Annotated in this window: 83 protein-coding genes and 1 riboswitch (1 of these 84 running past the window's edge); of the genes, 48 read left to right on the forward strand and 35 right to left on the reverse strand. The window is 68.2% G+C overall.

The genetic code is table 11. The annotated features are described in order from the left end of the window. The 5 genes from D6T64_RS20075 to D6T64_RS20095 form a co-directional block, all read left to right on the forward strand. On the forward strand, positions 1-67 hold the end of the coding sequence (locus tag D6T64_RS20075) for an alternate-type signal peptide domain-containing protein (RefSeq protein ID WP_119976439.1). Its footprint begins 509 nt before the window's first position; 67 of the gene's 576 nt are visible here — the last part of the coding sequence; the start codon falls outside the window, past its left edge; it ends in the stop codon at positions 65-67. Between the two features lie 176 nt (positions 68-243). Next, positions 244-756 (forward strand): hypothetical protein, encoded by a 513-nt coding sequence (locus D6T64_RS20080; protein WP_147364624.1) that lies wholly within the window; start codon positions 244-246, stop codon positions 754-756. A gap of 2 nt (positions 757-758) precedes the next feature. Beyond that, on the forward strand, positions 759-2024 hold the full coding sequence (locus tag D6T64_RS20085; protein ID WP_119976441.1) for a hypothetical protein: 1266 nt from the start codon (positions 759-761) through the stop codon (positions 2022-2024). A 2-nt stretch (positions 2025-2026) separates the two neighbouring features. Beyond that, positions 2027-2821, forward strand: coding sequence for a hypothetical protein (locus tag D6T64_RS20090; protein ID WP_119976442.1), 795 nt, complete (start codon positions 2027-2029; stop codon positions 2819-2821). After that, positions 2784-3383, forward strand: coding sequence for a signal peptidase I (locus D6T64_RS20095; RefSeq protein WP_119976443.1), 600 nt, complete (start codon positions 2784-2786; stop codon positions 3381-3383). Before D6T64_RS20090 ends, D6T64_RS20095 begins: the two co-directional genes overlap by 38 nt. A gap of 7 nt (positions 3384-3390) precedes the next feature. Here the strand turns inward: D6T64_RS20095 and D6T64_RS20100 are convergent, their stop codons facing one another. The 3 genes from D6T64_RS20100 to D6T64_RS20110 all read right to left on the reverse strand — a co-directional run bounded on the left by D6T64_RS20100 (position 3391) and on the right by D6T64_RS20110 (position 5536). Then, entirely contained in the window at positions 3391-4374 is a 984-nt protein-coding gene (locus tag D6T64_RS20100; RefSeq protein WP_233551454.1) for an NADP-dependent oxidoreductase, read from the reverse strand. Between the two features lie 35 nt (positions 4375-4409). Continuing rightward, positions 4410-5156 carry a YqaJ viral recombinase family protein gene (locus D6T64_RS20105; protein ID WP_377010878.1) on the reverse strand — a complete coding sequence of 249 codons (747 nt, stop codon included), beginning with the start codon at positions 5154-5156 and terminating at the stop codon, positions 4410-4412. A gap of 65 nt (positions 5157-5221) precedes the next feature. Next, a complete protein-coding gene (locus D6T64_RS20110; RefSeq protein WP_377010875.1) occupies positions 5222-5536 on the reverse strand; it encodes a hypothetical protein in 315 nt (104 codons plus the stop codon). Between the two features lie 190 nt (positions 5537-5726). On the opposite strand from D6T64_RS20110, the gene D6T64_RS20115 reads away from it, so the two are divergent. Beyond that, positions 5727-6872 carry a hypothetical protein gene (locus D6T64_RS20115; protein WP_119976445.1) on the forward strand — a complete coding sequence of 382 codons (1146 nt, stop codon included), beginning with the start codon at positions 5727-5729 and terminating at the stop codon, positions 6870-6872. A 154-nt stretch (positions 6873-7026) separates the two neighbouring features. Here D6T64_RS20115 and D6T64_RS20120 read toward each other — a convergent pair whose 3' ends face one another. Continuing rightward, positions 7027-7698 (reverse strand): ABC transporter ATP-binding protein, encoded by a 672-nt coding sequence (locus D6T64_RS20120; protein WP_119976446.1) that lies wholly within the window; start codon positions 7696-7698, stop codon positions 7027-7029. Positions 7699-7738: 40 nt separating this feature from the next. Beyond that, positions 7739-9223 carry an ABC transporter permease gene (locus D6T64_RS20125; protein WP_119976447.1) on the reverse strand — a complete coding sequence of 495 codons (1485 nt, stop codon included), beginning with the start codon at positions 9221-9223 and terminating at the stop codon, positions 7739-7741. Positions 9224-9426: 203 nt separating this feature from the next. On the opposite strand from D6T64_RS20125, the gene D6T64_RS20130 reads away from it, so the two are divergent. Both D6T64_RS20130 and D6T64_RS20135 read left to right on the forward strand, forming a co-directional pair. Continuing rightward, positions 9427-10176 carry a response regulator transcription factor gene (locus D6T64_RS20130; protein WP_119976448.1) on the forward strand — a complete coding sequence of 250 codons (750 nt, stop codon included), beginning with the start codon at positions 9427-9429 and terminating at the stop codon, positions 10174-10176. Between the two features lie 14 nt (positions 10177-10190). After that, positions 10191-11705 carry a sensor histidine kinase gene (locus D6T64_RS20135; RefSeq protein ID WP_199719241.1) on the forward strand — a complete coding sequence of 505 codons (1515 nt, stop codon included), beginning with the start codon at positions 10191-10193 and terminating at the stop codon, positions 11703-11705. A 12-nt stretch (positions 11706-11717) separates the two neighbouring features. Here the strand turns inward: D6T64_RS20135 and D6T64_RS20140 are convergent, their stop codons facing one another. Together D6T64_RS20140 and D6T64_RS20145 are read right to left on the reverse strand one after the other, a co-directional pair. After that, complete coding sequence (locus D6T64_RS20140) at positions 11718-12170, reverse strand: MarR family winged helix-turn-helix transcriptional regulator (protein WP_147364625.1); 453 nt, start codon at positions 12168-12170, stop codon at positions 11718-11720. After that, entirely contained in the window at positions 12163-13869 is a 1707-nt protein-coding gene (locus tag D6T64_RS20145; protein WP_233551455.1) for an MDR family MFS transporter, read from the reverse strand. Before D6T64_RS20145 ends, D6T64_RS20140 begins: the two co-directional genes overlap by 8 nt. A gap of 359 nt (positions 13870-14228) precedes the next feature. Here D6T64_RS20145 and rplJ point away from each other — a divergent pair, with 359 nt between their 5' ends. Continuing rightward, positions 14229-14744, forward strand: a complete 516-nt coding sequence (gene rplJ, locus D6T64_RS20150; protein ID WP_119976451.1) for a 50S ribosomal protein L10 — start codon at positions 14229-14231, stop codon at positions 14742-14744. Between the two features lie 55 nt (positions 14745-14799). Beyond that, a complete protein-coding gene (gene rplL / locus D6T64_RS20155; protein WP_119976452.1) occupies positions 14800-15183 on the forward strand; it encodes a 50S ribosomal protein L7/L12 in 384 nt (127 codons plus the stop codon). Positions 15184-15311: 128 nt separating this feature from the next. On the opposite strand, the gene D6T64_RS20160 is transcribed toward rplL, so the two are convergent. After that, entirely contained in the window at positions 15312-16334 is a 1023-nt protein-coding gene (locus tag D6T64_RS20160; protein ID WP_119976453.1) for a LacI family DNA-binding transcriptional regulator, read from the reverse strand. Positions 16335-16619: 285 nt separating this feature from the next. On the opposite strand from D6T64_RS20160, the gene D6T64_RS20165 reads away from it, so the two are divergent. From D6T64_RS20165 to D6T64_RS20180, 4 genes are all read left to right on the forward strand, one after another. Beyond that, a complete protein-coding gene (locus D6T64_RS20165; RefSeq protein ID WP_119976454.1) occupies positions 16620-17939 on the forward strand; it encodes an ABC transporter substrate-binding protein in 1320 nt (439 codons plus the stop codon). Positions 17940-18095: 156 nt separating this feature from the next. Beyond that, positions 18096-19229, forward strand: coding sequence for a carbohydrate ABC transporter permease (locus D6T64_RS20170; protein ID WP_119976455.1), 1134 nt, complete (start codon positions 18096-18098; stop codon positions 19227-19229). Continuing rightward, a complete protein-coding gene (locus tag D6T64_RS20175; protein ID WP_119976456.1) occupies positions 19226-20194 on the forward strand; it encodes a carbohydrate ABC transporter permease in 969 nt (322 codons plus the stop codon). The genes D6T64_RS20170 and D6T64_RS20175 overlap by 4 nt, the downstream gene beginning before the upstream one ends. A 257-nt stretch (positions 20195-20451) precedes the next feature. Beyond that, complete coding sequence (locus D6T64_RS20180) at positions 20452-22332, forward strand: ABC transporter ATP-binding protein (protein ID WP_119976457.1); 1881 nt, start codon at positions 20452-20454, stop codon at positions 22330-22332. 356 nt (positions 22333-22688) lie between these two features. On the opposite strand, the gene D6T64_RS20185 is transcribed toward D6T64_RS20180, so the two are convergent. Then, complete coding sequence (locus tag D6T64_RS20185; RefSeq protein ID WP_119976458.1) at positions 22689-23372, reverse strand: DUF305 domain-containing protein; 684 nt, start codon at positions 23370-23372, stop codon at positions 22689-22691. Positions 23373-23380: 8 nt separating this feature from the next. Then, complete coding sequence (locus D6T64_RS20190) at positions 23381-24061, reverse strand: DUF3105 domain-containing protein (RefSeq protein ID WP_233551456.1); 681 nt, start codon at positions 24059-24061, stop codon at positions 23381-23383. A 191-nt stretch (positions 24062-24252) separates the two neighbouring features. Here D6T64_RS20190 and D6T64_RS20195 point away from each other — a divergent pair, with 191 nt between their 5' ends. After that, a complete protein-coding gene (locus D6T64_RS20195; RefSeq protein ID WP_119976460.1) occupies positions 24253-25617 on the forward strand; it encodes a cystathionine beta-synthase in 1365 nt (454 codons plus the stop codon). A gap of 30 nt (positions 25618-25647) precedes the next feature. After that, positions 25648-26808: a cystathionine gamma-synthase gene (locus tag D6T64_RS20200; RefSeq protein ID WP_119976461.1), complete on the forward strand. Its 1161-nt coding sequence runs from the start codon at positions 25648-25650 to the stop codon at positions 26806-26808. Here D6T64_RS20200 and D6T64_RS20205 read toward each other — a convergent pair. After that, entirely contained in the window at positions 26805-27617 is an 813-nt protein-coding gene (locus tag D6T64_RS20205; RefSeq protein ID WP_119976462.1) for a shikimate 5-dehydrogenase, read from the reverse strand. The two genes, D6T64_RS20200 and D6T64_RS20205, sit on opposite strands and share 4 nt — an antisense overlap. A 207-nt stretch (positions 27618-27824) precedes the next feature. On the opposite strand from D6T64_RS20205, the gene mmsA reads away from it, so the two are divergent. The 7 genes from mmsA to nrdF all read left to right on the forward strand — a co-directional run bounded on the left by mmsA (position 27825) and on the right by nrdF (position 36119). Further along, positions 27825-29375 (forward strand): multiple monosaccharide ABC transporter ATP-binding protein, encoded by a 1551-nt coding sequence (mmsA, locus tag D6T64_RS20210; RefSeq protein WP_119976463.1) that lies wholly within the window; start codon positions 27825-27827, stop codon positions 29373-29375. Beyond that, the gene (mmsB, locus tag D6T64_RS20215) at positions 29372-30700 is read left to right on the forward strand and encodes a multiple monosaccharide ABC transporter permease (protein ID WP_119976464.1); all 1329 of its coding nucleotides are present in this window, start codon (positions 29372-29374) and stop codon (positions 30698-30700) included. Before mmsA ends, mmsB begins: the two co-directional genes overlap by 4 nt. Positions 30701-30770: 70 nt before the next feature. Continuing rightward, positions 30771-31874, forward strand: a complete 1104-nt coding sequence (locus D6T64_RS20220) for a substrate-binding domain-containing protein (protein ID WP_119976535.1) — start codon at positions 30771-30773, stop codon at positions 31872-31874. Positions 31875-32280: 406 nt separating this feature from the next. Further along, positions 32281-32514 carry a glutaredoxin-like protein NrdH gene (gene nrdH / locus D6T64_RS20225; protein WP_119976465.1) on the forward strand — a complete coding sequence of 78 codons (234 nt, stop codon included), beginning with the start codon at positions 32281-32283 and terminating at the stop codon, positions 32512-32514. Positions 32515-32528: 14 nt separating this feature from the next. Further along, on the forward strand, positions 32529-32933 hold the full coding sequence (gene nrdI, locus D6T64_RS20230; RefSeq protein WP_119976466.1) for a class Ib ribonucleoside-diphosphate reductase assembly flavoprotein NrdI: 405 nt from the start codon (positions 32529-32531) through the stop codon (positions 32931-32933). Positions 32934-32968: 35 nt separating this feature from the next. Then, on the forward strand, positions 32969-35074 hold the full coding sequence (nrdE, locus tag D6T64_RS20235) for a class 1b ribonucleoside-diphosphate reductase subunit alpha (RefSeq protein ID WP_119976467.1): 2106 nt from the start codon (positions 32969-32971) through the stop codon (positions 35072-35074). Positions 35075-35141: 67 nt separating this feature from the next. Then, positions 35142-36119 carry a class 1b ribonucleoside-diphosphate reductase subunit beta gene (gene nrdF, locus D6T64_RS20240; RefSeq protein ID WP_119976468.1) on the forward strand — a complete coding sequence of 326 codons (978 nt, stop codon included), beginning with the start codon at positions 35142-35144 and terminating at the stop codon, positions 36117-36119. Positions 36120-36147: 28 nt separating this feature from the next. On the opposite strand, the gene D6T64_RS20245 is transcribed toward nrdF, so the two are convergent. After that, positions 36148-36867, reverse strand: coding sequence for a YdeI/OmpD-associated family protein (locus tag D6T64_RS20245; RefSeq protein ID WP_119976536.1), 720 nt, complete (start codon positions 36865-36867; stop codon positions 36148-36150). Positions 36868-36950: 83 nt separating this feature from the next. Here D6T64_RS20245 and D6T64_RS20250 point away from each other — a divergent pair, with 83 nt between their 5' ends. Then, positions 36951-38330, forward strand: coding sequence for an FAD-binding oxidoreductase (locus D6T64_RS20250; RefSeq protein ID WP_119976537.1), 1380 nt, complete (start codon positions 36951-36953; stop codon positions 38328-38330). After that, positions 38327-39664, forward strand: coding sequence for a class I SAM-dependent methyltransferase (locus tag D6T64_RS20255; RefSeq protein ID WP_119976469.1), 1338 nt, complete (start codon positions 38327-38329; stop codon positions 39662-39664). Before D6T64_RS20250 ends, D6T64_RS20255 begins: the two co-directional genes overlap by 4 nt. Here the strand turns inward: D6T64_RS20255 and D6T64_RS20260 are convergent. Together D6T64_RS20260 and D6T64_RS20265 are read right to left on the reverse strand one after the other, a co-directional pair. Next, positions 39661-40599 (reverse strand): alpha/beta fold hydrolase, encoded by a 939-nt coding sequence (locus D6T64_RS20260; RefSeq protein ID WP_199719242.1) that lies wholly within the window; start codon positions 40597-40599, stop codon positions 39661-39663. The two genes, D6T64_RS20255 and D6T64_RS20260, sit on opposite strands and share 4 nt — an antisense overlap. Before the next feature lie 74 nt (positions 40600-40673). Further along, a complete protein-coding gene (locus D6T64_RS20265; RefSeq protein ID WP_325049818.1) occupies positions 40674-41234 on the reverse strand; it encodes a DUF1801 domain-containing protein in 561 nt (186 codons plus the stop codon). 21 nt (positions 41235-41255) lie between these two features. Here D6T64_RS20265 and D6T64_RS20270 point away from each other — a divergent pair, with 21 nt between their 5' ends. Continuing rightward, positions 41256-41930 (forward strand): hypothetical protein, encoded by a 675-nt coding sequence (locus tag D6T64_RS20270; protein ID WP_119976471.1) that lies wholly within the window; start codon positions 41256-41258, stop codon positions 41928-41930. On the opposite strand, the gene D6T64_RS22740 is transcribed toward D6T64_RS20270, so the two are convergent. From D6T64_RS22740 to D6T64_RS20285, 4 genes are all read right to left on the reverse strand, one after another. Next, positions 41927-42067 (reverse strand): hypothetical protein, encoded by a 141-nt coding sequence (locus tag D6T64_RS22740; RefSeq protein WP_158594928.1) that lies wholly within the window; start codon positions 42065-42067, stop codon positions 41927-41929. The two genes, D6T64_RS20270 and D6T64_RS22740, sit on opposite strands and share 4 nt — an antisense overlap. 44 nt (positions 42068-42111) lie before the next feature. Then, a complete protein-coding gene (locus D6T64_RS20275; protein WP_119976472.1) occupies positions 42112-42435 on the reverse strand; it encodes a DMT family transporter in 324 nt (107 codons plus the stop codon). Between the two features lie 10 nt (positions 42436-42445). Continuing rightward, positions 42446-42510: riboswitch (guanidine-III (ykkC-III) riboswitch) on the reverse strand. A 44-nt stretch (positions 42511-42554) separates the two neighbouring features. Continuing rightward, positions 42555-43526 (reverse strand): hypothetical protein, encoded by a 972-nt coding sequence (locus D6T64_RS20280; RefSeq protein ID WP_119976473.1) that lies wholly within the window; start codon positions 43524-43526, stop codon positions 42555-42557. Between the two features lie 142 nt (positions 43527-43668). After that, positions 43669-44499: an MBL fold metallo-hydrolase gene (locus tag D6T64_RS20285; protein ID WP_119976474.1), complete on the reverse strand. Its 831-nt coding sequence runs from the start codon at positions 44497-44499 to the stop codon at positions 43669-43671. 112 nt (positions 44500-44611) lie between these two features. Between D6T64_RS20285 and D6T64_RS20290 the strand changes: the two genes are divergently transcribed. From D6T64_RS20290 to D6T64_RS20300, 3 genes are all read left to right on the forward strand, one after another. Further along, positions 44612-45337, forward strand: a complete 726-nt coding sequence (locus tag D6T64_RS20290; RefSeq protein ID WP_233551457.1) for an NUDIX hydrolase — start codon at positions 44612-44614, stop codon at positions 45335-45337. An 80-nt stretch (positions 45338-45417) separates the two neighbouring features. Next, entirely contained in the window at positions 45418-46296 is an 879-nt protein-coding gene (locus D6T64_RS20295; protein WP_119976475.1) for an ABC transporter ATP-binding protein, read from the forward strand. Further along, positions 46248-47870: a transporter gene (locus D6T64_RS20300; protein WP_233551458.1), complete on the forward strand. Its 1623-nt coding sequence runs from the start codon at positions 46248-46250 to the stop codon at positions 47868-47870. The genes D6T64_RS20295 and D6T64_RS20300 overlap by 49 nt, the downstream gene beginning before the upstream one ends. Before the next feature lie 6 nt (positions 47871-47876). Here the strand turns inward: D6T64_RS20300 and D6T64_RS20305 are convergent, their stop codons facing one another. From D6T64_RS20305 to D6T64_RS20325, 5 genes are all read right to left on the reverse strand, one after another. Beyond that, entirely contained in the window at positions 47877-48602 is a 726-nt protein-coding gene (locus tag D6T64_RS20305) for a DUF72 domain-containing protein (protein WP_119976476.1), read from the reverse strand. 22 nt (positions 48603-48624) lie between these two features. Further along, entirely contained in the window at positions 48625-49584 is a 960-nt protein-coding gene (locus D6T64_RS20310; protein ID WP_119976477.1) for a hypothetical protein, read from the reverse strand. A 91-nt stretch (positions 49585-49675) separates the two neighbouring features. Then, on the reverse strand, positions 49676-50632 hold the full coding sequence (locus D6T64_RS20315; RefSeq protein ID WP_158594929.1) for a universal stress protein: 957 nt from the start codon (positions 50630-50632) through the stop codon (positions 49676-49678). Positions 50633-50791: 159 nt separating this feature from the next. Next, the gene (locus D6T64_RS20320; RefSeq protein ID WP_119976479.1) at positions 50792-51334 is read right to left on the reverse strand and encodes a flavodoxin family protein; all 543 of its coding nucleotides are present in this window, start codon (positions 51332-51334) and stop codon (positions 50792-50794) included. A gap of 112 nt (positions 51335-51446) precedes the next feature. Then, positions 51447-52505, reverse strand: a complete 1059-nt coding sequence (locus D6T64_RS20325) for a zinc-dependent alcohol dehydrogenase family protein (RefSeq protein WP_119976480.1) — start codon at positions 52503-52505, stop codon at positions 51447-51449. Between the two features lie 249 nt (positions 52506-52754). Between D6T64_RS20325 and D6T64_RS20330 the strand changes: the two genes are divergently transcribed. Continuing rightward, positions 52755-53612, forward strand: a complete 858-nt coding sequence (locus tag D6T64_RS20330; RefSeq protein WP_119976481.1) for a universal stress protein — start codon at positions 52755-52757, stop codon at positions 53610-53612. Positions 53613-53866: 254 nt separating this feature from the next. Then, positions 53867-55549 carry a GAF domain-containing sensor histidine kinase gene (locus D6T64_RS20335; protein WP_119976482.1) on the forward strand — a complete coding sequence of 561 codons (1683 nt, stop codon included), beginning with the start codon at positions 53867-53869 and terminating at the stop codon, positions 55547-55549. 21 nt (positions 55550-55570) lie between these two features. Here the strand turns inward: D6T64_RS20335 and D6T64_RS20340 are convergent, their stop codons facing one another. Then, entirely contained in the window at positions 55571-56251 is a 681-nt protein-coding gene (locus tag D6T64_RS20340) for a response regulator (protein WP_119976483.1), read from the reverse strand. A 166-nt stretch (positions 56252-56417) separates the two neighbouring features. Here D6T64_RS20340 and D6T64_RS20345 point away from each other — a divergent pair, with 166 nt between their 5' ends. After that, positions 56418-56882, forward strand: a complete 465-nt coding sequence (locus D6T64_RS20345; protein ID WP_119976484.1) for a hypothetical protein — start codon at positions 56418-56420, stop codon at positions 56880-56882. A 99-nt stretch (positions 56883-56981) separates the two neighbouring features. Beyond that, the gene (locus D6T64_RS20350; protein WP_147364628.1) at positions 56982-57860 is read left to right on the forward strand and encodes a hypothetical protein; all 879 of its coding nucleotides are present in this window, start codon (positions 56982-56984) and stop codon (positions 57858-57860) included. Positions 57861-57887: 27 nt separating this feature from the next. Here D6T64_RS20350 and D6T64_RS20355 read toward each other — a convergent pair whose 3' ends face one another. Continuing rightward, positions 57888-58229 (reverse strand): metal-sensitive transcriptional regulator, encoded by a 342-nt coding sequence (locus D6T64_RS20355; protein ID WP_119976541.1) that lies wholly within the window; start codon positions 58227-58229, stop codon positions 57888-57890. An 86-nt stretch (positions 58230-58315) separates the two neighbouring features. Here D6T64_RS20355 and D6T64_RS20360 point away from each other — a divergent pair, with 86 nt between their 5' ends. From D6T64_RS20360 to D6T64_RS20380, 5 genes are all read left to right on the forward strand, one after another. Further along, on the forward strand, positions 58316-58546 hold the full coding sequence (locus tag D6T64_RS20360; RefSeq protein WP_119976486.1) for a heavy-metal-associated domain-containing protein: 231 nt from the start codon (positions 58316-58318) through the stop codon (positions 58544-58546). Then, positions 58543-60816: a heavy metal translocating P-type ATPase gene (locus D6T64_RS20365; protein WP_119976487.1), complete on the forward strand. Its 2274-nt coding sequence runs from the start codon at positions 58543-58545 to the stop codon at positions 60814-60816. The genes D6T64_RS20360 and D6T64_RS20365 overlap by 4 nt, the downstream gene beginning before the upstream one ends. A 133-nt stretch (positions 60817-60949) precedes the next feature. Further along, on the forward strand, positions 60950-62659 hold the full coding sequence (locus tag D6T64_RS20370) for an FAD-dependent oxidoreductase (protein ID WP_119976488.1): 1710 nt from the start codon (positions 60950-60952) through the stop codon (positions 62657-62659). Continuing rightward, positions 62656-62985, forward strand: a complete 330-nt coding sequence (locus D6T64_RS20375) for a rhodanese-like domain-containing protein (RefSeq protein ID WP_119976489.1) — start codon at positions 62656-62658, stop codon at positions 62983-62985. Before D6T64_RS20370 ends, D6T64_RS20375 begins: the two co-directional genes overlap by 4 nt. Before the next feature lie 76 nt (positions 62986-63061). Beyond that, positions 63062-63343, forward strand: coding sequence for a metal-sensitive transcriptional regulator (locus tag D6T64_RS20380; protein ID WP_119976542.1), 282 nt, complete (start codon positions 63062-63064; stop codon positions 63341-63343). Positions 63344-63379: 36 nt separating this feature from the next. Here the strand turns inward: D6T64_RS20380 and D6T64_RS20385 are convergent, their stop codons facing one another. The 4 genes from D6T64_RS20385 to arsB form a co-directional block, all read right to left on the reverse strand. Continuing rightward, positions 63380-64759, reverse strand: coding sequence for an FAD-dependent oxidoreductase (locus tag D6T64_RS20385; protein WP_119976490.1), 1380 nt, complete (start codon positions 64757-64759; stop codon positions 63380-63382). Continuing rightward, positions 64756-65445 (reverse strand): arsenate reductase/protein-tyrosine-phosphatase family protein, encoded by a 690-nt coding sequence (locus tag D6T64_RS20390; protein WP_119976491.1) that lies wholly within the window; start codon positions 65443-65445, stop codon positions 64756-64758. The genes D6T64_RS20385 and D6T64_RS20390 overlap by 4 nt, the downstream gene beginning before the upstream one ends. A gap of 17 nt (positions 65446-65462) precedes the next feature. After that, a complete protein-coding gene (locus D6T64_RS20395) occupies positions 65463-65873 on the reverse strand; it encodes an arsenate reductase ArsC (protein WP_119976492.1) in 411 nt (136 codons plus the stop codon). A gap of 84 nt (positions 65874-65957) precedes the next feature. Further along, positions 65958-67085 carry an ACR3 family arsenite efflux transporter gene (gene arsB / locus D6T64_RS20400; protein WP_267900503.1) on the reverse strand — a complete coding sequence of 376 codons (1128 nt, stop codon included), beginning with the start codon at positions 67083-67085 and terminating at the stop codon, positions 65958-65960. Between the two features lie 111 nt (positions 67086-67196). Here arsB and D6T64_RS20405 point away from each other — a divergent pair, with 111 nt between their 5' ends. After that, positions 67197-67580: an ArsR/SmtB family transcription factor gene (locus D6T64_RS20405; protein ID WP_119976493.1), complete on the forward strand. Its 384-nt coding sequence runs from the start codon at positions 67197-67199 to the stop codon at positions 67578-67580. A gap of 157 nt (positions 67581-67737) precedes the next feature. Beyond that, on the forward strand, positions 67738-68271 hold the full coding sequence (locus D6T64_RS20410; protein WP_233551459.1) for a universal stress protein: 534 nt from the start codon (positions 67738-67740) through the stop codon (positions 68269-68271). An 11-nt stretch (positions 68272-68282) separates the two neighbouring features. Here D6T64_RS20410 and D6T64_RS20415 read toward each other — a convergent pair whose 3' ends face one another. From D6T64_RS20415 to D6T64_RS20425, 3 genes are all read right to left on the reverse strand, one after another. After that, complete coding sequence (locus D6T64_RS20415; RefSeq protein ID WP_119976495.1) at positions 68283-68783, reverse strand: inorganic diphosphatase; 501 nt, start codon at positions 68781-68783, stop codon at positions 68283-68285. 117 nt (positions 68784-68900) lie between these two features. Next, positions 68901-69842 (reverse strand): thioredoxin domain-containing protein, encoded by a 942-nt coding sequence (locus D6T64_RS20420; protein WP_119976496.1) that lies wholly within the window; start codon positions 69840-69842, stop codon positions 68901-68903. Positions 69843-69967: 125 nt separating this feature from the next. Then, a complete protein-coding gene (locus D6T64_RS20425) occupies positions 69968-71326 on the reverse strand; it encodes a GNAT family N-acetyltransferase (RefSeq protein WP_119976497.1) in 1359 nt (452 codons plus the stop codon). Between the two features lie 152 nt (positions 71327-71478). Between D6T64_RS20425 and D6T64_RS20430 the strand changes: the two genes are divergently transcribed. Both D6T64_RS20430 and D6T64_RS20435 read left to right on the forward strand, forming a co-directional pair. Beyond that, entirely contained in the window at positions 71479-72573 is a 1095-nt protein-coding gene (locus D6T64_RS20430; RefSeq protein ID WP_119976544.1) for a glycerate kinase, read from the forward strand. A 481-nt stretch (positions 72574-73054) separates the two neighbouring features. After that, positions 73055-73789, forward strand: a complete 735-nt coding sequence (locus D6T64_RS20435) for a TetR/AcrR family transcriptional regulator (protein ID WP_119976498.1) — start codon at positions 73055-73057, stop codon at positions 73787-73789. Positions 73790-73825: 36 nt separating this feature from the next. On the opposite strand, the gene D6T64_RS20440 is transcribed toward D6T64_RS20435, so the two are convergent. Then, entirely contained in the window at positions 73826-74671 is an 846-nt protein-coding gene (locus tag D6T64_RS20440) for an NAD-dependent epimerase/dehydratase family protein (protein ID WP_119976499.1), read from the reverse strand. 119 nt (positions 74672-74790) lie between these two features. Between D6T64_RS20440 and D6T64_RS23320 the strand changes: the two genes are divergently transcribed. Together D6T64_RS23320 and D6T64_RS20445 are read left to right on the forward strand one after the other, a co-directional pair. Continuing rightward, a complete protein-coding gene (locus tag D6T64_RS23320) occupies positions 74791-75219 on the forward strand; it encodes a hypothetical protein (protein WP_233551460.1) in 429 nt (142 codons plus the stop codon). A gap of 175 nt (positions 75220-75394) precedes the next feature. Continuing rightward, positions 75395-76672 (forward strand): multidrug effflux MFS transporter, encoded by a 1278-nt coding sequence (locus D6T64_RS20445; protein WP_233551461.1) that lies wholly within the window; start codon positions 75395-75397, stop codon positions 76670-76672. Between the two features lie 14 nt (positions 76673-76686). Here D6T64_RS20445 and D6T64_RS20450 read toward each other — a convergent pair whose 3' ends face one another. After that, entirely contained in the window at positions 76687-77508 is an 822-nt protein-coding gene (locus D6T64_RS20450) for an aspartate/glutamate racemase family protein (protein WP_119976501.1), read from the reverse strand. A 4-nt stretch (positions 77509-77512) separates the two neighbouring features. Then, a complete protein-coding gene (locus D6T64_RS20455) occupies positions 77513-79108 on the reverse strand; it encodes an NCS1 family nucleobase:cation symporter-1 (protein ID WP_119976502.1) in 1596 nt (531 codons plus the stop codon). Between the two features lie 159 nt (positions 79109-79267). On the opposite strand from D6T64_RS20455, the gene D6T64_RS20460 reads away from it, so the two are divergent. The 4 genes from D6T64_RS20460 to menC all read left to right on the forward strand — a co-directional run bounded on the left by D6T64_RS20460 (position 79268) and on the right by menC (position 83004). Continuing rightward, complete coding sequence (locus tag D6T64_RS20460) at positions 79268-79885, forward strand: helix-turn-helix domain-containing protein (protein WP_119976503.1); 618 nt, start codon at positions 79268-79270, stop codon at positions 79883-79885. 79 nt (positions 79886-79964) lie between these two features. Then, a complete protein-coding gene (locus tag D6T64_RS20465) occupies positions 79965-80708 on the forward strand; it encodes a phosphatase PAP2 family protein (RefSeq protein WP_119976504.1) in 744 nt (247 codons plus the stop codon). A 326-nt stretch (positions 80709-81034) separates the two neighbouring features. Continuing rightward, positions 81035-81850 carry a GNAT family N-acetyltransferase gene (locus D6T64_RS20470; protein WP_119976505.1) on the forward strand — a complete coding sequence of 272 codons (816 nt, stop codon included), beginning with the start codon at positions 81035-81037 and terminating at the stop codon, positions 81848-81850. Continuing rightward, entirely contained in the window at positions 81847-83004 is a 1158-nt protein-coding gene (gene menC / locus D6T64_RS20475; RefSeq protein ID WP_119976506.1) for an o-succinylbenzoate synthase, read from the forward strand. The genes D6T64_RS20470 and menC overlap by 4 nt, the downstream gene beginning before the upstream one ends. The last annotated feature ends 105 nt before the right edge of the window (positions 83005-83109 follow it).

The following is an 83109-nucleotide window of genomic DNA, read 5'->3' on the forward strand; positions in this document are numbered from 1 at the left end:
CGAAAACGACACCATGCTCGGCTCGGTCGACCTGTCCGACATGGCACTGACCCTCACCCAGAAGTAAGCCCCACGGGCTGCTCCCACCGACCGGCGTGTCTGCCTCCCCCCGGGCAGGCACGCCCACCTCTCTAAACACCTAACCAGCAATACGCCACGACGGAAAGGGCGGTGGTTTCCATGATTCATGGACGCCACTCGCCCTCCCGCCGTGGCTTTTTCTCTGCGCTGTCGGTGCGGTCGATGCTCCTCACCGCCGCGATGCTCGCGCTCACGCTCTGCATGGTCGTGGTCTCGTCCGGCGGCACGTACGCGCGGCTGAGTTCGCGGGCCCCCATCCCGGCCTCGACGATTTCGAGCGGCTCGGCGACCCTGACAGTCTCGGCCCTCAGCCTGCCGACGACCCTCCTTTACCCCGGGCTCACCCTGGCGGCAGCGGTGACCGTCACCAATACCGGCGACGTGCCGCTCGTGCTCTTTCCGAGCCTGACGCCGCCCGCCACCACCACCGCCCTCTCCGGTGTCCTCACCGTGGGCGTCGCGGTCGTCGACTCGCCCACCGCCTGCACCGCCGCCACGGCGGCGACGTGGACCAAGACCTTCGCCGGCCCGGCGAGCGACAGCTTCTCTTCGACCCTGCCGATTGGCGGATCCGCGACCCTGTGCGTTCAGGCCACTCTGCCGATGAACGCGCCGGCCGCGTCCAGCAATTCCGCCACAAACTTTGCCCTGGTCATCACCGGAATCCAGAACTGACCATGTTCCCACAACACCGCACCCGCACCTCCCGCGCACTGCTGATCGGCGCGGCCGCGATCGCCATCGCGCTCGCTGGCGCGGGTACCGCCCAGGCGACCTGGTCTACTTTCGCCAGCACCACCGCATCCGTCGCCTCGGGAAAGGTCAGCGTCAGCCAGACCGGCTTCGCCGCGCTGGACATCGACTACACCTCACAGGCGCAGACAATTGTGAAGCCGGTCACCATCGTGAACGGAAACGTGCCCGCGACATACACGGCCGTACTCAGCGTCGCCTCCAGCAGCGGATCGCTGGCCTCGAAGGTCTCGGTCAGTACCTGGAACGCCGCCACGAGCCCCTGCGCGGGTACCATCCCAGCGAGCGCCACGACGGGATCATGGAGTTTGACCACGAGAAATCTCACGGGAACCCTCGCCGCCGGTGCCTCCGCGACGTACTGCGTCAGTGCGACTCTTCCCTCCGCCGTCACAGCGACCAGCACGAAACAAACCGTGACCGCACAGCTGAGCCTCAGCGCCGCGGCGGGTACCTGGACGGCGGCGGCCCCGGCCGCGACCGCCGTGCAGACCCTGACCGATAACGTGGCACCCCGGGCACCCGGCCGGCCCTGCATCAATTCTGTGACGGATGCCAGCATCACCATGGACTGGAGGGCCCCCGAAGGCGGCCAGCTCACCTACAACGTCTATCGTGACGGCGGAACGACGCCGGTCGGCACGGCGACGTCGACCGCAAGCGGGGCCACGGTCGTGTTCACCGACACCGGACTCAGCGTCGGGTCGACGCACAGTTATACCGTGCAGGCCGTCGATGCGGCCGGCAATGCGTCAGCGAAGTCACCGTCGACGACCGCCGAGACGTCGTCGCTGCCTTCGGAAAACGCGACCTACCAGGTGCGCAACAACGGCCTCTGCGTCGCGGGCGGAACGGCTGGAACGCCGCTCACGATGGCGGCCTGCAACGGGTCCGCCGCGCAGGCGTGGAAGTACACGCTGCGTTCGTCGCATAATTCATGGAGCTACTCGGTGCTCGGCGCGTCAACCAACGTGGCCTGGGATCGCTCGAACTCTCCCGTGCGTGCAGCGACCTACAGCTCCGCCTCCAGCTGGCAGAAGTGGTCGGCTGAGTTCGGCCAGAACGGCCAGTTCAGCTTCACTAACGGCGGCGATCAGTGCCTGACCGTGTCCGGTTCGACCCTGGTGATGCTGACGTGTACGGACGCCAATGAAGCCGCCCAGGTCTTCACCATCTGGCGGGTGGGCTGACCATGGCCGGCACCCGTGGCCGGGCGGCACGCGCCGTGCTGGCGGTGGCCGTGACGGCTCTGCTCGCCCTCACGATCGGTGTCCCGTCTGCCACGGCGGCGCCGATCGACCTGACCCTCAGCACCGATGGCGTGACGTTTTCCGAGACCCTTCCCGGTGGCCTGTTCGACGACCTCGGCCTGCTCATTCCGCGGGGTTCGCAGTCGGCGACGCTGTGGGTGAAGAACCCGACCGATTCGGCGGCCTCGCTGCGCATCAGCACGCGTGACCTGGTCGTCTCCGACCCGGTCTTCGCCGGGGTCGTCTCGCTGGCGACGTGGAATTCCGCTACCGGCGCGGCCGCCACCACCACGCTGGCCGCCGCCGACGGATGCCGCACCCTGGTTTCCACCGGCAGCCTGGCGGCCGGCGAGACGGTGCGAATCGTGGTGACGTTCACCATGGCGGACGCGACGGGGCTCACGGGACAAAACGGGTGGGCCACCCTGAACTTTCTCGTCACGATGCGGCAGGACGCGGCCGGTGTTCGGCCGGAGTCCGCGTGCGATGACGGCGGCGTGCTCGTGCCGGTCGTCGCGCCGACCGCTGAGGGGGTGGCTGACCCGGGCCATCGGCCCGTACTGCCGCTCACGGGTGTGCCCCAGGCACTGCCCCTGCTCGTGCTCGCTGCGTTGTTCGTGGGCGCCGGCGTGATCGCACGGGTGGCACACGACATCCGTGGTGCCGCCGAGTGCGCCAGACTGGGCACGGGGAGGAATCATGGCGGGCATCCGCTCGGTCACACGCGGTCGAGGTGACCAGCACCGCGGCCTGGGGCACTATCTCGGCGTGGCGTTGAGCGCCGCCGTGCTGCTGCTCGTGCTCGCCCTCGCCGTGCTGCTGATCGTGGTGCCGAAAGTGGCCGGCGGGATCCCGCTCACCGTGCTGACCAGCTCGATGGAACCGGGCCTGCCGCCGGGAACCCTCATCGTCGTCGCCCCGGTCGACCCCGATACGCTGCAGATCGGCGACGTGGCGACCTACCAGATCCGATCCGGTGAGCCCGGGGTGATCACCCACCGCATCACCCAGGTCATCTCGAGTTCGAACGGTGAGCGCAGCTTCATCTTTCAGGGCGACAACAACAGCGATCCCGACGCCGATGTGGTGCTGGCCGAGCAGATCCAGGGTCGCCTCTGGTACTCGCTGCCGTTCGTGGGATACGTCAACAATGCGGTCAACGGGGTGAATCAGGCCTGGATCATCCCGCTCGGCGCGGGCCTGCTGTTTCTCTACGCCGGCTGGTCGATCGGGCGCGGCATCGTGACCGGGGTGCGCGGGCGGCGTCGACACCGGATGCCGACGCACCGCGCCGACTGACGCGCGGCTACTCGCAGACCCGCAGCACGATCTTGCCGCGGGTGTGGCCCTGCTCGATCTGTCGGTGGGCGGATGCCCCCTCGGCCAGGTCGAAGACCCGGTCCACGTGTGCGCGCACCAGGCCGGCGTCGAGCAGCTCGGAGATCTTCTCGAGGGTGTGCCGGTCGGAAGACACTCGAAAGCCGGTCGCCCGCACGCCGGCGGCCGCGGCGTCATCGGCCATGGTGGGCCAGCTGCCGGTCGGCGCGTTGACGAGCAGGCCGTCGGGCTTCAGCACCGCGAGGGACCGGGTGCCGGTGTTGTCGTGCACGTTGCCGATCAGGTCGATCACGGTGTCGAAGCCGCTCAGCTGCTCATCGAAACGGCCCGCGGTGTAGTCGAAGACCTCGTCGGCACCGAGCTCCCGCAGGAACTCAAGGTTGCGGGTCGATCCCGTGGCCGTGACCTGGGCGCCCTGGGTGTGGGCGAACTGCACCGCGAAGTGGCCGACGCCGCCGCTGCCAGCGTGGATGAGCATCCGCTGCCCGGCCGCTGCCTGGGCCGTTTCGACGACCATGCCCCACGCCGTGAGCGCGGCGAGCGGCACGGCCGCCGCCTCGACGTGGCTCAGCCGGGCCGGTTTGCGGGCGACGCTGAGCGCCGTGACGGCAAGGTATTCGGCGAAGCTGCCATTCGTGCGGGGAAAACGGGTCATGCCGTAGACGGCGTCGCCCGGCTGCAGGTGGAACGCGGGATAGGGCGAGGTGACGACAACGCCGCTGAAGTCGTAGCCGAGGATCGCGGGGAAACCGGCGATCTCGGAGGCGGCACCCTTGCCCGCGCGAATCTTCGCGTCGATCGGGTTCACGCTCGCGGCCATCACGCGCACGATGAGTTCATCGAAGATGGCCGTGGGGGTGGGCACGGAGGCAAGGTGCAGCTCGTCGGCATCTCCCGTCTGGTCGATCACGAGGGCACGCATGGTCGTGGGCATCTCTCTGAAAGTCAGCATGAGGCCCAGTCTGGCGCATGCACCCGCCGACGCGGTTACCGGTCGTTGTAGGGATTGTCGGGGCCGCCGTGGCGGTCGCCCTCCGGAGCCCGGTGCGGCACCCCGCGTCGGGCGGCTCGCTCGGTGGCCTGGCGGTTCAGAATCTCGATCAGGTCGTTGGCAAAACCGACCAGGATCGCGATCTGGTCCTCGTCCCGCTCGATCCACTGAAACTCGGGCACGTCGCTGATGGGCACGAAGTTCTCGTGCTGCTCCCACACCAGCAGGGTGCGGTCGGCGCCGAGCACGTACTGCTGCCACCAGACCTGGCGCAGGTAGTTGCGGGGAATGCTGCGCCACGCCTTGCTCGTGGTCTTGATCTCGCACAGCTCAAGGGTTCCCGCGGTGCCAGGGCCCACGCCGTCGGGGGTCGCCAGATGGCGAGGCGCGTCGGCGGCATGAAAGAGGTTGGTACTGGGCTCGATGCCGTAGTTCTGCAGAACCCAGTCGGCGATCACGGGTTCGCGCGCACGACCGTGGTCGGTGAAAGTATTGCCGCCGAAGTTCGACCGGTTCATTTTGTCGTTGGCGGCGTTCTGCACGGATTTGGGGGTCGCGAGTTTGGCGACATCCGTTGCCGTGATGCCCTGGTTGCGGGCGCGCATCCAGGCGACGCGGTCGGTGGAATCGGCGACGATGCGCAGCGTGTGCGGGGCGATGAACTGCGGCAGGGCCGCGGGTGCCGGTGCCGATTCCGGTGCGGAGCCCTCCAGATCGAAGAGGGCAAGCAGGGTATGAGGCACCCCGCTATTCTCCCTCTCTTGCCGAACGTCGCGCGCCACCGAGCCCGGCGCGCCCGACGGCAGGGTTAGGAGTCGGTGCCGAACTCGCGATCGATGAGTGACTGCACGTCACGGTCGAGGACATCGATGCGCGCGCTGACCTCGGCCAGGCTGGCTCTCATCTCGGCCCGGTCTGCCCTCATCTCGGCCCGCACAACGGCGAATTCGGCGGTCATCTCGGCGCGCAGCCCGCGGAATTCGGCCTGCATCTCGTTCCGCAGTCCGCCGATTTGAACCGTGATGGTGCGGTTGACCTGACCGGTCAGGGCCGCGATCGTGCCGAACAGGGCAGCGGCGAGAACGCCGATGACCGTCCAGACCTGCGGTTCCGTCATCGTCACCCCTCCAGTGTGCATCCCGAACAGGGCACACGCTAGACCCGCCGCGGCGCGAAACACACGTCCGGGAGCCATCCGTGGAGAACCCCGCACAGTTCCGGCCTGTGGAGAGATCGCGCAATCGTTGTCTCCGCGTAACCTGGGCCCGATAGCGTGGCAGTACGTAACCAGATGCACCAGATGGGGGTCTGCCATGTCGCATCCGATTCGATTCGCCCCGCTGAGATCAACGCTGAGATCAACCGCGACGGTGAGATCGACCGTGACCGTGGCTGCGTTCGCGGCCGTCTTGCTCCTGAGCGGATGCGCCGGCCAGGCCGGCCCCGGCGACTCGCGCGACGCGGCGCCCGCCGAGGTTGTCGCCGGAGTGGACTGTCAGGCGCCGAATCTGAACCAGGGCATGCCGGTCTACCCGTCAGCGCCGGAGCCGGCGACGGATGCCCCGGTGCGCCCCGACGCCCCGGCCGCCGGTGACGTGCCGGCCGGCTTCGACCCCGTCACGCTGTACCGGTGCACCTTCATGGACACGGTCGAAGACGAGCAGGGCCTGTGGTCCGCGGTCACCGTCGAGACGCTCACGGGCGATTTCACCCGGCTGGTCACGGCCCTCGCCGAACCCGATGACGAGCCGGTATTCAATCAGGCCTGCACGGCCGACATGGAATTGGTGCCCGATCTTTGGCTTGAAAACGCGGCCGGGGAGGCCATGCGGGTGGCCTGGCCGGTGACCGTGTGTGGCAAGACGAAACCCGCCACGCACGCCGTCGTCGATTCGTTCATGGTCACCGCGACCGAGAAGCTTCCGCTCACCCTGATCACGAGCCGTGAAGCTCTTGATGCCGGCTGCGCCATGCAGGGGTCGATCCCGCTGTGGGGCGGCCTGGAGCAAATCGAATGGCCGCCGCTGGTCGCCGACGGTTCCCCGGCGGTCGTGGCTGAATCGGCGGGCACGACGCCCGCACCCGGCGCGCTGTGCCTCTACACGGTCGAACCCGGCCAGGGCGAGCTCGAGCCTATCCCGGGTGCCGATGCCGAGCTGCAACAGCAGCTGCAGGACTCTGCCGTGTTCATCGTCAACGGTGGCTTTTCCGGAGCCGTGACGTTGCCGGCCGCCACCCGTGCGCTTCTGGAGGGCGCGGCATCCGGTGACGGTGCGCCCGCCGCCGACTGCGACACCGTGGCGTCGCGGTTCGCCCAGGTCGGGTCCTCCTCGTCGGGGTCGGCCGTGGTGACCGCTCCGGTCACGGTCGAACTCGACGGGTGTGAGCGCGTCTTCAGCTCGACCGGCACCGCCTGGCAGATGTCAGCCGAGCTGCGCGCGGCGCTCGCCGGCGTGTGACACCGCGCCGGAGCATCCGCCTGCCCGTACCATTCGACGGCCCGTACCATTCGCTTGCCCGTACCATTCGACGGAGATCGACCGCTGCCGCGCTCACGCCGGGCATAATCGGCCGTCGGCGGCGCTCAACTCCGTCGAATGGTACAGGGGCGGGTCAGGCGACCTCTGTCAGCACGCCCTGCTTGATGTGCAGGCGGCGCTGGGCGCGGGCGGCGACGGCCGTGTCGTGGGTGACCACGATCAGGGTGAGGCCGCGGTCACGCCAGAGGCCCTCGAGCAGCTCCATGATGTCGTCACGGGTGTCCTCGTCGAGGTTACCGGTGGGTTCGTCGGCGAGCAGCACGGTCGGTTCCTTCACGAGCGCGCGGGCGATGGCGACCCGCTGCTGCTGGCCACCGCTGAGCTCAGCCGGCAGGTGGGTGAGGCGCTCGCCGAGGCCCACCGCCGCGAGCGCTTCAGCGGCCCGGGACTTGCGCTCGCTGGCCGGGATCCCGAGCGGCGCGAGGGCGGTCTCCACGTTTTCCTGCGCCGTGAGGGTCGGGATCAGGTTGAAGCCCTGAAAGACGAAGCCGATCTCGGTCGCCCGAATCTTGCCGAGCTTGCCGTCGCCGAGCGTCGAGAGGTTCGACGTGCCGAGCTCGACGGTGCCGTCGGTCGGCCGGTCGAGGGCTCCGAGCATCTGCAGCAGCGTGGACTTGCCGCCGCCGGTCGGGCCCTGGATGGCGACCATCTGGCCGTTGGGAATCGAGACGCTCACGTTCTTGAGCGCGGTGACGGTGCGCTTACCCTGCGAATAGGTCTTGGTGACGTTGGTCAGTTCGTACATGATGCTCTCCTATAAAGGTATGTAAGTGGATGCCGCGGGGTTACGCGATGCTGCGCAGCGCCTCGGCGGGGCGCAGCGACGAGGCACGCCAGCCGCCGATCATGCCAGCGATGAGGCCACCCAGCACGGAGAGACCGACCGCGAGCAGGATGACGGAGAAGGTGACCGGCACGCTCAGCAGGATGTCGCTGGTGGCGGCCGCTGCCGCCGCCTCGCCGAAGCCGCCGGGTCCGCCGCCGGGGCCGCCCATGGCTTCGGTCGATGTCGCGGCGCCGGCCGTCAGGGTCGGGGCGACGAGGTTGATGACGAGGATGCCGGCCAGGCCGACCACGATGCCGACGGCGCCACCGATGAGCCCCTGCACGAGCGATTCGCCGGCCACCTGCCGCACGATCTTGCCATTGCTCCAGCCGATGGCCTTGAGGGTTCCGAATTCCCGGGTGCGGCGGGTGACGCCGCTGATCGTGAACAGGATCGCGATCAGGAAGGCGGCGGCGAGCACGATCAGGGAGAGCCAGAGGCCCAGGTTCTTGACCAGGTCGGAGGCGCTGGAGAGCGATCCGGAGACGCTCGAGGCGAGGTCGGACTGAGTGTTGACCGTCGAGTCCGGCAGGGCCGTCTCGATGTCGGACTGCACCTGGTTGATCGCGGTGGAGGCGCTCGCCTGCACGTAGATGTCGGAGACCTGGTCGGTCAGGCCCGAGAGGGTCTGCGCTACGTCGAGGGGGATGTACACGTTGGAAGCGGTCGCGGCATCCGCCGTCGTGGCGGTGACGAGGCCGACGATTTCGAAGTCGGTGTCGGCGATCGTCACGGTGTCACCGACGGCGAGCGAGGCGGTGGTCGCATAGCTGGAGTCGAGCACGGCGACGTTGGTGTCGGCATCCGCTGCGGCGAGGGTACGGCCCTCGGTGAGGGTCACCGAGGAGAGCGGACCGACGGCCTCATCGGCGGGGTCGAGGCCGAGCACGGTGAAGGAGTCGACGCTGAAGGCGCTTCCGCCGGCGCCGTCGGGCCCGCCGGCGGGGCGTTCGCCCGCGGCCGGCATCGTGCCGGTGGCTGCGGCATCGGTCGAGTCGGTCGCGGCCATGTCGGGTACTTCGCCGGCGAAGCTCGTGTTGCTCAGGGCGAGCGTCGCGGCGGCGGCGGAGACATTGTCGACGGTGGTGACGGTGTCGAGCGCGGAGGCGTCGAAGGTGGTGGTGCCGCGTTCGGGTTCGAGCCGGGATTGGCTGACGCTCGTGGTGCCGTCGGTGGTGGCGCCGTCGTCGGCGCCGAAGTCGAACCGCTGCGGTCCGCCGGTGCCGGCCTCGCCCTCGGTTGGGGCGACGGCTTCCTGGCTGACCGTGATGTCGGTGCCCACGCCGTATACGGATTCGAGCACGGTGGCCTGGGCGTTCTGCACGCCGGCCGAGACTGCGTTGACGATGATGACCAGGGCAATCGCCAGCGCCATGCCGATCGCGACGATGGCGGTCTGCTTGCGGCGGCCCGCGAGTTCCCGTCGGAGGTAGGTGGTAAACATGGGGCTCCAGTTCCGGCGACCGAGCGGGTCAGGATCACCAGAACCGACGCTAGGGAGGCCGTCTATGCCGAAACTATGGGGGATGTAAGAGTCGGCTATGAATGATGTGCCCCGCCGGTGAAGCGGATGCACCGGGCTGCCCCACAGGTAAGCCCAAGACCACCCATAGCCGGTTCATAGCAAAGCTGCGAATAATAGGAGTCATGAGCACACGAGCCGTCCCCCAGTCGATCCATGGTCCGCGCCTGCACAAGGCCGACGGCAGCGCCATCCGCGTGCTGGTGGTCGACGACGAGCCCACGCTCACCGACCTGCTCTCGATGGCCCTGCGTTACGAGGGCTGGGAGGTGCGCACCGCGGGGGAGGGCCGTCAGGCGCTCACGATCGCCCGCGAATTTCGGCCCGACGCGATCGTGCTCGACATCATGCTGCCCGACATCGACGGCCTGCAGGTCTTGCAGCGGGTGCGCGCCGACGGCTCCGAAACCCCGGTGCTCTTTCTGACCGCCAAGGACTCCCTCGATGACCGGATCGCCGGCCTGACCGCCGGCGGTGACGATTACGTCACCAAACCGTTCAGCCTCGAAGAGGTCGTCGCCCGGCTGCGCGGCCTGATTCGCCGTTCGACCCTCGCCGTGGCCGAATCCACCGACCCGCGCATCAGCGTCGGCGATCTCACCCTCGACGAGGACAGCTATGAGGTGTTCCGCGACGGAACCCAGATCGAACTGACCGCGACCGAGTTCGAACTGCTCCGCTTTCTGATGCGCAATCCCCGCCGGGTGCTCAGCAAAGCGCAGATTCTCGACCGGGTGTGGAGCTACGACTTCGGGGGAAAATCATCCGTCGTCGAGATCTATATCTCCTACCTGCGCAAGAAGATCGACGCCGGCCGTGACCCGATGATCCACACGGTGCGCGGCGCGGGCTACATGCTCAAGACCGCCCAGTGACCATCGATACGCCAGTGACCGTCCCGACGCCTGAAGCCGGGTCGAGGCCCCGCGCCGCGCGTGCGCCGTGGACCCTGCGCCGGCGCCTCGTGCTCGCCGTCGTCGGCCTGCTGGCGCTCGTCAGTATTGTGATCGGCGTGATCAGCGTGGCCATTCTGCGCGGCAACCTGCTGACCGGCCTCGACACCCAGCTGCGCTCCGCGGCCGATCGTTCGGGCGCGGCCCTCGGCGGCAACGACGGTGACGGCGACGACCGGGGCGGCTCGCTGCCCGGCCTGTTCGGCGCGCCGACCGCCGACAATATTCTGGGCGGTCCCGCCCAGCCGCCCGGCCTGCTCGCGCTCGTGTTCGACGGCACGACCATCACGACCGGGTATACCAACGACGAAACCGGCGCGATCGAGTCCCTCAGCGCCAGCCAGGTCGCCGAGCTCGCCGAGCACGTGCGGGTCTCGACTCCGATGACCGTCGACCTGCACGGCTCCCTCGGGCACTACCGGGTGATCGCCGAGACCAGCCGCAGCGGGGTGGTCTACCTCGTCGGCCTGCCGTTGTCGACCGTCGACGGCACCGCCGCCCAGCTCGCCGCCATCATCGGCTTCGTCTCCCTCGGCGGACTGATCGGCGCGGCCGCCGTCGCCGCCTGGATCGTGCGCCTGGCCCTGCGCCCCCTGCAGCGCGTGACCGAGACGGCCGCACGGGTGTCCCGGCTGCCGCTCGACCGGGGCGAGGTCTCCCTCGTCGACCGGGTGCCGGCGGCCGACACCGACCCGCGCACCGAGGTCGGCCGGGTCGGCTCCGCCCTCAATCGCATGCTCGACCACGTCGACCTGGCCCTGGAGACCCGGCAGGCCAGCGAACGCAAGGTGCGCCAGTTCGTCGCGGATGCCAGCCACGAGCTGCGCACGCCCCTCGCTTCCATCCGTGGCTACTCAGAGCTCACCCGGCGCAGTGGCCAGGAGCTGCCGCCCGATGCCCTGCACGCGCTCGGCCGCATCGAATCGGAGTCGGTGCGCATGACCGGCCTCGTCGAAGACCTGCTGCTGCTCGCCCGCCTCGACGAGGGGCGTGAACTCGAGCAGAAGCCCGTCGACCTGACCATGCTGCTCGTCGACGCCGTCAGCGACGCCCACGCCGCCGGCCGCGACCACGTCTGGAACCTCGACCTGCCCGAAGAACCCGTCGAAGCGCTCGGCGACGCGCCGCGGCTGCACCAGGTGATTGCCAACCTGCTCGCCAACGCCCGCGTGCACACCGAACCCGGCACCACCGTCGAGGTAGCGCTCGCCGCCGACGACGGCCGCGCCGTGATCACGATCACCGACAACGGCCCCGGCATCCCCGAGGATCTCAAAGCGACCCTGTTCGAGCGCTTCGCCCGCGGAGACTCGTCACGGTTCCGCGGCACCGGAAGCACGGGCCTCGGACTCTCCATCGTGGAGGCCGTCGTCACCGCGCACCACGGCGAGGTCACGGTCGACAGCGAACCCGGTCGCACGGCCTTCCGTGTCTCCTTGCCGCTGGCCTGAATCCCGGCCGCGCTAGGGCGTGTTGAGCTGGGCCAGCAGCCGCCGCAGCTCGTGCAGGTCTTCGGTGCTCCAGCTGGACAGGCGGCGGTGCACGATCGCCGTGTCGCCCGCGCGCAACTCGTCGAGCTTGGCCACGGCCAAGGGAGTCACGGCCAGGAAATGTGCGCGACCATCATTCGGATCGGGCTGCGTTTCCACCAGGCCCAGCTCGCAGAGCGGTTTGGTATGCCGGCTGATGACACTCTTATCCACCGCGAGCAGCGTGGCGAGGCCGCTCGCGTGGGTCGGCCCGTTGCGGGACAGCTGCCGCAGAATTCTGAGGCCGAAGGCCTGCAACCGGGGATCGATGCGTGCGGCTCCCTCGCGCTGGCTGGCGCGAATGCTGCTGGCAAGCACGTTCATCTCCTCGACGACTTCGGTGATCATGGCGCTCGTCTCGGGCTTCTCATTCGCACTCTCAGTCACGGCTTAAGGGTAGGGCCCCGGGCGGGTTGTGCCGTCCCACCGGCGTGAGGGCGATGGATGCCGTGCTCACGTCGATCAGGATGTCCTCCATGTCGTCCCGCTCGCGCTGCCCGCGGGCATCCGCCGCCTGCTGCTGGCCCTCAGCATGGGCGCGGGCGATGGCGGTCTTGCCGCCGAGTGGGATGTTCGGCAGCACGGCCACCATGATCACGGTGACCAGCGCCAGGGGAGCGCCGAGCAGAAAGACCGTGCCAGCGCCGGAGCCGTAGGCGGCCTCAACGACCACCTGCAGCACCCGCGGCAATTCGGAGATATCCGGGATGGTTCCCGAGCCGAGCACACTGCCCGCCGCGGCCTGCTGGGCTGGTTCGAGGGCGCCCACGCCGCGACGGATGCCGTCGGTTACGACGGTTCCGAGCACCGAACCGAGAACCGAGACCCCGACCGTGCCGCCGAGGCTGCGGAAGAACGTGATGCCGCTCGTGGCCACGCCGAGGGTCTTGACGTCGATGGCGTTCTGCACCACGAGCACGAGATTCTGCATGAGCGAGCCGAGGCCGGCTCCGAGCACGAACATGTACACGCCGACGAGCACGAGGCTGGTGGTGGAGGTGAGCGTGCCGAGCAGCACCTGCCCGGTGACCACGAGCACGCTGCCGGTGACCATGATCGCCTTCCACTTGCCGGTGCGGCTGATCAGCATGCCGAACGCGGTCGACGAGACGAGAAAACCGCCCATCATCGGGATGGTCAGTAGCCCGGACTGGGTGGGCGTGGCGCCGCGGGCCAGCTGCATGTACTGGCTGAGAAAGAGCGAGGTGCCGAACAGGGAGACGCCGACCGAGATGCTCGCGACAGTGGCGATGCTGAACGTGTGGTTGCGGAACATGGCCAGCGGAATGATCGGCTCGTCGACGGTCGCCTCGACGATCACCGCGGCGACGAGCAGCAGCACCGCCCCTCCGACCATGACGAGCGTCGTGAGGGATGCCCACTCGAAGTTGGTCCCCGCGAGCGTCACCCAGATCATCAGCAGTGACACCCCGCCGGCGATGAGCACCGCGCCGAGGTAGTCAATCTTCACGGCGCGCTTGGCTCGGGTGGGCAGCCGCAGCGTGCGCTGCAGCAGCACAATGGCGACGATCGCCACGGGCAGGGCGATGAAGAAATTCCAGCGCCAGCCGAAGGCATCCGTGATCACGCCGCCGATCAGCGGGCCGCCGACGGTGCCGAGCGCCATGACGGCACCGAACAGGCCGGCGTACTTGCCGCGGTCCCGGGGGCTGATGATGTCGGCCATGATGATCTGGCTCAGGGCGGCCAGGCCGCCGGCGCCGAGGCCCTGCAGCACGCGGAAGCCGATGAGGGTTCCGGTGTCCTGCGAGAATCCGGCCAGCGCCGAGCCCAGCACGAAGATCACGAGCGACAGCTGGATGAGCAGTTTGCGGTTGAACAGGTCGGCGAACTTGCCCCAGATCGGCGTGGAGACGGTGGTCGCAAGCAGGGTCGCGGTGATGACCCACGTATACGAGGACTGGCCGCCGCCGAGGTCGGCGATGATCACCGGCAACGAGGTGCTGACCACCGTTCCGGCCAGGATGGACACGAACATGCCGAGCAGCAGGCCGGACAGGGCCTCGAGCACCTGCCGATGCGTCATGGTGCCGTCGGCCGCGATCATGGGGCGCACGCGTGACATGGAACTCCGATTTCTAATTGACAGATGTCAACTATATGTAGATAGTAGACACGTGTCAACTAAATGTGGGGCTTCACGCCGGGCTCGATGTGCACGGGTCTGATGTGCACGGGTTCGATTTGCGCTGACGGATGCCGTGACGTACTGTTATCGATAGCCACAGACCGCCGGTTGTCGCCTTGCCCAGAAATGAGCGAAGTGACCGAAGGTTCATTCACGTGAACGGCCCGCGCAGGTGTTCGAAGTTCAGTTGCAGTCCTATGGATTGTTCCCCAAGCTCCGGCGCCCTGCGCTGGAGCTTTTTTCATGTCTGCTCCAGGGGCTACCCGGCACATGACACCATATTTTTAGGGAGCACCATGGCGAACAAGGAAGCAACGGTCGCCGAGCTTACGGAGAAATTCCAGAGCTCGACCGCCGTTCTGCTCACCGAGTACCGCGGTCTCACTGTTGCGCAGCTCAAGAGCCTGCGCGTCTCCATCAGTGAGGACGCCACGTACGCCGTGGTAAAGAACACGCTCACCAAGATTGCGGCCAACAACGCCGGCATCACCTCGTTCGACGAGGAACTTGTCGGTCCGTCCGCTATCGCCTTCGTGCACGGAGACCCCGTCGCCGTCGCGAAGACCCTGCGTACCTTTACCAAGGCAAACCCCCTCCTGGTGGTTAAGGGCGGTTACTTTGACGGTAACCCGCTCACCGCAGCGGAGGTTGGCAAGCTTGCCGACCTCGAGTCCCGCGAGGTGCTGCTGGCCAAGCTGGCCGGCGCCTTCAAGGCATCGCTGTTCGGAGCCGCTTATCTCTTCCAGGCACCGCTGTCGAAGGCTGTTCGCACCATCGACGCGCTGCGTGAAAAGCAGGAGTCCGCGAACTAGGCATCTGCCTGTTTCACGGTTCACGAAATCTTTAAGAAACTATTAGGAGTACATCATGGCAAAGCTTTCCACTGAAGACCTGCTTGAGCAGTTCAAGGGCCTGACCCTCATCGAGCTCTCCGAGTTCGTCAAGGCGTTCGAGGAGACCTTCGAGGTCACCGCAGCCGCTCCCGTCGCCGCTGCCGGAGCCGCTGGCCCCGCCGCTGCTGCTGAAGAGGTCGAAGAGCAGACCGCGTTCGACGTCATCCTTGACGCCGTCGGCGACAAGAAGATCCAGGTCATCAAGGTTGTGCGCGAGCTCACCAGCCTGGGCCTCGGCGAGGCCAAGGCCGTTGTCGATGGCGCGCCCAAGGCCGTCCTCGAGGGCGTTGCCAAGGATGCAGCCGAGAAGGCCAAGGCTTCCCTCGAGGCCGCTGGCGCCACCGTCACCCTCAAGTAATCGAGGCCCCGCGAGGGGTCTGATTCGAGAGTTACCGGCGTCTGCCATCTGGTAGAACCATGCACGAAAGAAAGGGCGTCATCCGCGAGGATGGCGCCCTTTTCTGTCGCTGTGCAGGCCGACCGATGTCAGGCCTTCGGACGCGGTCCGCTCGTGCTGGCCCGCATCACGAGTCGGGGCGGCAGCTCGGTGAGTTCGCCGTCCGCGCGGTGCTCGGTGGGGTTATCGAGCTCGGCGAGCAGCGACACCACGGCGAGACGTCCCTGTTCGCGCGGGTGCTGCTCCAGGGTCGTGAGCCGAAACATCTCGGCATACGGATGCCCGTCGATCCCGATCACGGAGAGGTCGGCGGGAACGCTGATGCCGAGCTCGCGCGCCGCGACGATGATGCCGACGGCGATCTCGTCACAGGCGGCGAAGATACCCGTCGGGCGACGACGCGGGTCACCGAGCACCTCCATGCCGACCGCATGGCCGCCGGGCAGGGTGAATTCGCTCGCGTAGAAGCATCCGTCGGTGGCCAGCCCGGCGCTCATCATGGCCGAGGTGAAGCCGCGCAGGCGGTTGCTGTGCACCGCGAAGTCCATCTCGTCGACGAGCACCCCGCCCACGTGCACGATGTCGGTGTGGCCGAGGCTGAGCAGGTGCTCGGTGGCTAGGCGGGCAGCTTCGACGTCGTCGATGGCGATGGTGTGCACGCCGCGGATCGGACCGCCGATGCCCACGAGCGGGCGTCCGAGGCGGTGCAGCTGGTCGACCTCGGTCTCGCTCAGGGCGACGCCGACGGAGATGACGGCGTCGAAACGTTTGCGGGCGAGGAAGTACTCGAAAATGCGGTCCCGCTCGGGGCTCGCTGCCGGCAGGTTGTACAGGGTCATGTCGTAGCCCTGCTCGAGCAGGGCCACTTCCATTCCCTCCAGCACCTCGGCGAAGAACCACCGATTGATGAACGGGATGATCACCCCGACGCTCTTGGTGCGCCCGGTGACGAGGCTCGCCGCATTGGGGGAGGCCACGTAGCCGATGGACCGGGCGGCATCCACGACCTTCTGCCGGGTCTCCTCCGAGACATAGCCGCGGCCGCTGAGCGCGCGGCTGGCGGTGGCCTTGGCGACGCCGGCGAGGCGCGCGACATCGGCGATTGCTCTCATAGCGTGGCCTCCGACGTTGGAATCGTGCTTCTTCGTAGAGCACAGACTAGCGCGGTGATGGGATGTGTGAAACCGATTCCACATCGAGCCGGGATTACGGTTCGGTCACGACGGGCTTTTGGGGGGTGGACGTCAGGTCCTTCGACTCTATTTCTCGATTAGTACCGTTTTGTGACCTCAGAAGGTTGCAAACCGTCATCTGCTCACGTACTTTGACATGTGGAACCGGTTCCTGAAACCCGCGGGACGGCCCGTGTACAGCCCACTCAATGAGGAGAAATACAGATGCGGTCTTCCCTGCACCGTCGCTTCACAGCACCGATCGCCATTGCGGCGATCGCCGGATTGACGCTCGCCGGTTGTTCCGGCGGCCCCGGCACCACCACAGCGGATGCCGGCGCCGAGGGCGACGGAACTGTCAGCGTCTATGGCACCATCTCCGAGACCGAAGCCGAACTGCTCGAGCAGTCCTGGGCGGACTGGGAGACCGAGAACGGTATCGACATCCAGTACGAAGCCTCGAAAGAGTTCGAGGCCCAGATTTCCATTCGCGCGCAGGGTGGCAGTGCCCCCGACCTCGCGATCTTCCCGCAGCCGGGCCTGATGGCCGACCTCGCGACCCGCAACTACCTGAAGCCCGCCCCGCAGGCCGTCGAAGACAACGTCGACGAGTTCTGGAGCGCGGACTGGAAGGCCTACGGCACCGTCGACGACACCTTCTACGGCGCACCGCTGATGGCCAGCGTCAAGGGCTTCATCTGGTACTCCCCGGCCAAGTTCGCCGAATGGGGTGTCGACGTTCCCGAGACCTGGGACGAACTGCTCGAGGTGACCGCCACCATTCAGGCCGCGACCGGAACCGCGCCCTGGTGCGCCGGCTTCGGTTCCGGTGAGGCCAGCGGATGGCCCGGCACCGACTGGGTCGAAGACCTCGTCCTGCGCGAAGCCGGCGCCGACGTCTACGACCAGTGGGTCAACAACGAAATCCCCTTCACCGACCCGGCGATCGCCAGCGCCCTCGACGCCGTCGGCGAGATTCTGCTCAACCCGGACTACGTCAACGCCTCCCTCGGCGACGTGACCTCGATCAACAGCACCGCCTTCGGTGACGTGGCCACCCCGGTCGCCAACGGAACCTGCGCCATGACCCACCAGGCCTCGTTCTTCGACGGTTTCATCACGGATGCCGGTGGAGAGGTCGGACCCGACGGCGACGTCTGGGCGTTCCTCACCCCCTCCAACGACTCCGACGGCCAAGCCGTCACCGGTGGTGGCGAAATCGTCGCAGCGTTCTCCGACGACGCCGACACCCAGGCCGTTCAGGCCTACCTCTCGAGTGATGACTGGGCCAACAGCCGCGTCGCCCTCGGCGGAGTGATCAGCGCCAACACGGGTCTCGACCCGGCCAACGCGCAGAGCCCGATCCTCCAGGAAGCAATCACCATCCTGCAGGACGAGAACACCACGTTCCGCTTCGACGGATCCGACCTGATGCCCGGTGCCGTCGGCTCGGGAACGTTCTGGAAGGGCATGACCGACTGGATCAACGGAACCCCGACCGACGAGGTGCTCACGGGCATCGAAGCCGGCTGGCCGTCGAGCTAGCAGCACCGGCACCATCCGCCTGCGGCGCGGGCCGTCCACCTCATCGTGGACGGCCCGCGTCACGGGCATCCGTCAGCACGGCCTTCATCAACAACTTTGTAGCTACGTTCCGACTCGGGTTCAGTCCACCGTCGTACCTCACTCGAAAGGCCCCCAATGTCCGCGTTTTTTGCCTGGCTGGCGCAGCTGCCGGCCCTGGTGCAAATCCCGATCGTGATCCTGGCCTTTGCCGCCGTGATCGGCGCCATCCTCTTCTTCGTTGAAATCGCACCCCGATCGGGCACCGTTTACACGGTCATCCGCCTCGTTGTGTGCGTGGCAGCGCCCCTGCTGATCTTGCTGCTTGCCGGGTCATACCCGTGGGCCATCATCGGCGCGGCCGTACTGGGTGGACTGTTCTTCATCATCGACTTCCGCGCCCGAAAGGGTGCCGGTTATCTCTTTCAACTCGTCGGGTTTCTCTCCCCGGCGATCCTGCTGCTTGCTGTCGGTCTCATCATCCCGACCATCCAGACCACCATCCAGGCCTTCATGAATTCGCGCGGTGAACGGTTTGTGGGCTTCGACAACTTCATCTGGGTGTTCACTCAGCCCGACGCGATTCGCACCGTGGGCAACACCGTCGTGTGGGTGCTCATCGTGCCGCTGATCTCCACCATCGCGGGCCTCGCGTACGCGGTCTTCATCGACAAGAGCCGCGGCGAGAAATACTTCAAGATCCTCGTCTTCATGCCCATGGCCATCTCGCTCGTCGGTGCTTCGATCATCTGGCGCTTCGTCTATACGGCCCGTCCGGCCGACCAGGAACAGATCGGGCTGCTCAACGGCATTCTCGTCTTCTTCGGCGGACAACCCGTCGACTTTCTCGCCGTCGCCCCGTGGAACACCCTGTTCCTCATTGTCATCCTGATCTGGGTGCAGACCGGGTTCGCCATGGTGGTGCTCTCCGCCGCGATCAAGGGCGTACCTGCCGAGCAGCTGGAGGCCGCCGAACTCGACGGCACCAATGCCTGGCAGCAGTTTCTGAACGTGACCGTTCCGGGCATCCGCAGTTCCCTCATCGTGGTGCTGACCACGATCTCGATCGTCTCGCTCAAGGTCTTCGACATCGTGCGCACGACGACCGCCGGCTCCAACGACACCAGCGTCATCGCCAACGAGATGTACACCCAGTTCAAGAACTTCGAACAGGGGCGCTCGGCGGCCTTCGCCGTGGTGCTGTTTTTGCTCGTGCTCCCGATCGTTGTGTACAACGCCCGCCAGATCCAGAAGCAGAAGGAAATCCGATGAGCACGGCTGTCGACCTGCCGGTAGAGCCGGCCACCCAACCTGAACCGCGCGGTCCGGTACGCGGCGCGAAGGTATCCGCTGCCAGAAAAGCGAAGAAGCGCCTCACCAGCCGTGGTGCGACGATCGCCGCCCTCCTCATCGCGGTGCTCTGGACCGTGCCGACGCTGGGGTTGTTCGTCTCCTCGTTCCGGCCCGCGCAGGAGGTGCGCACCACCGGTTGGTGGACCATCTTCTCGAACTGGGGCCTCACCCTCGACAACTACTCCGAAGCGCTCGCGGCCGGTAACAGCCAGCTGAACCTGGCCGGGTCGTTCATCAACTCCCTGGCGATCACCCTGCCGGCGACGCTGCTGCCGCTGCTCATCGCAAGCCTCGCCGCCTACGCCTTCGCCTGGATCGACTTTCGCGGCAAGAACGCGCTGTTCATCGCGGTGTTCGCCCTGCAGATCGTGCCGATCCAGATGGCCCTCGTGCCGCTGCTGCAGTTCTTCTCCCGCGGCGAGATCTTCGGTTACCCGATCGTCACGGCCCTCGCCGATAACAGCGGCTACACTCAGGTGTGGATCGCGCACACGATGTTCGCGCTGCCGCTGGCAATTTACCTGCTGCACAACTTCATCTCCGAGATCCCGGCCGAGGTCATCGAGGCCGCCAGGGTGGACGGCGCCGGTCACGGACAGATCTTCTTCCGCATCGTGCTGCCGCTGACGATGCCGGCCCTCGCCTCGATCGCGATCTTCCAGTTCCTCTGGGTCTGGAACGACCTGCTGGTGGCGTTGATCTTCGCCGACGGCGCCGTCGCGCCCATGACGAAGCTGCTCGCCGAGCTGTCGGGTAGCCGTGGTCAGGACTGGCATCTGCTCACCGCCGGCGCGTTCATCTCGATCCTCGTGCCGCTGATCGTGTTCTTCGCCCTGCAGCGCTACTTCGTGCGCGGCCTCCTCGCCGGTTCCACGAAGGGGTAGCCCGCACCACCTCCGCGAGTGAGCAGTTTCTGCACTTCCCGAGCCCGGGAAGTGCAGAAACTGCTCACTCGGGACGTCTGAGGAGCCGCGAGTGGGCCGCCGAATGGGGCCCTCGGCAGCACCTAAAATGAGCGTATGAGTTCAGGGCACGGTCACGGTTCGGTCGGAGTGGGTCCGCGGCAGAACGCCGGCATGAAACGCAACCGCGTGAGCAGCGCGGATGCCGTGGCGCAGCGCGCCGAGAACGCNACGCCGGCATGAAACGCAACCGCGTGAGCAGCGCGGATGCCGTGGCGCAGCGCGCCGAGAACGCCGAAGCGCCCCGCATTCCCCACCTTCTGCAACGCATTTTCGCGCTCTTCGCCCCCCACCGGGCCACCCTGATCGTGACCGTGGTGCTCGTTCTGGTCAGCGCCGCGCTCTCGGTGATCCCGCCGCTGCTCACCCAGCGCGCCTTCGACGAGGGGCTGTTCCCGCCCGGCAACGTGCCGAACCTCCCCATTCTCGGCACCCTGGTCGGGCTGATGCTCGGCGTTTACCTCGTATCGGCGCTGCTCGGCGTCTGGCAGACCTGGTTGACGGCGACGGTCGGCAACTCGGTCATGGGAGCGCTGAGGGTGCGGCTGTTCACCCACCTGCAGGCGATGGAACTGAGCTTCTTCACCAAGACCAAGACCGGGGTGATCCAGTCCCGGCTGCAGAACGATGTGGGCGGCGTCGCGAGCGTGCTGACCAACACGATTTCCAGCATCCTCGGCAATACCGTCACCGTGATCGCCGCCTTCGTGGCGATGCTGCTGCTGAACTGGCAGCTCACGATCGTGGCCCTCGTGCTGATGCCGATCCTCGTGTTCGCGCAGCGCCGGGTTGGCCAGGTGCGCGCGCGCATCGCCGGCAAGACCCAGGAATCGCTCTCGGACATGACGGCGATCACCCAGGAGACCCTCAGCGTCTCGGGCATCCTGCTGTCGAAGAGCTTCACCCGACAGCAGAACGAGATCGCCCGCTACGCCGACGAGAACGCCAACCAGGTGCGGCTGCAGGTCAGCCAGCAGATGAGCGGCCAATGGTTTTTCGCCACGGTCAGCATCTTCCTCTCCAGCATCCCCGCGATCGTGTACCTCGTGGCCGGCTACCTGATGTTCAATGGCACGACGGATGTCACCCCCGGCACGATCGTGGCGTTCACCACCGTGCAGGCCCGGCTGATTTTTCCGTTGCTCGGCCTCATGCGGGTCGCGCTCGACCTGCAGACCTCGAGTGCGCTCTTCGCCCGCATCTTCGAGTACCTCGACCTGACGCCGGCGATCAGCGACAAGCCGGCGGCTCTGAGGGTTCCGGCGGCCGGGGCAGCCGGGGCGGGGGAGCTGGGGCGTGTCGCGTTCGACCACGTCACCTTCGCGTATCCCGATTCGACCGGGGAATCGAAGCCCACCCTCGACGCGGTGTCGTTCACGATCGAACCCGGCCAGTTCGCGGCGTTCGTCGGTCCTTCCGGCGCCGGGAAAACCACGGTGTCGTACCTGATTCCCAGGTTTTACGAAGCCTCGGCCGGCCGGGTGGTGTTCAGCGGCGTCGACGTGCGCGATCTCGAGCAGGAGTCGCTCGTCTCCCACATCGGAATCGTGAGCCAGGAGACCTACCTGTTCCACGCATCCATTGCCGAGAACCTGCGCTACGCGAAACCGGACGCGACGCTCGAGGAGCTCGAGAACGCCGCACGGGCGGCGAACATCCACGACACCATCGACTCCTTCCCCGAGAAGTACGACACCATCGTCGGGGAGCGCGGCTACCGGCTCTCCGGCGGTGAGAAGCAGCGCATCGCGATTGCCCGGGTGCTGCTGAAGGACCCGCCGGTGCTGATTCTCGACGAGGCGACGAGCGCCCTCGACTCGATCTCGGAGGGGGTCGTGCAGGCGGCCCTCGACACCGCGAGCCACGGCCGCACCACGATCGCCATCGCCCACCGCCTCAGCACCGTGGTCGACGCCGACGTGATCTTCGTGATCGACGGCGGCCGCATCGTTGAGCGCGGCACACACTCGGCACTGCTGGCGGCCGACGGCGTCTACGCGAACCTCTACGCCCGGCAGATCACGTCGTCACCCGTGCCTTTCCCACTACCCGCCGACTGACCGGCCCCATCCCCGGTGCGCCCCGCCGGCTGCGGTCTCGCCGAGCGGTACTTGCGCCACTGCGCGGTACCTGCGCCGAGCGCGTCTCGCGCGCTGGCGAGCCGAGCGGTACTTGCGCCGGTGCGCGGTAGGCGTGCCTATGGCGCAGCGGCGTTGATGCCGCGTTGCGCCGAAGTCGAGCCGCGGGTGCTCCGCTGCGCTGTACTTGCGCCGCTGCGCGGTAGCTGCGCCGAGCGCGGATCGGGCGCTGGTGAGGTGCGCGGGTGCTGCGCCGTGCCGTGGAACTGGCGCGGCGGTGCGTAGTGGCGCTTTTGCTCTGCACCACACGGCCGCGTCGGCTCAGGCGACGGATGCCGCTAGCTGCGGTCCTCGAGCATGCCGGTCATCAGGTCGATCTCGGACTTCTGGCTCAGCACCACCGCGTTCGCGAACCCGCGCACGGTGGAGTTGTCGCTGCGGTCGAGCACCGCCTCGGCCATCTCGACCGCTCCCTGGTGATGCGCGATCATCAGCGTGAGAAACTCGCGCTCAGCGTCGATACCGGATGCCGCGGTCAGCGACGCGATCTGCTCACTCGTCGCGAGCCCGGGCATGGGCTCGCCCGCAACATGCTCGGTGTCGTGAGCATGACCCGAGTCTGAGCCGGAGTCCGTCGGGGCCGGCCGGGTCATCCAGGTCATTGACGGTTCGGCGCCAGCCTGGCTCAGGTCCCAGAGCACGAGCCAGGCGTACATCTGCCCCGACTGCTGGCCCTGGGTGACGGTGATGTCGTAGGCGAGCCGGCGCACGGCCTCGTCATCGGTGCGGTCCCGAATGATGAGCGCGAGTTCGACCCCCTGGTTGTGGTGGGTCTGCATGTCCCGGGCAAACCCGGCCTCGGCGCTCGTATCACTCGGCCGCGGGTCGACGAGCGTACTCAGCCGACCGACCGAGAACGCGGCGACGCCCACGACCAAAGCGGTCAGCATGATCGCCACCAACAGCGTGACCCGGCGCACACCGCGGCGGGGGGCGGCCGCCGCGGCCTCCGTCTCAGTCATGGTGAGACTTAGGATTCCTTGCCGGGCGCATCAATGCCGCCGGTGCAGGGGGCACCCGGCTCTGGCACGGTCGAGGCCTTCCAGAATTCCTGGAAGAACTCCGTGATGCGCGGGTCGCTGGCGTCCTCGACCTGAAGCTGGGAGTTCCAACCGCTGACGACGATGGGGGAGGGCAGGCCCTCGAACGGCGAGAGCACGACGTAGGTCGATGGCAGCACGGCCTTGAGGGTCTCGAGCTGTTCGTCGCCGAGGCTCGGGTCGTATGTCACCCAGAGCGCACCGTGCTCGAGTGCGTGCACGGTGTTCTCGTTGGGAACCGCTTCGGAGTACACGCCGCAGTTGATCCACGCGGAGGCGTGCTCGCCGCCGGCCGGCGGGGTCTGCTCGTAGGTCACCGCTGTTTCGACGTGCGCGGCCGTGTTCTCGAAGGTCTCCACACCCTCGATCGTCGATGCGTCACCGTCACCGCCGCCGGCATAGTTGGCCGCCTGCGGGCTCAGCACGATCGAGGCGATGATGACGCCCACGATGGCGACCCCGGCGACGGAACCGGCGATGATGCCGATGCGCCGGTTGCGCTTGGCGCGTTTCTGGGTGCGGTGGTATTCCTCGAGCTTCTTCGCCCGCTGGGCGGCGCGCTGCTCTTTGACGGATGCTTTGTTTGCGGGGGAGCCGGGGTTGGGCGTCACGGGGGCCTCTCTCGATGGTGCAGTAAACATTCGTGCAGTATCTATTCGAACGTATCAGTGTGACCCCGGACGTCGGCTGGGAACCTCCCGATACCCCGGGATACAGTTGAAGGGGTCGACGGATGCCGCGGCCGACTCCTCTCGCAGACTCTCACCGCACACTTTTCACCGCATACAAAGGACTCATTCCGATGCAGATTGCCGACACTATTCTTGACCTCATCGGCAACACCCCGCTGGTCAAGCTCCACAAGGTCACGGATGGCGTGGCGGCCACGGTGCTCGTGAAGCTCGAATACCTGAACCCGGGCGGCTCGGCGAAAGACCGCATCGCGGTGCGCATCATCGATGCCGCCGAGCGTGACGGCCTCCTGAAGCCCGGCGGCACGATCGTCGAACCGACCTCGGGCAACACCGGGGTCGGCCTGGCCCTCGTCGCCCAGCAGCGCGGCTACAAGTGCGTGTTCGTGCTTCCCGACAAGGTCGGCGAGGACAAACGCAATGTGCTCACCGCCTACGGCGCCGAGATCGTAGTGACGCCGACATCCGTCGCCCCCGACGACCCCGACTCGTACTACAGCGTGTCCGACCGGCTGGCGCGCGAGATTCCGGGCGCCTTCAAGCCCAACCAGTACTTCAACCCCAACGGTCCGCTCAGCCACTATGAGACCACCGGCCCCGAAATCTGGCGCGACACCGACGGCACCGTCACCCACTTCGTCGCGGGCGTCGGCACCGGCGGTACGATCACCGGCACGGGCCGCTACCTGCGCGAGATCTCGGGCGACACCGTGCGCATCGTCGGCGCCGACCCGGAAGGCTCGGTCTACTCCGGCGGCACCGGCCGCCCCTACCTCGTCGAGGGCGTCGGCGAGGACTTCTGGCCGGGCGCCTACGACCCCTCGGTCGTGCACGAGGTGATCGCAGTGACGGATGCCGACAGCTTCGCCATGACCCGCCGGCTCGCCCTCGAAGAGGGCATCCTGGTCGGCGGATCGAGCGGAATGGCGGTCGTCGCCGCGCTGCGCCTCGCCGAAACCCTCACCGCCGACGACACCGTTGTAGTGCTGCTGCCCGACGGGGGCCGCGGCTACCTCGGCAAGATCTTCAACGACGGGTGGATGCGCAGCTACGGTTTCACCAACGCACCGGCCGGTCACACGGTCGCCGACCTGCTGACCTCGAAGACCGGGCTGATGCCCGCCTTCGTCTACGTGCACCCGAGCGACACCGTGCACGACGCGATCGAGACGATGACGAGCTCGAGCGTCTCGCAGCTGCTCGTGCTGAGCGCCAAGCCGCCCGTCGTGATGGGCGAGGTGCTCGGCGCCCTCGACGAGCGCGCCTTGATGAGCCTCGTCTTCTCCGGGGAGGCGAAACTCACCGACCGGGTCAGCACGATCGTCGGCGACGCCCTGCCACTGATCGGGGTGAACGAGCCGGTCGGCACCGCCCGCGCGGCCTTCGCCACGCACGACGCGCTGCTCGTGACCGACGGCGGCAAACCACTCGGCGTCATCACCCGCCACGACCTGCTCACCTACCTGAGCCTCTGATACCTTTCACTCTTCTTTATAAGGACAGCCATGACTGACAGCACGACGCACAACTTCGACACCCTCGCCATCCACGCCGGACAGGCCTACGACCCCACCACGGGAGCCGTGATTCCGCCGATCTACCAGACCTCGACCTACGTGCAGAACAGCATCGGCAACCTCAAGGGCGGCTATGAGTACAGCCGCGGCGGCAACCCCACCCGCACCGTGCTCGAGACCCTGCTCGCCGCCCTCGAAGGCGGCAAGCACGGCCTCGCCTTTGCAAGCGGACTCGCCGCTGAGGACACCATTCTGCGCGCCATCCTCGCACCGGGCGACCACGTGGTGCTCGGCAACGACGTCTACGGCGGCACCCATCGTCTGATCAACCGGGTGCACGGCGCCTGGGGCATCCGCAACACCACGGTCGAGATGAGCGATCTCGCCGCCGTCGAAGCCGCGATCATCCCCGGCGAGAGCAAGATCCTCTGGGTCGAGACGCCGAGCAATCCGCTCATGAAGATCAGCGACATCGCGGCGCTGAGTGAGCTCGGGCACCGTCATGGCCTCGTCGTGATCGTCGACAACACCTTTGCGTCACCCGCGCTGCAGCATCCGCTCGCCCACGGCGCCGACGTCGTCGTGCACTCGACCACCAAGTACCTCGGCGGCCACTCCGACGTTCTCGGCGGCGGCCTCGTCATCAACGACGACGAGCTCGCGGAGAAGGCGACGTTCATCCAGTTCGCCGCCGGCCCGGTCGCGGCCCCGCTCGACGCCTGGCTCACCGTGCGCGGCATCAAGACCCTCTCAGTGCGTATGGAACGCCACTCGAGCAACGCCCTCGCCATTGCGAAGCACCTGCAGGCGCACCCCGCCATCGAGCGGGTCTACTACCCGGGCCTGCCCGAGCACCCGGGGCACGAGCTGGCTGCGAGGCAGATGAGCGGCTTCGGCGGCATGATCTCCATCGCCTTCACGGGCGGCGCGGTCGTGGCCCGCACCTTCGCCGAGTCGATGCACCTGTTCCAGCTCGCCGAATCACTCGGCGGCGTGGAATCCCTCGTCAACTACCCGGCCGAGATGACCCACGCCTCGGTGCGCGGCACGGAGCTCGAAGTCGCCGACAACATCGTGCGCCTCTCGGTCGGCATTGAAGACGTGCGCGACCTCATCGCCGACCTCGACGCGGCGCTGCCCGCTTCCTAGGCCGCGCGGGAGAAGGCTGACGCCCGGGCGATCTGCTCGGGCGTCGGGCGGATGCCGGTGTACAGCACGAACTGTTCTTCCGCCTGGAGGGCGACCACCTCGCCGCCGGTGATGACGGGCTTTCCGGCCTCCCGCGCGGTCTGGATCAGTCGCGTTTCCGACGGCGACGCCACAACATCGAAGACGATCCGGGCGGCCGCGATCGTCGCCGGCTCGAATGAGAGCTGGTCTTCGTCGGGGGTCATGCCCTGCGGGGTGACGTTCACGATCAGGTCCGCCGTCAACTCGCCGACCCGCGGTGCCCACGCGTACCCGCATTCCGTGGCCAGGGCCCGGCCGGTGACCTCGTTGCGCGCCACGACGGTGCCGGCGGCGAACCCCGCATCGCGCAACGCGGCCGCGACGGCCTTGGCCATGCCGCCGCTACCCTGCACGATCACCGACAGCTCCGGCGACACCGCGTGCTGCTCGATCAGTCGGCGCACGGCCGTGTAGTCGGTGTTGTACGCGCGCAAATACCCGTCGTCGTTCACGATCGTATTCACCGAGTCGATGGCGAGAGCGGATGCATCGAGCTCGTCCACGAGCGCGATCACCGCTTCTTTATAGGGCATCGAGATGGCACAGCCGCGGATGCCGAGGCCCCGCACGCCCGCGATTGCGCCCTCGAGGGTGACCGGGGCGAAGGCCTTGTAGACGAAGTTGAGACCGAGTTCGTCGTAGAGAAAATTGTGGAACCGGGTGCCGATGTTGCTCGGCCGGGCGGCGAGCGAGATGCACAGGGTCATGTCCTTGTTGAGAATTGGCATGGCCCCATTGTTGCGCGTTCTGCCTGCCGTGCGCCCGGGTGAGGGGAGCTTTCCCCCCGGTGAGCGCCGTGTTATCGGAGCGTTACCGGTGGCCACTTGACATGAGCAAGGCTCAGGGCCAGCATGACAAAGCTCTGGCGCTCTGCGGGTTCAATGCCACACACAGTTGGAGCTCACACCGGTCGACGACGACAAGGGAAGGCTTCAATGTTGAACAGCCCGGTCATTCTCGAAATGCGATCCATCACCAAGGAATTCCCCGGCGTCAAGGCGCTGTCCAACGTCTCCCTCACCGTGAAAGCCAGTGAGATCCACGCCATCTGCGGCGAGAACGGCGCCGGCAAGTCGACCCTGATGAAGGTGCTCTCCGGCGTCTACCCGTACGGCTCCTACTCGGGGGATATCTACTTCGAGGGCAGCGAGATGCGGTTCAAGGACATCCGTTCGAGCGAAGCGGCCGGCATCGCGATCATCCATCAGGAACTCGCGCTCATTCCCGAGCTGTCCATCACCGAGAACATCTTTCTCGGCAACGAGCCCACCCGGTGGGGCGGCATCGACTGGGTCGGTGCCAAGCGCACGGCCTACGAACTGCTCGCGCGGGTCGGCCTGCGCGACGACCCGGACACCCTGATCAAGAACATCGGCGTGGGCAAACAACAGCTCGTTGAGATCGCCAAGGCGCTCAACAAATCCGTCAAGGTGCTCATCCTCGACGAACCGACCGCAGCGCTGAACGAGTCGGACTCCCAGCATCTGCTCGACCTGATTCGCGGGCTGAAGAGCAAGGGCATCAGCTCGATCATGATCTCGCACAAGCTCAACGAGATCGAACAGGTTGCCGATTCGATCACCATCATTCGTGATGGCAAGGCCATTGAAACGCTCGACATCGCCGCCGACGGGGTCAACGAGGATCGCATCATTCGCGGCATGGTCGGTCGGAGCCTGGAAAGCCGGTTTCCCGAGCACACCCCCCAGATCGGCCCCGTGTTCTTCGAGGTGCGGGACTGGACCGTGCAGCACCCGCAGGTGGCGGAGCGACTCGTCGCCAAGGGATCGAACCTCACCGTGCGCCAGGGCGAGATCGTGGGCATCGCCGGTCTGATGGGCGCCGGCCGCACCGAGCTGGCCATGAGCATCTTCGGCCGTTCCTACGGAAACTTCGTCTCGGGCCAGATCTTCAAGGATGGCAAGGAGATCGAACTGCGCAGCGTGGGGGAGGCGATTGAACATGGGCTCGCCTATGTCAGCGAAGACCGCAAGGCGCTCGGCCTCAACCTGCTCGACGACATCAAACGATCGGTCGTCTCGGCCAAGCTCTCGAAGATCTCGGCCGGACCGGTCGTGAACGACTCCAAGGAATACGCGATCGCCGAGGAGTACCGCAAGAACCTGCGGATCAAGACGCCGACGGTGGACATGGGCGTGAGCAAACTCTCCGGCGGTAACCAGCAGAAGGTCGTGCTGGCGAAGTGGATGTTCACCGACCCCGACATTCTCATTCTCGACGAACCGACCCGCGGCATCGATGTGGGGGCCAAATTCGAGATCTACGGCATCATCCAGACGCTCGCCGCCCAGGGCAAGGGCGTGATCTTGATCTCCTCCGAGCTTCCCGAATTGCTCGGACTCGCCGACCGCATCTACACGATCTTCGAGGGCACGGTCACGGACTGCATTGACGCGGCCGACGCCGACCCCGAAACCCTCATGAAGAGCATGACCTCTGCCAGGAAGAAGGTGCGCACAGTATGAGCGACACAACCCCGGTCGCGACACAATCGACCGAGAAACGCCGGTTCGGCAACGGACGAAACAGCATCCGACAATTCGGAATCCTGTTTAGCCTGATCGCGATCATTATTCTCTTCCAGATTCTCACCGACGGCCTCACCCTCAGCTCGGGCAACCTGATCAACCTGGTCAGCCAGTACTCCTACATTCTGATCCTGGCCATCGGAATGGTGATGGTGATCATCGCCGGCCACATCGACCTGTCCGTCGGATCCGTCGCCGCGTTCTGCGGGATCGTCGTGGCCAGCTCGATGGCGGACTGGAACTTTCCCTGGCCGGTCGCCATCCTGTTCGGTCTCTTCGTCGGGGCGCTGATCGGTGCCTGGCAGGGCTTCTGGGTGGCCTACATCGGGGTTCCCGCCTTCATCGTGACCCTGGCCGGCATGCTCATCTTTCGCGGCGGCAACCAGTTCATCGGCAACGCCAACACCGTGCCCGTACCCGAGGGGTTCACGACGATCGGCGCCGGCTACCTGCCGGAAGTGGGGCCCGACACCGGCTACAACAACCTCACCCTGCTGATCGGCCTGGTCATCGCCATTGCGATCGCCGTGCGGGAATGGCGCGCACGCCAGGTGCAGAAGACCATGCACTCCGAGTCGGCGCCGCTCTGGGCGAGCATCGTCAAGGTCGGCCTGCTCGACGCCGTGGTCATCTACGCCACGTTCCTGTTCGCCGGCGGCCGGGTCGGCACGAGCTTCCCGGTCTCGGGCATCATCCTCGGCGTGCTGGTGCTGCTGTACGGCTTCGTCACCCGCAACACCATCCTCGGCCGGCACGTCTACGCGGTCGGCGGCAACAAGCTCGCCGCCGAACTCTCCGGGGTCAACTCCCGGCGGGTGAACTTTCTCGTCATGATGAACATGTCGATCCTGTCCGCCCTGGCCGGCATGATCTTCGTAGCTCGCGCCGGGGCATCCGGCCCCCAGGACGGCCTCAGCTGGGAGCTCGACGCGATCGCCGCCGTGTTCATCGGCGGAGCCGCCGTCTCCGGCGGAATCGGCACCGTCATCGGCTCCATCGTGGGTGGCCTCGTGATGGCCGTGCTGAATAACGGTCTGCAGCTGCTCGGCGTGGGGTCAGACCTGGTGCAGATCATCAAGGGCCTCGTACTGCTGGCAGCTGTGGGGGTGGATGTCTGGAACAAGAGCCAGGGCCGGCCCTCGATCATCGGCCTGCTCACCCGCAACCGCCGTGCCCCCGGCCCGTCTGAGCCGCCACCCGCCGTGCTGCCCACCGCTGGCACCCCGTCGACCGCGCAACCCGCCGACCGGGCCACCAACTGATTTTTTCTCCTCGTTCCCTGCCCAGGGAAACCCGCAATCAATACTCATCAACACAGAGAAAGTGATGGACATGCGAAAAATCTCGGTCAAGGTCACAGCGGTCACAGCAGTCGCCGCGGTCGCCCTCATGGCACTCTCCGGATGCTCCACCCGAGCCCCCGATTCGGCCGGCGCCGGAACAACTGAATCAGGGTTCCCGGCGGACTCGGTCATCGGCGTCGCCCTCCCCTCGAAGACGAGTGAGAACTGGGTTCTCGCCGGTGGGCTCTTTGAGGACGGCCTCGCCGAGGCGGGCTTCGAAGCCGACGTGCAGTATGCCGGCGCGTCGACGACGGTCAAGGACCAGCAGGACCAGATCTCCGCGATGATCACCAACGGCGCCAAAGCCATCATCATCGGAGCCCAGGACGGTGCCCAGCTCGGCACCCAGGTCAAGGACGCACACGACGCCGGTGCGATCGTCATCGCCTACGACCGCCTGATCCTCAACACCGACAACGTCGACTACTACGTTGCCTTCGACAACTTCAAGGTGGGGCAGTTGCAGGGGCAGGCGCTGCTGGACGGACTCGCGGCGAAGAAGCCTGAAGGACCGTACAACATCGAACTGTTCTCGGGCAACTCCGCCGACGCCAACGCGCCGGTCTTCTTCAACGGCGCGATGGACGTGCTGCAGCCGAAGATCGACGACGGCACCCTCGTCGTCGCCTCCGGGCAGACCGACATCAAGCAGACGGCGACGGCGGACTGGAAGGCCGAGAACGCCCAGAGTCGCATGGACTCGCTGCTGACCAGTACCTACGGTGACAAGGAAATCGACGGTGTGCTCTCGCCCAACGACACTCTGGCCCGCGCCATCATCACCTCGGTGAAGGCGGCCGGCAAGCCGATTCCGGTGGTGACCGGTCAGGACTCGGAAGTGGAGTCGGTCAAATCGATCATGGCGGGCGAGCAGTACTCCACGATCAACAAGGACACCCGACTGCTGGTGACCCAGGCGATCGACATGGTGAAGGCCCTGCAGGTCGGGGACACGCCGGAGACCAACGATGACAGCTACGACAACGGCAACAAGATCGTTCCGGCCTACCTCATCCCGCCGGTGATCGTGACCAAGGCCAACGCGGCCGAGGCCTATGCTGACGACCCGAAACTGGCACCGCTGACCGAGTAGCACCAGAGCGCTGCTGCACCAGCACGAGGGCCGGAACGGATGCCGTTCCGGCCCTCGTGCCGTCTGCCCGCGACACGCCGCAACACGGTAAGGGAGTTTCCACAGGGAAGATTTTTGGTGTCCCACAGGTTGTGGATAAGTGCGGGAAAACCGCGGAATTCAGGGGCCCCATTCGGGGGCGGCCTGTTGAAAACCTCAGAATGTCAGTGGATAACTACATAATTGTAATTACCGCATGTAGTGGCTGTTCCTATCGGGAAGCCCTAGATGTAGTATTAAGACTCCAGTTGGACCCTACGGGTCCGCGGCACAGATTTAGCGGGGATCCCCGCACTCTTCGAAATTATCCTTCGAAAAATACTCAGCATAATTCACAACAGAACTCACGAAAGAAAGGCCATCACCAATGGCAATCACGGTCTACACGAAGCCCTCCTGCGTGCAGTGCAACGCGACGTACCGCGCGCTCGACAACAAGGGCATCGAGTACCAGGTCCTCGACCTGTCCGTGGATGAAAACGCGCTCGAGGCCGTCAAGGCGCTCGGATACCTGCAGGCTCCCGTCGTCATCACCGACGAAGATCACTGGTCAGGCTTCCGCCCCGACAAGATCAACGAGCTCGCCGCCCGCCTCGCGTAACCGCACGGCGCCGCATGGCTGACATCGTCTATTTCTCGAGCACCTCGGGCAATACCGCGCGATTTATCGAGAAGCTGGGTCGCCCGGCCGCCCGCATCCCGCTGCACGCCTGTGACGAACCCCTGCAGGTCTCCGAGCCCTACGTGCTCTGCCTCCCGACCTACGGCGGGGGCAGCAACGCCGGCGCCGTGCCCAAGCAGGTCATCAAGTTTCTGAACAACGAGACCAACCGGTCTCTCATCCGCGGCGTCATCGGCGCCGGCAACACCAACTTTGGTGAGGCCTACTGCCTTGCGGGCGACATCATCGCCAGCAAGTGCAAGGTGCCCCACCTGTATCGCTTTGAAGTATTTGGAACACCGGATGATGTGCGCATCGTTCACGACGGATTGGAAGCATTTTGGACACGACAGCCGTAAGAGCGACTCCGCTGGAATCGCCCCTGGGCCAGGGAATGGATTACCACTCCCTGAACGCCATGCTCAACCTGTACGGGCCGAACGGAGAAATCCAGTTCGACAAGGACAAGGATGCCGCTCGCGAGTTCTTCCTGCAGCACGTCAACCAGAACACCGTCTTCTTCCACAGCCTGCGCGAGCGCCTCGACTATCTCGTCGAGCACGAGTACTACGAGCAGGCCGTTCTCGACCTGTACTCGTTCGAGTTCATCACGAGCCTCAACGACCTCGCCTACTCGAAGAAGTTCCGATTCCAGACCTTCCTCGGCGCGTTCAAGTACTACACCTCGTACACGCTCAAGACCTTCGACGGCAACCGCTACCTCGAGCGTTTCGAAGACCGCGTCGTGATGAGCGCCCTCGGCCTCGCCCAGGGCGACGAGAAGCTCGCGGTCGCCCTGGTCGAAGAGATCGTCGCCGGCCGGTTCCAGCCCGCCACCCCGACCTTCCTGAACTCCGGCAAGGCCCAGCGCGGCGAGCTCGTCTCCTGCTTCCTGCTGCGCATCGAAGACAACATGGAGTCGATTTCTCGTGGCATCAACTCCTCGCTGCAGCTCTCCAAGCGCGGCGGCGGCGTGGCCCTGCTGCTCTCGAACATTCGTGAGGCCGGCGCCCCGATCAAGCAGATCGAGAACCAGTCCAGCGGCATCATCCCCGTCATGAAGCTGCTCGAAGACTCCTTCAGCTATGCCAACCAGCTCGGCGCCCGACAGGGTGCCGGAGCGGTGTACCTGCACGCGCACCACCCCGACATCATGCGTTTTCTCGACACCAAGCGCGAGAACGCCGACGAGAAGGTGCGCATCAAGACACTCTCCCTCGGCGTCGTCATCCCGGACATCACCTTCGAGCTGGCCAAGAAGGGGGAGGACATGTACCTGTTCTCTCCCTACGACGTGGAGCGCGTCTACGGCGTGCCCTTCGCCGACATCTCGGTCACCGAGAAGTACCACGAGATGGTCAACGATTCCCGCATCAAGAAGTCGAAGATGAAGGCCCGGGACTTCTTCCAGACCCTCGCCGAGATCCAGTTCGAGTCCGGCTACCCGTACATCATGTTCGAAGACACCGTGAACAAGGCGAACCCGATCGAGGGCCGCATCAACATGTCGAACCTGTGCTCGGAGATCCTGCAGGTCAACACCCCGACCACGTACAACGAAGATCTGTCCTACAACGAGATCGGCAAGGACATCTCCTGCAACCTCGGGTCGATGAACATCGCCCTGGCCATGGACTCCGGCAACCTCGGACGCACCGTGGGAACGGCCATTCGCGGCCTGAACGCGGTCTCTGAGCAGAGCCACATCTCATCCGTTCGTTCGATCGAAGACGGCAACGACCGCTCGCACGCCATCGGCCTCGGCCAGATGAACCTGCACGGCTACCTCGCCCGCGAGCGCGTCTACTACGGCAGCGACGTGAGTATCGACTTCACCAACATCTACTTCTACACGGTGCTGTTCCATGCCCTGCAGGCCTCGAATGAGATCGCGATCGAGCGTGGCCACGCGTTCGAGGGCTTCGAAAACTCGACCTACGCCACGGGCACGTTCTTCGACAAGTACACCGTCGAGGCCTGGGTGCCCGTCACCGAACGCGGCGCCGAACTGTTCACGCAGGCCGGGGTGTCGATTCCGACGCAGGCCGACTGGGCCGAGCTCAAGGCATCCGTCATGGAGCACGGCATCTACAACCAGAACCTGCAGGCGGTGCCGCCGACCGGGTCGATCTCGTACATCAACAACTCGACCGCCTCGATCCACCCGATCGCGGCCAAGATCGAGATCCGCAAGGAGGGCAAGCTCGGGCGCGTGTACTACCCGGCGCCTTTCATGACCAACGACAACCTGGACTACTACCAGGATGCCTACGAAATCGGTGCCGAGAAAGTCATCGACGTCTACGCCGCGGCCACCCAGCACGTCGACCAGGGACTCTCGCTGACCCTGTTCTTCAAGGACACCGCCACCACCCGCGACATCAACCGCGCGCAGATCTACGCCTGGAAAAAGGGCATCAAGACGATCTACTACATCCGCCTGCGCCAGATGGCGCTCGAGGGCACCGAGGTCGAGGGTTGCGTTTCCTGCGCCCTATAAACGACCTGTTTGTAGATGAGCTGTTTATGAATCACCGGAACACCAACGGATTTAAGAAAGAAGAATCATGACGAGCGCCAAGCTCAAGCTGGTCTCGCACGTGGATGCGATCAACTGGAACAAGATCGAAGACGAGAAAGACGTCGACGTCTGGAACCGGTTGACCAACAACTTCTGGCTGCCCGAGAAGATCCCGCTCAGCAACGACATCCAGTCGTGGAACCAGCTCACGCCGGAAGAGCAGCAGCTCACCCTGCGGGTCTTCACCGGACTGACCCTGCTCGACACGATCCAGGGCACGGTCGGCGCGGTGTCGCTCATTCCCGACTCGATCACCCCGCACGAAGAGGCCGTGTACACGAACATCGCGTTCATGGAGTCCGTGCACGCCAAGAGCTACTCGTCGATCTTCTCGACGCTCAGCAACACGAAGGACATCGACGAGGCTTTTCGCTGGTCGACCGAGAACGAGAACCTGCAGCGCAAGGCCTCGATCGTCATGGACTACTACCAGGGTGACGACCCGCTCAAGCGCAAGGTCGCCTCGGTGCTGCTCGAGTCGTTCCTGTTCTACTCGGGCTTCTACCTGCCGATGTGGTTCTCAAGCCGCGCCCGCATGACCAACACGGCCGACCTCATCCGTCTGATCATTCGGGATGAAGCGGTGCACGGTTATTACATCGGCTACAAGTTTCAGAAGGGCCTCGAAGCGGCAACGCAGGAGCGTCGCGACGAGATCAAGGACTACGCCTTCAACCTCGTGTTCGAGCTCTACGAGAACGAGGTGCAGTACACGCAGGACCTCTACGACGGGGTCGGACTGACCGAAGACGTGAAGAAGTTCTTGCACTACAACGCCAACAAGGCCCTGATGAACCTCGGTTATGAGGCCATCTTCCCGAAGGACGTCTGCGACGTGAACCCGGCTATTTTGTCGGCCCTGTCGCCGAACGCCGACGAGAACCACGACTTCTTCAGCGGGTCGGGCTCCTCATACGTGATCGGCAAGGCCGTGAACACCGAAGACGACGACTGGGACTTCTAGCCGCGAGAGTCGCCGAAGGCCCCCGAGATCATTCTCGGGGGCCTTCGTTGTGTGCGTCAGAGGTTGGCGACGCAGTTGATGAAGCGGATGCCGCAGCCTGAGCCGCAGCGGCGGCGCGCTCGGCCCATTTCGGCGTGTCGCCGAAGCGCTGGAAGGGAACCAAGAGACCGGCCGCGCTGTCGTCGATCAGCTGGGCCAGCCGCCGTTCGCGGGTGGCCGCCTGCTTCGCAGACAGCGCCCAGTGGGTGACCTGGTGGCGGTACGTCACTGTGGCTGCTTCCCAGAACGCGGTTGCCGCCGGGTTTGCGGCGAGCCGCGCTGCCGCCTGCGGGGGCAGATCCTCGTGGGGGTTTTCATGGGCATAGACCCCCGATTTGTCGGCGCGTCGGCGCGCGAATGCGGCCAGGCCGGCCTCGTGCATGCGCCCCTCAGCGGTGAGTTTCTCGATCCAGGCGATGTTGACACTCGACCAGATGCTCGAGGGCTTGCGCGGTGTCCACCGTTGGCGACGCGCATCCTCATCGATGCGCTGGGACACCGAATCGATCCAGCCGAAGCACAGTGCTTCGGGAACGGCCTGCTCCCAGGTGAGCCCGCGGCCCGGCACGTGCTTCTTGTTGAGGACCATCCAGAGTTCCGTCGCGGTGGCATGGTTCGCCTCCAGCCAAGCGCGAAACTCCTCGGGCGAGGCGAAGAAGAGTGCCGGCCGCTCTGGTGTGCCGCCCGGCGTGCCGATCGTCGTGGTCATGGCCCGAGTCTGCCAGAACATACCGCGATATCGGTGGCACCGAACACTGGTGCAATCACTCCGACCGGGACTACCGTGTGGGCGTGCCCGCTGCCGTGCTCGACGCCCAGAGCGCTCACGCCGCCGGCGTGCAGCGCCTGCTGGCGAGCTACCGGGCGTTGCCGGCAACGGCCCCGATTCGACTGGCCAAGCCCACCTCGAACCTGTTCCGCACTCGAACCAAGACGGGTGCTGCCGGGCTCGACACGAGCGGCCTGACGGGCGTCATCGCCGTTGACGTGGAGGGGCGAACGGCCGACGTAGCCGGCATGTGCACCTACGACGACCTCGTCGCCGAGACCCTGCGCTATGGGTTGGCGCCGCTCGTCGTGCCGCAATTGAAGACCATCACCCTGGGCGGCGCGGTCACCGGCCTCGGCATCGAGTCGACGTCGTTCCGCAGCGGCCTGCCCCACGAGTCGGTGCTTGAGCTGGACATTCTGACCGGCGGCGGTGAGATGCTCACCGCATCGCCTGGCGAGAACGCCGCACTGTATCGGGCCTTTCCCAATTCTTACGGAACGCTCGGCTACGCGACGCGCCTGCGCATCGAACTCGAACCGGTCAAGCCCTTCGTCGCCCTCACCCACGTGCGCTTCCACACGCTCGCCGACCTGATGACGACGCTCGAGAGCATTCTGGCGACCGGTCGTCTCGACGGTGCTGCCGTGGACTATCTCGACGGCGTCGTCTTCGCGCCCGACGAAAGCTACCTCTGCGTGGGTCGGCAGACCAGCGCGCCGGGCCCGGTGAGCGACTACACCGGCCAGCAGGTCTACTACCGTTCCCTGCGACACGCGAATGGCGCGACCCACGACCGCCTCACCCTTCACGACTACTTCTGGCGCTGGGACACCGACTGGTTCTGGTGCTCCGAAGCATTCGGCGCGCAGCATCCGCTCATTCGAAGGATCTGGCCCCGCCGCTACCGGAACAGCCGCACCTACGGCAAGCTGATGAAGATCGAACAGCGGTTTCAGATCGGCGACCGAATCGAGAAGCTGCGCGGCCGGCCACCCCGCGAGCGCGTCGTGCAGGACGTGGAGGTACCCACCACGCGGTGCGTGGAATTTCTGGACTGGTTCCTGAGCTCGGTGCCGATCACGCCCATCTGGCTGTGCCCGCTGCGCCTGCGGGATGACGACCGCTGGCCTCTCTACCCGATCCGGCCTGAGCAGAACTACCTCAACGTGGGGTTCTGGTCGACCGTGCCGGTGGGGCGTACCCCGGGGGAGATGAACCGGCGCATCGAACGAAAAGTCGGTGAGCTCGACGGGCACAAGTCGCTGTACTCCGACTCCTACTACTCCCGGGCGGAGTTCGACGAGCTCTACGGCGGCGACGTCTACCGGGCCGTGAAGAAACGCTACGACCCCGATTCCCGACTGCTCGACCTCTACTCCAAGGCGGTGCAACGACGATGACCACGTTCAAGGATCGTGCAACACGGGTGACACGGGCGACGGATGCGCCGGCGCCGGCGGGACATCTCACCCTCGCGCAGGTGTTGGAGATAGTCGCCGGCGGGCGTCTCCCGGTGCGGTTCACCGCTTACGACGGGAGTGCGGCCGGACCGCCGGACGCCCCATACGGGGTGGAGCTGCGGACGCCGCGCGGCACGACCTACCTCGCCACGGGCCGCGGCGACCTCGGACTGGCCCGCGCCTACATCGCCGGCGATCTCGAGCTGCACGGAGTGCACCCGGGGGACCCCTACGAGCTTCTCGCCGCTCTCGCCGAGAGCCTGGAGTTCAGCCGGCCATCGGCGTGGACGATGGCGGACATCATCCGCTCTATCGGGGCGAGGAGGCTGCTGCCCAGCGCGCCGCCGCCGCAGGAAGCGCCGGCCCGCTGGCGCCGGGCCGCCGCGGGGCTGCGGCACAGCAAGACCCGTGACGCCGACGCGATCCATCACCACTACGACGTCTCGAACACGTTTTACGAGTGGGTGCTCGGGCCGTCGATGACGTACACCTGCGCCTGCTACCCGCGCGAGGACGCCTCCCTCGACGAGGCGCAGGAGAACAAGTATCGGCTGGTGTTCGAGAAATTGCATCTGGCGCCGGGCGACCGACTGCTCGATGTCGGGTGCGGCTGGGGCGGCATGGTGCGTTATGCCGCCCGGCGCGGAGTGCGAGCCACCGGGGTGACGCTGTCGATCGAGCAGGCTTCGTGGGCACAGCGGGCGATCGCCGCCGAGGGCCTGAAAGATGTGGCAGAGGTTCGGTTCGGCGACTACCGCGACGTGACGGAAACCGGCTTTGACGCAGTGTCGTCGATCGGCCTTCTCGAGCACATCGGCGTGCGCAACTACGCGGCGTACTTCGGCTTTCTGCAGGACCGGCTTCGCCCCGGAGGCCTGCTGCTCAACCACTGCATCACCCGGCCGGAGAACCACAGCGCAGCGGCGACCCGCGGGTTCATCGATCGATACGTCTTTCCCGATGGCGAGCTCACCGGCTCCGGACGCATCATCAGCGAAGCGCAGGATGCGGGACTCGAGGTGTTGCACGAGGAAAACCTGCGGCAGCACTATGCGCTGACACTGCGCGACTGGTGCGCCAACCTCGTCGAGCACTGGGACGAGGCGGTCGCCGAGGTTGGGCTGCCCACCGCGAAGGTGTGGGGGCTCTACATGGCCGGCTCTCGGCTCGCCTTCGAGAGCAACGGGATCCAGCTGCACCAGGTGTTGATGGCGAGGCCGGACGAGCGTGGCGGCGCCTCGGGGCATCCACTACGGCCGTGGTGGACGCCCTAGCCCGCGGCGCCCTCGCCCGCGACGCCTGGGCCGGCGGAGAGGAACTCGAGGGTGCGCCGGATCACGACATCGGGTCGTTGCTCGGCAAGGTAGTAGCCGGTGCCGGGGACATGCTCGAGGGTGAAGTCGTCAGCGTAATCCTGATAACCCCCGAGGATCTCCGGATGTTCCCGTGACGGGTCGTTGTTTCCATAGAGCACGGTTCCGTAGAGCGCGAGGGTCGGCGTCTGGAGGCGGGTGCTGCGATACGCGCCCGCGCTGCTGCGATTCGCCTCGGTCAGGATGAAGTGCCGGTAGAGCGCCGAACCGGCCCGCGCTCGCGCAGGATCCGCGAACGGGGACACGAAGACGTCGAGGTCGGCGCGGGAGTACACCGAGGGGTCGCTCGTGTCGCTGGTCATCAGCCAGCGTGGCAGGCGACCTCGGCGCAGCAGCCACGGTCCGAGACCCGGCAGGGCGATGGCGAACATCGGCCAGATTCGCCAGACATACAGCAGAGCTCGAAGGTGCACGTCCGGGTACGGATGCGGGGCTGCCAGGCAGACGAACCGGCCAACGCGTTCGGGGTGCGCCAGGCACAACCGAAAACCGACGAGGGCACCCCAGTCGTAGCCGAGGATATCGACCTTCTGCAGGTGCAGAGCGTCGAGCAGTGCGGTCACATCACCCACGAGCTGCTCGCTCGTGTACCCGTCGGGCGGGGCGTCGGTCCAGCCGGCTCCTCGCAGATCCGGGCAGATCACCCGGTAATGGGCGGCCAGGGCGGGGATCACCTTGCGCCAGGCCCACCAGTGCTGCGGGAAGCCGTGCAGCAGCAGGAGCGGTTTTCCGGAACCCGCTTCGGCCACGTGCATGCGCAGCCCGGGGAGGTCGATGAATCTGTGTTCTACGCCCGTCAGGGTCGGCAGTTCGGGCGTGGTGTGGATGCTCGTCATGGCATTCTCCTCACGTGTGCCGACCAAAATACTACGTTTGTAGCCCTGAATCAGCCCCGCCGCGGCGAACGACGTCACGCACCGGGCGGGGTGGGATCGTCGCCTCGGGATGCGGCGATGGCGATGAGTCGGCGCAACACCTCGAGGTCGATGTCGTCGAGTTTTCGCACGTAGACGCACCCTGCGCCCTCCGTGAAGGTGCCGAGTTGCGGCAGCAGGGCGGCCCCCTCCGGGGTGTCCTTCAGGCCGTAGATCGACAGTTGCGCCTTGCGCGGCGAGAATCCGGTCTTCATCCAGTCGCCCTGGGTGCGGGGATTCGCGGGTGACACGTAGTGAAAGATGCCGTAGCCCACGATCGACGGGCCCCAGAGCACGGGATCCTCCCCGGTCACGTCGTGGAAGATCTCGGCGAGGGCCAGACCGTCGGCGCGGCGGCGGGCGGGGGTTGCTGCCTCTAGAAAATCTGCGACGGAGACATCCGTCGGTTGCGTCTTATTCTCGGCCATGCCCCAGTATCGCGCGTGCACGCCCACGGTGGCTAGGGACACCGGCCCGACGAGGTCCCGGGCGGTAGACTCATCGTCTAGTACGCGAATGGGGTGGTCGTGACGACTGCCCACCGAGTCAGCCGCCATCGACGCCCCAGGAGTCGCCCCATGGAAACACTGCCCCCGCACCTGCAGAACGCCTACATCGCCCGCTATGCTCCGGGACTGGCCGCGAAGTATCGCCGCAACCACTACGTCGTTGCCGCGGTCATTGCCGCGCTGCTCATCGCGGGGCTCGTCTTCTCCATTCTGGGCAAGGTGGGCACCGGGGCCTTCGTGCTGATCGGCATCCTGATGGTCGTCACTCCGGGCATGGTGCTGCTGATGTCCCGGGGCACGGAGACCCGGTGGAGCGCGGACGACCGCCTCGCGCTCGCGATCGGGGACGCCGGCGTCGTCTTTCCGAGCCTCGGGCTCATCGCCTGGGGCGAGATGACGTCCATCACGGTGTGCGACCAATCCCTGGGGTTCCGCAGACGTTCCATCGGCGTGTGGACGACGAAGATGCTCGGCCGCGACATGATGATGTACGTCGACATCCACGTCCGTGACTCCGAGGCGCTACTGGCTCGGGAGGGCAACCCGGGAGCGTCGAACCCGGCGGCGTCGCGCCGCATGACAGACAAGAACATGAAACTCACCGGGTTCAAGGGCGTGTGGGGTGAAGGCCTGTGGGATCCCACCTTCCAGGCCGCCGCTCGGGTGCTCATCGCCGAGGCCGAGCGTCGCGGCGTTCCGGTCGAGGTTCGGGTTCCGGCGAACGTGGACACCTATCGGCGCTAGGCGCAGCCTGCCTCGGTGACGGATGCCGCGGCATCCGTCACCGAGGGCGCCGTGCGGGCAGCCCCGTACCATTCGACGGAGTTGAGGCCCGAACAGCGGTTTTTCCTGCACCAAATCGTCGAAAACGCGCTCAACACCGTCGAATGGTACGGGACACCGTCGAATGGTACGGGCGGGATGACTAGTGGGCGGTGTCGACGAGCTTGAGGCCGACGATGCAGCCGACCAGGCCGAGGATGAGCAGCACCTTGATGAGCGAGGCGGGCTCGCCGCCGAAGATCATGGCGTAGAGCACGGTGAGCGCTGCGCCGATGCCGACCCAGACGGCGTAGGCGGTGCCGACCGAGATGTCGCGCATGGCGAAGGCGAGGCCGGCCATGCTGATGACGAGGGCGACGCCGAAGACGATCGAGGGCCAGAGCTTGGTGAAGCCCTCGGACTTGCCGAGCGCGGTCGCCCAGACGGCTTCGAGAACGCCGGAGGCGATGAGGATGATCCAGGACATGGTGTGCTCCACTGGCCAGTCTTGTCGCGTACCGGGTACTGGTCCCTCGTCCGGAGCCGCATTCAGCGGCTTGGGGTCAGCCTAGCGGGGGAGTGTGTGCAGGGGCTGGGCACGGGTGGTTAGGCGAGGGCGGTGAAATCGGCGACGAGGGCGTCGAGTTCGGCCTCGTTGTCGATCACGAACTGGTCTTCCAGCGCTGCCTGCACGGTGATCGACCGGGTCAGATAATCGACCTCGTCGGAGCAGCGGAAATCGGCCAGGGCGAGCGGGATCTCGCGGCCCTGCAACTCCAGTCGGGCGTCCTCGGTCATTCCGGTTGCGGTCAGGTAGAGCGCCTGGCTCTCGTCGAAGATCGCGCTGTACGGTGCCGGCTGGGTGCTGAACGTCGTGTAGCCGGCGGTGCTCATGCACGCTGCCCACTCCGCGTCGAGGGCGACCAGCTCCGGAGTCTGCGGGAACGAGGCGCTGAGGGCCTCCGCGGCGCTCAGAATGGGGCTGTGCAGCTCCAGGAGCGCGTCGAATTCGCCGGACACGGCGTGATCGGCCACCCCCTGGCAGCCCTGGGCCTCCCAGGTCGTGGCCTCAGCCGTGTACTCGCCATACAGGGCCGCGTAGTAGGCGCCCGACTGTTCACCGTCGAGGGAATCGACGTAGTCGTTGTTGGGGTCGACCGTCGCGGTCTCGTCGGGCACGTACTCTTCCTGCACCTGGGTGAGGCCGTAGCCGTACTCGGCCACCCAGGCTTCGGTGTTGCGGTCTTCGAAGGGTGCATCGTCGGTATCGGCGGTGGACCCGCTGTAGCTGGCGTACTCCTCGGGAACATAGCTGAAGCCCTGTTCGGTCATGCAGGTCGTGAGCGCCGCCTGATAGTCGTCGTGGTTCGCCCGGGCCTCGTCGTCGTCGTAGGTCGGGTAGGTGACGGCCAGGTACTCGTAGAGCGGGGTGGCTGTTTCGGCGGTGGCGGTCGGCTCGGATTCAGCGCCGGAATCGGACTCCGTGGACGTTGCCGCGCAGCCCGCCAGGCCGAGCGTGAAAATCGTCGTGGCGCAGACGGCCGTGAGGGTGCGGCGGAGGGTCGAGTGGTGGCGCATGGTGTTCCCTTGTCCAGAGTCGAGGTCGACGCTCGCGCCTTCCGGTTCGGTCGCACCGATCGGGGCACACGCTAGCGCACGCTGTAATGATACATAAACGCGCGACTGTTTCGTGCGTGGCGGTCGTCGCTCGGCTGGCGGGTCAGCGGTCGTGAGGCGCGAGGTAGTCGAGCTGGGCGCGCACGGAGGCTTCGGCGGCGACGCGCACCGCGGCATCCGTCTCGAAGTAGACCAGGTCGGTGACCTGCGTGAGCGTGGCGTCGGGGCCGAGAACGGCGAGGGCGCGGCGCACCTGGTCGAGGCGGTCGTGGCGGTGTGCGAGATAGGCGGCGCAGACGGCTGCGAGGTCGGGCAGCACCGGGCCATGGGCGGGCAGCACGGTCGCCGGGCCGAGCGCGCGCAGGGCCGCGAGGGAGGCGAGGTACTCGCGCAGGGTGCTGTCGGGGTGGCCGACGACGGTGGTTCCGCGGCCGAGCACGGTGTCGCCGGTGAGGACCGCACCGTTCGGGCCGTCGCCCGGCAGGTGGAAACAGACCGAGTCGGCGGTGTGCCCCGGCGTCGCCAGCACGCGGATGCTCACCCCGGCCGCCTCGATCAACTCGCCGCCCTGCAGGGGGTCACCGCCGACGCAATATGCCGGATCGAGCGCCCGAACGCGAGCCCCGGTCAGCTCGGCGAAGCGCAGGCTCGCCGCGGTGTGGTCGGCATGGTGATGGGTGATGAGCACGAGCGCGACCGGCCCGGCGGCGGCGAGCCGGGCGAGGTGGGGCTCGTCGAGAGGGCCGGGGTCGACGACGACAACATCCCGGGCGTCGGGCGCCGCGATCAGGTAGGAATTGGTGCCGTCGAGGGTCATCGGCCCGGCGTTCGGGGCGAGCAGGCGACGGGTGAGCCCGCTGGTCCGCTCGAGCGCAGGGGTCGGCGGGCCAGGGGGCGGTGGCGCAGGGCGCGAGTGGATGCCGTCGGCGAGCATGCCCAGCAGCCTACCCGGCAGCATGACCGGTGCGGGCCGTGCCTGCGGGGTGCCGCGCCGCAGGGTTAGGGTGAGGCAGCGCGCCGCTGCGCTGAGGCAGGAGAGTGCACGGGTGCCAGAGATCGATCCGCGAGTGGACGACGACGTGATCACCGGGGTCGCCGCGACCGTGGTGGTGCTGCGGGACGGGGCCCACGGCCCCGAAGTGCTGCTGCTGGAGCGGCCCCGGCACCGCGGCTCTTTCGCCGGCGCCTGGGTGTTTCCGGGCGGCGCCGTCGATCCGGAGGATCGGGTTGCGAACGGCGAGACCGACGCGGCCGGCGAGGAGCCAGGCGTGCGGCGGGCGGCGGTGCGCGAGGTGCAGGAGGAGGCCGGGCTCGTGCTGAACGCCGACGCGCTCGTCGCGATCAGCTGCTGGGTGCCGCCCGCGGGCATCCCGAAACGGCTGCGCACCTGGTTCTTTCTCGCGCCGGACCCCGGCGGGGCACTCGCCCTCGCGCCGGACGAGTGCGTGGATGCCGCCTGGCTGCGGCCGCAGGACGCGCTGGAGCGGCACGCATCCGGCGGGCTGCGGCTCGTGGCGCCGACCTGGGTGACGCTGCACGGGCTGGTGGGAAAGGCATCCGTCGCCGAGATGCTGGCCGCAGCGCGTCGCGGCGAGCCGGAGCGGTTCACGTCGCGGGCGGGCACGACCCTGAGCGGCGCCACCATTTTCTGGGCCGGGGACGTTGCGTTCACCGATCAGGCGCTCGCCGAAGCGGAGGGCGCCCGTCACCGCCTCGAGGTCGGCGCGCTGCCGTGGGTGTACTGGCGGTCGGGTGTCGGAGGCGCGCGATAGGGTGAGCGGGAACGCCGGGGCCGATCGGCCCCGCGACACGGCCGTGAGCAGTCAGGGCCTGAGTGAGCCATCGGAGGAACATGTCGATTCCCGGTTCGCGCGGTAGTGAGGCGAATGATGTCGAGACGAATGATGTCGAGGCGCAGCCTGCCCCCGAAACGGGCCGGCCGGACGCGGTGCCGGCGCTGTCGATCCGGGGGCTGGGTAAGCGCTTCGGGGACGTGATCGCCGTCAACGGCATCGACCTCGACGTGCCGGTCGGCTCGTTCTACGGCCTGGTCGGGCCCAACGGCGCCGGCAAGACCACGACCCTGTCGATGGCGACCGGGCTGATGCGGCCCGAGATGGGCACGATCCGCATTCACGGGATCGACGTGTGGGAGCATCCGCTCGAGGCCAAACGACTGGTCGGGGTGCTCGCCGACGGGGTGCGGCTCTTCGACCGGCTGACCGGCGAACAGCTCGTCACGTATTCCGGGCTGCTGTCGGGAATGGACCGTGCGACCGTCGCGGGGCGCGTCGCCGACCTGCTGCAGCTGCTCGACCTCGAAGCCGCCGCCGGCACCCTCGTTGTCGACTACTCCGCCGGAATGACCAAGAAGATCGCACTGGCCTGCGCCCTCGTGCACGCTCCGCGCCTGCTCGTGCTCGACGAACCGTTCGAATCGGTCGACCCCGTCTCGGCGGCGAATATTCGCGACATCCTCACCGGGTATGTGCGCACCGGGGGCACGGTCATCGTGTCGAGCCACGCAATGGACCTCGTGCAGCGGATGTGTGACCACGTCGCGGTGATCAGCGCCGGCCGGGTGCTCGCCGCGGGCACGATCGACGACGTGCGGCAGGGTGCCAGCCTCGAAGACCGCTTCGTGCAGCTCGTCGGTGGGCGCCGCCACGCGGAGGGCCCGGAATGGCTGAACATCGCGCCGGTGCCCAGCGCGTCGGTGCAGCACCCCTGATGGTCCGGCATCTTCTGGCGCTGCGCTTCCTGGTGCTGAAGAACACCCTTCGGCGCAGCCCGTGGCAGCTCGTCGGAGTGCTCTTCGGCGCGGTCTACGGCGTGGGGCTGCTGGGCGGCGGCCTGCTCGGGCTGATCGCCCTCGGCACCCAGCCGGCCGACGTCGCCGGCACGATCGTCACCCTCGGGGGCTCACTGCTGGTGCTCGGCTGGGTGCTGATTCCGCTGATCGCGAGCGGGGTCGACCAGACCCTCGACACGATGAAGCTGCGCACGTTTCCGATTCCGCTGAACACGCTGCTGCGGGGGCTGTTCGTCTGCGGGGTGCTCGGGGTGCCGGGCGTGGTGACCCTGCTGTTGTCGCTCGCGACGGCGGCGACGTGGTGGCGGCATCCGCTCATCGCGCTCGCCGCGGTGGTCTGCGCGCTCGTGGCGGTGGCGACCTGCGTGGTCGGGTCGCGCATGGTCGTCAGCCTGAGCTCGGTGTTCTCGTCGGGGCGCCGGTTCAAGGAGATCGCGGGACTGATCGGCCTGATTCCGCTGGTGCTGGCCGGTCCGATCATCGGCTACTTCACCGCCGGTATCGGTGGCGGACCGCTGGGGGACTTCACCGCGCTCGCCAACGCGCTGGGCTGGACCCCGTTCGGCGTGATCTGGGCGGTTCCGGCCGAGCTCGCGGCCGGCCACTACGGCCTCGCCGCGGTCAAGTTCGTGCTCGGCCTTGCCGTACTGGTAGCGGCGACCCTTCTCTGGCGCCGCGGCCTCGCCATCGAGCTGGTCACACCGCCGCACAGCGCCAACCGCACCACGGGTCTCGGCAAGCTCGGCTTCTTCGCTCGGCTGCCGGCCACTCCGGCCGGCGCCGTGGCCGCCCGCTCGCTGACCTACTGGATGCGCGACCCCCGCTACCTTCGCCAGCTGGTGTCGCTCATCGTCGCCCCGGCACTGATGATCTTCTACTCGATTCTGTTCAACTCGCTCGGCTACCTCAACGCCATCGGCCCGATCGTCGCCCTGGTGCTGTCACTGGCGATCTTCAGCGACGTGTCCTACGACAGCACCGCCTTCGCGGCGCACCTGTCGTCGGGCCTGCGCGGCATCGACGACCGTCTCGGCCGGGTCTGGGCGATCGCGCTGTTCGCGGTGCCCGTCGTTTTCGTGGTCAACGTGGTATCCGTGGCCTTCTCGGGCTCGTGGGGTCTGCTGCCGGGCGTTCTGGGGCTGTCGATCGGGCTGTTGCTGAGCGGATTCGGGCTGTCGAGCGTGACGAGCGCCACGGTCGTGGTGCCGGTGCCCGCGCCCGGCGACAGCCCGTTCAAGTCGCCGCCGGGCGCCGGTTTCTCCAACGTGGCGTCGACAGCCGCGACCTGGGGAATCCTGCTGCTGCTGGTGCTGCCGGAGATCGCGCTGCTGATCATCGGCGCGGTGACCGGGCAGGCGCTCTGGGGCTGGCTGACCCTGCTGGTGGGCCTGGTTCTCGGGGCGTTCTACCTGCGGCTCGGCGTGCGACGCGGCGGTGCCCGGCTCGACGTGCGCGGCGCCGACCTGTTCGAGAAGCTCGCCCGCCACGCCTGACCGGGTTCAGGCCAGAAATCGGCGCAGGGTGTCGGCGTTGCGCACGGCGTTCCCGCCGCCGTCGTTGTTGAAATAGGCGAACACCTCGCGTCCGCTGTGCTGCCAGTCACGGATGCGGTCCGCCCACCACGACAGGTCCTGGTCGGAGTAGGACCCGCCGTACAAATATTCATGGTCCGGTCCGTGCAGCCGCAGGTAGACGACGTCTGCCGTGGCCCGCAGAACGCACGGGAGATGGGCTCCGCTCATCACGCAGTACGCGGCCCCGTGCCGCTCGAGCAGGTGGAACACTGCGTCGTCGTGCCAGCTCTCGTGCCGCAGCTCGACGGCGACCCGGATCCACGGCGGCAGCAGGCTCAGGAAATAGTCCAGCCGGGCGTCATCACGCTCGTGCCGTGGGTCGAGCTGCACGAGCAACACCGCGCGCCGGTCACCGAGCTGGTGCCAGCCGCCCGCAATGCGGTCGATCCAGGCCTCGGGCGCGTAGAGTCGTTTCGCGTGGGTCAGGCCCCGCGGCGCCTTGACCGAAAGCGCGAAGCCCGGCGGCATCCGTCGTCGCCAGCTGGCGAAGGTGGAGTCCCTCGGCCAACGGTAGAAGCTCGCGTTGAGCTCGACGCTGTCGAAGCGGTCGGTGTAACGGGCGAGGCGCTCGTGCGCGGGCAGGCCCGGCGGGTAGAGAACGTCGGTCCAGTGGTCATAGCTCCAGCCCGAGGTTCCGATGCGCGCGCCCATGATGCGGCCACCGTACCCCCGTCTAGCCGAAGAGGGTGCCGGGGCGGCAGGGTTGACCGCCGACGAGGTTGAGGCAGGGCTCGAAGAAGTCCGGGTAGCGCTCCGTGTCGGTCTCACCGAACCACTGGCTGTAGAAGCTCCAGAAGTTGAGGTTGCCGTAGGCGGAGCAATCGGTGTCGGCGCCCTCGATCGTCTCGGGCGACGGCTGGTACGGCGTGTAGTTGTAGAGGTTCGCGGTGGCCTGGTTCTCGATCTGCACCCGCGACGACCCGCAGTCGGCGTCGGGGTGATAGCCCACGTCGATGCGTCCGATCTGGAAGGCCCGGTCGGGCTCCTGGGTGTACTGCCGAAACTGCCATGCCGCGTTGTAGACCTGGTTGAAGAAGCCGAAGTAGTCGGCGTTGCAGTCGGCGGTGTCGGGGCAGCCGTACCCGGTGGCCCGCAGGTACCCCGACTCATTGGGCGCTGTCAGCAGCGACTGTTCCTTCTGCAGCAGCACGAGCAGCACCCTCGGTGAGATACCGCAGGCTTCGGCGACCCGGCTGATGATGGTGCTGGCCCGTTCGTGCGGCTTTCCGAGGTAGGACTCGCAGTGCCCGGCGCCGGCGGCCGGCTGGGACACCGTCGATTCCCGGTACTCCCAGAGGCACGGCGAGTCGTCGCGGGGGTGGCAGGACCGGTTTTCGAGGAAGGCCTGCACCTCGTCAGACGTCATCGCCTCGGCGTTGTAGAAGTTGTAGTCGCTGATGATCAGGCCGGGATCGAAGTCCCCTGCGTCGATCTCGCTTGAGGGGGTCACGGCGGGAATCGCGGCGGACCGTTCGAGGGCGGCCGACCCGGCGGTCAGGGCGGCCGCGGAGCCGAGCGCCACGAACGCGGCCACGACGAGCAGCGCGAGCAGGCGGCGCGGCTTCTTGCGTGTTCCCCAGAAACCGCGGGCACCGCGTCGGGCGCCCGGCGCGCGCCGGGGTGTCAGGCTCATGGTTAAACCCTACCGGCGGCGCTCTGCGGTGATGCTGAGAGCGGATGCGGCCGCCGCAGCTACGGGGCTGAGCGGGGTTCAGTGGCGGGGTTCAGCGGCGGGGCTCGGCGCTGGCGCTCACGATCACGGTCGGGGACTGGATGTTCAGCACGATCGAGTGGCTGACCAGCCCGAGCAGCAACCGGCGCACGCCGTAGAGCCCGTGGTTGCCCACGACAACGAGGGCGGCGCCCCGGGCGGCATCGAGCAGCGCCCACTGCGGCGCGCCGCGCACGAGCGTCGAGGTCACGGGAAGCTGAGGGTAGGCATCCGTCGCCGTGCGCACCGAGTTCTGCAGCGTCTGCTGGTGTACCTGCTCGAGGGAGTACAGGAACGCGGGGTCGGGAGTGGCCGTGTCCCGCCAGACGAGCGGCTCCTGCCAGGCGTGGATCGCGCGGAGCTTCATGCCGGTGCAGTCGGCTTCCGCCGCGGCGAAGGCGAGCGCCGCCGCGGAGGCGGCGGAACCGTCCACGCCCACGACGACGCCGGTCGCCCGCGGGTTGGTGTCTTCGGGGATGATCGCGATCGGACCGTTGGCGGCGCCGGCGAGCCGGGCGCCCACCGACCACTCGTAGCGCACCGGCGAACCGTCGCGGGTGTGGGTGCCGACGACCACGAGGGTGTTCGGGCCGGACAGGTTGCGCAGGTGCGAGATAGGGTCGCCGACCAGGAATTCGCTCGTGATGGTCACGGCCGGGTTCTCGCGGCGGATGCGGTCGGCCTCCTCGCGAAAGGTGCCCTCGGCGCGGGTCGCGGTGGAGTCGGCGACGAAGTATTCGGCGTTGGCCTGCGACCGGTCGAGCACGTGCACGAGGTGCAGGGCGCCACGCGGGTTGCGCCGCAAGGCCCAGGCGAGGGCCGCGCGCGAGGGCTCGGACGCATCCCACCCGACGATCGTGGCCGCGGCGGTGGCCGGGCGCGCGGGTGCCAGCCGAGCGTCCGCATCCGCAGACGGCTGCACCACCTCTGACCGAACCGTGATTGTCGGACCTGCACTGCGTGTTGTCATGGCGCTTGACCTTTCTCGTCGCGGTTCTCGTGTCACTGATGTCTCTGCGTGATCCCCCGGTAGCATCACGCTACGCAGGGCGGCGGAAGCGGTCTAGGGTCTTTCGGCCCGTCCGGGTGCGGCCCTTCCCGGACGGGTGCGACGGATGCCGCGGCCGGGTCAGCTGCGGTGCGGTGCCGTCACGGGCACGAGCGCCCCGAGCGCGCTGCCCCAGGCCTCCGCCCGCTCGATCTCGCCGGTGGCGAGCACGGTTTCCCCGGTGACCAGAAAACTCTGCGGCGGCAGGGCCAGCTGAAAGCCGACGTGCTCGAGCAGGTGGGCGATGCCCTTCGCGGCGCGGCCGGTGACGAGGGCCGGGGCGTCGACACGGGTGTCGAAGGCGGCCGCGACTCCGGACTGGGCGCTCAGCCCGTTGAGCCAGTCCCGCACCCCGTCGCCGGCGGCATCGGGGTCGAGGTGCAGCCGGCTGTCGGGCTCGGCGGCGGCATCCGCTGCCGCGTGCCGGGTGCTGCCCCGGCTCATGCCGTGCACGTGGGTGGGGCCGCCGACGACGAGCAGGTCGAAGGCGGCGAGGTTCTGCTCGTCGGCGTGGGCGACCGGCACGATCGCGGCACTCCAGCGCGTGCCGAGGCCGCGGCCGATGGCCTCGGCGAGGGCATGGGTGTTGCCGTACATCGATTCGTAGATGACGAGGGCATGCATGGGGAAAACCTTTCACCGTTGGTGTTGCGTGTTGCGTGTTGCGGCGGGCCTCGCTCCGCGGCGTCCGGCCGGGGCTGGGGCTGGGGAACCCGGCGCCCCGGCCGAACGGGCTTTAGGCGCGGGAGATGACGACCTTGAGCGCCTTGGTTTCCGCGGCGCGCGAGAACGTGTCGTAGGCCTCGAGGAACTGGTCGAAGCTGAAGTGGTGCGTGGCGAGCTTCTCGGCGGCGAGCTTGTTCTTGGCGACGAGCTTGAGCAACATCGGGGTGGTGTTCGCGTTGACCAGGCCCATGCTGATGTTGATGTTCTGAATCCACAGGTCTTCGAGGTGGAGCTCCACGGACTTGCCGTGCACGCCGACGTTGGCGACGTTGCCGCCCGGGCGCACGATTTCGGTGGCCATGCTGAAGGTCTGCGGCACGCCCACGGCTTCGATGGCCACGTCGACGCCGGCGCCGTCGGTGAGGTCGAGAACCTGTTGCTTCCAGTCTGCGGAGCCGGAGACCACGACATCCGTCGCCCCGAAACCGCGGGCCGCTTCGAGACGGTTCTCGTCCAGGTCGATGGCGATGATCGTGGCGGCGCCGTAGAGGCCCGCGGTGGCGATGGCGGCAAGTCCCACGGGGCCGGCGCCGATGACGGCGACGACGTCGCCGGGCTTGACGCGGCCGTACTGCACGCCCATTTCGAAACCGGTCGGCAGGATGTCGGAGAGCATAACGGCCTGGTCGTCGGTGACGCCCTCGGGGATCTTGTGCAGGGAGTTCTCCGCGTAGGGCACGCGCACGAACTCGGCCTGGGTGCCGTCGATGAGATGGCCGAAGACCCAGCCGATGCCGGAGGCTCCCTCGTCGCCGAGGCAGTGCGAGTAGAGGCCGGTGCTGCAGTTCACGCAGTGCCCACAGCTCTTGATGCAGGAGATGATGACCCGGTCGCCGACGGCGAGGCTCGTGACGGCGGAGCCGATCTCGGTGATCGTGCCGACGCCCTCGTGGCCGAGGATACGGCCGACGGTGACGGCCGGAACGTCGCCCTTGAGAATGTGCAGGTCGGTGCCGCAGATGGTGGTGGTGTCGACCTGCACGATGACGTCGGTCGAGTTCTCCAGCTTCGGGTTCGGGACTTCGGTCCAGGACTTGATGCCGGGTCCGCCATATACGAGTGCCTTCACGGTGTCTCCTTCGATCTGTGCCAGTGGGGTGGGCCGCGGGCATACGCCGGCGGCTCCGGCTTCAATCTAGATCGGGGGCAGACAGGCGAAACAGGGCCGAAAGTCCCCGGCTGGGGCATGTTTCGCGGGTATGGGGACGTTCGGCCCTAGGCAGGGGCGGCCCCCACGCGGGAGGGTGGACGTGGGTGGCACCGTCGCCATCCCCCAAGATTCACTAAACAGTAAGACGAGGTGATTTCCGTGGACCGGATGATTGTGGTTGGCGTAGACGATTCAGCCCCGGGCGACGCCGCCCTCACGTGGGCGATGCAGCGCGCCACCCGGGCCTCCTGCCCGGTGACGCTCGTACACACCGTGTACGACACCTGGATGGCCGAGGGCTATGGCTACTACGACAGCATTGTCGACGCCGAGAAGAAGCTGCTGCTTGACGCGCAGGCCAAGGCGACCGCGCTGAACCCGAAGATCCCCACCCATACGGAGCTGCGCCACGGCAACGCGCCCCGAATCCTGGCCGAGTTCAGCGACGATGCCAGCCTCATCGTGGTCGGCACCGACAAGAAGGGCCGGTTCGAGGGTGAACTCTTCGGCAGCGTCAGCCTGCAGGTCGCCGCGCTCGCCCGCTGCCCGGTCGCGATCATTCCCGAGCTCGACGACCCGATCGGGCTCGTGCGTTCCGGGGTCGTGGTCGGCGTGGACGGCTCCGCCGATTCCGTCGCCGCCGTCGCGGTCGCCGCCGCCGAGGCCGACCGCACCGGTCAGGAACTGACCGCGATCTACGCGCCGCCGACCCCGTCCGACACCAACCTGCGCTTCATCCCCACCCAGGCCGTGGAGGAGCGCATGGAAGAGGAGCGCATCGTGCTCGCCGAGGCCGTGGCCGGCCTCACCACCCGCTACCCCGACCTCGTCGTGCACCAGCGCATCGAAAAGGATGCCTACCCCGCCCGGGTACTCGTCGCCGCGGCCCAGGAAGCCCAGCTTCTGGTCGTCGGCAGCCACGGGCGCGGCGCCATCGCCCGGCTGATGATGGGATCGGTCAGCCACGAGGTGCTGCTGCACATTCCCTGCCCGACGATCATCACCACGGTGCGCCACAAGAAGTAGCGCTACGGCGGGGCCGACCCGGCTGCACAACTCCTGCATTTGTGTGGTCGCGGCCGGTCACTGCCGCGGAAGCACGGTCATCCGCCGCTGGCACCAGAGAACGTGCAGGAGTTATGCCGCGGGCCGGCGGTAAACCGGTCAGGAAACAGGTCAGGGGAAGTGCCCGTTCTGGGGTGCCTTCGCGCCTCGGACCTGACAGTCTGGACTCACACGGCGGTGGACCGGCCGCCAGTGTGTGGGCCAGTGGGGAACCGATGAACGAACAGCGCGCCGCCGAACGACTGTTGAACCAGGAACGGATGCGCGGGCTGCTCGCCGCGGTCATCTCCGTCGCCGAAGACCTCAGCCTCGACGCCGTGCTCGAACGTGTCGTGTCGAGCGCCTGCGAGCTCGTGCAGGCCCAGTACGGCGCCCTCGGCGTGATCGGCGGCGACAACGGCCTCAGCCACTTCATCACCGTGGGCTTCGACGAGGAGACCGTGAAACTGGTCGGGGACCTGCCGGTCGGTCACGGCGTGCTCGGCCTGCTGATTCGCGAACCGCGTCCGATCCGCCTGCACGACCTGCACGACCACCCCGACTCCTTCGGGTTTCCCGCCCACCACCCGCCGATGAAGTCCTTTCTCGGCGTGCCCGTGCGAGTGCGGGACGTGGTCTTCGGCAACCTATACCTCACCGAGAAAATCGGCGGCGGCGACTTCACCGAGGAAGACGAATCCCTCGCCATGGCGCTCGCCGCGGCCGCCGGCGTCGCGATCGAAAACGCCCGACTGTTCGAGCAGTCCCACCGCCGCGCCGAATGGCTCGAGGCCTGCGCCGACATGGCCCGCGACCTCCCCGGCCCCTTCGACGAAGCCGAGGAAACCGGCCTCGACCTTGTCGCCCAGCGTGCCCTCGCCGTGTCGGGCGCGGAACTGGTGGTCGTCGGCTTTCCCGCAGACGACAGCCTCTACTGCCTCGCCGCGGCCGGAGTCGGCGCTGACCAGCTGGTCGGCCGCACCGTCATCGTGCGGTCCGGCGCGCTCGCGCAGGTGCGCGCGACCGGGCTGTCGTCGGTGGAGCCGAACCTGCCGCTGCGCTCACCCGATGTCGAACTGCGGGAGACCGGCCCCACCCTCGTCGCCGCACTCGGACCGATCGGCGACGGCCAGGGCGTCATCCTGCTGTCCCGCGCGGTCGGAACCGGCTCGTTCAGTGTCACCGACCTGGAGATGAGCGCCGTCTACGGGGTGCAGGTCGCCCTCGCCCTCGAGCTGGCGACCGCGCACCGGATGCGGGAGGAACAGGCCGTGCTCGGCGACCGGGACCGCATCGCCCGCGACCTGCACGACCTCGTCATTCAGCGCCTGTTCGCTGCCGGGCTCAGCATGCAGAGCCTGCGCCGCTTCACGAGCGATCCGGTCGCCCTCGACCGCATCAACTCGGTCACCACCGAACTCGATGAGACCATCCGCGAACTGCGGGACACGATCTATTCCCTGCGCGGCATGAGCCAGACGACCGGCACCCTGTCGAGTCGGATTCTCGCGGTGATCAAGGATGCCGCGGATGCCCTGCCGTTCGATCCGCGCATCCGTCTGTCCGGGCCGATCGATGCGCCCGAAGTGACCGAGGAGCTGCGCGGCAACCTGCTCGCCGTGCTCTCGGAGGGGCTCAGCAACGCCGCCCGTCACGCCGGGGCGACCGCGATCGACATTTCGGTCAAGGCCGAAGGCGGCCAGGTCAAGATCGTGATCTCCGACAACGGGCGCGGGTTCAGCGAGCTGGTGCGGCGCAGCGGACTCGACAACCTGCGGCGCCGGGCCGACCTCTGCGGGGGCAAGTTCGCCGTGAAGAGCGCGCCGGGGGAGGGCACGCGGCTGCGCTGGTCGGTGCCGGTGGCTCCGCGGCCGATCGCACCGGGCGGGCTCGGCGGTCGTCCGACGCGCCGGCGCTGACGGCGCCGAGCTCTGGCGCAGCTAGGCGCGGCGCTGGTCGTCGCCGTGTTTGGCGACGTAGACCGCGGCCTGGGTGCGGCGTTGAAAGTCCAGCTTGGCGAGCATCGACGACACGTAGTTCTTCACGGTCTTCTCCGCCAGGAACATCGCCTGGCCGATCTCGCGGTTGGTGAGGCCCTCGCCGATGAGGTCGAGCACCTTGCGCTCCTGCGCGGTCAGGGACGCCAGCCGGGCGTCCTGTGGGTCGGCGAGGCCGGCGACGATGGCTGCCTTCACCCGCGGGTCGAACAGGGACTCGCCGACCGCGGCCCGCCGGATCTTGTCGAGCAGGTCGTCGCTGCGGATCTCCTTGAGAACATAGCCCGCCGCTCCGGCCAGTACCGCGCCCCGCAGGGCGTGCTCGTCGTCGTAGCTGGTGAGAATCACGCACTGCTGCGCCGGGTCGAGGGAGCGCACGTCGCGGCAGACTTCGATGCCGGTGCCGTCGGGCAGTCGGGCGTCGAGGATGGCGACGTCGGGCCGCAGCGCCGGAATCATGCGGGTGGCTTCGACGGCGGACCCGGTGTCCCCGAGCACCTCAAAGCCCTCACCTTCGAGCAACTCGCGCAGCCCACGGCGCACGAGTTCGTGGTCATCGAGGATGAAGATACGAATCGGGAGCTCCCGGTCCGGGCGCGACGCTCGGTTCTGCGTCTCATCCATGGTGGTTCCCTTCGTTGTGGCGCCCACCCGGTGCGTGGCTGCGCGGGTATGCGTGCTCTATATTCTCTCCCGGCCGTCAGCGCCGCGAGTAGGGCCGAAAGTCCGGTACCGAGTTGCGGGACCTCCGGCCCTGTGTGGTGGCGGCTCTTCGCGGCAGAGTGGCATCATGATGAACGATGCGAACCCCGGCCGGCGGGACCCCCGACGTGCCCTGCGTGGGCTGCTGCTCGGGCTGCTGTACTTCGGTGCCGTGTCCGCGTTCGGGGGTGGTGTGCTGGGGGTCTTCGTCAACGGCGGGGGCGTGCCGCTGGACTATCTCGAGGGCAGCCCCTTCACCTCGTTCGTGGGGCCGGGCCTGATTCTCGGGATTGTCGTGGGTGGCACACAACTGCTGGCGGCCGTCACGGTGCAGCGACGGATGCCGGCGGGTCTGCTCTGCTCGGTCGCGGCAGGGTTCGGGATGTTGATCTGGATCTTCGTAGAACTCGCCGTGATCCGCGAGTACTCTGTGCTGCAAACAATTTACTTCGCTCTCGGAGGCCTCGAGTTGCTCGCTGTCTTCGGCCTCCTCGGCCTGGTTTCGGCACTCGTTCCAGAGCCGGCACCGGATGCCGCCAGCCGGGACCTCTGACCCTATCGGGTGCGATTGGGCTACGCCATCATTCAAGTGGGCCGTGGCGCGCGTCGATGGGGCCGCCCGTTTCGGTTCATTCATCGACTGGGGATTCTCATGGACAGCTCCGCACCATCCGTTTCAATGCCGCCGGCCTCCCCGAAGCGCTGGGTCGGTGCGACGATCGCCTTGGTCATCGGCTCGTTGCTGGCGCTGACCGGCCTCGCGCTCATGCTTGCCGGCGGTGCGGCCCTCTGGGCCATGGGCCAGACCCGCGGCACCGGGTTCTTCCAGACGCCGACCGTGAGCGTTGCGGCCGAGTCGTACGCGCTCGTGTCGCCGCCGATGGACGTGGAGACTGACCTGAGCGACACGACCGTGTTGCCCTTCGACCTCGGCACCCTGCGACTCGTGGCGGAGTCCGCCAACAGCGGCACGCCGATCTTCGTCGGGGTGGGACCACAGGCGGACGTCGACCGGTACCTCGCGAACGTGCACCACACGGTGCTGACGACCGCGAGCGTCGGCCCGGTCGGATCGCAGTACCGGGACGTGCCCGGCAGCGTGGCCCCGGCCCTGCCCGGTGACCAGGGTTTCTGGACGCTGTCGGCGTCGGGAACCGGTGAGCAGCAAATCGTCTGGGACCTGCAGACCCTCACCGCGGCATACTCTAATACCTGGACCATCGTGGTGATGAACGCCGACGCCAGCGCGAACGTTGCCGCGCAGCTCACCGGTGGCGCCCGCAGCGATCTGATCGCTCCGATCGGCTGGGCGCTGGTCGCGAGCGGCGTCGTCGTGCTGCTGATCGGCGTCGTGCTGATCGTGCTGGGGGCCGTGAGCCTCGGTCGTCGCACACCGCGAGGGCCTCGCGCCGTGGGCCCCTCCGGCTACGGCCCCGTACCGGCAGCCCCGGGTGCGCCCGGGGGGTCCGGGGGGTCCACACTCGACACGAACTTCGTGGCCACCCCGCCCGCGATGGTCGCCCCGGTCTAGCTGGTCGCCCCGGGGTGCCGCGCGGAGCTAGGAGCGCACGAGGCGGGCGATCGCGGCCGAGGCCTCGAGCAGCTTCGCCTCGGCTTCGGCGCCGCCGGAGGCCACGGCGTCGCGCACGCAGTGATTGAGGTGGTCGTCGAGCAGACCGAGGGCGACCGACTGCAGCGCGCTGGTCATCGCGGAGATCTGGGTGAGGATGTCGATGCAGTACTTCTCGTCGCTGACCATGCCCTGCAGCCCGCGGGCCTGACCCTCGATGCGGCGCAGGCGCTTGAGGTAGTTGTCCTGGTTCGAGATGTAGCCATGATGGGCGTGCTCTTGGGCGTGCGCGTCGGGTGGTGTGTCTGGTGCGGCGTCTGTTTCGGTCATCATGTCCTCCGATTACCCCCTAGGGGTATACTGATCACATAGTAGCGCAATGCCGGCCCAAGCGGCACGCGGAGGAGACTAGACCCATGAGCACTCTCACCACCACCTACGGCGTCACGGGCATGACCTGCGGCCACTGCGTAGCCGCAGTCACCGAGGAGGTCGGCGGCATCGCCGGCGCCGAGACCGTGACCGTCGACCTCGTGGTCGGGGGCGTGTCCCAGGTCACCGTCACGAGCGCCGCCGCCCTCGACCGCACCCTCGTCGCTGCCGCGGTCGATGAAGCCGGCTATGAACTGGCACCGGCCGTCGCATGACCGCCTCGCAGGTCGACCTCCGCATCGGCGGCATGACCTGCGCCTCCTGCGCAGCGCGCATTGAGAAGAAGCTCAACCGCATGCCCGGCGTTGAGGCGAGCGTGAACTACGCGACCGAGAAGGCGCACGTGTCAGTGCCGGCCGGCACCACGGTCGCGGATGCGATCGCGACCATTGAAGCCACCGGGTATACGGCCGTGGTGCCGGCGCCGGTGCATCCGTCGCCCACGTCGGCTGGCCCGGCCCCGGTGGATGCCTCCGCTCCCGGCTCTGAGACCGGGGACGGCGCCGAAGCGGCCGCGCTGCTGTCGCGCCTGCGCGTCTCGGCCGCGCTCGCCCTGCCGGTCGCGCTGCTGTCGATGATTCCGGCGCTGCAGTTCGACAACTGGCAGTGGCTCGCCCTGACCCTGGCCGCGCCCGTCGCAATCTGGGGTGCGTGGCCGTTTCACCGTGCGGCCTGGCTGAACGCCCGCCACGGCGCCGCGACGATGGACACCCTCGTCAGTCTCGGGGTGCTCGCCGCGCTTGGCTGGTCGCTCTACGCCCTGTTCTTCGGCATGGCGGGCATGACCGGAATGACCATGAGCTTTCACCTCGTCGCCGAACCCGGCGGCGGCGCCAACGAGATCTACCTCGAGGTCGCCGCGGCCGTGACCGTCTTTCTGCTCGCCGGCCGCTACGCCGAGGCGCGCGCCAAGCGCCGCTCGGGAGCGGCCCTCACGGCCCTGCTCGAACTCGGCGCGAAAGAGGCGACCCTGCTGCGCGACGGGGTCGAGACCCGGGTCGGCATTTCCACGCTCGTCGTCGACGACCTCTTCGTCGTGCGCCCCGGCGAGAAGGTCGCCACCGACGGCACCGTCGTCGACGGCAACTCGGCCGTGGATGCGAGCCTGCTCACCGGTGAATCCGTGCCCGTCGAGGTCGGCCCCGGCGATCACGTCGTGGGAGCGACCCTGAACGCCGGCGGACGCCTCGTCGTGCGGGTTGCCCGCGTCGGCGCCGACACCGAACTGGCCCAGATCGGCCGGTTGGTTGAACAGGCGCAGACCGGCAAAGCGGATGTGCAGCGCCTCGCCGACCGGGTCAGCGCGATCTTCGTGCCGATCGTGCTGGGCCTCGCCGTACTGGCCCTGGTGGGCTGGCTGCTGGTCGGTGCGACGCCCGAGCTGGCATTCACCGCCGCGGTCGCGACGCTCATCATCGCCTGCCCGTGCGCGCTCGGGCTCGCGACCCCGACCGCGCTGCTCGTGGGCACCGGCCGCGGCGCGCAGCTCGGCATCCTGATCAAGGGCCCGCAGGTGCTCGAAGCCACCCGCCGGGTCGATACGATCGTGCTCGACAAGACCGGAACCGTCACGACCGGGCAGATGGCCGTGGTCGGCTGCGCGGCCGTGCAGTGCGGGGACGAAGACGAGATTCTCCGGCTCGCGGCCGGTGCGGAGAGCGGCTCGGAGCATCCGATCGCCGCTGCTATCGTCGCCGCCGCGGCGTTGAAGGGGCCGGTTCCGGCGGCGGAAGCGTTTGCCTCCGAACAGGGCCTGGGCGTGCAGGCCGTCGTCGACGGGCGCCTCGTGCTCGTGGGACGGCCGCAGTGGCTGGCGAGTGCGTGGTCGATCGAGCTGCCCGTGGAGCTGCGCGCCATGCTCGACACCAAGGAGGGCCTGGGTCAGACCGCGGTGATCGTGGCCTGGGACGGCGAGGCCAGGGGGCTGCTCGCCGTCGCCGACACGGTCAAGCCCACGAGCGCCGCGGCGATCGACGAGTTCGAACGGCTGGGCCTGACGACGGTGCTGCTCACCGGCGACAACGAGCGTGCGGCCCGGGCCGTGGGCGACCTCGTCGGAATCGCGGATGTGCGGGCCGGGGTGCTGCCGGCCGAGAAGGCCGACGTCATCCGCTCACTGCAGCAGAGTGGCCGGGTCGTGGCGATGGTCGGCGACGGTGTCAACGACGCGGTCGCGCTCGCGACCGCCGACCTCGGCATCGCGATGGGCACCGGAACCGATGTGGCGATCGAGGCGAGCGACCTGACCCTGGTGCGCAGCGATCTCTTCGCGGCAGCGGATGCCATCCGGCTCGCGCGGCGCACCCTCGGCACGATCAAGGCGAACCTGTTCTGGGCCTTCGCGTACAACGTGGCGGCGATTCCCCTCGCGATGCTCGGGCTGCTGAACCCGCTCGTGGCCGGCGCGGCGATGGCCCTGAGTTCGGTGTTCGTGGTGACGAACAGCCTGCGCCTGCGCGGGTTTCGCGCCCTCGCGCCGCGCTGATCTCGCGAGTGAGCAATAACTGCACCAACCCGGCAGTTTTGGTGCAGTTATTGCTCACTCGCGGGGACGGGGATCGACTTTTGGATACCCATGGGGGTATAGTTGGGCGAGAGGCACCGAAGAAAGAGGACCGATGAAGATTGTCATTGTGGGTGGAGTGGCCGGCGGCATGTCGGCGGCAACACGGATGCGCCGGCTCGATGAGTCGGCCGAGATCGTGGTATTCGAGCGTGGGCACTACGTGTCCTTCGCCAACTGCGGACTGCCGTACTACGTGGGCGGCGTCATCACCGATCGCGCCGAGTTGCTGCTGCAGACCCCCGAATCGCTTCGCGCTCGCTTTCGCCTCGACGTGCGTATCGACCACGAGGTCACCGGCATCGACCGCGCCGGCCAGACCGTCTCGGTGCGGAACACCCTGACCGGCGAGGAATCCATCGAGGGTTATGACCGGCTGATCCTCGCCGCCGGCGCGACGACCCGCAGTGAGCCCCTGGACTTCGGCCTCGCCACGCACACCCTGCGCACCGTCGACGACGTCGACCACATCGACGCCGTGCTCGCCGCGGTCGACGGCTCACCCTCAGCTGTCGTCATCGGCGGTGGTTTCATCGGCCTCGAAGCCGTCGACAACCTCGTGCACCGCGGCGTGCACGTGACCCTCGTGCAGCGCGGCCCGCAGATTCTCACCCCGCTCGACCCCGAAATGGCAGCGCCCGTGGTCGCCGACCTGCGCGCCCACGGCGTGGACGTGCGCCTGGGCACCCACGTTGTCGGCAGTGACGCACCGGTTGATTCCGCGGGCACCGCGGCGACCGGTCTGCTGCTGAGTGACGGCTCCCTGGTGCCGGCCGACCTCGTGATCGACGCGACCGGCGTGCGGCCCGACACGTCCCTGGCCGCCGCGGCGGGCCTCCGCATCGGCGACAGCGGCGGCATCTGGGTCGATGAGACCCAAGCCACCAGCGACCCCCGCATCTTCGCGGTCGGCGACGGCGCCCTGAAGACGGATGCCGTGGGCGGCGCCGGCGCGCTCGTCACCATGGCGGGCCTCGCCAACCGGCACGGCCGCGCCGCCGCCGACACCATCGCCGGGCGCCCCGACGCGGCCGAGCCCGCCGTCGGCACCGGCATCGTCGGTGTCTTCGACCTGACCGTGGCGATGGTCGGCTGGAACGAGCAGCGCCTCGTGGCCGCCGGCCGGGCGCACCGGATCGTGCACACGCATCCGTCGTCGCATGCCGGGTACTTTCCCGGCGCCGAACAGATGGCGATCAAGCTGCTCATCGACGCCGACACCGACGCGATTCTGGGCGCCCAGATCGTGGGTGGCAGCGGCGTGGACAAGCGTATCGACGTGATCGCGACGGCGATGGCCGCGGGTCTCGGGGCATCCGCCCTGAGCCGACTGGAACTGGCCTACGCGCCGCAGTACGGGTCGGCGAAGGACGCGATCAACCAGCTCGGCTATGTCGCCGACAATCTGCTGCACGGCACCACCCGGTCGGTGCAGTGGCACGAACTGTCGGCCGAGCTCGCCGCCGGGGCGAGCCTCGTCGACGTGCGCACGCCCGCCGAATTCGCCGCCGGCCACCTGCCCGACGCCCGCAACCTGAACCTCGACGAGCTGCGCGCCCGGCACGCGGAGCTGCCCGCCGGCCCGCTGATCGTGCACTGCCAGGTCGGCCAGCGCGGCCACACCGCGGCACGGTTGCTCAGCCAACTCGGCCACGATGTGCGTAACCTAGATGGCGGGTATCGCACCTGGCTGGCCGGCCAGGCCGCCGATGCCGCCGTGGTGGCCGCCGCCGCCGAAGTTCTTGCTGAAGGGATCCCTGTATGACCGATATCTCGGTACTCGAGCTCGCCGAACTGACGGCGGGCCCACAACCCATCGTCGTGCTCGACGTGCGCGAGCAGGACGAATATGACGACGCCCATCTGCCCGGGGTGCTGCACATCCCGATCAGCGTGCTGATGGAACGCATGGGCGAGGTTCCCGTGGGGGAGCCCGTCTATGTCATCTGCGCGGTCGGCGGCCGCAGCGCCCAGGTCGTGGACTACCTCGACCGCTCCGGCAGCGAGATCGACGCGATCAACGTGGCCGGCGGCACCGTCGCCTGGCAGCAGGCCGGACTGCCGACCGAATCAGGAGTAGACAATGCCTAAAACAGCTCTCACCAAGGCCAAGACGTCGACGACGGATGCGTCCGGCCTCGCGGCCGCGGGCATCCGCCTCACCGGCATGGACGCTGACACGGTTGCGCTCGGCCCCGACCCGGAGCAGAAGAAGATTCTGAACCGGCTGAAGCGGGCGCAGGGCCAGCTGAACGCGGTGATCGTGGCCGTCGAGGCGGGCGCGCACTGCAAGGACATCGTGACCCAGCTGGCTGCGGTGTCGAGCGCTCTCGACAAGGCCGGATTCGTGATCGTGTCGAAGGCGATGCGGCAGTGCCTCGAAAACCCGGAGCAGAAGGACGCGCTGACCGTCGACGAGCTCGAAAAGCTGTTCCTGACCCTCGCCTGAGTGTCGTGCGGCCGCCGGGGGCAGCGCGGGGTCGATTCAGCTGCAGCAGGCGGCGGATGCCGCGGGCGGCTCCTGCGCGGCCGTGGCTGCCGGCGGCACGGTGTTGGATTGCACCGTGCAGCAGACCCCGGTCTCGGGCAGCACCAGGGTGACCAGCCGGGCGGCGGCCCGGTTGCCGGCGAGTTCGTCGGCGATGGAGCGAACCTGCTCATAACCGGTGGCCAGCAGGAACGTGGGTGCCCGGCCGAAGCTCTTCATGCCGGCGAGGTAGAAGTTCGGCTCAGGATGCGTGAGCACGTCGACGCCGTGCGCCGGAACCGTGCCGCAGCTGTGCAGGTTCGGGTCGATCAGCGGCGCGAGCAGGCGTGGCGCCTCGACGATCTCGTCGAGTGACAGGCGCATCTCGCGCAGCATGTCGAGGTCGGGCCGAAACCCGGTCGCGCCGACCACGAGGTCGGCCGTAAGTCGGGCCGGTTGCCCGGAACGACGGCCGACGAGCTCGACCCCTTCGCTGGCGGGAGCAACGCTCTCAATCTCGAAACCGTCGACCAGGGTGACTCGGCCGCTCGTGACGAGCGCGCGCACTCGCGCGCCGAGGGAGGCGCGGGCGGCGAGCTCGTCGGAATCATCCCCGTAGACCCGCGCCGGTGTCGCGGTGCGAATCAGCCAGCTGATCGTGGTGCCGGGCTCGTGGGAAGCGAGTTCGGCGAGGTTCAGCAGGGTGTTCGCGGCGGAGTGCCCGGCGCCGACGACGACCGTGTGTCGTCCGGCGAAGCGGGCGCGCTCGGCGCCGAGAACGTCGGGCAGGGCGTGCACGAGATGCTCGCTCAGGGCGCCCCCGTCGATCATCTCGAGCCCGGAGGCGGCAACCGGGTTCGGTGTGGAGTAGGTGCCGGAGGTATCGATGACCGCGCGGGCGAGGGCGTCGTGGGTGCCGGCATCCGTCTGAATGCGGAGGCAGAACGGCGTGGCAGCCCGATTCGCGGATCGGGTGCGGTCCATTCCTTGGCGGCTGACCGCGGTGACGCGCGCGCCGTAGCGCACCCGGTCGCCGAGGGCCTTGGCGAGCGGATGCACGTACTCGCGCAGCAGGTCGTGGCCGGTCGGCAGGGCGCCCGGCTCGGGAGCGGCCCAGCCCGTGGGCTCGAGCAGTCGAACGGCCGCGGCATCCGTCAGGTAGCGCCACGGCGAGAACAGCCGGGTGTGGCCCCAGAGGGCGATCGCGGTGCCCGCCTCCGGCCCGGCTTCGTAGACGACACAGTCGATGCCGCGCTCGGCCAATTCGGCGGCCGCGGCGAGGCCGACCGGCCCGGCGCCGATGATGGCGACGGGCCGGTGGGCGAGTGCGGGCACGGCGTCGGTGCGCCGGGGCGGAACCGTCAGGGTCAACCCGGATGCCGTGCCCGCGGTTGTCATGCTGCCGAGGTCGGAACGGTCGGCAGGTCGATCGGATCGACGCCGAGGCCGGCGAGCATGTCGGTGACTTTGCCACGGATCTGGTCGCGGATGGCCCGCACCTCGTCGAGCGGCAATTCGCCGGGGTCGACGAGGTTCCAGTCGACGTAGCGCTTGCCCGGGTAGATCGGGCAGGCGTCACCGCAGCCCATGGTGACCACGACATCCGCTGCCTGCACGACATCGTCGGTGAGGGGCTTCGGGAAGGACTCGTCCATCGACAGGCCGAGTTCGGTCATCGCGGCAACGACCGAAGGGTTCAGCTCGGTCGACGGCGTCGATCCGGCCGAGCGCACGTGCACGGCACCGCCGGAGAGAGCATTGGCGAAGACGGCGGCCATCTGCGAGCGGCCGGCGTTCTGCACGCAGACGAACAGCACCTCGGGAACCGGTGATGCCACGGCGCCCGTGGCCTGGGCGAGGGCGGTGAGGCGCTCACCGGCGAAGTGCGCGGTGCGGCTGGTGAGGTGCGCTTTGACCCTCGAGGTGCGCAGCAGCGCGGTGTAAGACTCGAGCACGTAGCGTTCGACCGTCTCGCCGGCGAAGACGCCGTCGAAGCGGGAGGTGAGGTCGTGCGCGAGGCGTTTGAGAGACTCTTCGGGAAAGCTGAGGCCCGGAAGAGCCCTGCGGGTGCTGAAGTCGGTCATGGGGTGCGGCCCGTCGCCTAGACCTGAGCCGGCAGCAGCTCGGAGAGCAGCACCTGGATGCGGGCCTTGATGTCGTCGCGAATCGGGCGCACGCTCTCGATGCCCTGGCCGGCCGGGTCGTCGAGCGTCCAGTCTTCGTAGCGCTTGCCGGGGAAGATCGGGCAGGCGTCGCCGCAGCCCATCGTGATGACGACGTCGGAGTCCTTCACGGCCTCGGTCGTCAGGATCTTGGGCACGTTGTTCGCGATGTCGATGCCGTCTTCGGCCATTGCGGCGATCGCGACCGGGTTGATCTGGTCTTTCGGCTCGGAGCCGGCGGAGAGGACCTCGATGCGGCCCTCGGACAGGGCGCTGAGGTAGCCGGCGGCCATCTGCGAGCGTCCGGCGTTGTGCACGCAGACGAAGAGCACGGTGGGCTTAGCGGTCATGAGGGGCTTCTTTCGAGAGGGTTCTGACGGGGATCTTGCGGCGATTGTAGACAACGCGTGTGACAGGTGGGGGTCAGGAGCGGGTTACACCCGGTTGAGGCTGCTCTCGGCCGCGGCAGCGGATGCCACGGGGGCCGGTTTCGGGAGCGCGACCGGGAACATCCGCTTGCGCAGCCAGAGCGCGAGGTAGACGAGCGCGATGAGAGCGGGGACTTCGATCAGGGGGCCGACGATGCCGGTGAGGGCCTGGCCGCTGAGGGCGCCGAAGGTGCCGACGGAGACCGCGATCGCGAGCTCGAAGTTGTTGCCCGCGGCGGTGAAGGCGAGCGTCGTCGTGCGCTCGTAGCTCATGCGCAGCAGGCGGCCGGCGACGAAGCTGATCAGGAACATGACGATGAAGTAGATCAGCATCGGCAGGGCGATGCGGGCGACGTCGCCGGGGTTCGCGATGACCTGGCGGCCCTGCAGGGCGAAGAGCATGACGATCGTGACGAGCAGTCCCCAGAGGGCGAACGGGCCGACCACGGGCAGGAATTTCGCCTCGTACCAGTCGCGGCCCTTGGTGGCCTCGCCGACCCGGCGGGAGAGGTAGCCGGCCAGCAGCGGAATGCCGAGGAAGACGAGCACGCTCGCGGTGATCGCCCAGATCGAGAACTCCGCGCTCGTGGTGGGCAGGCCGAGCCAGGCCGGCAGCACTTGCAGGTAGAACCAGCCGAGCGCGCCGAAGGCGACGACCTGGAAGACCGAGTTGATCGCCACGAGGAACGCGGCGGCCTCGCGGTCGCCGCAGGCGAGGTCGTTCCAGATGAGCACCATGGCGATGCAGCGGGCGAGGCCCACGATGATCAGGCCGGTGCGGTATTCGGGCAGGTCGGGCAGCAGTAGCCAGGCCAGGGCGAACATCAGGGCCGGGCCGACCAACCAGTTGAGCACCAGGGAGGTGACCAGCAGGCGCTTGTCGGTGGCAACGTGTTTCGCGTCGGAGTAGCGCACCTTGGCGAGTACCGGGTACATCATGATCAGCAGGCCGATCGCGATCGGCACGCTGACCGAGCCGATCGTGAAGGCGTGCAGGGCCTCGCCGACCGCCGGGGTGTAGACGGCCAGGAGCAGGCCGACGCCCATGGCGGCGAGGATCCAGACCGGCAGGAACCGGTCGAGGGTGCCGAGCCGGGCCGGGGTGCTGAGGGTGGGGGATGTGTCTGTGGTCACGGGGCTCCGGCTGGTACTGGGGTGCGGAATACGGGCATATATCGATCGTTGTCGATGCCTACGCTAGGCCCATTCATCGACAAATGTCAATCTATGCGGCAGGATGTTCCTATGACGTTCGTTCAGCAGCCTCTCCAGTCGTCCCCTGCACTGCTGCCGCTGACCGACGTGACGGATGCCGCCGCCTGCGGTTCGTCGGTCGGCCGCGCGGCGATCGCGCCCGCCGACGCCGAGGCGCTCGCCCGCTCGCTCAAGGCCCTCGCCGACCCGGCCCGGCTGCGCATCCTCTCGATCGTCGGGTCGCACCTCGACGCGGAGGCCTGTGTCTGCGACCTCACCGACGTGCTCACCCTGTCGCAGCCGACCATCTCCCACCACCTGAAAGTACTGGTCGACGCCGGTTTTCTGACTCGATCGAAGCGTGGCACCTGGTCGTACTACCGGCTCGTGCCGGGCGCCCTCGGCGGCGTCGCGCAGGTGCTGCCCGGCCTGTAGCCGACTCACCCGCGGGGGTGATCGGGCGGGGCTGGGGGTTGAACGGGCGGGGCGAATCTGGCACAATTTTGCTCAAAGCCTGTCACGGGCTTCGTCTACAACCATGCTCTTCGGCCGTTTACCCCGACCGGGCAGCTACTCCACCCGAGGAGGACAGGTGACGCCGAGCGGTCGTGCCCGCGTGATCGTGGGCGTGCAACCGGGGCAACCCGACGCGGTCGTCGAAAACGCGGCCGTGTTCGCGGCCCGCTTCAACGCCGAACTGGTCTGCGTCTACGTCGACGTGGGCCGCTACCTGGTCGACGAGTCCGCCGACGGCACGATCATGTCGCTGCCGTTCGACCCTGACCTGCCCGACCTCGCCGCGGAGGCGTTCGACCACGACCTGGCCGAGCACCTCGCATCCGTTCTGAACGGCCGCGGTGTGGAATGGAGCACCCGCGCCGTCGCCGGCGACCCGGCCCGGGCCCTCGCGCACCTGGCCGACACCCTGGACGCGGCGATGATCGTGATCGGCACCCGGGAGGCGACGCTGCTGGCCGGGCTGCAGGAGTTTTTCGGCGGCTCCGTGGCCGTGCACCTCGCGCACCACCAGCACCGCCCGGTGGTGGTGATTCCGCTGGCGCCGGTGGTGTGGGGCGGCGCGGAGCCGTGGGGCGGGGCATCCGTCGCCCCGGCCGATTCGGACTAGCCCAGCCCGCGCTAGTTTTCGTAGCTGTCATGCGAGCGGTAGGCGTGCATCGCCGTTGTGACGAGGCGTTCGGCCTCGAGCCGCTCGCCGAAGCCTTCGACAATGACGAGCCTGCCCGGTTCGAGGTCTTTGTAGTGCTCGAAGAAGTGCTGGATGCCGTCGCGGGTGTACTCGGCGACGTCGCTGATCTCGAGCACGTGCTCCCAGCGCGGGTCGGCGACGGGCACGCACACAAGCTTCACCTCGGGACCGTGTTCGTTCTGCATGCGGAACACGCCGACCGGCCGCACCGAAATGCCGACCCCGGGGTAGGTGGGCCCTTCGAGCAGCACGAGCGCGTTCAGCGGTTCGCCGTCGAGGCCCAGGGTGTTCTCGATGAAACCGCTGTCGGCGGGGTAGACCATCTCGGTCAGCAGCGTGCTCTCCAGGCGGATGCGCCCGGTCAGCTGATCCACGGAATACTTGTTCCGGCTTCCCCGCGGGATCTCTACCGTTACGTCCAGAATCGTCATCGTCGTCGCCACCTCGGGTCTCGTGGCTCCCAAGCTACCGGCGCGGCGCGGGAGAAGAAACCGCTTATGCGGGGGCAGACAACGGGTCGACGGGGCGGCTGGCTGCTCTGTGCAGGTCTACTCCGTGTCGGTCTGCGCGGCCTCGGCGGCGGCCTGGGCCTCGGCGAGGGCGGCCTCGTCGTCGTCGAGGTCGGCGGCTTCGGTGAGCACGAACTGCTCGAAGGCGGCGGCGTCGTCGAAGGCGCCCGCGTAGGACACACCGTTGACGAGCACGGTCGGGGTGCCCGTCACTGTCTGCACGTCGGCGTTGGGCAGCGGGCCGGCCAGGGCCCGGTCGGTGGCGGCGGCCACCCAGGACGCAAACGCCTGCCCGGTCACACAGTCGGTCACCGCATCGCTCTGCACGCCGGCGGAGCGCAGAACGGCGAGGAGTTCGGCATCCGTCAAACCGGCCGTCTGCTCTTCGGGCTGGGCCGCGAACAGTGCCGTGTTCACGGCGAGGAAGGAGTCGGGGGCGGTATCGGCGACGCAGGCGGCGGCGTTGGCCGCGCGGGTGGAGTAGGAGGTTCCCGCCGAGGAACCGTCCATGATCGAGATCGGGTGGATTTCGACGGTCGCGTTGCCCGCGGTGACCCAGGAGGCGATCTGTTCGGCGTTATTGGTGTCGAACTGGCCGCAGTACGGGCAGAGATAGTCGACGTACATCGTGATGTTCACAAGGTTGGCCAGGGCGGCCGGGTCGGTGTCGATGGGATCCTCATCGGCGGCGAGGGCGAGCGTGGGGGCGGCGACCACGCCGGTGGCGTCGGCGCCGAGCAGCACGCCGTCACTGGCCATGTTGAGCGGGCCGACGGCGGCGGGCCGCGCCGCGCCGACGAGGACGACGGCCACGATCGTCGCGACGGCGAGCAGGCCCACGCCGATGCCGCCGCGCCAGAGCAGGCGGCGGGTGCGCACCCGGCGAGCCGAGTCTTCGCGCAACTGGCGGGCGTGCTCGCGGGCGTCGGCGCGTCGATCCTTCAGGGAGGGACGCGGGGCGGGGCGGCCGTTCGAGGTCATGGAGGTACACCGTTTCGTCGCGGGGCTGTGCTTCGACCGTAGAGTGCGCGCCTCGGTGACGGGTTGACGCGGGCTGTGCGTGGGCTGGGAGGTGCGGGTTCGCTGGCGGTCCGCTTCGGGCGGAGCTAGAAGCCGGTGCTGAGGAACGGCGGCAGCTGGGTGCGCATGACCGCGTCGAAACGGGCGGCGGCGCCGGGTGTGAGCTCGCGTACGCGTCCGGCGCGCACGAGCTCGACGGCGCTTGCGCCGCCGAGGTAGAGGCTGCCGAGGTCGGCGACGGTCAGGGCGAGGGCGGCGGCGGGGGTGTCGATCGCGGGGTCTGCGGTGGCGGGCAGCGGATGGGCGCGGCCGGCGGCATCCGTCGTCGTGCTCGTTGGCGTCGTGCTGAAGGCGAAGCGGCCGGCCGCGAAACCGAGGTCGTCGGTCACCTCGAGTACGAAGTCGTCGGCCGCGGCATAGGTGCGGGCGGCGAGGGCAGCGGGCACGTCGAGGATGCGCAGCCAGAGGTGGTCGCTCTCGTCGACCTTGCGCACGGCGCGGCGATCGGAGATTTGCCAGGAGACGGGTTCGCTCACGCTGCGGTGCGGCGCCGTGATCTCGGTGACGAGGTCCATCTCGAGCAGGAATCGCCAGAGCGCGGCGGAGGCGTCGCCGGTCGCAGCGACCAGGTCGGTCAGCGTCAGGCGGGCCGGGAAGCTGTTGTCGATGATCGCGACGGTGTAGAGCGCGAAGCCCTGGGGCACGCCGTCGGCGTCGTCGAAGCGCACCGCGCGCAGGTCTTTCGTGGTGGCGCCGGGGTGGCGGGGGTTGAGGCCGAGCTTGTCGGCCCAGATGTTGGGGCGGCGGTCGACCTCGCCGGGGGAGAGCGGGCGGGCGCGGTCGAAGAGGGCCTGGCCGTCGACGAGCAGGGATTCGGGGCTGACGAACTGCACCCGGCCGGCGGGGGTGGGGCCGGTCCAGTGCGCGCGGGTGGAATCGATCAGGTAATCGGCCTGGTGCACGGCGGGGCCGAAGCCGTAACGGGCGTAGATCGTGGCCTCGGAGACGGTGAGCATCGCCATCGCGAGCCCGGCGCGGGCGGCTTCGCGCAGCTCGCCGCCGAGCAGGGCCCGGGCGATGCCGCGGCGACGGTGGGTGGGCGAGACGGTGACGGAGCTGATCGCCCAGGCCGGCAGGGCCGCGCCGCCAGGAACGGTGAGGCCCATCACCCAGGAGCGGATGGTGGCGACCGGCGTCTCGGGGTCGGCCGCGGTGGCGTCCCAGACCGCGGACATGCGGTCGGCGGCGATCTCGGCGGCCTGGCCGGCGAGGCGTTCGTCGCTCGGCTCGGGTTCGTGGAATCCGCGGGATTCGGCGAGGATCCAGCGACGCACCTGCTCGGTGCCGGTGACCGGGTCGAGCAGGGTGAGCTCGAGACCGTTCGTGGCCAGCGCCGCGGCGGACTCGGGGTCGACGGGGGCAGGGGTGCTGGTGTTTTCGGTCACCCTTCGACCCTAGCCTCCCGCCTGCCCCGTACCATTCGACGGAGTTCGCCGCCTTGAACACGGTTTTCGGGCTGGAAACGGTGCATGCGGTGCTCAACTCCGTCGAATGGTACGGGCAGTGCGGAGTGCGGGGTACATGGCAGGCTGAGGGGATGAAGAGCGTGCAGGTGGTCGTCGCCCCGGACTCGTTTAAGGGAACCGCGAGCGCGATCGAGGTGGCGGGCGCGATCGCGGCGGGGTGGGCATCCGTTCGTGAGCTCGACGAGCTGCGGCTGATGCCGATGGCCGACGGCGGGGAAGGCACCCTCGAGGCGTTCGAGGTCGCCGTGCCGGGCGCGCGGCGCATGCCGGTCATCGTGACCGGGCCCGACGACCGGGCGGTTGACGCCTACTGGCTGCTGCTGCCCGGTGGCACCGGGGTCGTCGAGCTCGCCAATTCGAGCGGGCTCACGCTGCTCGATCCGCTGCGACCGCTGACCGCGCACACCCACGGCTTCGGGCAGGCCATCGCGGCGGCCCTCGACCATGGCGTCGACCGGCTGCTGCTCGCCCTCGGCGGCAGCTCCTCGACCGACGCCGGGCTCGGCGCGCTGACCGCGCTCGGGGCCCGGGCGACGGATGCCGCGGGTCGCGCGGTCATGCCGGGCGGCCTCGGCCTGTCCACGGTAGCGGCCGTCGAGCTCGGAGGACTGCGCCCGCTGCCGCCGGGCGGTGCACGGATCCTGTGCGACGTGACGAGCCCGCTGCTCGGGCCGGCCGGGGCGGCCGCCGTATTCGCACCGCAGAAGGGCGCGAGCCTCGAGCAGGTCGCGGCCCTCGAGTCGGGGCTCGCCCGGTTCGCCGGATTCGTGGCCGTCGAACCGCAGACGCCCGGTGCCGGAGCGGCGGGCGGCACGGGGTTCGGGCTGCTGGCCTGGGGCGCGACGATGGCTCCGGGGGCGGCGGCCGTGGGACAGGCGCTCGGGGTGCCCGGGGCGGTGGCGGGGGCAGCCGTCGTGATCACCGGCGAGGGCCGCTTCGACGCGCAGTCCGACGCGGGCAAGGTGCCGAGCTACCTCGCCGGCCTCGCGGCGGATGCCGGTGCCCGCGCCTATCTGGTGGCCGGCCTGATCGAGGCGGGCACCGAGCGTTTCGCCGGAGCCGAGTCCCTCACCGAACTGGCCGGCGGCGGCGCGGCGGCGATGAACGACCCGCTGCGCTGGATCACCCTCGCCGCGCGCCGCCTCGCCGCCGCCCAGCCGGCCTGACCCGCCTGTATTTCGACGGCCGGCCGGCCGGCGGCGGCATAACTCCTGCAGATCGGTGGCGGCGCAAGAAAACCCCGGCGGAATGACGGGCCTCCGGGGACAGGTGGCACATTCAGCAGGAGTTATGCGAGCAACGGGCGGCTGACCGACCCGGACCGGGCTCGCTCGGTCCAACGTGTCCTGGCCCGGCCGGCCTGTGCCGACGCCGCGGCGGCGGCATAACTCCTGCAGATCGGTGGCGGCGGAAGAAAAGCCCGGCGCAATGACGGGCCTCCGTAGTCGCTACCGCATATTCAGCGGGAGTTGTGTGCGATAGGCCGCCCCACCGGCGCGAACCCGGGCAGAAATACGGCAGCGGTCGTCGGCACGCAGGCGGGTTAGGCGGCGGTGTAGCCGCCGAGGATCGGCGTCCATGAGGTTCTCCCCGGTCGTGTGGGCGACAGTCGTCGCCTGAGTGAGTCCAGGTCTATAGGGTTGACGCATGACCACGGATGCCGCCGCCCCCGAATCACGCTCCGATGACCGTGCCGAGCTGCGCCCGGACGCCTCCGACGCCCGCCCCGACGCGCGGGCGGCGCGCACGACGGAGGCGCTGCGGGTCGCGATCCTGCGGCTCTCGGCCGCGCAGCACGTGGACCGGCTGAGCGTGGCGCAGATCGCGGCGGCCGCGGACATCCATCGGGTGACGTTCTATGATCACGCTCGCTCGCCGTCGGCGCTGCTGGCCCGGGTCATGCGGGACGAGCTCGACGCGGTGCGCGCCGAATACCTGGCCTCGAGCTACGTGCGTGAGCACACCCTGGCCGAGGCGATTCGGCACACGTCGATGGCGGTTGCCGCGCTCGTCGACTCGCACAGCGCCATTTTCGAGCACCTGCTCGCGGAACATTCCCGCACCACGGCGCACGATCTGCTGGCGCCGCACTTCGAGTCTTCCGTCGCCGCGCTCATCGCCGACCGCGGGGTGGGCCTTGCGGGGACCCCGGCTGCGAACGGAGCCGAGGCCGGGGCCGAGCCGGCGCAGGCCGCGCCCGCGCAGGCCGCGCTGGCCCGCACCGCCCTGGCGAAGTACGTGGCCTACGGCTCGGTCGGTGCGATCGAGGTGTGGTTCGCCGCGGGAGCCGAGGGAGCCGAGCCGGCGGCCGTGGCCGGCCGCGACCCCGAGGCCTACTACGCGCTCATCGAGCCGCTGTTGCCGCGCTGGCTCGTCGCCTAGCCCGGGCCGGGTCGTGTGGGCTTCGCGCGGGGCCGGCTACACGTGGTCGCGCCAGCTGTGCTCGGGAGCGTAGCCGAGCATCCGTCTCGCCTTGTCGATGCCGAGCAGGGTCTCGTGCGGCTCGACGTCGCGGGCGAAGGCCACGTTCGGGAACACCGCGGATGCCAGTTCGGCGTTCGGCCGGGCAGAGACGGTGTCGGCGGCGGCGATGATGAACGCCTCGAAGCCGGGCTGGGCGGCGTGCAGGGCGCGCGCGACGGCCTGGGCGCCGTCGCGGCCGTCGATGTAGCCCCAGAGGTTCCACTTACGGGTGGTCGGGTCTGCGTCGTAGCCGGGGAAGGCGGCGTAGTCTTCCGGATCCATGACGTTGGAGAAGCGCAGCGCGGTGATGCTCAGCTCGGGGTTCCAGCGCACGAGCTGGATCGCCATCTGCTCTTCGAGGTGCTTCACGAGCGAGTAGGTGCTCTCGGGCCGGGCCGGGGAGACCTCGTCGACGGGCAGGTAGGGCGGGTCTTCGTCGAACGGCAGCCCCAGCACGGTCTCGCTCGAGGCGTAGACGATGCGGGTGATGCCGGCCCGGCGGGCAGCCTGGAACACGTTGTAGGTCGCGTTCATATTGTTGTGGAACGTGGCGGCATCGGGGCGGATGCCCGGGGCCGGGATCGCCCCGAGGTGCACGACCGCGTCGAAACCGTCAATGACGTCGTTAACCCCGTGCAGGGCGTCGAGGACCTCGCCGTAGTTGCCGAGGTCGATGCTGAGGAACCCGGCGCCGCGGGTGCCGAAGCGGTCGAAGTTGATGACGTGGTGGCCGTCGGTTTTCAGGCGGGTGACGACGCTGCGGCCGAGTTTGCCGCTGCCGCCGGTGACTGCAATTCTCATTCGGACTCCCTTGTCGTGGCTTCTCGAGCCTGGTTTGCAACGTATCACGCGGCTCCGACGCTCCCCGGCCGGAGCCGCCGCTGTGCCGGCCGCGAGCATGCCGCGGGTACCGTGGGGGCATGATCATCTACGCCGGTCCGTCGCTGCTGGTGCGGCTGCTCGACCCGGCGCAGGCGGCGACATTTGCCGGCTCGGCCGAGGTGCAGATCGTCTCGAGCGCGCAGGCTCTCGCCGAGTGCACCGCCGACGCCGTCGCCGACGGGCTGGCCCGCGGGATGACCCCGGAGGGCGCCCTCGCGCGGCTCGGGGACCTCGTGGCTGCCGAGGACGGCCTGGTCGAAATCCTGGGCGTGGATGAGGACGAGGTGGAGGCATCCGCTGCCGAGATCACCGCGCAGACCGGCGTCGCCGCCGGGCACGCCTGGCACCTGGCGGTCGCCGAGCTCTGCTTCACCGACCTCGCCGAACCGGGGGAGGCCCGCCGTTTCGGCGCCGACGACGGGCGCCAGGCCGCGGCCGCCCGGGCCCGTGGCTGGAGCGTCGTCTAGGGCGGTCGCGAAGTGGCGGTCGCGAACCAATCTCGGGCGGGTCCCAGATCGGGGGAATACAACACGTCCGGACACACTTACCCCTGTTGCGGCCCTTTTTTTACGTTCGGTGTCGCCGCCCACTCTCGGTGGGCCAGCATCCGTCGTAACTGAACCCCTTGAGGACCTCGCCAACGTGACCACTGCCGCCATTCCCGTTGTCAGCCAGGCGCAACTGCGCTCGACCGCCCGCCACCCCGGCGACGCCCTGAGCCGTGGGCAGCGGATTCTGTACATCGTGATCCTCGGAGCGCTCACCGCGCTCGGGCCGTTCACGATCGACCTGTACCTGCCGGCGTTCCCGACGCTCGAGAGCGAACTCGGCGTGACGGCGGCGGCCGTGCAGCTGACCCTGACCGGCACGATGATCGGCTTCGGCTTCGGCCAGCTGATCGTGGGACCGTGGAGCGACAAGGTCGGCCGCAAGCTGCCGCTGATGCTCGCGACCGGGTTTCACATTCTGGCCTGCGTCGGCGCGGCGATGTCGAACGACATCGTGACGCTCGGCATCTTCCGCGTGCTGCAGGGCTTCGGCGCCGCGGCCGGCGCGGTCGTGGCGATGGCGATGGTGCGTGACCTGTTCGGCGGCAAACCGCTCGTCAAGATGCTCTCCCGCCTCGCCCTGGTCAGTGGCCTCGCACCGGTGATCGCCCCGGTGCTCGGTTCGCAGCTGCTGCTCGTGATGAACTGGCGCGGCATCTTCTGGGTGCTCGCCGCCTACGGCCTGCTCGTGATCGCGGCCGTGTTCTTCTGGATTGTGGAGACCCTGCCGGCCGATCAGCGCCACACCGCGGGACACAACACCCTCGGACAACGCTACAAGGCGGTGCTCGGCGACCGGGTCTTCGTGGGCGTCGCGATCATCGGCGCGATGACCTTCAGCGGGCTGTTCTCCTATCTCTCGTCGTCGTCGTTCCTGTTCCAACAGGTGTACGGTTTCACCCCGCAGGAATACGGGCTGCTGTTCGCGGTGAACTCCCTCGGTATCGTGACCGGCGTGCAGCTGAGTTCGCGGCTGATGCACCGCTACAACGTGGGACCGCAGTGGATCCTCTCCATCTCGACCGTCGTGCTCGTGATCACCTCCGCCGCCATCCTGCTGCTCGACCTCGGCGGCGCGGGCCTCTGGGGCACGCTGGTTCCGCTCTGGTTCTTCATTGCGGCCTGCGGTTTCACCCTGCCGAGCGTGCAGGTCATCGCGCTCAACGGGCACGGCCACGAGGCCGGGACCGCCGCCTCGCTGCTCGGAGCCGCGAACTTCGGCGTCGCCGGGGTCATCTCCCCGATCGTGGGCGTGTTCGGTGTCGACAACTCGGTGCCGATGGCCGCCGTGATGGGCATCACCGCGTTGATCGCGGTCGCCTCACTCTGGTTCATCGTGCGCCCGCGCACGGTGCCGGCGCTGGACCACTAGCGCGGGGGCATCCGTCAGGCCAGGGTGAAGTCTCGGAGGGCGCCCACGTACTGCTTCGGCAGCGGCCGGGCGAACTCGTCGCGGGTGCTCGTGCGGTAGCCGAGCGAGACCAGCGACTCGACGAGCTTGATCCCGGCGCTCACTCCGTCGATCACCGGCACGCCGATCTCGCCCGCGATGTAGTCACACAGCGGTGCCAGGCCCGCGCAGCCGAGCACGATCGAGTCGGCGGCGTCCTGTTCCACCGCGCGGCGGCAGAGCGCCACGATGTCGGCGGCCTCCTCCGGCGACGGATGCTCCAGGCCGAGCACCGGGATATCGCTCGCGTAGATGCTGCGGCAACGCTCGGCGAAGCCGTAGTGCCGGGCCAGGTCGCCGGCCCGGCCGATGGTGCGCGACAGCGAGGTGACCACGCTGAAACTGCGGCCGAGCAGGGTCGCCGTGTGCATCGCGGCCTCGGCGATGCCGACGACCGGCCCGCGGGCCAGCTCACGGGCCGCGTCGAGCCCCGGGTCGCCGAAGCAGGCGATCACGTAGCCGTCGGCGCCCTGCTCTTCGCCGCGCATGACCTCGAGCAGCAGCCCGGGCACGGCGAGGGCTTCGTCGTAGTGACTCTCGATCGAGAGCGGCCCCATCGACGGGCAGAGCGTGGTCACGACGGAGTCGACGGCGGCCGCCCGTTGGGCGCAGCCGTCGATGAGGGCGGTCATCGGGCCGCTCGTGTTCGGGTTGATCACCCGAATCTGCCGCAGCGTGCGCGGGGTGCGGTTCTCATCCGCGGCAGCGGATGCCGCACCCGCGATGGTGGGCAGCCGGGGTGTGGTGAGGGTCGGCATCCGCTTACCGAGCGGCCGTGACGGAAACGACGGGAGCGTCGCCGCCGTCGGGCGCGATTCCGGTTGTGTTCAGCTGCGGGCTGACCTTTTCGGCGACCACGTAGACGGCGAGGCCGATGCCGCACCCGATGAACCAGGCGAAGCTCGCGGCGCCCTGTAGTGCCGGGATGAACACGGTGGAGGCCGCGAGCACGGCTCCGGTCGCGGTCGCGATGATCGCGTTCGGGTTGAAGCCGTGCTTGTACCAGTAGCGGCCGGCGGGGTTCATCGTGTACAGGTCGGGCACGTGCACCACCTGCTTGCGCACGAGGTAGTAGTCGGCGATGAGCACCCCGAAGAGCGGGCCGATGAACGCGCCGAGGGTGTCGAGCGTGTAGTGGATGACCTCGGGGCTGGAGTAGAGGTTCCACGGGGTGATCAGCACGCTGCCGGCGGCGGCGATCATGCCGCCCATGCGCCAGCTGATCTTCTGCGGGGCGACGTTGGAGAAGTCGAAGGCTGGGGCGACGAAGTTGGCGACGATGTTGATGCCCACCGTCGCGGTGGCGAAGGTGGCGGCGCCGAGCACGATCGCGTAGACGTTGTCGATGCGGGCCACGGTCTGGATCGGGTCGGTCAGCAGCTCACCGAAGACCGGAACGGTGGCGGCGGCGCAGACGACGGTCAAGACGGAGAAGAACAGGAAGTTGATCGGCAGGCCGAGGAAGTTGCCCTTCTTGACGGCCGCGTAGGACTTGCCGTAGCGGGAGAAATCACCGAAGTTGAGCATCGGGCCGGAGAAGTACGAGACGACGAGGGCGATGGCGCCGAGCATGACGGGCACGGCGTCCCAGCCCTCGAAGGCGATCGAGCCGAGGTTGAGGTCGATGTTCTCCCAGCCGGCCTCGGAGACGAGGTAGACGGCGAGGGCGATCATCACGACGTAGACGGCGGGGCCGCAGAAATCGATGAACTTGCGGATGGCCTCCATGCCGCGCCAGAACACGAGCGCCTGCACGACCCAGAGAATGCCGAAGGCGATCCAGCCGAGCAGCGAGAGGCCGACGAAACCGTACTGGTTCACGTCGGCGATCGGGCCGAGCGACGGCCAGAGTTTGAGCGCGACGACGACGAGGGCGGCGGAGGCGAGGTAGGTCTGGATTCCGTACCAGGCGACGGCGATGAGGCCGCGGATGATGGCCGGGATGTTGGCGCCGACCACCCCGAACACGGCCCGCGAGATGACCGGGTACGGAACGCCGGTGACCTGGCTGGGCTTGGCGACGAGGTTGGCGAAGAAGTACACGATGATGATGCCGACCACGAGGGCGATCAGCACCTGCCAGCTGGCCAGGCCGAGGGCGAACAGGCTGCCGGCGGTGACGTAGCCGCCCACGCTGTGCACGTCGGACATCCAGAACGCGAAGAAGTTGTATGAGGTCCAGGTCTGCTTCTTCAGCGGCGCGAGGGCCTCGTTGCTCAGGCGCGGATCGTGGCCGGGCTGCACCCCGCCGCCGCCGTGCGGCAGGCCCGAGGCCTCGAGGATGTCGTGCGGGCCGGTGGGCTGCGGCGCGGTGCCGGTCGCGGTGCCGGGCGTCGTGCGGGCGAGGACTTCGGTCATGAGTACTCCTGAGCCAGAGGGTGGTGACGGATGCTGGGGGCCGGGAGCGAGCATCCGCCCCCGGTGTGATGCGCCTGATTGATGTAAAGCTATTGCTTAACACTTTCGGGGAGGTTTCGGCCGCGTTACGCCTCGTAACGGGCGTGTGACAATTGGAATATGGGCGTGAGGGACGAGGACACGGGCAATCAATTTCTCGGTTCCCGGCTGCGCGAACTGCGGCTAAACGCCGGGCTCTCACTGCGCGCGCTCGCCCGGGCGCTCGATATCTCCGCCAGCGCCGTGTCGCAGATCGAGACCGGCGCCCGGGTTCCGTCGGTGAACCGGCTCATCGCCATCGTGACCGCGCTCGGGGTTCCGCTCGCCGCCGCCTTCGAGGCTCCGGGAAGTATCGCGGTGCGAAGCGGTGAGACCGCGCTCACCGACGCTGTGCCCACCAACTACGTACTGACCCGGGCTGGCACGGTTCCCCTGACGACCCTGAAGGGTGGCGTCACCTACCGGCGTCTGACTCCGGGGCTGATGCCGGGCCTCGACCTGTTCGAATCGACGTACCCGCCCGGCGCGATGGCCAGCGCCCACGGCAGCCTCGTGCGGCACGACGGCCACGAGGTGGGCAGCGTGGAATCCGGGGAGTTGAGCATCGAGTTCGAGACCGAAACGGTGCTGCTGGGCCCGGGGGACTCGATCACTTTCCCGTCGACCCGCCCGCACCGGCTCGGCAACCCGTCGGCCACGACGGCGTGCGTGGCGGTCTGGCTGATCGTGCACCCCTGACGCGGAACTCACCGCGGTAGGGGCGAACGGATGCCGCCGGCCGACCCCACACGCGGCCACACCGATCTACGATGGCCGAATGACAACTTCTGGCGACCGTCCCGGCGGCCCCGGGCACCCCGCGAGCGCGCCCGACCCGGAGCGCGCCGCCACCCCCGCCGCGCGCCGCATCAGCCGGCGCTGGCCGCTCATCAGTGCGCTCCTCGCCGTCGCGCTCGCCGTGGGCCTCGGCGCCCTCATCGTGGTGCGCGGCCAGGGCCGCCCGCTCGAACTCGACACCGAGTGGATGGACGAGATCATCGAGCACCGCAACCCGGTTTGGGAGGTGCCGTCGCTCGTCATGAACTTTCTCGGGGCCGGGATCGCCGGGGTGATCGTGATTCCGGCCATCATCCTCATCGCGCTGCTGCTCTGGCGTCGGCCGTGGGAGGCGGGGTACTTTGTCGTGGCCACAATCCTGAGCGCCGGCGGCGTGCAGCTGCTCAAGCAGCTCTTCGGCCGCGCGCGCCCTGAAGACATGCTGGTCACATCGGACTTTGGTTCCTTCCCCTCGGGGCATGTCGCGAACGCCGCGACGATGGCGGTGTGCCTGGGCATTATCGTGCCCCGGCTCTGGGTCTGGCTGGCGGGCGCGGCATACACGATCGTGATGCTGCTGAGCCGCACCTATCTCGGCGCGCACTGGCTCACGGACACGTTCGGCGGGCTGCTGATCGGCGTCGGCGTCGCGGTGCTGCTGTGGGCGCCGGTCGCCGCGAAACTGGACGGGGAGCGCCGGCTGGCGCCGCGGCATCCGTTCGCCCGTACCATTCGCCGGAACTGACCGGTGTCAGCGCCTGACCCGGTGTAGACGGATGCCGCGGCATCCGTCGCCCGAGTCCGCGTACCATTCGACGGTACTCAGCGTGAAAAACGTGCTTTTCGGCCCGAGAACGGCTGCACAGCGGTTGAACACCGTCGAACGGTACGGCGTGCACCGCTGTGCAGCCGCGCGCGTACCATTCGACGGTACTCAGCGTGAAAAACGTGCTTTTCGGCCCGAGAACGGCTGCACAGCGGTTGAACACCGTCGAACGGTACAGGGAGGGTCGCGGCGTCAGGGTACGCGGCGGGGTCGTTGGCGCGGCGCGGACGGAGGATACTCGGGGCATGAGCGAACAGAGCCAGACCGAGCAGAGTGAGACCGTGCGGGCGGCGTATGCCCAGGCCGCCGCGGCGGCGGCCGCCGCCGGAGTGACGGTGCGGCTGGCCGACCCGCCCGACATGGCCGGCGTGATCGGATTGTTCGAGCGCACCTGGGGTGAGGGCCGCAGCCCCGACCGGTCGATGTTGCTCGCCCTCGATTACGCGGGCAACACGGTGCTCACGGCGGTCGCCGACGGCAAGCAGGTCGGCGCGACCCTCGGCTTTCTCGGCTGGTCGAACGGGCTGCACCTGCACTCGCACATGGCGGCGGTGGTGCCGTGGCGGCGCAGCGGTGGCGTCGGCTTCGCCCTCAAACTGTTCCAGCGCGCGGTCTGCCTCGACCACGGGGTGGGCGAGATCCGTTGGACCTTCGACCCCCTGATTCGCCGCAACGCGCACTTCAACCTCGTCAAGCTCGGCGCCGAGATCGCCACCTTCCTGCCGGACTTCTATGGCCGCCTCGATGACGCCATCACCGGCAGTGACCAGAGCGACCGCTTCGAGGTGCGCTGGCGCCTCGACTCCCCGCGCGTGCACCGCGCCCTCGGTGGCGGGCATCCGCCGAACTGGACCACGAGCGAGGTGCTGCCCCTGAACGTGGATTTCGAGCAACTGCGCGCGGAGGATCCCGTCGCCGCGGCCGAACTGCGCGCCACCAGCCGCGCCCTGTTCGGCGAGAACCTCGCTCGCGGCCTCCGCCCCGAACTCAACACGACCAACGACTATGTTTTCACGACGGATGCCGCGGATCGCCCTGGCACCTCGGAGCCCGTCGCGTGAGGCTCGCATCGATCACCCTGCACCGGGTCGCGATGCCGCTCGTGCGGCCGTTCGAGACCTCGTTCGGCCGGCAGACCGTGCGCCTCGTGCTGCTCGTGCACGTGCGCACGCGGGGCGGCGGGGAGGGCTGGGGTGAGTGTGTCGCGGGGGAGGGGCCGCTGTACAGCTCCGAATACGTCGACGGCTGCGAGCACGTGCTGCGCCACTACCTGGCCCCGGCGCTGCTCGCCGCACCCGCGGTGACCGCCGACACCGTGCACGAGCTGCTCGGGTTCGTGGTCGGGCATCGGATGGCGAAGGCGGCGCTCGAGGCGGCCGTGTTGGACGCGCAGCTGCGGGCATCCGCTCTCTCCTTCGTCGACCACCTCGATGGTGCGATGGCCGAACCCGGGCCGCTCAAGGACTGGGTGGACTGCGGGGTGTCCGTGGGTATCAGTCCCGACCTCGATACCCTGCTGGCCGAGGTGAGCGGATACGTCGACGCCGGTTATCGGCGCATCAAGCTGAAGATCAAGCCCGGCTGGGACCTCGAACCGGTCGCCGCCGTGCGCGCCCTGCTCGGCCCGGACGCCCTGCTGCAGGTCGACGCGAACACCGCGTATGGGGTCGCCGACCTGGACCACCTGCGCGAACTCGACGCCTTCGACCTTGTCCTTATCGAGCAGCCGTTCGTCGAGGAGGATATCGCCGCCCACGTGCTGCTCAGCCGGCACATCCAGACCCCGGTCTGTCTGGACGAGTCGATCGTGAGTGCGCAGGTGGCGACGGATGCGCTCGGCCGCGGGGCGACATCCGTCATCAACGTGAAACCGGGACGGGTCGGCGGGTACCGCGAGTCGGTGCTGATCCACGACCTGTGCCGGGCCCAGGGGGTGCCGGTCTGGTGCGGCGGCATGCTCGAAACGGGCATCGGCCGGGCGGCGAACGTGGCGCTCGCGGCGCTGCCCGGGTTCACACTGCCGGGAGACACCTCGGCGAGTGACCGCTATTTCGCCGAGGACCTGGTGGAGGAACCGTTCGTGCTCGGCAGCGGGGAGCATCGCGGCCAGCTGCGGGTTCCGACCGGGCCGGGCACCGGGGTGACCGTGCGCGAGGATCTCGTGCGGGATTGGGCGGTGGCGGCGCCGATCGTGCTGCCGCGGGGCGGGGAGTAGGGGCCAGGGCGCACTGACGTCGGCAGCGGATGTGCCGGGCCGGCTCCCGTGCCCGGCCGCGGCTGCGCGCGCTGCGCGGGAGTTGCGCCGCTGCGCGGGGGCTGC

Source organism: Cryobacterium melibiosiphilum (assembly GCF_003602235.1).
Taxonomy (GTDB): domain Bacteria; phylum Actinomycetota; class Actinomycetes; order Actinomycetales; family Microbacteriaceae; genus Cryobacterium; species Cryobacterium melibiosiphilum.

Bases quoted from the DNA above. Each gene is read 5' to 3' on its own strand.
- nrdI (WP_119976466.1), top strand. From the start codon at position 32,529: ATGGCTGACATCGTCTATTTCTCGAGCACCTCGGGCAATACCGCGCGA.
- D6T64_RS20295 (WP_119976475.1), top strand. From the start codon at position 45,418: ATGTCGATTCCCGGTTCGCGCGGTAGTGAGGCGAATGATGTCGAGACG.
- D6T64_RS20085 (WP_119976441.1), top strand. From the start codon at position 759: ATGTTCCCACAACACCGCACCCGCACCTCCCGCGCACTGCTGATCGGC.
- D6T64_RS20200 (WP_119976461.1), top strand. From the start codon at position 25,648: ATGACTGACAGCACGACGCACAACTTCGACACCCTCGCCATCCACGCC.
- D6T64_RS20130 (WP_119976448.1), top strand. From the start codon at position 9,427: ATGAGCACACGAGCCGTCCCCCAGTCGATCCATGGTCCGCGCCTGCAC.
- D6T64_RS20395 (WP_119976492.1), bottom strand. From the start codon at position 65,873: ATGACCGCTAAGCCCACCGTGCTCTTCGTCTGCGTGCACAACGCCGGA.
- D6T64_RS23320 (WP_233551460.1), top strand. From the start codon at position 74,791: ATGATCATCTACGCCGGTCCGTCGCTGCTGGTGCGGCTGCTCGACCCG.
- D6T64_RS20265 (WP_325049818.1), bottom strand. From the start codon at position 41,234: ATGGCGGCTGACTCGGTGGGCAGTCGTCACGACCACCCCATTCGCGTA.
- D6T64_RS20335 (WP_119976482.1), top strand. From the start codon at position 53,867: ATGAACGAACAGCGCGCCGCCGAACGACTGTTGAACCAGGAACGGATG.
- D6T64_RS20355 (WP_119976541.1), bottom strand. From the start codon at position 58,229: ATGACCGAAACAGACGCCGCACCAGACACACCACCCGACGCGCACGCC.
- D6T64_RS20465 (WP_119976504.1), top strand. From the start codon at position 79,965: ATGACAACTTCTGGCGACCGTCCCGGCGGCCCCGGGCACCCCGCGAGC.
- D6T64_RS20260 (WP_199719242.1), bottom strand. From the start codon at position 40,599: ATGACGAGCATCCACACCACGCCCGAACTGCCGACCCTGACGGGCGTA.
- D6T64_RS20205 (WP_119976462.1), bottom strand. From the start codon at position 27,617: ATGCCAATTCTCAACAAGGACATGACCCTGTGCATCTCGCTCGCCGCC.
- D6T64_RS20435 (WP_119976498.1), top strand. From the start codon at position 73,055: ATGACCACGGATGCCGCCGCCCCCGAATCACGCTCCGATGACCGTGCC.
- D6T64_RS20385 (WP_119976490.1), bottom strand. From the start codon at position 64,759: ATGACAACCGCGGGCACGGCATCCGGGTTGACCCTGACGGTTCCGCCC.
- D6T64_RS20440 (WP_119976499.1), bottom strand. From the start codon at position 74,671: ATGAGAATTGCAGTCACCGGCGGCAGCGGCAAACTCGGCCGCAGCGTC.
- D6T64_RS20405 (WP_119976493.1), top strand. From the start codon at position 67,197: ATGACGTTCGTTCAGCAGCCTCTCCAGTCGTCCCCTGCACTGCTGCCG.
- nrdH (WP_119976465.1), top strand. From the start codon at position 32,281: ATGGCAATCACGGTCTACACGAAGCCCTCCTGCGTGCAGTGCAACGCG.
- rplJ (WP_119976451.1), top strand. From the start codon at position 14,229: ATGGCGAACAAGGAAGCAACGGTCGCCGAGCTTACGGAGAAATTCCAG.
- D6T64_RS20115 (WP_119976445.1), top strand. From the start codon at position 5,727: ATGTCGCATCCGATTCGATTCGCCCCGCTGAGATCAACGCTGAGATCA.
- D6T64_RS20220 (WP_119976535.1), top strand. From the start codon at position 30,771: ATGCGAAAAATCTCGGTCAAGGTCACAGCGGTCACAGCAGTCGCCGCG.
- D6T64_RS20255 (WP_119976469.1), top strand. From the start codon at position 38,327: ATGACCACGTTCAAGGATCGTGCAACACGGGTGACACGGGCGACGGAT.
- D6T64_RS20450 (WP_119976501.1), bottom strand. From the start codon at position 77,508: ATGCCGACCCTCACCACACCCCGGCTGCCCACCATCGCGGGTGCGGCA.
- D6T64_RS20125 (WP_119976447.1), bottom strand. From the start codon at position 9,223: ATGTTTACCACCTACCTCCGACGGGAACTCGCGGGCCGCCGCAAGCAG.
- D6T64_RS20420 (WP_119976496.1), bottom strand. From the start codon at position 69,842: ATGACCTCGAACGGCCGCCCCGCCCCGCGTCCCTCCCTGAAGGATCGA.
- D6T64_RS20185 (WP_119976458.1), bottom strand. From the start codon at position 23,372: ATGACTGAGACGGAGGCCGCGGCGGCCGCCCCCCGCCGCGGTGTGCGC.
- mmsA (WP_119976463.1), top strand. From the start codon at position 27,825: ATGTTGAACAGCCCGGTCATTCTCGAAATGCGATCCATCACCAAGGAA.
- D6T64_RS20365 (WP_119976487.1), top strand. From the start codon at position 58,543: ATGACCGCCTCGCAGGTCGACCTCCGCATCGGCGGCATGACCTGCGCC.
- D6T64_RS20340 (WP_119976483.1), bottom strand. From the start codon at position 56,251: ATGGATGAGACGCAGAACCGAGCGTCGCGCCCGGACCGGGAGCTCCCG.
- mmsB (WP_119976464.1), top strand. From the start codon at position 29,372: ATGAGCGACACAACCCCGGTCGCGACACAATCGACCGAGAAACGCCGG.
- D6T64_RS20170 (WP_119976455.1), top strand. From the start codon at position 18,096: ATGTCCGCGTTTTTTGCCTGGCTGGCGCAGCTGCCGGCCCTGGTGCAA.
- D6T64_RS20350 (WP_147364628.1), top strand. From the start codon at position 56,982: ATGGACAGCTCCGCACCATCCGTTTCAATGCCGCCGGCCTCCCCGAAG.
- D6T64_RS20460 (WP_119976503.1), top strand. From the start codon at position 79,268: ATGGGCGTGAGGGACGAGGACACGGGCAATCAATTTCTCGGTTCCCGG.
- nrdE (WP_119976467.1), top strand. From the start codon at position 32,969: ATGGATTACCACTCCCTGAACGCCATGCTCAACCTGTACGGGCCGAAC.
- D6T64_RS20320 (WP_119976479.1), bottom strand. From the start codon at position 51,334: ATGCATGCCCTCGTCATCTACGAATCGATGTACGGCAACACCCATGCC.
- D6T64_RS20275 (WP_119976472.1), bottom strand. From the start codon at position 42,435: ATGTCCTGGATCATCCTCATCGCCTCCGGCGTTCTCGAAGCCGTCTGG.
- D6T64_RS20310 (WP_119976477.1), bottom strand. From the start codon at position 49,584: ATGAGCCTGACACCCCGGCGCGCGCCGGGCGCCCGACGCGGTGCCCGC.
- D6T64_RS20415 (WP_119976495.1), bottom strand. From the start codon at position 68,783: ATGACGATTCTGGACGTAACGGTAGAGATCCCGCGGGGAAGCCGGAAC.
- D6T64_RS20120 (WP_119976446.1), bottom strand. From the start codon at position 7,698: ATGTACGAACTGACCAACGTCACCAAGACCTATTCGCAGGGTAAGCGC.
- nrdF (WP_119976468.1), top strand. From the start codon at position 35,142: ATGACGAGCGCCAAGCTCAAGCTGGTCTCGCACGTGGATGCGATCAAC.
- D6T64_RS20245 (WP_119976536.1), bottom strand. From the start codon at position 36,867: ATGACCACGACGATCGGCACGCCGGGCGGCACACCAGAGCGGCCGGCA.
- D6T64_RS20390 (WP_119976491.1), bottom strand. From the start codon at position 65,445: ATGACCGACTTCAGCACCCGCAGGGCTCTTCCGGGCCTCAGCTTTCCC.
- D6T64_RS20430 (WP_119976544.1), top strand. From the start codon at position 71,479: ATGAAGAGCGTGCAGGTGGTCGTCGCCCCGGACTCGTTTAAGGGAACC.
- D6T64_RS20370 (WP_119976488.1), top strand. From the start codon at position 60,950: ATGAAGATTGTCATTGTGGGTGGAGTGGCCGGCGGCATGTCGGCGGCA.
- D6T64_RS20270 (WP_119976471.1), top strand. From the start codon at position 41,256: ATGGAAACACTGCCCCCGCACCTGCAGAACGCCTACATCGCCCGCTAT.
- rplL (WP_119976452.1), top strand. From the start codon at position 14,800: ATGGCAAAGCTTTCCACTGAAGACCTGCTTGAGCAGTTCAAGGGCCTG.
- D6T64_RS20280 (WP_119976473.1), bottom strand. From the start codon at position 43,526: ATGCGCCACCACTCGACCCTCCGCCGCACCCTCACGGCCGTCTGCGCC.
- D6T64_RS20455 (WP_119976502.1), bottom strand. From the start codon at position 79,108: ATGACCGAAGTCCTCGCCCGCACGACGCCCGGCACCGCGACCGGCACC.
- D6T64_RS20180 (WP_119976457.1), top strand. From the start codon at position 20,452: ATGAAACGCAACCGCGTGAGCAGCGCGGATGCCGTGGCGCAGCGCGCC.
- D6T64_RS20195 (WP_119976460.1), top strand. From the start codon at position 24,253: ATGCAGATTGCCGACACTATTCTTGACCTCATCGGCAACACCCCGCTG.
- D6T64_RS20175 (WP_119976456.1), top strand. From the start codon at position 19,226: ATGAGCACGGCTGTCGACCTGCCGGTAGAGCCGGCCACCCAACCTGAA.
- D6T64_RS20305 (WP_119976476.1), bottom strand. From the start codon at position 48,602: ATGGGCGCGCGCATCGGAACCTCGGGCTGGAGCTATGACCACTGGACC.
- D6T64_RS20160 (WP_119976453.1), bottom strand. From the start codon at position 16,334: ATGAGAGCAATCGCCGATGTCGCGCGCCTCGCCGGCGTCGCCAAGGCC.
- D6T64_RS20330 (WP_119976481.1), top strand. From the start codon at position 52,755: ATGATTGTGGTTGGCGTAGACGATTCAGCCCCGGGCGACGCCGCCCTC.
- D6T64_RS20080 (WP_147364624.1), top strand. From the start codon at position 244: ATGCTCCTCACCGCCGCGATGCTCGCGCTCACGCTCTGCATGGTCGTG.
- D6T64_RS20375 (WP_119976489.1), top strand. From the start codon at position 62,656: ATGACCGATATCTCGGTACTCGAGCTCGCCGAACTGACGGCGGGCCCA.
- D6T64_RS20345 (WP_119976484.1), top strand. From the start codon at position 56,418: ATGATGAACGATGCGAACCCCGGCCGGCGGGACCCCCGACGTGCCCTG.
- D6T64_RS20300 (WP_233551458.1), top strand. From the start codon at position 46,248: ATGGCTGAACATCGCGCCGGTGCCCAGCGCGTCGGTGCAGCACCCCTG.
- D6T64_RS20165 (WP_119976454.1), top strand. From the start codon at position 16,620: ATGCGGTCTTCCCTGCACCGTCGCTTCACAGCACCGATCGCCATTGCG.
- D6T64_RS20100 (WP_233551454.1), bottom strand. From the start codon at position 4,374: ATGCTGACTTTCAGAGAGATGCCCACGACCATGCGTGCCCTCGTGATC.
- D6T64_RS20315 (WP_158594929.1), bottom strand. From the start codon at position 50,632: ATGACAACACGCAGTGCAGGTCCGACAATCACGGTTCGGTCAGAGGTG.
- D6T64_RS20285 (WP_119976474.1), bottom strand. From the start codon at position 44,499: ATGCTCGCCGACGGCATCCACTCGCGCCCTGCGCCACCGCCCCCTGGC.
- D6T64_RS20470 (WP_119976505.1), top strand. From the start codon at position 81,035: ATGAGCGAACAGAGCCAGACCGAGCAGAGTGAGACCGTGCGGGCGGCG.
- D6T64_RS20360 (WP_119976486.1), top strand. From the start codon at position 58,316: ATGAGCACTCTCACCACCACCTACGGCGTCACGGGCATGACCTGCGGC.
- D6T64_RS20380 (WP_119976542.1), top strand. From the start codon at position 63,062: ATGGACGCTGACACGGTTGCGCTCGGCCCCGACCCGGAGCAGAAGAAG.
- D6T64_RS20095 (WP_119976443.1), top strand. From the start codon at position 2,784: ATGGCGGGCATCCGCTCGGTCACACGCGGTCGAGGTGACCAGCACCGC.
- D6T64_RS20090 (WP_119976442.1), top strand. From the start codon at position 2,027: ATGGCCGGCACCCGTGGCCGGGCGGCACGCGCCGTGCTGGCGGTGGCC.
- D6T64_RS20145 (WP_233551455.1), bottom strand. From the start codon at position 13,869: ATGTCACGCGTGCGCCCCATGATCGCGGCCGACGGCACCATGACGCAT.